This is a genomic window from Escherichia sp. MOD1-EC4550 (assembly GCF_963876935.1).
In the GTDB taxonomy this organism is placed as follows: Bacteria; Pseudomonadota; Gammaproteobacteria; order Enterobacterales; family Enterobacteriaceae; genus Escherichia; species Escherichia coli_F.
In genome coordinates, this window is sequence record NZ_CAWNSE010000023.1 from 230,687 (window position 1) to 346,029 (window position 115,343).

The window sequence follows — 115,343 nt, forward strand, 5'->3', positions numbered from 1 at the left end:
GAATAATGCGCCCTTCGTGCTCGGTAATAGAGCAGAAAGAGCAGCCGCCAAAGCAGCCACGCATAATGTTGACCGAGAAACGGATCATTTCGTAAGCCGGAATACGGGCATTGCCATAGGCCGGATGCGGCACGCGCTTGTACGGCAGCGCAAAAACGCTGTCCATCTCTTCGGTAGAAAGCGGGATAGCAGGCGGGTTGATCCACACATAGCGGTCGCCGTGTTTTTGCATCAATGCGCGGGCGCAGCCAGGGTTGGTTTCGTGGTGCAGAATGCGCGAAGCATGGGCGTACAGCACTTTATCGCCCTTCACTTTCTCGAAAGAAGGCAGCAATACGTAGGTTTTTTCCCACGGTTTCGGGCGCGGCGGCTGCACGGTTACGGCTTTCGCTTCCTGCTTTTTCGGCGCAACAGGTTTGTTATCCGCGCACGGCAGATCTTCGCCATACGGATGCGGGATCGGGTCGATTTTCCCTGGGGTATCGAGACGGGTGGAATCCACGCCGCTCCAGCCTGGCAACGCCTCTTTTACGATAATCGCAGTATTACGCACATCGCGGATTTCACTAATCGGCTCACCCATCGCCAGACGATGCGCCACTTCCACCAGCGGACGCTCACCGTTACCGAACATCAGCATGTCGGCTTTGGAATCCACCAGCACGGAACGGCGCACGGTATCAGACCAGTAATCATAATGCGCGGTACGACGCAAACTAGCCTCAATACCGCCGAGGATCACCGGCACATCTTTCCACGCCTCTTTACAACGTTGGGTGTAAACCAGTGTGGCGCGATCCGGGCGCTTACCCGCAACGTTATCCGGCGTGTAGGCATCGTCATGACGTAAACGGCGATCGGCAGTATAGCGGTTGATCATCGAGTCCATGTTGCCAGCAGTAACACCGAAAAACAGATTCGGTTTACCCAGACGCATAAAGTCGTCTTTGCTGCTCCAGTCTGGCTGGGCGATGATCCCGACACGGAAGCCCTGCGCTTCCAGCATACGACCGCAAATCGCCATCCCGAAGCTTGGGTGATCGACATACGCGTCGCCAGTAACCAAAATGATGTCGCAGCTATCCCAGCCAAGTTGATCCATCTCTTCACGAGACATCGGCAAAAACGGTGCCGGTCCAAAACAGGCGGCCCAGTACTGCGGCCAGGAGAACAGGTCGCGATCCGGTTGGATCAGGGAGATAGAGCTCATTTTGCTTCCAGAAATGGTAAAAAAATAATCAAAGGCCGGGGATTATAAGCCGGAACGAAAGAGAAATCGAAAAGTATTCCATACTCGCCCTCTCGGGCGAATATGGCGATTACGGTACCGGATTGACCAACAGTTGCCCAATCGAGCCACGGTCCGCCATTTCCAGCGTCTGACTGTTGAAGTAGAACGGGAAGTGCGCCCAGGAAGGCTGACCGAAATAAACAAGCAGCTCCACTTGTCCGTCAACCCAAACGGTATCTTTCCAGCCTCTGTCTTCCGGGAACGGCATCGCGCCATTCACGTTACGGATCTGGAACATCACGCCTTCAATATGGAACGCTTGCGGCTCGTCCGCGCGTACCGTCCAGCGTTCCCACGTTCCTTGCTGCGCGGTGACATCAATACGGTTGACGTCCCACAGCTGCCCATTGATACCCGGGTCATCACCCAGACTGATATCGCGACTGCGAATCGGCGAACCGGCCATAATTTCAGTTGGCAGCAGGCGCATCGGCAGGCTGTCAGTAACCAGCGGCAGTAGCCCGGTCGGGCGCAACGTGAGCACCAGCGTAGAAACCAGAATGCTGGATGGCTCAAAGAAGCCACGAATACGATCAACAATGCTCGCCGCTTCGCCACAGGTGATCGACACTTCATCACCGTTGCTCATATCCACCAGAATCTCGCGGCGCTCGCCCGGTGCCAGCGAAAGTTGCTTCACCGATACAGGAGCAGGCAAGAATCCCTGATCGCCAGAAATCACATGTAACGGGCGACCATCGCTCATCTGTAGTTGATAGCGACGAGAGTTCGACGCGTTCAACAGACGCAAGCGCACCCAGCCACGCGAGACTTCAACGTACGGGCTTTGTACACCGTTGACCAGCAGCGTATCTCCAACAAAGCCGCCGCTTCCCGGTTCGTTGTATTCTGGCGTACCAAAGTTATCCAGCCGTTTATCCTGGATAATGACCGGAAAATCATCCACACCATAATGGTTGGGGATAGGCAGCGACTTGCTGACTTCATCTTCCACCAGCCACATTCCGGCAAGGCCATTATAGACCTGCTGAGCCGTGCGATTGGGGGTATTAGCGTGATACCACAATGTCGCTGCGTTCTGGCGAATGGGTAATACGGGTGCCCAGTCAGCGTTTGGCGACATCATCCGTGCCGGACCGCCCATCAGCGGGCCAGGCACCTGTAAACCAGACACCGTCATTGAGACATTTTCTGTCAGGCGGTTACTGTAGATCAGCTTAACATCATCGCCCTTCCAGACGCGGATAGTCGGCCCCAGGTAACGACCATTGATTCCCCAGACCGATGCGCGTGTCCCTGGCGTAAATGACCAGTGCGCACGTTGTACAGTCATAAACAGCGGTTGCCCACGGCGAGATTCAAGCAGCGGCGGAACGGGTAGCGGTTGCTGTTGCCCGGCTGCGCTGGCCTTCAGGGGAACAGCGCCTGCACAAAGTGCAATCCCCGATGCCTGAATGAACTGACGCCGACTGAGTGACATATTTGCTCCATGTAAAACTGGCTAAAGTAATACCGTGCAGGAAAGTGTTCCCCGCAAAAATACAGATTGCCGACTTAAACTTTTCCGGCGGCTTCGCGCTCTGCGACTTCTTTATCGAGCTCAGCGATTTTTTGTTCCATTATCGAACGACAATGGGCAGCCAACTCGCGAACCTGATCTTTGCCATACTGACTGACGTCAATTGGCGGCAGCATTTCGACAATCACCAGACCGTTGTGTAGCCGATTAAGATTAATCTTATTCGAAGTTGTAGAGACGCACACGGGAATAATCGGGACGCCTGCCGCAATTGCCGCGTGAAATGCTCCGGTCTTGAACGGCAGCAGGCCGCGACCACGGCTGCGGGTACCTTCCGGGAACATCCAGATGGAAATACGGCGTTTTTTGAAGTGATTCACTACTTCTGCAATGGTGCCGTGAGCTTTAGTGCGGTTATTTCTGTCGATCAATAAGTTGCCGGTTAGCCAGTACAACTGACCAAAGAAGGGGATCCACAGCAAACTCTTTTTACCTACCGTCACCGTCGGCGGTTGCACGATGTTCGATGCTGTCACCATGTCATAGTTGTTCTGGTGGTTAGCAATATAAATAGCATTGCCGTAGCTTTCAGCATCTGCAGGTTTGCGACACTCAACTTTCAGGCCGAACAGCGGCGCAAGACGACCAAACATATGCCCAAAGGTGGCTACATGTTTCGGGTTACGCGGGCTGAAAAGGCAGTAAATGGAGCCGAATACACAGACTAAGATGCTGTAAATCACGGTAATAATAAGACGAAAGATATATAGCATAACACCCTCTGAAGGTCTGAGAGACTGGCATTGTACGTCACCTGAAATCAGGTTAGGGCATTGTTAAAAGCCGCTCTCTGGAAAAGCGTATTGTTAATCGCAACGCATGAATAAACAACGGTTTCAAGGGAATTTTTATCGTTTCCGGGGGTGGAATATGCTGCCGGATGACGACTTAACGTTTCATCCGGCGTTCCTTGCAAGCGGGAGGAAGCAATACCCTCCCCGGCATACTACTCTTCGCTATCGCCGCTGCTGGCGCGGCGAGGAGAGTCGATCTCGACACGATCGATACGCTGCAAACCGCGCATCAACGTACCGCGGCGTCCACGTTCGCCAGTGACTTTCTGTAGCTCTTCCGGACGCAGTTTAATTTTGCGTTTCCCAACATGAATGGTCAGCGTGCTTTGCGGCGGCAGAACGTACAGTTGCGCCAGACCATCTTCTCCACGCGCGGCTTCTGCCGATGGAATGTTGATAATCTTGTTGCCTTTGCCCTTCGACAGCTGCGGCAGATCGCTTACCGGGAACATCAACATACGGCCTGCCTGAGTGATTGCCAGCAGCATATCAGAAGCGTCCTCAATCACCACAGGCGGCATAACATGGGCATTTTCCGGTAAAGTGATTAAGGCCTTACCTGCACGGTTACGCGCCACCAGATCGTTAAAGGTGCAGACGAAACCGTAACCCGCATCGGAAGCCATCAACAGTTTCTGATCGTCGCTTTCCATCAGCATATGGTCAACGGTCGCCCCAGGCGGCAACGTCAATTTGCCGGTGAGCGGCTCGCCCTGACCACGTGCCGACGGCAGCGTAATCGGGTCGATAGCATAGCTACGACCGGTGGAGTCAACAAACACTACCGGTTGGTTGCTCTTACCTTTCACCGCTGCTTTGAAACTATCACCCGCTTTATAATTCAGGCCCGGCGCGTCGATGTCATGGCCTTTAGCGCTGCGTACCCAGCCCATCTGCGACAGCACAATGGTGACAGGTTCAGACGGCAACATGTCGTGCTCGCTCATCGCTTTCGCTTCTTCGCGTTCCTGCAACGGCGAACGACGATCGTCACCATAAGCTTGCGCGTCTGCCTGCAGTTCTTTCTTCAGCAGGTTATTCATTTTACGCTCGGACGCCAGAATGCCTTGCAACTGGTCGCGCTCTTTTTCCAGCTCACTCTGCTCACCGCGAATCTTCATCTCTTCCAGTTTGGCGAGATGACGCAGTTTCAGTTCGAGGATCGCTTCCGCCTGAGTTTCCGTGAGGCCAAAGCGCGACATCAGCGCCGGTTTCGGTTCATCTTCATTGCGAATGATCTCAATCACTTCGTCGATATTGAGAAACGCCACCAGCAAACCTTCCAGAATATGCAGGCGCTTGAGGACTTTCTCCAGACGATAGTTCAGTCGGCGGCGCACGGTATCGCGGCGGAACACCAGCCATTCGGAAAGGATTTCCAGCAGGTTTTTCACCGCCGGACGCCCATCCAGACCGATCATATTGAGGTTAATACGATAGCTCTTTTCCAGATCGGTGGTTGCGAAGAGGTGGTTCATCACCTGATCCATATCCACACGGTTGGAACGCGGCACAATCACCAGACGGGTCGGATTCTCGTGGTCAGATTCATCGCGCAGATCGTCAACCATCGGCAGCTTTTTGTTGCGCATTTGCGCAGCAATTTGCTCCAGTACACGCGCACCTGAAACCTGATGCGGCAATGCGCTGATAACCACCGCACCGTCTTCTTTCTTCCACACCGCGCGCATACGCACAGAACCGCGACCATTTTCGTAGATTTTACGGATCTCGGCACGCGAGGTGATGATTTCCGCTTCAGTCGGATAATCCGGCCCCTGCACGATATCCAGCAGCTGGTCGAGCGTGGTTTTCGGCTGGTCGATTAACGCGATTGCTGCCTGAGCCACTTCACGCAGGTTATGCGGTGGAATATCGGTCGCCATACCGACGGCAATACCGGTGGTGCCGTTAAGCAAAATGTTTGGCAGACGGGCAGGCAGCATTTTCGGCTCCTGCAAAGTGCCGTCGAAGTTTGGCACCCAGTCAGCCGTCCCCTGCCCCAGCTCGCTCAATAGCAGCTCGGAATATTTCGACAACCGGGATTCGGTGTAACGCATTGCTGCGAACGATTTCGGATCGTCCGGCGCGCCCCAGTTCCCCTGACCATCAACCAGCGGATAACGGTAAGAGAACGGCTGTGCCATCAGGACCATGGCTTCATAACAGGCGCTATCACCGTGCGGATGGTATTTACCCAGTACGTCACCGACGGTACGGGCCGATTTTTTAAATTTGGCGCTGGCATTTAGTCCCAGTTCAGACATCGCATACACAATGCGGCGCTGAACAGGTTTCAGACCATCACCAATAAACGGCAACGCACGGTCCATGATTACGTACATGGAGTAATTTAAGTAGGCGTTTTCCGTAAATTCATGTAGCGCAAGGCGCTCTGCCATATCGCTCATTAATTCTGATTCCTCAACTTATTCGCCAGCCTTCAAAGGGGCAATATTGCCGGAGATACTACATTATCTGCCGCGTCGAGTCACAGGAGATCAGCGTGAATAGCGCCGCCGGACGTGCTCCGACGGCGATAAAGGCACCAATGTGCCTTTATATACAACTCTTTGCTGTAGACATAATCCTGAGGATTATGCAGCGGAAAACCGCCAATGGCGGTTTCTGTGTGGAAGGACAAAATCCTGTGCCGTCAGAGTCTGAGCGGACAACATTACGCCTGTGGCATCGTTAACTTAAACTGATAGCGAGTGATTTGACTCACACTCCGGTAAAGATTCTTCATCACGCCAACGGCACATAAACATCCGTTTCCAGTCGCTGCTCTGTTACCCCTTCGGCAAGATTGGTGTAGTGAAACAGAATCGGTGCTTTACGCATTTTCTCGCCGCTTGCAGGCAGCCAGTGGCGAATGATGCCCCATACCGTATGTGAAATATCGTCCAGCTCGCCAACGTGGCGGGCCACGGCATAACGTCCACCGGTAAGTTCACCATTACTCACGCCATAACGATTATCGGGAATCGGTTCGTTAACGCTGCCGCAGATATCAAAGCGAAACGCTTCCGGTACGGTGGTGGCAGGGTCATCCCAGGCGACACCAAAAGTCTGGCTTTGGTTAACAGGAGAAAGCCCCGTTTCTTTACGCCACATGATAAATTTCGCCACGCTGTAGTTGAGCAATTCAGGGCTACAGCGATGTGGCAACATCGCCACAGGGATTGATGGGAAATCGATAATATTTACATCCAGTGTCAGGTTTTTCATTTTGCCTCCCTGCGAAATTATTCCCGGGAACGTGTCCCGGGAGCGCTAACAATTACGGATTTACTTTGCGGATCTGTTTGACGTCAATTTCAACAGAGTTCCAGTCTTTATCGACTTCACCCTGAATCTCAACGGTATCTTTCGGGGTCACCGTCACGCCGTTCCAGCGTTTGTGGTCGATATCAACATTGATAGTACCGCTGGCATCTTTGAACACGTAGAGATCGTCAGAGATACGTTCAACGATATTGCCGCGCAGGGTGACCCAAGTGTCATCACGCAGGGATTTTGCGCTTTCTACGGTCGTTACGCTGCCATTCGGCCCCTGGAATCCTCCGGCCTGACTTTGTGTTGCCGATGGACCAGAAAAACCGCCCTGCTCTGCTGCCATCACCGGTGCACTGCACAGGGCCATTACTGCGATTACTGCTGCGAATTTTTTCATGTTTATTACTCCCTTTAATGTCTGTTTTCGAGCATTTAACAAGATAGTCCTTAACAACTTCTTAAGGGAAAAAAATAAAATTTAGTGCTGTACAGAGCGCGTTACAACACGGTTTACTGGCAGCAAATATGGTTATCGCAGGGATGAAAAAATGCGAATTTTACTGATAGAAGATGACATGCTGATTGGCGACGGCATCAAAACGGGCCTTAGTAAAATGGGTTTTAGCGTCGACTGGTTTACACAAGGTCGTCAGGGAAAAGAGGCGCTATATAGCGTACCTTATGATGCGGTGATCCTGGATTTAACCTTACCGGGCATGGATGGTCGCGATATTTTGCGCGAATGGCGAGAAAAAGGTCAGCGTGAGCCGGTATTAATCCTGACTGCGCGCGATGCGCTGGCGGAACGTGTAGAAGGGCTGCGTCTGGGAGCTGACGATTATCTGTGTAAACCTTTTGCGTTGATAGAAGTCGCCGCCAGGCTGGAAGCTCTGATGCGCCGAACCAACGGCCAGGCCAGCAACGAGCTGCGCCACGGCAACGTCATGCTCGACCCCGGCAAACGTATCGCCACGCTGGCTGGCGAACCCTTAACGCTGAAACCAAAAGAATTTGCCCTGCTGGAATTACTGATGCGTAACGCTGGTCGGGTACTGCCGCGCAAACTTATTGAAGAGAAACTGTATACCTGGGACGAAGAGGTCACCAGTAATGCCGTTGAAGTGCATGTGCATCATCTGCGACGCAAACTCGGTAGTGATTTTATTCGTACCGTGCATGGTATTGGCTACACATTAGGTGAGAAATGAAATTTACCCAACGTCTTAGTCTGCGAGTCAGGCTGACGCTAATCTTTTTAATTCTGGCCTCGGTGACCTGGCTGCTTTCCAGCTTTGTCGCCTGGAAACAAACAACGGATAACGTCGATGAGTTGTTCGACACCCAACTGATGCTGTTTGCCAAACGGTTAAGTACGCTCGATCTCAACGAAATCAACGCGGCGGATCGCATGGCACAGACGCCAAATAAATTAAAACACGGTCATGTTGATGACGATGCGCTGACCTTTGCCATCTTTACCCACGACGGCAGAATGGTCCTTAACGATGGCGATAATGGAGAAGATATTCCTTATAGCTATCAACGGGAAGGTTTTGCTGACGGGCAACTGGTGGGCGATAAAGATCCCTGGCGTTTTGTCTGGATGACCTCACCAGATGGCAAATATCGCATCGTTGTTGGTCAGGAATGGGAATACCGTGAAGACATGGCGCTGGCGATTGTTGCCGGGCAATTGATCCCGTGGCTTGTCGCACTGCCGATTATGTTAATCATCATGATGGTACTACTGGGTCGTGAACTCGCGCCGCTGAACAAACTGGCGCTGGCACTACGTATGCGTGACCCTGACTCGGAAAAACCACTAAACGCGACGGGCGTACCCAGCGAAGTGCGTCCACTGGTTGAGTCGTTGAATCAACTGTTCGCCCGCACACATGCGATGATGGTTCGTGAACGACGCTTTACCTCCGACGCAGCTCACGAACTTCGTAGCCCGTTAACGGCGCTGAAAGTGCAAACCGAAGTTGCGCAGCTCTCTGACGATGATCCGCAGGCGCGGAAAAAAGCGCTGCTCCAATTACATTCCGGGATCGATCGTGCTACTCGTCTGGTTGATCAACTGCTCACGCTATCGCGGCTGGACTCACTGGATAACCTTCAGGACGTCGCGGAGATCCCGCTTGAAGATCTCCTGCAATCGTCGGTGATGGATATTTACCACACGGCGCAGCAAGCGAAAATTGACGTGCGACTGACACTCAATGCCCACGGCATCAAACGCACCGGACAACCGCTATTGCTAAGTTTGTTGGTGCGAAATTTGCTGGATAACGCCGTGCGCTACAGTCCACAAGGTAGCGTGGTGGACGTCACGCTGAATGCCGATAATTTCATCGTGAGGGATAACGGCCCCGGTGTGACACCAGAGGCACTAGCGAGAATTGGCGAACGCTTCTATCGCCCACCCGGACAAACCGCTACCGGCAGTGGACTTGGGCTTTCAATTGTCCAGCGAATCGCCAAGCTGCATGGCATGAATGTTGAGTTTGGGAATGCGGAACAAGGTGGATTTGAGGCGAAAGTAAGCTGGTAACTTCTCTGTCTATGAGAGCCGTTAAAACGACTCTCATAGATTTTATTAATAGCAAAATATAAACCGTCCCCAAAAAAGCCACCAACCACAAACCAAACAAATAACGAGCGAGATTACATATAACCAAAACTCAAAGATTTCTCGCACAAAGAGTTTTCTTAAGATAATAATAAGTGGCGTCAGAAGAAAAAATGCTGCAATCATTGTTTGCAATATACGATCTTCGCCTGAAACGGAAGGTATACTGCAAATATTGTCTCCCGACTCAAGCATCCAGTCATACTTATTGAATGCAAAAAAAGCATCTATTAACCAATAAGTAAGCATTATATATAACAGAGCTTCAAATATTGTTTGAATTTTATGCTTTAACATATGTTAGCACGCTCATAAAAATCCATTTATAATTATCAAAGTGACGCGTTGATATTTTCATTTTTACTTATCCAACGCCATATTTTTAATCTCCAAAAAACCGAACCAAACCTGTAAATTAATCCGGTGCGAGTAGGAATTATGAGGAATGGCTATCAGTATTGTCATTTTCAGAAAATATTTATCCTGCATCGGTGAATCGGAGCAAGATCAGACTTTTGCTAAATTCGCAAAAGACTTTGCACATTTTGCTAATTTCACCGTACCGCTCTGTGACGTACTATAGTCGGCAAACGTCTCACCTTGAGGTTAAAAAATGAGCAACATCCTGATTATCAACGGCGCGAAAAAATTCGCCCACTCCAATGGTCAACTGAACGACACCCTGACCGAAGTCGCGGATGGCACACTGCGCGACCTCGGGCATGATGTCCGCATCGTTCGCGCCGACAGCGACTACGATGTCAAAGCCGAAGTACAAAACTTTCTCTGGGCTGATGTGGTGATCTGGCAGATGCCAGGCTGGTGGATGGGCGCGCCGTGGACAGTGAAAAAATACATTGATGATGTATTCACCGAAGGTCACGGGACTCTGTATGCCAGCGATGGTCGTACCCGCAAAGATCCATCAAAAAAATACGGTTCCGGCGGCCTGGTACAAGGTAAAAAATATATGCTTTCCCTGACCTGGAACGCACCAATGGAAGCTTTCACCGAAAAAGATCAGTTCTTCCACGGGGTTGGCGTTGACGGTGTGTATCTACCATTCCATAAAGCAAACCAATTCCTTGGTATGGAACCGCTGCCGACATTTATCGCTAATGACGTGATAAAAATGCCTGATGTTCCCCGCTATACTGAAGAATATCGCAAGCATCTTGTGGAAATTTTTGGTTAACTAGAGCTCTGGCTTTAGAAGGAGTTAACCATGATTACAGTAATCGCAGAAATCCGTACTCGTCCTGGTCAACATCACCGTCAGGCAGTGTTGGATCAGTTTGCTAAAATCGTTCCAACCGTACTGAAAGAAGAAGGTTGCCACGGCTATGCGCCAATGGTGGATTGCGCTGCTGGCGTGAGTTTCCAGTCTATGGCACCGGATTCTATCGTGATGATTGAGCAGTGGGAAAGCATCGCGCATCTTGAAGCGCATCTGCAAACCCCGCACATGAAGGCGTACAGCGAAGCCGTAAAAGGCGACGTGCTGGAGATGAATATCCGTATTCTGCAGCCAGGGATTTAATCCTGCCTTGTTTGCCCGGCCATCCTGACCGGGCAATGTTCTTTCCTTTAAACCTCAATCTCCGCCATGTCGCCTTTCTCTTGCAACCAGTTACGGCGATCTTCCGAGCGTTTCTTCGCCAGTAGCATGTCCATCATCGCGTCAGTACGCTGATCGTCTTCATCATCGATAGTCAACTGCACCAGACGGCGAGTGTTCGGATCAAGCGTGGTTTCGCGCAATTGCATCGGGTTCATTTCCCCCAGACCTTTAAAACGCTGAACGTTCGGCTTGCCTTTCTTGCGTTTTAATTGCTCGAGCACGCCCTCTTTCTCTTCTTCTGTCAGCGCGTAGTAAACCTCTTTTCCAAGGTCAATACGGTAGAGCGGTGGCAGAGCAACGTAAACGTGACCGTGTTTCACCAACGCGCGGAAGTGTTTTACAAACAAAGCGCAAAGCAGCGTGGCAATGTGCAGACCATCGGAGTCAGCATCCGCCAGGATACAGATCTTGCCATAACGCAGTTGGCTAAGATCGTCGCTGTCAGGATCGATACCGATCGCTACCGAAATATCGTGCACTTCCTGCGAAGCAAGCACTTCATCAGAAGAGACTTCCCAGGTGTTAAGGATCTTACCTTTCAGCGGCATGATCGCCTGATATTCACGATCGCGCGCCTGCTTGGCAGATCCGCCTGCGGAATCACCTTCCACGAGAAACAGTTCGGTACGGTTAAGATCCTGCGCGGTACAGTCAGCCAGTTTGCCAGGCAGCGCCGGGCCGCTGGTCAACTTTTTACGCACCACTTTCTTGGCCGCACGCATACGGCGCTGGGCGCTGGAAATCGCCATCTCCGCCAGCAGTTCAGCCGCCTGAACGTTCTGGTTCAGCCACAAGGTGAAGGCATCTTTCACCACGCCAGAAACGAATGCCGCGCACTGACGCGAAGAGAGACGCTCTTTGGTTTGCCCGGCAAACTGCGGATCCTGCATTTTTACTGACAGCACATAGGCGCAGCGATCCCAGATATCTTCTGCCGACAGCTTCACGCCGCGCGGCAGAATGTTGCGGTATTCACAGAACTCGCGCATTGCGTCCAGCAGGCCCTGACGCAAACCGTTAACGTGCGTACCGCCCTGCATCGTAGGAATCAGGTTGACGTAGCTTTCGGTCAGCAGTTCTCCGCCTTCCGGTAGCCAAAGTAGCGCCCAGTCCACCGCTTCAGTATCGCCAGCGAAATTACCGATAAACGGTTTTTCCGGCAGCGTCGGTAAACCGTTTACCGCTTCCGCCAGGTAATCGTTCAGACCGTCCTGATAGCACCAGCGTTGTTCGGTGTTGTTGATCTCATCTTTAAAAGTGATCTCAACGCCCGGGCACAGTACCGCTTTGGCTTTCAGCACATGCGTCAGGCGTGAAACAGAGAAACGCGGGCTGTCAAAGAAGGCTTCATCCGGCCAGAAGTGCACGCTGGTACCGGTATTGCGTTTACCGCAAGTGCCCACAACCTGCAAATCCTGTACCTTTTCGCCATTTTCAAAGGCGATGTTATAGATCTGACCATCGCGGCGTACGTTAACTTCTACGCGCTTCGACAGGGCGTTAACCACCGAAATCCCCACGCCATGCAGGCCGCCAGAGAACTGGTAGTTTTTGTTAGAGAATTTACCACCCGCGTGCAAACGGCAAAGAATCAGTTCGACCGCCGGAACGCCTTCTTCAGGGTGAATATCCACCGGCATCCCGCGACCATCATCTATCACTTCTAACGACTGGTCAGCATGTAAAATAACGTCCACGCGTTTTGCGTGACCCGCCAGTGCTTCATCGACACTGTTATCAATGACTTCTTGCCCCAAATGGTTAGGGCGCGTGGTATCGGTATACATCCCCGGGCGGCGGCGAACCGGCTCAAGCCCGGTGAGTACCTCAATGGCATCAGCGTTATAAGTTTGCGTCATGGTTTAAGTTAGCAATTCGAGTTGATCGTCAGAGATGGTGCAGACCAAGAAAATCGACGATCGGGTTGAAATAATCTTCGAAGCCTGTGAATGCATGGTTGCCGCCTTCTATAACAGTCTGGCGGCAGGAAGCGTAGTACGCCACCGCCTGGCGGTAATCCAGCACTTCATCTCCCGTCTGTTGCAGCAGCCAGATCAAATCCGGCGCTTCCAGCGGGTCAATCTGCATGACTTTGAGATCGTAAATATGGCGTGACTCTAGCACATATTGCTGCCCGGTGTAGGGGTTCTCGTTCTGACCGAGATAGTCCGTCAACAGTTCAAACGGGCGCACCGCTGGGTTTACCACCACGGCGGGCAGCATAAAACATTGCGACAACCAGGTGGCGTAATATCCCCCCAGTGATGAACCGACGATCCCCAGCGAATCGCCGCCATGTTCCAGGACAATGGATTCCAGCAGTTCTGCCGCATCGGAAGGGTACGGCGGTAACTGCGGAATGATCATCTCAACGTCAGGGTGATGTTCCGCCAGCCAGTTTTTCACCAAACTCGCTTTTGCAGAGCGCGGCGAACTGTTGAAACCGTGTAAATAAAGAAGCGTCGACATCAGTAACCTTCTGAAGCGGTATCTGGTTGGAAACGGGAGTCTGCCAGGCGGTGCACCTCGGTGGTCAGCGTACCATCAGCATGTAACTCGAGCGTACGCCAGCCAGGCGCGATGGTGTCCAGCGTAAAGTTGGAACAATGCGGCTTAAACTGTACACAGGTCGATGGCGTTGCCAGCAGGCGGCGACCATTCCAGTCGAGATCCAGCTCCTGATGGATATGTCCACACAGCAAGTATTTAACGTTCGGAAACTTCGCCAGCACGTTATCCAGTTCGCCCGCGTTACGCAGACTGTGTTGGTCGAGCCAGCTACAACCCGCAGGTAGCGGATGATGGTGCAGCAGCAGCAACGTATGGCGTTCTGGCGCATCGGCCAGTTTACGTTCCAGCCACTCAAGCTGAAACTCGCTCAGCTCACCGTGCGGCACGCCAAACACCTGGCTATCCAGCAACAGGATTTGCCATTGCTCACCAATAAACACCCGCTTCGCCGGGGAGATCCCCGCATCCTGTAGCGCGCTGTACATCGCAGGCTGAAAATCGTGGTTGCCCGGCAGCCAGACGCAGGGCGCACGAAAACTTGCGATGCCTTCAGCGAAATGCTGATAGGCCGCAGAGGATTGATCCTGCGCTAAATCACCGGTCGCGACAATCAGGTCGAATTCGTGCTGGTGTGGACGAATCGCCTCCAGCACCGCCTGGTAGCTTTCCCAGGTATTTACCCCCAACAGGGCTTCGTGCTTTTGCGCAAACAGGTGAGTGTCGGTAATTTGTAAAATCCTGACTCTGGCCTCACCAGCCAGAGGAAGGGTTAACAGGCTTTCCAAATGGTGTCCTTAGGTTTCACGACGCTAATAAACCGGAATCGCCATCGCTCCATGTGCTAAACAGTATCGCAACCAGTCCGCTAAAAACTGGTTAATTTGATGCTTTTCGTCGCGTTGATGCAACTTTTTATTAGGATAATCATACCGCGCTTTGAAGCGAAAAATCTGCTGACTTGAACACACTTCAGCCACCATCGCGTCATGATACAGACGCACCGTCATTGACGGAAGGCTCCAGTAACTGATCGCGGGCGCAGTCTGTTCGATTGTCACCAGGGTAGTGTATCGGGTCGATTCCACAATCGTTAGCCGATATTGTGCGTTTGCCACCTGATAGCTTACAGTTTCGCCGGGTGCGTCATTGCGCGGTAACAAACGCCGCAATTGTGAAAAGTTCATCTCGCACAGGCGCATCATTTCAGGAAAGTCAGGTGTGTAACGCTTCATTTATGCCCACTCATTTTTTAACGCTTGATGATGCAGCTGCAGCCATTGCAAAGCGATGACCGACGCTGCGTTGTCGATTTTCCCCTCTTCTACCCATTGGTATGCCTGTTCCCGGCTTACCACATGAACGCGAATATCTTCGTTTTCATCAGCCAGACCGTGAATACCGCTTGCGGTCGTGGCGTCCACTTCGCCCACCATAATTGACGAACGCTCACTGGTGCCCCCAGGGCTTGCCAGGAAACTTAACACCGGTTTGGTCCGTTTGACTATCAGTCCCGCCTCTTCAATCGCTTCGCGACGGGCGACATCTTCCACACTTTCACCCTCTTCAATCATCCCGGCCACCATCTCCAGTAGCCAGGGGGTTTCGCTGGTGTCATACGCGGCAATCCGAATCTGCTCAATCAGCACAACTTCATCGCGCACTGGGTCAAAGGGTAGCAAGACTGCGGCGTGACCGCGCTCAAAAATTTCCCGCCGTACCTCACGACTCATTTGCCCGTTGAATAGACGATGACGAAATCTATAAAGATCTAATGAAAAAAAGCCGCGATAAAGTGTTTCTCGTGCAATAATTTCAACATCGTTTTTGCCAAAAGTAACGGGCAGGTTGTCTGGCTTAAGCATTGTTAATGTCCTGGCACTAATAGTGAATTAAATGTGAATTTCAGCGACGTTTGACTGCCGTTTGAGCAGTCATGTGTTAAATTGAGGCACATTAACGCCCTATGGCACGTAACGCCAACCTTTTGCGGTAGCGGCTTCTGCTAGAATCCGCAATAATTTTACAGTTTGATCGCGCTAAATACTGCTTCACCACAAGGAATGCAAATGAAGAAATTGCTCCCCATTCTTATCGGCCTGAGCCTTTCTGGGTTCAGTACGTTGAGCCAGGCCGAGAACCTGATGCAAGTTTATCAGCAAGCACGCCTTAGTAACCCGGAATTGCGTAAGTCTGCCGCCGATCGTGATGCTGCCTTTGAAAAAATTAATGAAGCGCGCAGTCCATTACTGCCACAGCTAGGTTTAGGTGCAGATTACACCTATAGCAATGGCTACCGCGACGCGAACGGCATCAACTCTAACGCGACCAGTGCGTCCCTGCAGTTAACTCAATCCATTTTTGATATGTCGAAATGGCGTGCGTTAACGCTACAGGAAAAAGCAGCGGGTATTCAGGACGTCACGTATCAGACCGATCAACAAACCTTGATCCTCAACACCGCGACTGCTTATTTCAACGTGTTGAATGCCATTGATGTTCTTTCCTATACGCAGGCGCAAAAAGAAGCGATCTACCGTCAGTTAGATCAGACCACTCAACGTTTTAACGTGGGCCTGGTGGCGATCACCGACGTGCAGAACGCCCGTGCACAGTACGATACCGTGCTGGCGAATGAAGTGACCGCACGTAATAACCTCGATAACGCGGTAGAGCAACTGCGTCAGATCACCGGTAATTACTATCCGGAACTGGCGGCACTGAATGTCGATAACTTTAAAACCGACAAACCGCAGCCGGTTAACGCGCTGCTGAAAGAAGCCGAAAAACGCAACCTGTCGCTGTTACAGGCACGCTTGAGCCAGGACCTGGCGCGCGAGCAAATTCGCCAGGCGCAGGATGGTCACTTACCGACTCTGGATTTAACGGCTTCTACCGGGATTTCTGACACCTCATATAGCGGTTCGAAAACTCGTGGTGCCGCTGGTACCCAGTATGACGATAGCAATATGGGACAGAACAAAGTTGGCCTGAGCTTCTCGCTGCCGATTTATCAGGGCGGAATGGTTAACTCGCAGGTGAAACAGGCACAGTACAACTTTGTTGGTGCCAGTGAGCAACTGGAAAGCGCCCATCGTAGCGTCGTGCAAACCGTGCGTTCCTCCTTCAACAACATTAATGCTTCTATCAGCAGCATTAACGCCTACAAACAAGCCGTAGTTTCCGCTCAAAGCTCATTAGACGCGATGGAAGCGGGCTACTCGGTCGGTACGCGTACCATTGTTGATGTGCTGGATGCCACCACCACGCTGTACAACGCCAAGCAAGAGCTGGCGAATGCGCGTTATAACTACCTGATTAACCAGTTGAATATTAAATCAGCTCTGGGTACGTTGAACGAGCAGGATCTGCTGGCACTGAACAATGCGCTGAGCAAACCGGTTTCCACTAATCCAGAAAACGTTGCGCCGCAAACGCCAGAACAAAATGCTATTGCTGATGGTTATGCACCAGATAGCCCGGCCCCAGCCGTTCAGCAAGCATCCGCACGCACGACTACCAGTAACGGTCATAACCCTTTCCGTAACTGATGCTGACGACGGGGCTTCGGCCCCGTCTGAACGTAAGGCAACGTAAAGATACGGGTTATCTGCCGCATTCTTCCCCCTTCCCGCTTCAATTTCGACCAGCCATCCTCTATTCTGATGGGTATTTACCACTGGTCCCGGAAGACAAAAATGAAACGGACAAAATCCATACGCCACGCATCGTTCCGCAAAAACTGGAGCGCACGCCATCTGACACCTGTCGCTCTTGCTGTTGCCACTGTTTTTATGCTGGCAGGCTGTGAAAAGAGTGATGAGACAGTGTCTCTGTATCAAAATGCTGATGACTGCTCAGCCGCAAACCCAGGCAAAAGCGCAGAATGTACCACTGCGTATAACAATGCGCTGAAAGAAGCCGAACGTACTGCGCCGAAATACGCCACACGTGAAGACTGTGTTGCCGAATTTGGTGAAGGTCAGTGCCAGCAGGCACCAGCCCAGGCTGGCATGGCACCTGAAAATCAGGCGCAAGCCCAGCAATCCAGCGGAAGTTTCTGGATGCCACTGATGGCAGGTTACATGATGGGACGTCTGATGGGCGGCGGCGCGGGCTTTGCACAACAACCGCTGTTCTCCTCGAAAAACCCAGCCAGCCCGGCTTACGGTAAATATACTGATGCCACCGGTAAAAACTATGGCGCAGCTCAGCCAGGCCGCACCATGACCGTACCGAAGACGGCAATGGCACCAAAACCGGCGACCACCACTACTGTTACCCGTGGCGGTTTTGGTGAATCTGTTGCCAAACAAAGCACTATGCAGCGTAGCGCAACCGGCACCTCTTCTCGTTCAATGGGTGGCTGATACCGATGGAAAGAGTCAGTATTACCGAGCGCCCGGACTGGCGCGAAAAAGCCCACGAATACGGTTTCAATTTTCACACCATGTACGGAGAGCCGTACTGGTGTGAAGATGCTTACTACAAGTTGACCCTCGCCCAGGTTGAAAAGCTGGAAGAAGTCACCGCCGAACTGCACCAGATGTGCCTGAAAGTGGTGGAAAAAGTGATCGCCAGCGATGAGCTGATGACTAAATTCCGCATTCCAAAACATACCTGGAGTTTTGTGCGCCAGTCATGGCTGACTCACCAGCCGTCGCTTTATTCGCGTCTCGATCTGGCGTGGGATGGCACTGGCGAACCTAAACTTCTGGAAAATAACGCCGATACGCCAACGTCACTGTATGAAGCCGCATTCTTTCAGTGGATCTGGCTGGAAGATCAGCTTAACGCGGGCAACCTGCCGGAAGGCAGCGACCAGTTTAACAGTCTGCAAGAGAAGCTGATCGATCGCTTTGTCGAGCTGCGTGAACAGTATGGCTTCCAGTTGCTGCATCTCACCTGCTGTCGCGACACGGTGGAAGATCGCGGAACCATTCAGTATTTGCAGGACTGCGCGACAGAAGCTGAAATCGCTACTGAATTCCTCTACATCGACGATATCGGTTTAGGCGAAAAAGGTCAGTTCACGGATTTACAGGATCAGGTGATTTCTAACCTGTTCAAGCTGTATCCGTGGGAATTTATGCTGCGTGAGATGTTCTCCACCAAGCTGGAGGATGCAGGCGTACGCTGGCTGGAACCGGCGTGGAAGAGCATTATCTCCAACAAAGCGCTTCTGCCGCTACTGTGGGAGATGTTCCCGAATCACCCGAACCTGCTGCCCGCTTATTTTGCGGAAGATGATCATCCGCAAATGGAAAAATATGTGGTTAAACCGATCTTCTCCCGTGAAGGCGCAAACGTGTCGATCATTGAGAACGGCAAAACCATTGAAGCAGCGGAAGGTCCGTATGGCGAAGAAGGGATGATTGTTCAGCAATTCCACCCGTTACCGAAATTCGGCGATAGCTATATGCTGATTGGTAGCTGGCTGGTGAACGATCAACCTGCCGGAATTGGCATTCGTGAAGACCGTGCATTGATCACCCAGGATATGTCTCGGTTTTATCCACATATTTTTGTTGAATAAGCCATGATACCGGATGGCACTCGCCATCCGGTAATTATTAGCCTATCTGCACCGACAACATACTTAAACTGCCCATTTCTATACCATCGACCGGAATGGTAATTGGCTCCTGCCCATCCCACGCACCTAAGACATACAACAACGGCAGATAGTGCTCTGGCGTTGGGTTCGATAACGCGCCACCTTCATGGTCGAGATAATTCACCAGAGGATGCTGCTCTACCGGTCCTTGCCACGTCAGATTCGCTTTCACATACTCATTAAATGACGTCGCCCACGGATACGGTGAACTATCACCGTGCCACTTCACCGTACGCAGGTTATGCACCACGTTACCGCTGGCGACCAACATTATTCCTTCGTCTCGCAGAGCCGCCAGTTTACGCCCCATCTCAAAGTGCCAGGCGGCAGGTTTGGTACTGTCGATACTCAACTGCACCATCGGGATATCGGCGTCAGGATACATCTTAATCAGCACGCCCCAGGAACCGTGGTCAAAGCCCCAGGCTTCTTTATCCAGCGTCACAGGGACCGGCGCTAACAGCTCAACCAGACGCTGTGCCAGCGCAGGCGAACCCGGAGCAGGATAATGGGTGTCGTACAGCGCCTGCGGAAAACCGCCAAAATCATGAATCGTGGGCGGCGTCTCCATCGCGGTCACTCCTGTTCCACGGGTAAACCAGTGAGCCGAAACCACCACAATCGCTTGCGGGCGTGGCAATGTCATCCCCAACTTCTGCCAGCTGCGGGTATACAAATTATCTTCCAGCACGTTCATCGGACTACCGTGACCTAAAAACAATGCTGGCATACGTGTTGAAGACATGATGATATCCTTAACTAAAGGTGTCATTTTGATATCCTCACAATACGCTTGTTCGGCGGAGTAAGAACCCGGATAACAATGATGATGATCATCAGTTATTTTGACGATCTGCCTGAAGGTAAAGATTTATAAGGAGTTGTCGATGTCAGTACCTCTCATTCTGACCATACTGGCGGGGGCAGCCACGTTTATTGGCGCGTTTCTCGGCGTTCTCGGACAAAAACCCTCGAACCGCTTACTGGCGTTTTCGCTAGGATTTGCGGCGGGGATCATGTTGCTCATCTCATTAATGGAAATGCTTCCTGCCGCATTAGCCGCCGAAGGAATGTCGCCTGTGCTGGGTTATGGAATGTTTATCTTCGGTCTGCTTGGCTATTTTGGTCTGGACCGCATGTTGCCACATGCACATCCGCAGGATTTAATGCAAAAATCGGTGCAGCCGTTGCCAAAATCGATCAAGCGCACAGCCATTCTGCTCACTCTCGGCATCAGTCTGCATAACTTCCCGGAAGGCATTGCCACCTTTGTCACGGCGAGCAGTAACCTGGAGCTGGGCTTTGGCATCGCGCTGGCTGTTGCATTGCATAATATTCCTGAAGGTCTGGCAGTTGCGGGGCCGGTTTACGCGGCAACGGGGTCAAAACGCACCGCAATTTTGTGGGCGGGCATTTCTGGGCTGGCAGAAATTCTTGGTGGTGTGCTGGCGTGGTTAATCCTCGGTAGCATGATTTCTCCGGTGGTCATGGCGGCAATCATGGCGGCGGTTGCAGGAATTATGGTGGCGCTCTCGGTTGATGAATTAATGCCGCTAGCTAAAGAGATTGACCCCAATAATAACCCCAGCTATGGCGTGCTATGTGGAATGTCAGTGATGGGATTCAGTTTAGTGCTGTTACAAACGGCGGGAATTGGTTAAAGACGATTATGACAGATGTTGCCCATTGCTAAAGGCAACATCTGTATCGTTATTAAAGGTATTATTGATGCTTTTCAAATACGTCTTTATCGAAGCGTTTATCTAATTTACTTTGAGCAGCTAACAGCGCATCTCTGTCATGACGAAAAGCTTTACAGTAACGTTTAAGATGAAGAAAATAGCCACCAGCTAGTAGAACAATTAATACAATCCAGTACCAGGCAATAAACATCCTTTTCACCTTCATAATTTAACATTACTAAACATTTAGCATTAAAATTTCACATATCCATCGTTGAATATATTCATATACTCGCATAATTGTGGATCAAGTATATGATTTCGATCATAGTAAGTGTTGTATTATACACCATAGTCGATTAAAAAAGAAACAACCAAGACTATTAATGCATCCTATTCCCGGATGGAACATCACTAATTAATATTAACAAGCACCATCAGATATATATTATATCTTCGTGATTATTACGTTCCTACTCGTTATAATAATTATACTCTACCACCTTACAATATCAGAAGTAAACTTTTGTCAAAAGGTGGTCATTTTTTCACCGCGACCCATACAAAAAATGAATCATACATAACGAAATTCAACAAATGTCTAGATATATGCATCAAAATATATAACTAAAATATATATTTTAAGTTTTACTTAATCAGTATTAAATATTAATAACAAGACAAATTATCTCTGATTATGGTAATGTCCATAGCGGAATTAATATTAGATTCAAACCTATATTTTCCTCATCCATAGCTCTTCCTATTTATAAAGGATTAAGTCATGTTAAAAAAAACATTATTATCTATATTCGCAACCACACTATTATCTGGCGTTGCATTTAACGCGCTTGCTGATGACCCTAATCAGGGTTCCGGTAAAATAACGTTTAAGGGTGAAGTTATCGATGCACCTTGCTCTATTGCTCCTGGTGATGAAGATCAAACAATAAATCTCGGTGAGGTTGCTGATACTGTATTAAAAAGCGGACAGAAATCTCTGCCTGTAGATGTCACCATTCATTTGCAGGATTGTATTTTATCTGACGGCACTAACACTGTTGATAAAGTCAAAATCACCTTTAGCTCTGCCAGCGTTGACACTACCGACTCCAACCTGCTTAAAAACACACAGGAAGGTAACATCGGCGGCGCAACTGATGTAGGAGTACGTCTGGTGAAATCAGACAATACCAACGTGACTCTTGGTACCCCCATCACCATCGACTTCCCGACAACTAATTCCTACCAGGAGTTGAACTTTAAAGCCCGTATGGAATCTCTGGGACGCACCGCGACCCCGGGTAATGTGCAGGCACAGGCTAATTACGTACTCGACTACAAGTAATCGGCAATTAATACCTACACAACACCAGGCGGTAAAACTGATGAAATTTCATCAGCACCTTGGGGTCTTTTTTGAAATGGATTTTTATGAACAATAAAAACACGTTTACCGGGGATAAATTATCCTACGCAATTAAAAATGCCCTGTCTGGTGTTGTGTTTTCGCTACTCTTCGTTTTACCAGTCCGCGCCGTAGAATTCAATGCTGATATGATTGACGTTGAAGATCGTGCGAACATTGATCTCTCGCGATTTGAAAAAAAAGGCTATATCACCCCTGCAAAATACCTCGTTCGTGTGCAAATAAACAAAAACATGTTACCACAAGCGTTAATGCTGGAGTGGGCAAAAGCCGATAATGAAAGTGGTTCGTTACTCTGCTTAACCAAAGAAAACCTGACTAATTTCGGCCTTAATACGGACTTTATTGAATCATTGCAAACCATAGCTGGCAGCGAATGTTTAGATTTAAGTCAACGTCAGGAATTAACGATACGGCTTGATAAAGCCACAATGATATTATCGCTTAGCATTCCCCAAGCATGGTTAAAATACCAGGCAACAAACTGGACGCCCCCCGAATTTTGGGATGACGGTATCGCCGGATTTATCCTTGATTACAACATATACGCTAGCCAGTATTCTCCACAGCAGGGAGACAGTACCCAAAATGTCAGCTCCTATGGTACGTTAGGCTTTAACCTCGGCGCATGGCGCTTACGTAGCGATTACCAATATAATCAGAATTTTGCTGATGGTCGTTCCGTCAGCCATAGCGGTGAATTTGCGCGAACTTATCTCTTTCGCCCTATTCCCTCATGGTCATCTAAGTTCACCATGGGACAATACGACCTGAGTTCCAATCTTTACGATACCTTCCATTTTACTGGCGCATCACTGGAAAGTGATGAAAGCATGTTGCCGCCAGATTTACAGGGTTATGCGCCACAAATTACCGGCATCGCGCAGACCAACGCCAAAGTGACAGTAGCGCAAAATGGTCGTGTACTTTATCAAACCACAGTCGCGCCAGGCCCTTTTACTATTACTGATTTGGGTCAATCGTTTCAGGGTCAACTGGATGTCACTGTTGAAGAAGAAGATGGCCGTACCAATACCTTTCAGGTCGGTTCCGCTTCCATCCCCTATTTAACCCGTAAAGGGCAAGTACGCTACAAAACATCGCTGGGAAAACCAACATCAGTCGGACATAACGATATTAATAACCCCTTTTTCTGGACGGCTGAAGCCTCCTGGGGCTGGCTGAATAATGTGTCGCTCTATGGCGGCGGCATGTTCACTGCAGATGATTACCAGGCGATCACCACTGGCATCGGTTTTAACCTCAATCAATTTGGTTCGCTTTCTTTCGATGTCACCGGAGCTGATGCCTCTTTACAGCAACAAAATAGCGACAATTTGCGTGGTTACAGCTATCGGTTTAACTATGCAAAACATTTCGAATCAACGGGCAGCCAGATTACCTTCGCGGGTTATCGCTTCTCTGATAAAGATTACGTGTCAATGAATGAGTACCTCAACTCACGTAATGGTGATGAGTCAATCGATAACGAAAAAGAAAGTTATGTTATTTCCCTGAACCAGTACTTTGAATCGCTGGAATTAAACTCTTATGTCAACGTTACACGCAATACTTATTGGGACAGCCCTGCCAATACTAATTACTCGATATCAGTAAGCAAAAACTTTGATATTGGTGATTTCAAGGGCATTTCCGCATCGCTGGCAGTGAGTCGCATTCGCTGGGATGATGACGAAGAAAATCAGTATTACTTCTCATTCTCTCTGCCGTTACAGCAAAGTCGCAACCTTTCCTACAGCATGCAGCGCACGGGTGGTAGTAATACTTCGCAAATGGTTTCCTGGTATGACTCGTCAGACCGCAACAATATCTGGAATATTTCGGCGTCAGCAACGGACGATAATATTCGCGATGGCGAACCAACGCTGCGTGGCAGCTATCAGCACAATTCACCGTGGGGACGTCTGAACTTTACCGGTAGTGTGCAACCGAATCAGTACAATTCTGTTACCGCAGGCTGGTACGGTTCAATTACAGCTACGCGTCATGGTGTCGCTCTTCACGATTATAGCTACGGCGATAACGCCCGCATGATGGTCGATACCGATGGTATTCCTGGCGTTGAAATCAACTCTAACCGTACTGTTACCAATGGGCTGGGCATCGCCGTGATACCTTCATTATCGAACTACACCACCTCCATGTTGCGGGTGAATAATAACGTTCTGCCAGAAGGTGTCGATGTCGAAAACTCGGTCATTCGTACTACGCTCACCCAGGGTGCCATCGGCTACGCAAAACTGAATGCCACCACCGGATACCAAATCGTCGGCGTTATTCGCCAGGAAAATGGGCGCTTCCCACCACTGGGGGTGAATGTCACGGATAAATCGACAGGTAAAGATGTGGGCCTGGTGGCGGAAGATGGCTTTGTTTATCTCAGCGGGATTCAGGAAAACAGTACCCTACGTTTAACCTGGGGTGATAACTCCTGTGAAATTACCCCCCCGAACCAAAGTAACATCAACGAAAGTGCCATTATTTTGCCTTGTAAAACAGTCAACTAATTCAGGATGAAAAAAATGAAATCGCTATTAACCGTAACAGGAATGATTTGTTTACTGGGGTTCTGTAACTTCGCCCAAGCGACTGTCTCCCCCGACAGAACGCGCATAATTTTTAATGCTTCAAATAAAAGCGCAACTGTTCGCCTGACCAACCAAAGTAAAATCGATCCTTATTTAGCTCAATCGTGGATTGAGGACGCCAGCGGTAAAAAAACGCGCGATTACATATCAACGCTCCCCCCAATGGAACGTATCGAGGCCAATGAGCAAGTGCAAATTCGCCTGATGGCGCTGTCCGCATTAAACAACTTGCCACAGGACAGAGAAACGCTGTTTTACTATAACGTGCGGGAAATTCCGCCGCGCGCCAAAGAACAGAATGTAATGCAAATCGCCATGCAAAGTCGTCTGAAACTGTTCTGGCGACCCAAATCGATTGAATTAAAAGAGGGAGAGATGGTACCCCTGCAAAAATTGACGATTACCCACAGCGCCGCCGGGTTGACCCTGAATAACCCGACGCCTTATCACATTACCGTCGGTTATATCGGAACTAACGGCAAGACATTAATGCCCGGAACAGACAGCATTATGGTTACCCCTTTTGGGACTGCAACTCAGCAAATTAAAAACCTTCCGACGACCTTCCTACTGGGTTTTGTTGGTGATTACGGTGGGCTGGAAATGTTCAAAATTGACTGTAATTCCGTTCAGTCACTCTGCCAAGCTACACCTGCGAAGAAGGGAAAATTATGATCATGCTTTTTCGTCTCCTGGCAATATTGTGCTTGTTTGTTAATGTTTCTTCTTATGCAGTCGATTGCTATCAGAATAAACGTTTTGGTAATACAGAAATAAATAAACCTATGCCTGCGTTCAAAGTACCACAGGATGCTGAGATTGGTCAGAAAATTTGGGAAAGCGATGATATTAATACAAAAGTTTTTTGCAACAGGGCCGTCAATTGGTCAGAAAGCAATCCATATGAAAATGTTCATGCCTGGATAAAAATAGCAGAGTTCAATGATCCCTCTGTGATAAACAACCCATACTTAACATTTGGTGTAACTTATAATGGACAGGATTACGAAGGAAACAATCAGGGCATTGATACAGGATATTGTCTGGATAGAGCAAACCCATTTCAGATTGTGACTGACACATGCACTAATACTGGTGTCCTCCAAACAGAGGTCACCTTCAATGCTCGATTTCGCTTGTATGTAAAACTTAAACAACACCCCCCAAAGGACACGAAAATTGACTTCAGTACGGTCAATATATTGCAATTCGATGGTTCACAAGGAGCAAACACCGATAATAGAGCCAAAAATTTACACGCTAATATTACTGGACTCGACAATATTTCTTTTCTTGATTGTAGCATAGACATTCGCATTTTCCCTGAAAGTCAAATCGTTAATTTCGGACGTATTGACCCGAGTACAATCGTGACTATACCACCAACAGCTACATTTGATGTTTCAACAATTCGGGATGCTACTGCTAATTGTAGCGAACAATTTGATGTCGCAACCAGTTTCTACACTGATGATACATTATATGATAATACACACTTAGAAATGGGAAACGGTCTTATAATGCACATTACAGATCAAGTTGATAAGACAGATATGAAATTTAATCAGTATAAATTATTTACTACTTATAAACCTAATGAAACCCCAGCAGTAATAACACGAAGTTACCAGGCGAAGCTAACGACAGAACCAGGTGCAACACTGGTTTATGGCCCATTTCAAAAGGACCTGATTGTTAAAATCAACTACAACTAGCCATAAAAACGCCGGGAATATCCCGGCGTTTTCATCTTCAATATTTTGAGTTATTAACTAGCTTTACGCTCATGTGCCTGACGGTATGCCACCAGGTCTTCAATAGTCACGAGCGCCATATTGTGTTTATTGGCAAACTCAATGCACTCTGGTGCACGCGCCATCGTGCCATCGTCATTAGTCAGCTCACACAACACACCAGCTGGTTTAAAGCCTGCCAGCGTCATCAGATCAATAGTCGCTTCGGTATGGCCGCCACGCGTCAGCACACCACCAGCCTGCGCGCGCAGTGGGAAAACGTGGCCAGGACGATTCAGATCAGAAGGTTTTGCGCCATCGGCAATCGCTGCGCGAACGGTCGTAATACGGTCAGCGGCAGAAACACCGGTAGTCACACCTTCAGCCGCTTCAATGGTCACGGTAAAACCGGTGCCATAGGCGCTGGTGTTATTTTCTACCATCATTGGCAGATCGAGTTGTTTACGGCGATCTTCAGTAATGCACAGGCAAACAATACCGCTACCGTGGCGAATGGTCAGCGCCATCTGCTCAACGGTCATGGTTTCTGCCGGGAAGATCATATCGCCTTCGTTTTCACGGTCTTCATCATCAAGCACCATTACACCGCGTCCTTCACGCAGCGCAGCCAGTGCATTTTCAACACGTTCGAAAGGCGTACCAAAAGAGGAAAGTAGCGTCTGATTCATGGTAAAAAAAACCTCACTAAAATTATGGTTACCAGAATCAGGGCAGTCTTAGGAGTGGCGGCATATAGCCAAAATAACGTGAGCGGGTCCATGCCCGACAGAATCGTTACTCTCTCCCATCCGGACTCTAACCGTCGGCCCCGGAATTACACCGGATCTGCTGTCCTTTGAGTTCGCACCCAAAGCGCTCGCGGGCTTTCAACTAAGTTGATTTACCGCCGGTGGGGAATTTCGCCCCGCCCTGAGAATAAGCGGATTCACTATAACGCTAATGATTAGCGGCAGCAACGCATAGCTTCACATTATTCTGGTTTATGACTTACCCTTATCGCACTACAATGGCACTCAACACCTATCAGTACAGGGAAACTACAATGATTGACCCGAAAAAAATTGAGCAAATCGCTCGCCAGGTTCACGAATCAATGCCTAAAGGAATCAGGGAGTTCGGGGAAGATGTGGAGAAAAAAATCCGCCAAACCCTACAAGCGCAGTTGACGCGTCTCGATCTGGTAAGCCGCGAAGAATTCGACGTTCAGACGCAAGTCCTGTTACGGACTCGTGAAAAACTGGCGTTACTAGAACAACGCATCAGCGAACTGGAAGCGCGCAATAATCCGGTAGCAGAACTTCAATCTCCTCCAGCTATCCCGCCGGTTGATAAAGCAGAATAAAGCACCACAAAAACGGGCCAGACGGCCCGTAATATCAATGTTCTAATTCCAGTTCTCTGGTTTGCATCATCTGTTGGCAATACCAGGCATAACGTGCGCAAAACCAGGTTCTATGTTCTTCATCCATGTTACCAGTAACGGCCAGAATATCGACCGGGCGACCTTCTGCGTGCATTCTGGCAAAACTACGCGCCAGGAAATCGAAGTTATTTAAAGAATTAAGACTATGATCCATAAGCACATCCTCCGGTTATCGCATACCTTTTAAGGCCATATGCTTTTTCTGATTTCAGTATTCCCCAATCAGTGTAGTGCCTTTAAACATAACGTGCGTAAATATATTGTTCCCGATCACACTTTTTAGTGAAAAATAAAAAACAACATTAAAAGACTTTCTCTTTCAGAACATCTCTCACATGTGTTATTATTAACAAAGATAAATGTAAGCAAGGAAATTATCGCAAAATAAATATTGCGTCACTAAATGGACATTGGAGTGACATATGATTTTATTCGCCGACTATAACACCCCTTATCTTTTCGCTATTTCCTTTGTACTGTTGATCGGCCTTTTAGAAATTTTTGCGCTTATCTGCGGTCACATGCTTTCCGGTGCTCTTGATGCACATCTTGACCATTATGATTCCATAACCACAGGTCATATTAGCCAGGCACTTCATTATCTCAATTTTGGAAGATTGCCAGCTCTCGTCGTTCTCTGTTTACTGGCTGGTTTTTTTGGTCTTATTGGCATCCTGTTGCAGCATGCCTGCATCATGGTTTGGCAATCACCACTCTCGAACCTGTTCGTGGTTCCTGTCAGTTTACTGTTTACGATTATTGCGGTGCATTATACCGGTAAAATAGTTGCGCCCTGGATTCCACGCGACCATAGTTCAGCTATTACAGAAGAAGAATATATTGGTAGCATGGCGTTAATTACCGGTCATCAGGCCACTTCAGGTAATCCCTGCGAAGGAAAACTCACCGATCAATTTGGCCAAATACATTATTTACTACTAGAGCCTGAAGAAGGAAAAATTTTCACTAAAGGAGACAAAGTGTTAATTATTTGCCGACTTTCTGCAACGCGATATTTGGCGGAAAACAATCCCTGGCCCCAAATATTGTAATTTATTAATCAAAAGGAAATTTAATAATGGATGATATTGTTAATTCTGTGCCCTCCTGGATGTTTACCGCAATTATTGCCGTATGCATTCTGTTTATTATTGGAATTATTTTCGCCAGGCTCTATCGTCGCGCTTCGGCAGAGCAAGCTTTTGTTCGTACTGGTTTAGGTGGGCAAAAAGTGGTAATGAGCGGTGGCGCAATCGTGATGCCGATCTTTCATGAAATAATCCCCATCAATATGAATACTCTGAAGCTGGAAGTCAGCCGCTCAACCATTGATAGCCTGATTACGAAAGATCGTATGCGCGTCGATGTCGTTGTCGCTTTCTTTGTGCGGGTAAAACCGTCAGTGGAAGGTATTGCCACCGCCGCCCAGACGCTGGGGCAACGCACCCTGTCGCCTGAAGACTTACGTATGTTGGTTGAAGATAAATTTGTCGATGCCCTCCGTGCAACAGCTGCACAAATGACCATGCATGAGTTACAGGATACCCGCGAGAACTTCGTGCAGGGCGTACAAAATACCGTTGCTGAAGATCTGTCGAAAAACGGCCTGGAACTGGAAAGCGTTTCACTTACCAACTTTAACCAGACGTCGAAAGAACATTTCAATCCTAACAACGCCTTTGACGCCGAAGGTTTAACCAAGCTGACGCAGGAGACGGAGCGCCGTCGTCGCGAACGTAACGAAGTTGAACAGGATGTAGAAGTTGCGGTGCGTGAGAAAAACCGTGATGCGCTTTCGCGGAAGCTGGAGATTGAACAGCAAGAAGCGTTTATGACGCTTGAGCAGGAGCAGCAGGTTAAAACCCGTACCGCTGAGCAGAATGCGAAAATTGCGGCTTTTGAGGCCGAGCGTCGTCGGGAAGCAGAGCAGACGCGAATTCTGGCTGAACGACAGATTCAGGAAACGGAAATCGACCGCGAACAGGCCGTCCGTTCCAGAAAAGTTGAAGCTGAACGTGAAGTTCGCATTAAAGAGATCGAACAGCAGCAGGTCACCGAAATCGCCAACCAGACGAAATCGATCGCTATTGCCGCCAAATCGGAACAGCAGTCACAAGCGGAAGCGCGTGCCAACCTTGCACTTGCAGAAGCGGTAAGCGCCCAGCAAAACGTAGAAACCACTCGCCAGACCGCAGAAGCCGATCGTGCTAAACAAGTTGCCCTAATCGCTGCCGCGCAGGATGCAGAAACCAAAGCGGTTGAACTGACCGTGCGGGCGAAAGCAGAAAAAGAAGCCGCAGAGATGCAGGCGGCGGCGATCGTTGAGTTAGCCGAAGCAACACGCAAAAAAGGCCTGGCGGAAGCAGAAGCGCAACGTGCGCTGAACGACGCTATCAACGTACTTTCTGACGAGCAAACCAGCCTTAAATTCAAACTGGCATTGTTACAGGCGCTCCCTGCGGTAATTGAGAAATCTGTGGAACCAATGAAGTCTATCGACGGTATTAAGATTATTCAGGTCGATGGTCTGAACCGTGGTGGTACCGCAGGGGATGCAATATCAGGTAGCGTTGGTGAAGGAAATCTGGCGGAACAAGCGTTATCAGCCGCGCTTTCTTATCGCACACAGGCACCGCTGATTGACTCCTTACTCAATGAAATCGGTGTTTCAGGCGGCTCGCTAGCGGCATTGACTTCACCCTTAACCTCAACAACTCCCGTCGCAGAAAACATAGAATAAATTTTCAACTATGAACATCCCTGGCCCAAAAAGCCGGGGATTTTTTATATCTGCGTTCCGCTAAAAAGTACAAATGATCAGGTTGTTACAGCGTTTTGCGAGCCAACTCGGGGAAGAGAAAACTGCATCAGGGAAAGCATTGCGCGGGGTCCGGCGCTCATCAACAATCGGGGAGCCAGCAAGGGGCTGAAACGGGAAAGCCCCTCCCGAGGAAGGGGCCTTGTATAAGGAAAGGGTTATGATGAAGTTCGTCATCATACTGATTGTGTTGTTACTGTTAAGTTTCCCGACTTACTAACAACCAATTCAGAGGGGGGAGAAATCCTCCCTTACCCTTGTTCCTTTACTTTAGGTTGAAAAAAAATCAGCGTCAAGAAGGTTTCATTAACACATATCCCTGGCCCAAAAAGCCGGGGATTTTTTATATCTGCGTTCCGCTAAAAAGTACAAATGATCAGGTTGTTACAGCGTTTTGCGAGCCAACTCGGGGAAGAGAAAACTGCATAAGAGAAAGCATTGCGCGGGGTCTGGCGCTCATCAACAATCGGGGAATCAGCAAGGGGCTGAAACGGGAAAGCCCCTCCCGAAGAAGGGGCCTTGTATAAGGAAAGGGTTATGATGAAGTTCGTCATCATACTGATTGTGCTGTTACTGATAAGTTTCCACGCTTATTAACGGCCATTCAGAGGGGGGAGAAATCCTCCCTTACCCTTGTTCCTTTACTTTAGGTTGAAAAAACAACAGCGTCAATAGGACTATCCGGCACAACGCGAGAACTGTGAACCGCTTTCCGGTTAGCCTTTTTTATCCTGCTGGATCTTCTTGATAATGTTAGTGGTTGAGCAACCGTCTTCGAAGTTGAGCACCAGCACTTCGCCACCGTTGGCCCAGACTTCTTTACTCCCGGCAATCTCTTCTGGTTTATAGTCGCCGCCTTTCACCAGCAGGTCTGGCAAGATCCCGGCGATCAAGCGCTGCGGCGTGTCTTCTTCAAACGACACCACCCAGTCGACCGCTTCCAGTGCCCCCAGCACAATCATACGCTGTTCGAGAGGGTTAACGGGGCGGGAATCCCCTTTCAGCCGTTTGGTGGAGGCGTCGCTGTTGACGGCGACAATCAAACGGTCACCCAGTTTACGGGCGTTTGCCAGATAGGAGACATGCCCGGCGTGCAGAATGTCGAAGACGCCGTTGGTCATCACCACTTTTTCACCGCGTTTACGCGCCGCCGCTACCGCCAGCTTCAGCTCCTCTTCGGTCATCACACCAAAGCCGGTATCTGCACGTCCACGTACTGCGTTTTCCAGCTCGATCGGTGAAACCGTGGATGTTCCCAGTTTGCCAACCACCACGCCAGCCGCCGCGTTGGCAAAGAAGCAGGCTTCTTCCAGCGAATTACCCGCCGCCAGCGTTGCTGCCAGCACACCAATCACCGTATCGCCCGCACCGGTGACGTCATACACTTCTTGCGCCTGGGTTGGCATATGCAGCGGCTCTTTACCCGGTTGCAGCAGCGACATCCCCTGCTCGGAACGGGTTACCAACAGCGCAGAGAGTTCGTAGTCGGCAATCAGTTTCATGCCGCGTTCAACAATCTCTTCTTCTGTTTTACATTTACCAACAACAGCTTCAAATTCCGAGAGATTCGGCGTTAACAGCGTAGCGCCGCGGTAGCGCTCAAAATCGGTCCCTTTTGGATCAATCAGTACCGGAACGCCTGCTTTACGTGCCAGTTGGATCATCTGCTGCACACTTGCCAGCGCACCTTTCGCGTAGTCAGAGAGCACCAGCGCGCCAATCGAACTCAGCGCCTGATTAATCCGCTCGTGCAGCGGCTGCGGATCAACCCCTTCGAAACCTTCTTCAAAATCCAGACGGATCAGCTGTTGGTTGCGGGAAAGTACCCGTAATTTGGTGATGGTCGGATGCGTCGGTACAGAAACGAAGTCGCATTTGACGTTGACGTCGGCCAGAGATTTACTCAGCGCGCGCGCCGCATCGTCAATGCCCGTCAACCCGACCAGGCGTGCATTAGCACCGAGAGAAGCGATATTCATCGCCACGTTAGCCGCGCCGCCCGGACGTTCTTCGATGGTATTCACTTTAACCACGGGCACCGGCGCTTCCGGCGAGATACGGCTGGTAGGACCGTACCAGTAACGATCCAGCATCACATCACCAACCACCATCACTCCTGCACGTTCAAACTCTGGCAGCGTTACTTTCATTCCTGTCTCCTGAGAGATTCAAAATTTGCGCGCGATAATACCATACTTCATTCTTCCACCAGCCACTTCTGCCAGCTTGCCCGCACCAGATCACGCTCTGCGGTGAAGCAATCCTCCGACACATGGCCCGGCAATTCCTGTAATGCCAGATGATGAAGTTCATCGCGCAGCGTAGTGTAAGCACGGGTCAGCACCATCGCTTCCTGCTCTTCCATAATGTCGTTTTGCGCCAGCAGCTCCAGAATACGCACGTTGTCTGACCAGCGCGTTAACTTCGGTTTTTCATGAGCGTAGCGCAACACCAGATATTGGGTAATAAATTCGATATCAGTAATTCCGCCTTCATCGGCTTTGATATCAAAGCGATCGCGATGTTTATTGCCGAGATGAGCGCGCATTTTCTCGCGCATTTCCCGCACTTCCGTTTGCAGAGTTTTACCTTCACGCGGCAGCGTCATAATCTCGCGACGCACCGCGTCAAAGTGCGCGGTGAGCTGCGGATCGCCGTACACTACACGCGCACGCACCAGCGCCTGATGTTCCCACGTCCAGGCCTCGTTTTTCTGATAATCGGCAAACGCGTCTGCAGATGTCACCAGCATTCCCGCCGCCCCGGACGGACGCAGCCGCGCATCCACTTCGTACAAAATGCCGGAAGAGGTGCGCGTACTGAACAGATGCATAATGCGTTGCGCCAGACGCAGATAAAACTGTCGCCCGTCGATTTCCCGCTCGCCGTCAGTCATCGCATCCATTGGGCAATCATGGAGGAAGATCAGGTCAAGATCGGAACTGTAGCCTAACTCCCAGCCGCCCAGCTTGCCGTAGCCGACCACCGCAAAACCACGCCCTTCGCGTTCGTTCAGGTGATTTGGCTTACCGTAGCGGGCAACCATTTGAACCCATGCCTGCTGAACGACGGCGTCAATCATTGCTTCCGCCAGCCAGGTTAAGTGATCGCTCACTTTCATTACCGGTAGCGTACCGGCGATATCCGCTGCCGCAATACGTAACAGTTGCGCCTGTTTGAACTGACGCAGCGCCTCAAGCTGTTGTTCTTCGTCATCTTCCGGCACGCGCAGCAAATATTGGCGCAGTTCATCTCGGTAGGCATCCGTCGCCGTCGGCTGGTAAAGAGTGTTCGGATCGAGCAGTTCGTCCAGCAATAATGGATAACGCGCCAGTTGGCTGGCAATCATCGGCGATGCGGCGCACAGCGAAATCAAATGCTTAAGCGCCGCGGGGAATTCACTAAGCAGCTCAAGATAGGTAGTGCGGGTAACAATCCCCACCAGCAAAGCCGCAATGCGCGACAGCGTGACAGCAGCGTCTTCACGGGCACATACATCACTTAGCAGATGCGGCATCAGATGGTCGAGCACCTGACGTCCTCGCGGCCCGATTGTGCGCTTATCCAGCTCTTTGCGGAAATCGGCAATCAGTGTTAGCACCTGTTTGCGATCATCTTCGCTAAGATGTGCCAGCACTGGCGTGGTGTCATCTTCCTGCAACGCATCCTGCCACAGCTCACGCCACTGTTCCGATAGCGACTCTTCCTGTGTTTCGCTTTCGTCATCGCCAATCAATTCGTTAAACACCCGGCGCACATTGGTCATATGTCCGGTCAGCGCCCCGGTTAGTTGCGGCCAGTCCGCGAAATCCATTGCCCATGCCAGCCGCGCACGGTTAAGCTCATCAGAAGGAAGTGTCTGGGTTTGTTCGTCGTTAATGCTTTGCAGCAGGTTTTCCAGACGCCGCAGGAAGAGATACGCCACTCGCAATTGTTCAGCATCTTTTTCAGAAAGCAGATGCAGCGCGGCAATGGCGCTGAGCGTTGGCAGTAAAGAGCGCGATTGCAGCGACGGTTCGCGCCCGCCGCGAATGAGCTGGAATACCTGGACGATAAATTCAATTTCGCGAATGCCACCCGCGCCAAGTTTGATGTTGTCGGTCAAACCGCGTCGGCGCACTTCACGGGCAATCATCCCTTTCATGTTGCGCAGCGACTGGATGACGCTGAAATCGATGTAACGGCGGAAAACAAACGGGCGCAGCATCGCACGCAACTCGTTAGCATAGACGCCGTCGCTATCGCCCATAATCCGCGCCTTGACCATGGCGTATCGCTCCCAGTCGCGCCCCTGCTCCTGGTAATAGTCTTCCAGTGCCGCAAAGCTCAGCACCAGCGGGCCACTTTCGCCAAACGGACGCAGTCGCATATCCACGCGATAAACAAAACCATCCTGCGTTGGTTGATCCAGCACTTTAATCAGCCGCTGACCCATGCGGGTAAAGAACTGAGCGTTATCCAGTTCCCTGCGTCCGCCCTGCGTGCAACCATGTTCCGGCCAGACAAAAATCAGATCGATATCTGAGGAAAAATTCAGCTCCCCGCCGCCCAGTTTACCCATGCCTAAAATCAGCAGCGGTTGCGCTTCACCCTGCGCATTGCAGGGCGTACCCCACTCGCGGCAGCAGGCCTCATACAGCCAGTCACGCGCGGCGACAATCAATGTCTCCGCCAGATGGCTGAGCTGCTGCAATATGCTCTCTTCAGTAACCAGTGCCAGCGTTTGCGCCCAGGCAATGCGCACCATAATGCGCCGCCGGAACAGACGCAGCTCGCGCATTAACCCTGCTTCGTCGCTTACATCACTGAGCGCCTTCTGCAACCATGCAGCGTAATGCTGCCATTCGTCGGCCTGCGGCGGCTGGCTTTCCAGTTCCGTCAGCCACTCTGGATGCGCAATTACGCTGTCCTGCACAAAATCACTGAAGGTAAGTACTGACTTCGCCTGTGCGCTAAGTGATTCCTCGGCTAAAGGCGCTGGCAGCCGCTCAACAACGGTCTGCCAGTACTGCTGTAACGGTGAAGAGAGCGGCTTCATAAGCGATTTTATCCTTGCCTGATTAACGTTTTCCGCTGTGCAACCAGAACGGTTCCTGATTGTTTGCCTCATTACGGAAATGTTCAATTTCAATGCGTTGCCCGGTCGCAATGGCATGACGCAGTCCCTGCCAGTTCTCCAGCCAGGCTTGCGCGACGAGAGGATCGTAGTAACCCGCCAGCAACAATATTGAGTCAATGTCACGCGTCAGGCGCGGCAATTGGTCACGGTAGCGATCGCCTAATGGCTGGCAGAAAACGCTTTTCAGTTCAGCGGCATGGCGGGAAAGATGGATATCGGCAAAGCGTTTGAAAGAATCGCTGATTTTGCCCTGCGCTTTGGCATCTAAAAACGGCTGCCAGGCTTTCATTACCAGCCATTCGGTCAACGCCAGCTTCGCCATCGCCGTTTCGGTAGAGTAGACCGCCGTCACGGCAGATACCGCAGATGCGATGGTCGCTTCGCATTGAGTCAGCAGGTCACGTAAGTGAGTGCTCGCTTTACGCGGCACAATGCCACCGAACAGCATCAGCGTATGACGGACCAGGCCAATGGCAGCCAGCACTTGCTCTTTCGCCGCATCGTTGCCACGTACCCACAGTTCTTCATGATACTGCCATTGCGCTAACGCCAGCTCGAGCGCCGCTTCCAGCCCCTGTTCCACATCAGCTTTTGTCGCAACATGCAAAATGGTGGTCGGTTTGATTTCACGCGCGGGATTGCCCTGCGCCAGATGATAGCCACGCGCCGCTTTGCTCAGGCTGCCCTGGCGTAATCCGGTTTGCGATACCAGTTGGTTCGCCAGTTTCAGCACCGCGCGCGTGTCGCCGCTAAGCAGTTCCAGTTCAAGCTCGCAGATAGGCTCAGCAAATTCCCCCGCTTTCACTTCCCCCTGGTCGAGAGCGATTTCAATTTGGCTACCATCGACCTCTACCAGCCACTTTTCGCGATAAAAATCGGTGCTGAACAGCGGTTGTACGCGGGAAGCGAGATCGGCAGGCAATTCGCCGTTCGGCCAGACTTCCGTCGGTAACTGCGCCAGCTCGAGCGTCGGTTCGCTCAACGCCACGTTATATTCCGGGCGCTGGTGTAAACCGCCAGTCACTCTTCCTGCGACTTTCATGGTCATCTCATAGCGGCCGTTTTCGCCACGAATACGTAAGCCCATATCATGTTCACGCAACCAGTTATCCGGCGTTTCGTAGTAAATATTCAGCAACTGCACGGGGTCATGGTGCTCGCCGCCCAGCGTATTGAGATGGTCACGCAACGCCTCAACGGCACTGTGATTAACAATAAACTTTAATTCGATTTCCTGAGCCATCCTTCCTCCACTGGGTACTCCCCCCCAACGTAGGCGGGAGGGGAATTTGGGCTGTTAAGCCCGCAGTTTATCAGCCACGCTGATTCTGAATATACTTTTTCACAACTTCCAGCGGTGCTCCACCACATGAACCGATGAAATAAGAGCGTGACCAGAGTACGGGCTTTGAATACGCGGCGCGCAAATCAATAAAATCATTCCGCAGCCGCCTACTGGTAACGGACTTAAGGCTGTTTACCAGCTTTGTGAGTTGCACCAACGGTGGGTATTCAATCAGCATGTGAACATGATCTGCCTCGCCGTCACATTCCTTTAACTCGGCGCCAAAGTCCGCGCATACCTCTGCTACATACTGACGCATGTTTTCATGATGCAATTCACCAAAAACTGGACGGCGGTATTTTGTCATAAAAACAACGTGAACATGCAACAGGTAAGCTGAATAGCGTGAACGATTGATTTCGCACACGTATTGACCCTCCCAAAAAAATGTGGATATATTGTACATTCTAAACAACCACATACTGAATGCAAAATGTTAATCCAGAAAGCATATAAATACAGGCTCTACCCCACTGACCAGCAGGCGCAAAGGTTGCGTCAGTTGTGCGGTTGCGCTCGCTTTGTCTGGAACTATGCACTGAATGAAACACTGAGCATTCATGACGCGGGCGGAAAAATTCCGTCAGCTTTCGACCTGAATAAACGACTTACGGGCTGGAAAAAACTCCCTGAGCTGGCCTTTCTTGCTGAGGGTTACACTGACAACCTCCAGCAGAAACTGAAAGACCTGCGGAGCGCATGGGATCGCTGTTTTGATAAATCCCTGACGGCTGAAAAGCCCGTTTTCAAAAAGAAAACCAAAGGCTGCGACTCTATCCGGTTCGTCAATTTCAGCAAATATTGTGGGCTGGATTATGGCCGTGTGAAACTCCCGTCAGGACTGGGCTGGGTTAAATTTCGTCAGTCCCGGAAGATTGAAGGCGTCATTAAAAATTGCACCATCAGCCAGCATGCCGGACACTGGTATGTGTCTTTTCAGGTCGAATTAGCTGTTACCGATCCGATTCACGCATCGACCAGCGCAATAGGCCTGGATGCAGGTATAACAAAGCTGGCAACACTTTCAGACGGCACGGTCTTTGAACCGGTAAACAGCTTTAAAAAAAATCAGGATAAGCTGGCTCGCTTACAGCGCCGTCTGGCCCGGATGGTTAAATTCTCCGCCAACTGGAAAAAGCAGAAAGCGAAGATTTCCCGTATCCACTCTCATATCGCAAACATCCGCCGCGATTACCTTCATAAAACCACGACGACGATCAGCAAAAACCACGCGATGATAGTCATTGAGGATTTAAAGGTTTCGAACATGTCAAAATCAGCAGCGGGTACGGTAGACCAGCCGGGGCGCAACGTCGCGGCAAAATCAGGTCTTAACCGGGCGATACTGGATCAGGGCTGGGCAGAAATGCGCCGCCAGCTCGAATATAAGCAGGCATGGCGCGGCGGTGATGTGCTGGCGATTAATCCGGCGTACACCAGTCAGAAATGCGCATGTTGTGGGCATACATCGAAAAATAACCGCAGGACGCAGGCGAGCTTTATCTGTACCGCGTGCGGCTATACGGCAAACGCCGATGTAAACGGCGCTCGCAATATATTAACAGCAGGTTTTGAAGTCATGGCGGCAGGACAAATATTGCCGTCAGTCCGTAAAGGACGCGCCCGTAAGGCGGCGTAAGCCGTCGAGCGAGGAACCGGGCAATGCGGCAACGTATTGCTACCCTGACAAGGGAATCCCCCTCCTGAGTCGCTTTGCGCGAAGGTGGGGGAGGATGTCAAGGCCTTTACTTATCGGTTATGTCACATAAGTGACGATGAACGGCGAACTTAATGCGATCTTTTTTGTCAGTAGATAGTATTTTGCGCCAAATTGCCATGCAACGGGCAATTTGACGGGCGTAAAAGTTTGAAGCAGTGGCAAGACCTGACACAGAGGATTCCGATTGATGTCGAATGCTTTGCGTAGCGACACTGATGCCACTACTATCGTTCCACTTTCCATGACAATAACGACAGCCTGATGCCAAAATTACGCCTGATCGGATTAACTTTACTCGCACTTAGCGCGACTGCCGTCTCACACGCTGAAGAAACGCGCTATGTTTCTGACGAACTGAATACCTGGGTCCGTAGCGGTCCGGGAGACCATTATCGCCTCGTGGGCACGGTTAACGCCGGCGAGGAAGTGACCTTATTACAAACTGACGCCAACACCAATTATGCCCAGGTGAAAGACAGCTCTGGCCGTACCGCCTGGATCCCGTTGAAACAACTTAGCACAGAGCCAAGCCTGCGCTCCCGTGTGCCAGATCTGGAAAATCAGGTCAAAACCCTGACCGATAAGCTCACCAATATCGATAACACCTGGAATCAGCGCACCGCAGAAATGCAGCAAAAAGTGGCGCAGAGCGACAGCGTGATCAACGGGTTAAAAGAAGAAAATCAGAAACTGAAAAACGAGCTGATTGTCGCGCAGAAAAAGGTCGATGCCGCCAGCGTGCAGCTGGATGACAAACAGCGCACCATCATCATGCAGTGGTTTATGTATGGTGGCGGCGTGCTGGGGCTTGGCTTGCTGCTCGGTCTGGTACTGCCGCACCTGATCCCAACGCGCAAACGTAAAGATCGCTGGATGAACTAAATCGCCTTCTTCGTTGCACTGTCTTATTATTAGGAATTGTGTATTTGACGAAGGGATGATGGCGTGAAGATTTATCTGGTCGGTGGTGCTGTTCGGGATGCATTGTTAGGGCTACCGGTCAAAGACAGAGATTGGGTGGTAGTCGGTAGTACGCCACAGGAGATGCTCGACGCGGGCTACCAGCAGGTAGGCCGCGATTTTCCTGTTTTTCTGCATCCGCAAACGCATGAAGAGTATGCGCTGGCACGTACCGAACGGAAATCCGGTTCCGGTTACACCGGTTTTACCTGCTATGCCGCACCGGATGTCACGCTGGAAGATGATCTTAAGCGGCGCGATCTGACCATTAATGCGCTGGCCCAGGACGATAACGGCGAGATTATCGACCCGTACAACGGTCTGGGCGATCTGCAAAATCGTCTGTTGCGCCATGTTTCCCCCGCTTTTGGCGAAGATCCGTTACGCGTACTGCGCGTGGCGCGTTTTGCTGCGCGTTATGCCCACCTCGGTTTTCGTATTGCCGATGAAACTCTGGCGCTGATGCGCGAGATGACCCACGCGGGTGAACTGGAACACCTGACGCCTGAACGGGTGTGGAAAGAGACGGAAAGCGCCCTCACTACCCGCAATCCCCAGGTGTTCTTCCAGGTACTGCGCGATTGCGGCGCACTGCGCGTTTTATTCCCGGAAATTGACGCCCTGTTTGGCGTTCCGGCCCCTGCCAAGTGGCATCCGGAAATCGACACCGGTATTCACACCTTAATGACGCTCTCAATGGCGGCGATGCTAAGTCCGCAGGTCGATGTCCGTTTCGCAACGCTATGCCACGATCTCGGTAAAGGACTGACGCCGCCAGAACTTTGGCCGCGTCATCATGGTCATGGCCCGGCGGGTGTGAAGTTAGTGGAACAACTATGCCAGCGTCTGCGCGTGCCAAATGAAATTCGCGATTTAGCCAAACGGGTGGCCGAGTTTCACGATCTCATCCACACCTTCCCAATGCTGAACCCGAAAACCATCGTCAAATTATTTGATTCCATCGACGCCTGGCGTAAACCGCAGCGTGTCGAGCAACTGGCGTTGACCAGCGAGGCTGATGTGCGCGGCAGAACCGGTTTTGAGTCGGCGGACTACCCGCAAGGCCGCTGGTTGCGCGAAGCCTGGGAAGTGGCGCAGTCAGTGCCGACAAAAGACGTCGTTGAAGCGGGATTTAAAGGTGTGGAGATTCGCGAGGAGCTGACCCGACGGCGGATTGCGGCGGTAGCCAGCTGGAAGGAACAACGTTGTCCAAAGCCTGATTAAGCACTTGAATTTCAATTTATTGCAAACACCGGCCAGGTCGGATAAGACGCACAAGCGTCATATCCGACACTATTCCTCAATCAAAAGAACACGACATACACCGCAGCCGCCACAATAAAGCGATAAATGGCGAAAGGAATAAACGAAATGCGCTTAATCAATTGCAGGAAGGTTTTAATCGCTATCAGCGCCACCACAAAAGCGGTGATAAACCCAACGGCAAACATCGGGATATCGCCGGTTGTCAGGAAGCCCCAGCTTTTGTAGAGATCGAGCGCCGTTGCGCCCATCATCATCGGCACCGCCAGCAGGAACGAGAACTCGGAAGCCGCGTAACGGCTCACGCCCATCAGCATCCCGCCAGATATGGTCGCCCCGGAGCGTGAAAAACCCGGCCACAGCGCCAGACACTGGAAGCAGCCAATCATAAACGCCTGACGATAGGTCATATCATCGAGACCCGGCGCACGCGGCTCTTTCGGCTTCAGACATTCGGCAGCAATCAGCAACAAACCACCAACCACTAGCGCATACATCACATTTATTGGATTAAACAATGATTTAATCGTGTCATGGAACAACAATCCCAGTACTACCGCTGGGATCATGCCAAGCAGAATGTGGATCAGCGTTAAACGGCCTTTGCTTTCTCCTTCGTGTTGCAGCGGACGACCAAAGTGAATGCCAATCAGGCCAAACAGACGCCGCCAGAACATCACTACTACCGCCAGAATTGATCCTAACTGGATCACGACTTCAAAGGTTTTCGCCGTGTCGCCCTCAAATCCCAACAAGTGACCGACAATAATCATATGGCCCGTGCTGGATACCGGCAGAAATTCTGTCAATCCTTCGACCACACCCAATATTGCCGCTATCAGCAGCGAGTGCATATCGCTCATCAATAAACCCCTAAATTATAAAAATGTAACGCTTGTCCAAACTACTGCAGTATGACCAGGTTATAACCGTTTGGTTTAACAGCTGTAAAATTAATTATTTTCTTTCAGATTATTGCCACGCTCAATGATGACGCCAACATTCGCCGCCCGCGCCACTGCGCCTGGCTTGCTGAGTTTGATACGCACCCACGGCGAGTTGAAGCGTGCTAACAGCAGCTCCGCCACCTCTTCCGCCACACGTTCCACCAGCGCAAAACGCGCGCCCTCGACGTGGCTGACTACCGTTTCTGCAATGTCAGCGTAACTGAGGCAATCCGCCACATCATCACTTTTCGCCGCTTTACGGTTATCCCACGCCATTTCGATATCGAACACTAACTTCTGTTCGATGGTCTGTTCCCAGTCGTAAACACCAATAGTGGTGATTACCGAAAGTTGCTCTATAAATACAATATCCATCACGTCCTGCCTGCTTTTTGGCTAACCGGATACCACTTCCGGCGAAATGTGCGTATTATCCACAGATTCATCGTTGAACACGAATTTTCAAAACGGAACAGCTTATGAGTGCAATCGCGCCTGGAATGATCCTCATCGCGTACCTCTGCGGCTCCATTTCCAGTGCCATTCTGGTTTGCCGCTTGTGCGGGCTGCCCGATCCGCGAACCAGCGGCTCCGGTAATCCTGGCGCAACCAATGTGTTACGTATCGGTGGCAAAGGAGCAGCCGTAGCAGTACTGATTTTCGACGTTCTGAAAGGAATGTTGCCCGTCTGGGGCGCGTATGAATTAGGTGTCAGCCCATTCTGGCTAGGCTTAATTGCCATCGCCGCCTGCCTTGGACACATCTGGCCCGTTTTCTTCGGTTTTAAAGGAGGAAAAGGCGTTGCTACCGCTTTTGGTGCCATCGCACCAATTGGCTGGGATCTCACCGGAGTAATGGCGGGAACCTGGTTACTGACCGTGCTATTGAGCGGATACTCGTCGCTGGGAGCGATTGTCAGCGCACTGATTGCTCCATTTTACGTCTGGTGGTTTAAGCCACAATTCACCTTCCCGGTTTCGATGCTCTCATGCCTGATCCTGCTGCGCCATCATGACAACATCCAGCGTCTGTGGCGTCGTCAGGAGACAAAAATCTGGACGAAACTCAAAAGAAAGCGCGAAAAGGATCCTGAGTGATTTTTCGCGAGTCTACATAACCTGATAGCCTTCGTCGGGCTTGCCCAGCCGCTGCTGGCACCATGCCGCCAGAAATTCCACGCAGACACGTAATTTCATGCTGCGATAGAGCGGCTCCCGGTAAACAGCCCAGATATTGGCGCTTTGTGCATACTCCGGCAATACTCGCACCAGTTTGCCACTCTCCAGAAACGGTAAAACATCCCACTCAGAACGCAGCATAATTCCTTTTCCTTCCAGCGCCCATTGCAGCACAATCTCGCCGCTATTGGAGGAAAGGTGCCCGCTTACCTTCACCGATTTTTTCTCCTGACCGTTCCCCAACTCCCATATTCCGTGGGTCATATCACGCTCTTTGGTCACAAGACAGTCATGACGACTTAATTCCTGCAAGGATAGTGGCTGCGGATATTTTTGCAGATACTCAGGTGCTGCACATAATATTCGTTTATTTTTTGTCAAAAGATGCGCAATATAATAATCAGGAATTTCGTCATTAATACGAATATCCAGATCAATATTATCCTGCACTAAATCAATTTGCCGATCGAACAATTCAAAATGCACCTGTAACTCAGGATAATTGCGCATCAGTTCGGTAATAGCTGGCGCAATATGGCTGCGCCCAAAACCAAAACTACAGCCAATACGAATCATCCCCTCCGGGCGCGTTTTGATTTGCGTGACGTCATCGACCAGTCGCTGATATTGGGTGAGGATTTCCAGCGCATGCTCGTAACAACGTTGGCCACTTTCAGTCAGCGCCACGCCGCGGGCGGAGCGGTTCAGCAGCGTTGTTGCCAGCGTATTTTCAAGGATTTGGATCCGCTTGGTGACAAATGCAGGCGTTTGCCCAAGCGTCGCCGCTGCAGCACTAAAACTCCCGCTGTGGACGATTTCTACCAGTACCTGCAAATCTTTGGCTAAAGGCCAGCTATTCAGCATCGTTAATTATCCGCAGTTGTGATAAGCGCAGTGTATTTCGCAAAACATTGCCATTCCCTGCTCTGGCGCAATATTCATTCTTATTTTCGCGTTGATTCACGAACTGTGAATTACATATTCACGGCGGCAAAAAATATAAAACCACATTTTTAGTGGTAGTTTGTGGCGGTGAATTTTTCCAGACAAATACATAAACTGGAGTTGCCATGATGAGCGAAAGTAATAAGCAACAGGCAGTGAATAAGTTGACGGAGATTGTCGCTAACTTTACCGCCATGATTTCTACCCGAATGCCCGATGACGTGGTGGACAAACTAAAACAGCTAAAGGATGCCGAAACGTCGTCGATGGGGAAAATCATCTACCACACGATGTTCGACAACATGCAAAAAGCAATCGACCTGAATCGTCCTGCCTGTCAGGACACCGGCGAAATCATGTTTTTTGTTAAGGTTGGTTCCCGTTTCCCACTGCTTGGCGAGCTGCAAAGCATTCTTAAGCAAGCCGTGGAAGAGGCAACCGTCAAAGCGCCACTGCGTCACAATGCGGTAGAAATTTTTGACGAAGTGAACACCGGCAAAAATACCGGCAGCGGCGTACCGTGGGTCACCTGGGATATCGTCCCCGACGGTGACGATGCGGAAATCGAAGTTTACATGGCAGGCGGCGGCTGCACGTTGCCTGGTCGTTCGAAAGTGTTAATGCCGTCGGAAGGCTACGAAGGCGTAGTGAAATTCGTCTTCGAAAATATCTCCACCCTCGCCGTAAACGCCTGTCCACCGGTACTGGTAGGCGTGGGCATCGCCACCTCGGTGGAAACCGCCGCTGTGCTCTCACGTAAAGCCATTTTGCGCCCGATTGGCAGCCGCCATCCCAATCCAAAAGCGGCAGAGCTGGAACTACGCCTGGAAGAAGGACTCAACCGTCTGGGGATTGGTCCACAGGGGCTGACTGGCAACAGTTCAGTGATGGGCGTACATATCGAATCTGCCGCCCGCCATCCGTCAACCATCGGCGTTGCTGTTTCTACCGGCTGCTGGGCGCATCGTCGCGGCACACTGCTGGTTCATGCCGATCTCACCTTTGAAAATCTGTCTCACACCCGGAGCGCGTTATGAAAAAGATCCTGACAACCCCGATCAAAGCTGAAGATCTGCAAGATATTCGCGTCGGCGATGTGATCTACCTGACCGGTACGCTGGTAACCTGCCGTGACGTTTGTCACCGTCGCTTGATCGAACTCAAACGTCCGATCCCTTACGATCTCAACGGCAAAGCGATTTTCCACGCTGGCCCCATCGTGCGCAAAAACGGCGACAAATGGGAGATGGTATCCGTCGGCCCGACAACCAGTATGCGTATGGAAAGTTTTGAACGTGAATTTATCGAACAGACCGGCGTGAAACTGGTGGTCGGCAAAGGCGGAATGGGGCCGCTGACCGAAGAAGGCTGCCAGAAATTCAAGGCGCTGCATGTGATTTTCCCGGCAGGCTGCGCAGTACTGGCGGCAACCCAGGTGGAAGAGATTGAAGAGGTGCACTGGACAGAACTCGGGATGCCGGAGTCGCTGTGGGTCTGCCGGGTCAAAGAGTTCGGTCCGCTGATTGTCTCTATTGATACCCACGGCAACAACCTGATAGCCGAAAACAAAAAGCTGTTCGCCGAACGCCGCGATCCCATCGTGGAAGAGATTTGCGAGCACGTCCACTACATCAAATAACCCTCCCGGAGAGGCTCACCCCCTCTCCTTTTTCGCAGGCATAACACGATGAAACCTTCCACTGAATGGTGGCGATACCTTGCGCCGCTGGCGGTCATCGCCATTATTGCTCTAATTCCGGTTCCCGCAGGGCTGGAGAGTCATACCTGGCTCTACTTTGCCGTTTTTACTGGCGTGATCGTTGGACTGATCCTCGAACCCGTGCCGGGTGCCGTGGTGGCGATGGTGGGTATCTCCATTATCGCCATTCTCTCGCCGTGGCTGCTGTTTAGCCCGGAGCAGCTCGCCCAGCCAGGTTTTAAGTTCACCGCCAAATCCCTCTCCTGGGCGGTTTCTAGTTTTTCTAATTCGGTTATCTGGCTGATTTTCGCCGCCTTTATGTTTGGCACAGGCTATGAAAAAACCGGGCTGGGGCGACGTATCGCGCTGATTCTGGTGAAAAAGATGGGGCATCGTACGCTGTTTCTCGGCTATGCGGTGATGTTCTCCGAGCTGATCCTGGCACCTGTAACACCGTCCAACTCGGCGCGCGGTGCGGGGATTATCTATCCCATCATCCGTAACCTGCCACCGCTCTATCAATCACAACCAAACGACGGCAGTTCGCGCAGCATTGGCTCGTACATCATGTGGATGGGGATTGTTGCCGACTGCGTGACCAGCGCCATTTTCCTGACGGCGATGGCACCAAACTTGCTGTTAATTGGCCTGATGAAAAGCGCATCTCACGCCACGCTGAGTTGGGGCGACTGGTTTCTCGGCATGTTGCCGCTCAGTATTTTACTGGTTCTGCTGGTTCCCTGGCTGGCTTACGTGCTGTACCCGCCGGTACTGAAGTCTGGTGATCAGGTGCCACGCTGGGCAGAGACGGAACTGCAGGCAATGGGCCCGCTCTGTTCGCGTGAAAAACGGATGCTGGGGCTGATGGTAGGCGCGCTGGTGCTGTGGATTTTCGGCGGTGATTATATCGATGCCGCGATGGTCGGTTACAGCGTGGTGGCGCTGATGCTGCTTCTGCGCATTATCAGTTGGGACGACATTGTCAGTAATAAAGCCGCGTGGAACGTTTTCTTCTGGCTGGCCTCGCTTATCACCCTCGCTACCGGACTCAACAACACCGGTTTTATTAGCTGGTTTGGCAAACTGTTAGCAGGCAGCTTAAGCGGTTATTCGCCAACGATGGTGATGGTGGCGTTGATTGTGGTGTTTTATCTGCTACGCTACTTCTTTGCCAGCGCCACGGCGTATACCTCCGCTCTCGCACCGATGATGATTGCCGCCGCGCTGGCGATGCCGGAAATCCCGCTTCCCGTGTTCTGCCTGATGGTTGGCGCGGCCATTGGTCTGGGGAGCATTCTTACACCATACGCCACCGGACCCAGTCCGATTTACTACGGTAGTGGTTATCTGCCAACGGTGGATTACTGGCGACTGGGTGCAATTTTTGGGCTGATATTCCTCGTGTTGCTGGTGATTACCGGCTTACTGTGGATGCCCGTGGTGTTGCTTTAAGTGAGGACGGTGCCGGAAGTGACTCTCCGGCACCTAATAGTTTTACGCGGCCGGTAACTCTGCCAGCGGCCAGCGCGGACGCACGCTAACGCCGAGATCCGCCGTCGCGCCTGCTTTAAACCGCACCATTCCGGCATAGGCGATCATCGCGCCGTTATCAGTACAAAATTCCGGACGCGCGTAGAACACTTCGCCACGGCGTTTTTTCATCATTTCAGCCAGCTTCGCCCGTAACGTGCGGTTAGCACTCACGCCGCCTGCCATGACCAGTCGCTTAAAGCCTGTCTGATCCAGCGCTCGCTTACACTTAATCATCAACGTATCGACCACCGCATCTTCAAAGGCGCGGGCGATATCAGCACGCGTCTGGTCGTCGGTGCCGTTATCACGAATGGTATTTGCCGCGAAGGTTTTCAGACCAGAAAAGCTGAAATCCAGCCCCGGACGGTCGGTCATCGGGCGCGGGAAGACAAAGCGCCCGGCTGTACCCTGAGCCGCCATTTTCGACAGTAATGGCCCGCCAGGATAATCCAGCCCCAGCAGCTTCGCGGTTTTATCAAACGCTTCCCCGGCGGCATCATCGATAGACTCTCCGAGCAGCTCGTACTGACCAATGCCTGTCACGCTGATTAACTGCGTATGACCGCCGGAAACCAGCAGCGCGACAAACGGAAATTCCGGTGGGTTATCTTCCAGCATCGGCGCTAACAGATGCCCTTCCATATGGTGTACAGGGATCGCCGGAACGCCCCAGGCAAACGCCAGCGAACGCCCGACCGTTGCGCCAACCAACAGCGCACCGACTAATCCAGGGCCTGCAGTATAGGCCACGGCGTCAATGTCTTTTGCAGTTAAACCGGACTCTTTCAGCGCCTCCTGGATCAACGGTACGGTTTTACGCACGTGATCGCGGGAGGCTAGTTCAGGCACGACGCCGCCGTAGTCAGCGTGCAATTTCACCTGACTATACAATTGGTTGGCTAACAAACCTTTTTCATCGTCGTAAATGGCGATGCCGGTTTCATCGCAGGAAGTTTCAATACCCAGTACACGCATGACTTGTTTTACCTCGCTTTATTACCGCGCAGTGTAGGACCAATGCGGGTTGATGTAAAACTTTGTTCGCCCCTGGAGAAAGCCTCGTGTATACTCCTCACCCTTATAAAAGTCCCTTTCAAAAAAGGCCGCGGTGCTTTACAAAGCAGCAGCAATTGCAGTAAAATTCCGCACCATTTTGAAATAAGCTGGCGTTGATGCCAGCGGCAAACCGAATTAATCAAAGGTGAGAGGCACATGCCGGTAATTAAAGTACGTGAAAACGAGCCGTTCGACGTAGCTCTGCGTCGCTTCAAGCGTTCCTGCGAAAAAGCAGGTGTTCTGGCGGAAGTTCGTCGTCGTGAGTTCTATGAAAAACCGACTACCGAACGTAAGCGCGCTAAAGCTTCTGCAGTGAAACGTCACGCGAAGAAACTGGCTCGCGAAAACGCACGCCGCACTCGTCTGTACTAATTCCCCGAGAGCGTTGCTCTCCGATCAGACCGAGTTGTAGTTGTAAGGCCGTGCTTCCGAAAGGAATGCGCGGCTTATTTTCGTTTATGAATTGCTAAAAATCGGGGCCTATGGCTGGACGAATCCCACGCGTATTCATTAATGATCTGCTGGCACGCACTGACATCGTCGATCTGATCGATGCTCGTGTGAAGCTGAAAAAGCAGGGCAAGAATTTCCACGCGTGTTGTCCATTCCACAACGAGAAAACCCCGTCATTCACCGTTAACGGTGAAAAACAGTTTTACCACTGCTTTGGATGTGGCGCGCACGGCAATGCGATCGACTTCCTGATGAACTATGACAAGCTCGAGTTCGTCGAAACGGTCGAAGAGCTGGCGGCAATGCACAATCTTGAAGTGCCATTTGAAGCAGGCAGCGGCCCCAGTCAGATCGAGCGCCATCAACGGCAAACGCTTTATCAGTTGATGGACGGTCTGAATACGTTTTACCAACAATCTTTACAGCAACCTGTTGCCACGTCTGCGCGCCAGTATCTGGAAAAACGCGGATTAAGCCACGAGGTTATTGCCCGCTTTGCGATTGGTTTTGCGCCCCCCGGCTGGGACAACGTCCTGAAACGGTTTGGCGGTAATCCAGAAAATCGTCAGTCATTGATTGATGCGGGCATGTTGGTCACCAACGATCAGGGTCGCAGTTACGATCGTTTCCGCGAGCGGGTGATGTTCCCCATTCGCGATAAACGCGGTCGGGTAATTGGTTTTGGCGGGCGCGTGCTGGGCAACGATACCCCCAAATACCTGAACTCGCCGGAAACCGATATTTTCCATAAAGGCCGCCAGCTATACGGTCTTTATGAGGCGCAGCAGGATAACGCTGAACCCAATCGTCTGCTTGTGGTCGAAGGCTATATGGACGTGGTGGCGCTGGCGCAATACGGCATTAATTACGCCGTTGCGTCGTTAGGCACGTCAACCACTGCCGATCACATTCAGTTGTTGTTCCGCGCGACCAACAATGTCATTTGCTGTTATGACGGCGACCGTGCAGGTCGCGATGCTGCCTGGCGAGCGTTGGAAACGGCGTTGCCTTACATGACAGACGGACGGCAGCTACGTTTTATGTTTTTGCCTGATGGCGAAGACCCTGACACGCTGGTGCGCAAAGAAGGTAAAGAAGCGTTTGAAGCGCGGATGGAGCAGGCGATGCCGCTCTCCGCTTTTCTGTTTAACAGTCTGATGCCGCAAGTTGATCTGAGTACCCCTGACGGGCGCGCACGTTTGAGTACGCTGGCACTGCCATTGATATCGCAGGTGCCGGGCGAAACGCTGCGAATATATCTTCGTCAGGAATTAGGCAACAAATTAGGCATACTTGATGACAGCCAGCTTGAACGATTAATGCCAAAAGCGGCGGAGAGCAGCGTTTCTCGCCCTGTTCCACAGCTAAAACGCACGACCATGCGTATACTTATAGGGTTGCTGGTGCAAAATCCAGAATTAGCGACATTGGTCCCGCCGCTTGAGAATCTGGATGAAAATAAGCTCCCTGGACTTGGCTTATTCAGAGAACTGGTCAACACTTGTCTCTCTCAGCCAGGTCTGACCACCGGGCAACTTTTAGAGCACTATCGTGGTACAAATAATGCTGCCACCCTTGAAAAACTGTCGATGTGGGACGATATAGCAGATAAGAATATTGCTGAGCAAACCTTCACCGACTCACTCAACCATATGTTTGATTCGCTGCTTGAACTGCGCCAGGAAGAGTTAATCGCTCGTGAGCGCACGCATGGTTTAAGCAACGAAGAACGCCTGGAGCTCTGGACATTAAACCAGGAGCTGGCGAAAAAGTAATTTAACGGCTTAAGTGCCGAAGAGCGATCGGGAAGCCCCCGACAGCCGCACTGAGAGGCAGCGGCAAATATATAAGTACGCCCTCGTAATTATCGTTGGCGGTAAATAACCGTTGGATTTCAGCGTTAACGGCTGAAGGACAGCGGGTCAATCGCCCAACACCAACCTCATGAAATAAGTGTGGATACCGTCTTATGGAGCAAAACCCGCAGTCACAGCTGAAACTTCTTGTCACCCGTGGTAAGGAGCAAGGCTATCTGACCTATGCCGAGGTCAATGACCATCTGCCGGAAGATATCGTCGATTCAGATCAGATCGAAGACATCATCCAAATGATCAACGACATGGGCATTCAGGTGATGGAAGAAGCACCGGATGCCGATGATCTGATGCTGGCTGAAAACACCGCGGACGAAGATGCTGCCGAAGCCGCCGCGCAGGTGCTTTCCAGCGTGGAATCTGAAATCGGGCGCACGACTGACCCGGTACGCATGTACATGCGTGAAATGGGCACCGTTGAACTGTTGACCCGCGAAGGCGAAATTGACATCGCTAAGCGTATTGAAGACGGGATCAACCAGGTTCAATGCTCCGTTGCTGAATATCCGGAAGCGATCACCTATCTGCTGGAACAGTACGATCGTGTTGAAGCAGAAGAAGCGCGTCTGTCCGATCTGATCACCGGCTTTGTTGACCCGAACGCAGAAGAAGATCTGGCACCTACCGCCACTCACGTCGGTTCTGAGCTTTCCCAGGAAGATCTGGACGATGACGAAGATGAAGACGAAGAAGATGGCGATGACGACAGCGCCGATGATGACAACAGCATCGACCCGGAACTGGCTCGCGAAAAATTTGCGGAACTGCGCGCTCAGTACGTTGTAACGCGTGACACCATCAAAGCGAAAGGTCGCAGTCACGCAGCCGCTCAGGAAGAGATCCTGAAACTGTCTGAAGTATTCAAACAGTTCCGCCTGGTACCGAAGCAGTTTGACTACCTGGTCAACAGCATGCGCGTCATGATGGACCGCGTTCGTACGCAAGAACGTCTGATCATGAAGCTCTGCGTTGAACAGTGCAAAATGCCGAAGAAAAACTTCATTACCCTGTTTACCGGCAACGAAACCAGCGATACCTGGTTCAACGCGGCAATTGCAATGAACAAGCCGTGGTCGGAAAAACTGCACGATGTCTCTGAAGAAGTGCATCGCGCCCTGCAGAAACTGCAGCAGATTGAAGAAGAAACCGGCCTGACCATCGAGCAGGTTAAAGATATCAACCGTCGTATGTCCATCGGTGAAGCGAAAGCCCGCCGTGCGAAGAAAGAGATGGTTGAAGCGAACTTACGTCTGGTTATTTCTATCGCCAAGAAATACACCAACCGTGGCTTGCAGTTCCTTGACCTGATTCAGGAAGGTAACATCGGCCTGATGAAAGCGGTTGATAAGTTCGAATACCGTCGTGGTTACAAATTCTCCACCTACGCAACCTGGTGGATTCGTCAGGCGATCACTCGTTCTATCGCGGATCAGGCGCGCACCATCCGTATTCCGGTGCATATGATTGAGACTATCAATAAGCTCAACCGTATTTCTCGCCAGATGCTGCAAGAGATGGGCCGCGAGCCGACGCCAGAAGAGCTGGCTGAACGTATGCTGATGCCGGAAGACAAGATCCGCAAAGTGCTGAAGATCGCCAAAGAGCCAATCTCCATGGAAACGCCGATCGGTGATGATGAAGATTCGCATCTGGGGGATTTCATCGAGGATACCACCCTCGAGCTGCCGCTGGATTCTGCGACCACCGAAAGCCTGCGTGCGGCAACGCACGACGTGCTGGCTGGCCTGACCGCGCGTGAAGCGAAAGTTCTGCGTATGCGCTTCGGTATCGATATGAACACCGACCACACGCTGGAAGAAGTGGGTAAACAGTTCGACGTTACCCGTGAACGTATCCGTCAGATCGAAGCGAAGGCGCTGCGTAAACTGCGTCACCCGAGCCGTTCTGAAGTACTGCGTAGCTTCCTGGACGATTAATCGGTAGGCTGGATCAGGCGTTACGCCACATCCGGCACTTTTCCCTTTGCACAAACGCCACCTTTTCGGTGGCGTTTTTTATCGCCCACGCACTACCAGCGCCTGGTCCAGTTCCCGATACGCCTCAACCAGTTTCTCCAGTGAAACGCGACTTAAACCGCTGGGATTTGGCAGTACCCAAATCTGCGTCGAACCAATAGTGAGCGTTTGCTTCCCCCACTGTGCACCGCGTTGGCTGAATCCTTGCTCAAACGCCTGTTTGCCCAGAATTGCCAACGCTTGTGGTTGGTAATCTTCAATTTTTTCAATCAGCTTACGCCCGCCTGCGTGCAGCTCCTGCTTTGAAACTTCATTGGCTTGCACCGTTGGACGGTCTACCAGTTTGGTGACACCACAACGATAATCCAGCAGATGCTGTGCCTCCTGCGGCTTCAACTGACGGTCGGTAAACCCAGCCTGATATATCACCTTCCAGAAGCGATTTGCCGGATGAGCAAAGGGAAAACCAGTTCCGGCGGATGAAAGACCAGGATTGATACCGCAAAACACGACCCGTAACCCTGGAGCCAAAATATCCTCAACCATATTTACTCCTTTCTAACATCACCAGGAAAAGTATAACGGATTGAAAATACATTGTTTATAAAAACAGCAGGCGCGCGGTAATGGCTGGATTGCGACACGGAGTTACTTTATAATCCGCTACCATGGCCCCTTAGCTCAGTGGTTAGAGCAGGCGACTCATAATCGCTTGGTCGCTGGTTCAAGTCCAGCAGGGGCCACCAGACATAGCAAAGGCTGACGAGAAATCGTCAGCCTTTTTCTTTTTATATATCAGTTACTTTGCGTGCCAGTAAGCCGCTGCGCGTACCCGCTGTGGGTCATACTGTTCCGCTTCAAAGCGGCGGCTTAAATTCTTAACGACTTTGCCTTCGCCGGTTATCCAGATGAAGTAATCATCGGCAGGGATTTGCAGCTGCGCCAGGCGTGCGTCTACCGCCTGCTCATCATGCGCCAACCATTCGATATTAAAACCATCAAGGTGCGCGAGATAATCCTGACAGGCGTTATCCTGTACGCTGACCAGCGCGGTAACTTGCGGTTTAACGGCAAGTTTACTCAACGTTTCCAGGCGGCGGCGCAGTGCCGGCATTCCGGACTCATCGCAAACATACACCTGATACGCGTAATCTTCCGGCACCACCAGCGAACCGCGCGGCCCTGCCACCGTGAGTTTATCGCCCGGTTGCGCCTGCATCGCCCAGCTGCTGGCGACTCCGCCGTCGTGAATAAAGAAATCGATCGCCAGTTCATGACGTTGTTCGTCATACAGTGGCGTATAGTCACGCGACGGTGGGCGTGGTCCTTCCGGCCAGACGATCCCCTCTTCCGTTACCGTTGGCGGCACAAAGTGAACGTCAGATTGAGGAAAGAAGAGTTTGCTGTGATCGTCAAAGCCGCGCGATGTAAAACCGTCCAGCGCCTCGCCGCCGAGGACAATGCGCTGAAAACCGGCACTGATACGCTCAACGCGTAACACAGTCAGTTCACGGAAGCGCAGATCATTGCGAACGCGCTGTGGGTAGCTGGGGGAATTATTCATTGTTATCGCCTTCGTGAGGATAATCAGATATATCTAAATAATTTTCGCAAATGATAATGATTGTTAATCTTGATAAATGCAAGCGATTTGTAGAACTGATATGTCTATAGTCTGATAAGACGAACCGCCTCTTCTCAGGCATCATTACTCAACGCCGGATGTGGCGTGAACGCCTTATCCGGCCTACGTGTGAGATGAGTCCACGTTTAAAAATCATTTTTACACTTGCACTAATGCTTACATCAGATATAAATTAGATATATCTAATTGAGCAAAAGGAGGCTGATATGAGCCATCATCACGAAGGGTGTTGTAAACATGAAGGCCAGCCACGTCATGAAGGCTGCTGCAAAGGTGAGAAATCAGAACACGAACACTGCGGACACGGTCACCAGCATGAACACGGTCAATGCTGTGGTGGTCGCCACGGTCGCGGCGGCGGTCGTCGGCAACGTTTCTTTGGTCACGGTGAATTACGTCTGGTGATTCTGGATATTCTCTCGCGCGATGACAGCCACGGTTACGAATTGATTAAAGCGATTGAAAATCTGACCCAGGGAAATTACACCCCAAGCCCGGGCGTCATCTACCCGACGCTGGATTTTCTTCAGGAACAGTCGCTAATTACCATCCGCGAAGAGGAAGGTGGTAAGAAGCAGATTGCGCTGACCGAACAAGGCGCGCAGTGGCTGGAAGAAAACCGCGAACAAGTGGAGATGATTGAAGAGCGCATCAAAGCGCGTTGCGTTGGCGCTGCGCTGCGCCAGAACCCGCAAATGAAGCGGGCGCTGGATAATTTTAAAGCGGTGCTGGATTTACGCGTCAACCAGAGCGATATCACTGATGCACAAATAAAAAAGATCATTGCGGTGATCGACCGCGCCGCTTTTGATATTACCCAACTGGATTAATCACCGATTGCCGGATGCGGCGTACCCTACACACCCCGTAGGCCTGATAAGATGCGCCAGCATCGCATCAGGCATTGTGTACAAACGGCTATATCCGGCATACCGATTAATGCAGCACCGTCACCGCGTCTTCCAGTCGGCTGGCGCGGTGTTTCACCATCGCCGACACCTGCGCACTCTCTTCCACTAACTCGGCGTTTTTCTGGGTGATCAGGTTAAGCTCATCCACCGCACGGGTCAGGCTGGAAAGCCCATCGGACTGTTCCAGCGTTGAATGGCTAATCTGGGCGATCAACTGGGTGACGTTTTTTACCTGCGCCACAATATCTTCCATCGTCCGTCCGGCGGCGTGTACCTGCTGCGAACCGGATTGCACCTTATCAGCACTGGCATCAATCAGCTTGCGAATATCGTTGGCGGCATTAGCACTGCGGCTGGCTAAATGACGCACTTCCCCTGCCACCACTGCAAAACCTTTGCCTTGTTCTCCGGCACGCGCCGCTTCCACCGCCGCATTCAGGGCGAGAATATTGGTCTGAAACGCAATATCGTTAATCAGCGAAGTAATGGTGCCAATGCGCTGGGTACTGTCAGCAATATCGTCCATCGTTTTGATCACCGTGGACATCGCCTCCCCGCCCTGCACGGCCGCATTACTGGCGGTGATCGAAAGTTTATCGGCAGCCGACGCCGTGGCAGAGTTCTGTTTCACCGACGCCGCCATCTGGTTCATGGTCGCCACCGTTTGCTGAACATTATCAACCGTCTGTTGGGTATGTTCGTTCAGTTCATCAGTGCCTTTCGCCAGCGTCTCGCTGCCGTTTCTGACACTGGACACCTGGCTCGAGACATCGTTAATTAGCCAACGGCACATCAGGCCAAGCTGCCCTACCGCGCGTAATGTCAGCCCCAGCTCATCGCTGCGATTCAGATGCTCAACACTATTACGTTCTCCGGTCGCCACCTTCAGTGCCTGACGGGCGACATTTTCTATCGGGCGCACAATCTGCCATTCAAAACAGGCGCTTACTAACAATACCACTAATGCACAGAGGAAATACGACACCACCGGGGCAGCAACAAACCAAAGCATAGCCGCCAACAAGATAAACATCAGCGTCATCACTCCACGCGCCCGCCAGCGAAGCGGCAATGAAGGTAGTTTTCCCAGCCAGCCTTTACGCACCACCAGGCCTTTATGAATACGCTTACTGGTACGTCCGGCGTTCAACGCTTTGTACAGTGGCTCCACCACCGCAATCTCTTCATCCGTCGCCCGGGTACGAATCGACATATAGCCACTGATTTTTCCCTCGCGCACCATCGGTACCGCATTGGCCCGCACCCAATAATGGTCGCCATTTTTGCGGCGATTTTTCACGATGCCGCTCCAGGGCTCCCCTTTTTTCAGGGTGAACCACATATCCGCAAACGCCGCTTTTGGCATATCGGGATGACGCACCATATTGTGCGGCTGCCCCTGTAACTCCTGCAAGGTATAGCCGCTCACCTGCACAAAAGTGTCATTAGCATGAGTGATATAGCTTTGCAGATCGGTAGTGGACATCAGAGTGGTATCGTCCGCCAGCGGGGTATTTTGCTGGGTGACATACGGATGAGAAGACATGTTCGCGTCCTGTGCAGGTTATATGGTTGTTAACTTCTTGTCAGAGTTTATGTCGGCCCCGCTGCGGTTATCTTTAACCGATTAATTTGATTTAGATCGCAATTTGCGATTAAAGCACAAATCTAATTCCTTGATTTAAAATACTTTCACTCTGTTACTATACGAAAACGTTAATTATCTTGCCCAAAAATCAGGCATTTATTGCCCTAAAAGCGTGCATTTGCGCAGCGATCACCACATTCATACCCAATATAGACCGTGCAAAATAACAGCAAATGTTAACAAACAGCATTAAATATTGCGCAAATGATAACCACATTTGTGTTTATCCCGATTTTCGCGATTGCAGCCGGAGTGGCGCAATCCCTGCAATACTTAAATCGGTATCATGTGATACGCGAGCCTCCGGAGCATATTTTGAACAGGTTACCTTCGAGCGCATCGGCTTTAGCGTGCAGCGCCCACGCCCTGAATCTCATTGAGAAGCGAACGCTGGATCATGAGGAGATGAAAGCACTTAACCGAGAGGTCATTGAATACTTCAAAGAGCATGTCAATCCGGGGTTTTTAGAGTATCGCAAATCTGTTACCGCCGGCGGGGATTACGGAGCCGTAGAGTGGCAAGCGGGAGGTTTAAATACGCTTGTCGACACCCAGGGACAGGAGTTTATCGACTGCCTTGGAGGTTTTGGAATTTTCAACGTGGGGCACCGTAATCCAGTTGTGGTTTCCGCCGTACAGAATCAACTTGCGAAACAACCGTTGCACAGCCAGGAGCTGCTCGATCCGTTACGGGCGATGCTGGCGAAAACCCTTGCTGCGCTAACGCCAGGTAAACTGAAATACAGCTTCTTCTGTAATAGCGGCACCGAGTCCGTTGAAGCAGCGCTGAAGCTGGCGAAGGCTTATCAGTCGCCGCGCGGCAAGTTTACTTTTATTGCCACCAGCGGCGCGTTCCACGGTAAATCACTTGGCGCGCTGTCGGCCACGGCGAAATCGACCTTCCGCAAACCGTTTATGCCGTTACTGCCGGGCTTCCGTCATGTACCGTTTGGCAATATCGAAGCCATGCGCACGGCTCTTAACGAGTGCAAAAAAACCGGTGACGATGTTGCCGCAGTGATCCTTGAGCCGATTCAGGGCGAAGGTGGCGTAATTCTGCCGCCGCCGGGCTATCTCACCGCCGTGCGTAAGCTGTGCGATGAGTTCGGCGCACTGATGATCCTCGATGAAGTACAAACGGGCATGGGGCGCACGGGCAAGATGTTCGCCTGCGAGCATGAGAACGTTCAGCCGGACATTCTGTGTCTGGCAAAAGCCCTCGGCGGCGGCGTGATGCCGATTGGCGCGACCATCGCCACTGAAGAGGTGTTCTCAGTTCTGTTCGACAACCCGTTCCTGCATACCACCACCTTTGGCGGCAACCCGCTGGCCTGTGCGGCGGCGCTGGCGACCATCAATGTGTTGCTGGAGCAGAACTTACCGGCTCAGGCTGAGCAAAAAGGCGATATGTTGCTGGACGGTTTCCGTCAACTGGCACGGGAATATCCCGATCTGATACAGGAAGCGCGTGGTAAAGGGATGTTGATGGCGATTGAGTTTGTTGATAACGAAATCGGCTATAACTTTGCCAGCGAGATGTTCCGCCAGCGCGTCCTGGTGGCCGGAACGCTCAATAACGCCAAAACGATCCGCATTGAACCGCCACTGACACTGACCATTGAACAGTGCGAACTGGTGATCAAAGCGGCGCGTAAGGCGCTGGCGGCCATGCGAGTAAGTGTCGAAGAAGCGTAATATCAAATCGGATGGCGATACGACGTCGCCATCCGATTGTTTTATACGATACGTACGCCCGCAGGCATCATCCGCTCCGGCGTTAACAGCACGCTTTCACTGCCATCATCGGTTTCCGCACACAACAGCATGCATTCCGATGTTTCACCACGCATTTTTGCTTTTTGCAGATTGCATAAGACCACCACCGTTTTCCCCATCAGCTCTTCTTCGCTGTAGTACGGCACCAGGCTGGTCACGGTTTGCAGCGTTTTTTCACCAACATCAACCTGTACGATGTACAGCTTGTCAGCGTTTTCATGGCGTTTAACTTCCACAATCTTTCCAACGCGCATTTCCAGACGTGCGAAATCGGTATAAGCCACGGTTTCCATTGTTATCCCCCTTCAAGTAAAATTTTACTAAACTATAGCAAAAAAATTTCTCAATCCTGTAGGCTAAAAATGGAGAATGCAGGCATGATCACATTCGTAAGCCGCTGTGTTACCGTTACAGCGTCAAAGAACCACGCTTTATTTACTGAAAACAGGTGACCCAAAAAGCACTTCCACTACAATGGGTGTGCACATCAGGGAAAGTAAAAAAGGTAAACATGGCAACACTAAAAGACATCGCAATCGAAGCTGGCGTATCCCTGGCGACAGTATCCAGGGTCTTAAATGACGATCCGACATTGAATGTGAAAGAAGAGACGAAACATCGCATTCTCGAGATCGCCGAAAAGCTGGAGTACAAGACCAGTAGTGCCCGTAAACTCCAGACAGGTGCAGTCAACCAACACCATATTCTGGCTATCTACAGCTACCAGCAGGAGCTGGAGATCAACGATCCTTACTATCTGGCGATCCGCCACGGCATTGAAACCCAGTGCGAAAAGCTGGGCATCGAGCTCACCAACTGTTATGAACACAGCGGCTTACCAGACATTAAAAACGTCACCGGTATTTTAATTGTCGGCAAACCCACGCCCGCCCTGCGCGCCGCTGCCAGCGCGTTGACCGACAATATCTGTTTTATCGACTTTCACGAACCCGGCAGCGGTTACGATGCGGTGGATATCGATCTGGCACGTATCAGTAAAGAAATCATCGACTTCTATATCAACCAGGGCGTTAATCGTATTGGTTTCATTGGCGGTGAAGATGAGCCTGGCAAGGCGGATATTCGTGAGGTCGCCTTTGCGGAATATGGCCGACTGAAACAAATGGTACGCGAAGAGGATATCTGGCGCGGCGGTTTTTCCAGTTCGTCGGGCTACGAACTGGCGAAACAGATGCTGGCTCGGGAAGACTACCCGAAGGCGCTTTTTGTTGCTTCCGATTCCATTGCTATTGGCGTACTGCGGGCAATTCATGAACGTGGTCTGAACATCCCGCAGGATATTTCGCTTATCAGCGTTAACGATATCCCCACCGCACGATTTACCTTTCCGCCGCTCTCCACCGTGCGCATCCATTCCGAGATGATGGGAAGCCAGGGCGTTAACCTGGTGTATGAAAAAGCCCGGGATGGTCGCGCGCTGCCGCTGTTAGTCTTCGTTCCCAGCAAATTAAAACTGCGCGGCACGACCCGTTAAATCCCCTTACACACTGTCCGGCAATCGTTTTTGCCGGACAGTGCTGCCGTTTATTTTCGTGATCCAGTTAAAGTAAATGCATTTACTCGCTATATTTTAGTAAAAATTTTACTAAACTCCCCAGCAATTACACAAACTACCATCACCATGAATGGTTCCGATTTCTCTCTACCGGGAGGCCCTATGAATCGCTGGGAAAACATTCAGCTCACCCACGAAAACCGACTTGCGCCGCGTGCCTACTTTTTTTCATATGATTCTGTTGCACAGGCACGTACCTTTGCCCGCGAAACCAGCAGCCTGTTTCTGTCTTTAAGCGGTCAGTGGAATTTCCATTTTTTTGACCATCCGCTGCAAGTACCTGAAGCCTTCACTTCCGAGTTAATGGCTGACTGGGGACATATCACCGTCCCCGCCATGTGGCAAATGGAAGGCCACGGCAAACTGCAATATACCGACGAAGGTTTTCCGTTCCCCATTGATGTGCCGTTTGTCCCCAGCGATAACCCAACCGGTGCCTATCAACGCATTTTCACCCTCAGCGACGGCTGGCAAGGCAAACAGACGCTGATTAAATTTGACGGCGTCGAAACCTATTTTGAAGTCTACGTTAACGGTCAGTATGTGGGTTTCAGCAAAGGCAGCCGCCTGACCGCAGAGTTTGACATCAGCGCAATGGTAAAAACCGGCGACAACCTGTTGTGTGTGCGCGTGATGCAGTGGGCGGACTCCACCTACGTGGAGGACCAGGATATGTGGTGGTCGGCGGGGATCTTCCGCGATGTTTATCTGGTCGGTAAACAACTCACGCATATTAACGATTTCACCGTGCGTACCGACTTTGACGAAGCCTATTGCGATGCCACGCTTTCCTGCGAAGTGGTGCTGGAAAATCTCGCAGCCTCCCCTGTCGTAACGACGCTGGAATATACCCTGTTTGATGGCGAACGCGTGGTGCACAGCAGCACCATTGATCATTTGGCAATTGAAAAACTGACCAGCGCCAGCTTTGCTTTTACTGTCGAACAGCCCCAGCAATGGTCAGCAGAATCCCCTTATCTTTACCATCTGGTCATGACGCTGAAAGACGCCGACGGCAACGTTCTGGAAGTGGTGCCACAACGCGTTGGCTTCCGTGATATCAAAGTGCGCGACGGTCTGTTCTGGATCAATAACCGTTATGTGATGCTGCACGGCGTCAACCGTCACGACAACGATCATCGCAAAGGCCGCGCCGTTGGAATGGATCGCGTCGAGAAAGATCTCCAGTTGATGAAACAGCACAACATCAACTCTGTGCGTACCGCTCACTACCCCAACGATCCGCGTTTTTACGAACTGTGTGATATCTACGGCCTGTTTGTGATGGCGGAAACCGATGTCGAATCGCACGGCTTTGCTAACGTCGGCGATATCAGCCGTATTACCGACGATCCGCAGTGGGAAAAAGTCTACGTCGAGCGCATTGTTCGCCATATCCACGCGCAGAAAAACCATCCGTCGATCATCATCTGGTCGCTGGGCAATGAATCCGGCTATGGCTGTAACATCCGCGCGATGTACCACGCAGCGAAGGCGCTGGATGACACGCGACTGGTGCATTACGAAGAAGATCGCGATGCTGAAGTGGTCGATATTATTTCCACCATGTACACCCGCGTGCCGCTGATGAATGAGTTTGGTGAATATCCGCATCCGAAGCCGCGCATCATCTGTGAATACGCCCATGCGATGGGGAACGGTCCGGGCGGGCTGACGGAGTACCAAAACGTATTCTATAAGCACGATTGCATTCAGGGACATTATGTTTGGGAATGGTGCGACCACGGGATCCAGGCGCAGGATGACAACGGCAATGTCTGGTATAAATTCGGCGGTGACTACGGCGACTATCCCAACAACTATAACTTCTGTCTTGATGGTTTGATCTATTCCGATCAGACGCCGGGGCCGGGACTGAAAGAGTACAAACAGGTTATCGCGCCGGTAAAAATCCACGCGCTGGATCTGACTCGCGGCGAGCTGAAAGTCGAAAATAAACTGTGGTTTACCACGCTTGATGACTACACCCTGCACGCAGAGGTGCGCGCCGAAGGTGAAACGCTCGCGACGCAGCAGATTAAACTGCGCGACGTTGCGCCGAACAGCGAAGCCCCCTTGCAGATCACGCTGCCACAGCTGGACGCCCGCGAAGCGTTCCTCAACATTACGGTGACCAAAGATTCCCGCACCCGCTACAGCGACGCCGGGCATTCTATCGCCACTTATCAGTTCCCGCTGAAGGAAAACACCGCGCAGCCAGTGCCTTTCGCACCAAATAATGCGCGTCCGCTGACGCTGGAAGACGATCGTTTGAGCTGCACCGTTCGCGGCTACAACTTCGCGATCACCTTCTCAAAAATGAGTGGCAAACCGATATCCTGGCAGGTGAATGGCGAGTCGCTGCTGACCCGCGAGCCAAAGATCAACTTCTTCAAGCCGATGATCGACAACCACAAGCAAGAGTACGAAGGGCTGTGGCAACCGAATCATTTGCAGATCATGCAGGAGCATCTGCGCGATTTTGTCGTTGAGCAAAGTGATGATGAAGTGTTGATCATCAGCCGCACGGTTATTGCCCCACCGGTGTTTGACTTCGGGATGCGCTGTACCTACATCTGGCGCATCGCTGCCGATGGTCAGGTTAATGTGGCGCTTTCCGGCGAACGTTACGGCGACTATCCGCACATCATTCCGTGCATCGGTTTCACCATGGGGATTAACGGCGAATACGACCAGGTAGCATATTACGGACGTGGACCGGGCGAAAACTACGCCGACAGCCAGCAGGCTAACATCATTGATATCTGGCGCAGTACCGTCGATGCCATGTTCGAGAACTATCCCTTCCCACAGAACAACGGTAACCGTCAGCATGTCCGCTGGACGGCACTCACTAACCGCCACGGCAGTGGTCTGCTGGTGGTTCCGCAGCGCCCCATTAACTTCAGCGCCTGGCACTACACCCAGGAAAACATCCACGCTGCCCAGCACTGTAACGAACTGCAGCGCAGTGATGACATCACCCTGAATCTTGACCACCAACTGCTTGGCCTCGGCTCTAACTCCTGGGGCAGCGAAGTGCTGGACACCTGGCGCGTCAGGTTCCGTGACTTCAGCTACGGCTTTACGTTGCTGCCAGTTTCTGGCGGGGAAGCTACCGCGCAAAGCCCGGCGTCGTATGAGTTCGGCGCAGGGTTCTTTTCCACGAATTTGCACAGCGAGAATAAGCAATGAGGATCATCGATAACTTAGAACAGTTCCGCCAGATTTACGCCTCTGGCAAAAAGTGGCAACGCTGCGTTGAAGCGATTGAAAATATCGACAACATTCAGCCTGGCGTCGCCCACTCCATCGGTGACTCATTGACTTACCGCGTGGAGACAGACTCCGCGACCGATGCGCTATTTACCGGGCATCGACGCTATTTTGAAGTACATTACTACCTGCAAGGACAACAAAAAATTGAATATGCGCCGAAAGAGACATTACAGGTAGTGGAATATTATCGTGATGAAACTGACCGTGAATATCTAAAAGGCTGCGGAGAAGCCGTTGAGGTCCACGAAGGGCAAATCGTTATTTGCGATATCCATGAAGCGTATCGATTTATCTGTAATAACGCGGTCAAAAAAGTGGTTCTCAAAGTCACCATCGAAGATGGTTATTTCCATAACAAATAACAATTACGGCGGCATAAGGAGTTTGCCGCCACCGCTACCCTACTCATTTTCGGAGATGTGTTATGTCTGATACCAAACGTAATACAATCGGCAAATTCGGCTTGCTCTCGCTGACTTTTGCCGCCGTTTACAGCTTTAACAACGTTATCAATAATAATATTGAGCTTGGACTGGCCTCGGCACCAATGTTTTTCCTCGCGACGATTTTTTATTTTATTCCCTTCTGTCTGATCATCGCAGAATTTGTTTCGTTAAATAAAAACTCGGAAGCCGGTGTCTACGCGTGGGTAAAAAGTTCGCTGGGCGGACGTTGGGCATTTATTACTGCCTATACCTACTGGTTCGTAAACCTGTTCTTTTTCACCTCATTATTACCGCGCGTTATTGCTTACGCCTCGTATGCTTTCCTCGGCTACGAATATATTATGACGCCGGTTGCCACCACCATTATCAGTATGGTGCTGTTCGCCTTCTCCACCTGGGTTTCCACCAACGGGGCGAAAATGCTGGGGCCAATCACCTCCGTCACTTCAACGCTGATGCTGCTGTTAACGCTCTCCTACATTTTACTGGCAGGCACGGCGCTGGTTGGCGGCGTACAGCCTGCCGATCCGATCACCGTTGACGCGATGATCCCTAACTTTAACTGGGCGTTCCTCGGCGTTACTACCTGGATCTTTATGGCCGCAGGTGGCGCGGAATCTGTCGCGGTGTACGTTAACGACGTCAAAGGCGGTTCAAAATCGTTTGTTAAAGTGATCATTCTCGCCGGGATTTTTATCGGTGTACTGTATTCCGTCTCCTCGGTGCTAATTAACGTCTTCGTCAGCAGCAAAGAGTTGAAGTTTACCGGCGGATCGGTGCAGGTATTCCATGGCATGGCGGCGTATTTTGGTCTGCCGGAAGCGTTGATGAATCGCTTTGTTGGCCTGGTGTCCTTTACCGCGATGTTCGGCTCCCTGCTGATGTGGACCGCTACGCCGGTAAAAATTTTCTTCTCCGAAATCCCGGAAGGCATCTTTGGTAAGAAAACCGTCGAACTGAACGAAAACGGCGTTCCGGCGCGCGCGGCATGGATCCAGTTCCTGATTGTCATCCCGCTGATGATTATCCCGATGCTCGGTTCCAATACCGTGCAAGATCTGATGAATACCATTATTAATATGACCGCCGCAGCATCCATGCTTCCACCGTTATTCATCATGTTGGCTTACCTGAATTTACGCGCCAAATTAGATCACCTGCCACGCGATTTCCGTATGGGCTCCCGCCGCACAGGTATTATCGTTGTTTCAATGCTGATTGCGATATTTGCCGTAGGGTTTGTCGCTTCGACATTCCCGACTGGCGCGAATATTCTGACCATCATTTTTTATAACGTCGGCGGTATTGTTATCTTCCTCGGCTTTGCGTGGTGGAAATACAGTAAATATATAAAGGGATTAACGGCTGAAGAGCGCCATATTGAAGCGACGCCAGCCAGCAATGTTGATTAAGCAGAATAATAAAAAATGAGCAGGCATTTTCCCTCTTCCTGGATGGGGAGAGGGAAAATAGTTTCTGCCTTTATATTTTTATAATTACAACGATAAAAGGCTGTACTTTTTCTTTAGCTCATGGATTAACACAATGAAATTAATCACTGCACCATGCAGAGCATTACTTGCTCTGCCGTTTTGCTACGCCTTTTCTGCGGCTGCTGAAGAAGCACGTCCAGCAGAACATGACGACACAAAAACACCCGCAATGACCTCGACATCTTCTCCTTCATTTCGTTTTTACGGCGAATTAGGGGTTGGTGGATATATGGATTTAGAGGGTGAGAATAAACATAAATACAGCGACGGCACCTATATTGAAGGTGGCCTGGAGATGAAGTACGGCTCCTGGTTCGGCCTGATTTACGGCGAAGGCTGGACCGTGCAGGCCGACCACGACGGTAATGCCTGGGTGCCTGACCATAGCTGGGGTGGTTTCGAAGGTGGGATTAACCGTTTCTATGGCGGTTATCGTACCAATGATGGCACCGAAATCATGCTCAGTCTGCGTCAGGATTCCTCGCTGGATGACCTGCAATGGTGGGGCGATTTCACGCCCGATCTGGGCTACGTCATTCCCAATACCCGCGACATTATGACCGCGCTGAAGGTACAGAACTTAACCGGCAACTTTCGTTATAGCGTCACCGCCACACCTGCCGGACATCATGACGAAAGCAAAGCCTGGCTACATTTTGGCAAATACGATCGCTACGACGACAAATACACCTATCCGGCAATGATGAACGGTTACATCCAGTATGACCTTGCCGAAGGCATCACCTGGATGAACGGTCTGGAAATCACCGACGGCACAGGGCAACTCTATCTGACGGGACTGCTTACCCCTAACTTTGCCGCTCGCGCCTGGCACCATACCGGACGCGCCGACGGGCTGGACGTACCGGGAAGTGAAAGCGGGATGATGGTGAGTGCTATGTATGAAGCGTTAAAGGGCGTTTATCTCTCCACCGCTTACACCTACGCCAAACATCGCCCTGACCACGCTGACGATGAAACCACCTCTTTCATGCAGTTTGGTATCTGGTACGAATACGGCGGCGGACGTTTCGCAACGGCTTTTGATAGCCGCTTCTACATGAAAAATGCCCCTAACGATCCCAGCGACCAACTCTTCCTGATGCAATATTTCTACTGGTAAAATGACAATAATCTCATGAAAATCAAAACTATTTTAACGCCAGTAGCCTGCGCTCTACTGATGAGTTTTTCCGCCCATGCCGCTAATGCCGACAATTACAAAAACGTGATTAACCGTACCGGCGCACCGCAGTACATGAAGGATTACGATTACGACGATCACCAGCGTTTTAATCCGTTTTTCGATCTCGGATCCTGGCATGGTCATCTGTTGCCAGACGGACCGAACACCATGGGCGGTTTTCCAGGCGTTGCGCTGCTGACAGAAGAATACATCAACTTTATGGCCAGCAATTTCGACCGCCTGACCGTCTGGCAGGACGGCAAGAAAGTCAATTTCACGCTGGAGGCATACAGTATTCCCGGCGCGCTGGTACAAAAAATGACAGCAAAAGATGTGCAGGTCGAAATGACTCTGCGCTTCGCCACGCCGCGTACCTCATTACTGGAAACTAAAATCACCAGCAATAAACCGCTGGATCTGGTGTGGGACGGCGAGCTGCTGGAAAAACTGGAAGCGAAGGAAGGGAAACCGATTTCCGATAAAACCATTGCTGGCGAGTACCCTGACTATCAGCGCAAAATCAGCGCCACCCGTGATGGCCTGAAAGTCACCTTTGGCAAAGTGCGCGCCACCTGGGATCTGCTGACCTCCGGTGAATCAGAATATCAGGTGCATAAATCCCTGCCGGTGCAGACTGAAATCAACGGTAATCGCTTTACCAGTAAGGCGCATATCAACGGTTCGACGACGCTCTACACCACCTATTCCCATCTGCTGACCGCTCAGGAAGTTAGCAAAGAGCAAATGCAGATCCGCGATATTCTGGCGCGTCCGGCGTTTTATCTCACCGCCTCGCAGCAACGCTGGGAAGAGTACCTGAAGAAAGGGTTAACCAATCCGGATGCGACGCCGGAACAGACGCGCGTCGCGGTGAAAGCCATCGAAACACTCAACGGTAACTGGCGCTCACCGGGCGGGGCGGTGAAATTTAATACCGTCACACCGTCGGTGACCGGGCGCTGGTTCTCCGGCAATCAGACCTGGCCGTGGGATACCTGGAAGCAGGCGTTTGCGATGGCGCATTTCAATCCGGACATCGCCAAAGAGAATATCCGCGCGGTCTTCTCCTGGCAGATCCAGCCCGGCGACCGCGTGCGTCCGCAGGATGTGGGCTTTGTCCCCGACCTGATAGCGTGGAACCTTAGCCCCGAGCGTGGCGGCGATGGCGGCAACTGGAACGAACGTAATACCAAACCCAGCCTTGCCGCCTGGTCAGTAATGGAAGTGTACAACGTCACCCAGGATAAAGCCTGGTTGGCAGAGATGTACCCGAAGCTGGTGGCCTATCACGACTGGTGGTTACGTAACCGCGATCATAACGGCAACGGCGTGCCGGAATATGGCGCGACCCGCGATAAAGCCCATAACACCAAGAGCGGCGAGATGCTGTTTACGGTGAAAAAAGGCGATAAAGAAGAGACGCTGTCTGGGCTGAACAACTACGCCCGCGTGGTGGAGAAAGGCCAGTACGACAGTCTGGAAATCCCGGCACAAGTTGCTGCGTCGTGGGAATCAGGTCGTGATGACGCCGCCGTCTTTGGGTTTATCGACAAGGAACAGCTGGATAAATATGTCGCTAACGGCGGCAAACGTAGCGACTGGACGGTGAAATTCGCCGAAAACCGCAGTCAGGACGGAACGTTGCTGGGCTACTCGCTATTGCAGGAGTCGGTGGATCAGGCCAGCTATATGTACAGCGATAACCATTATCTGGCGGAGATGGCAACCATACTCGGTAAGCCGGAAGAGGCCAAACGCTATCGCCAGTTGGCACAGCAGCTCGCGGACTACATCAACACCTGTATGTTCGACCCGACTACACAGTTCTACTATGACGTGCGCATTGAAGGTAAACCGCGGGCAAATGGCTGCGCGGGTAAGCCGATTGTTGAGCGCGGTAAAGGGCCTGAAGGCTGGTCGCCGCTGTTTAACGGTGCGGCAACGCAGGCCAATGCCGACGCGGTGGTGAAGGTGATGCTGGACACCAAAGAGTTCAACACCTTTGTACCGCTGGGAACGGCGGCGTTAACCAACCCGGCTTTTGGCGCGGATATCTACTGGCGCGGGCGCGTATGGGTAGATCAGTTCTGGTTTGGTCTGAAAGGAATGGAGCGTTACGGTTATCGCGATGACGCCCTGAAACTGGCGGATACGTTCTTCCAACATGCCAAAGGATTAACCGCCGACGGTCCGATTCAGGAGAATTACAACCCTCTGACTGGCGCGCAGCAAGGGGCACCCAATTTCTCCTGGAGTGCCGCACATTTGTATATGTTGTATAACGATTTTTTCCGTAAGCAGTAATTTGCAACGGCTGGCGGATGCGGCGTAAACACCTTATCCGCCCTACATGTACGTTCCCCCAGGTCGGATAAGACGCGGCAAGCGTCGCATCCGGCATTACCACCAGCGTATTCTTTTTGATTCCCATCACAAACCCCGCATTCCCCTTTTCCCTTTTCCCCGGCGACGGCTAAATTAGAACTCATCCGACCACATAACAATTATTTTACATACTGGATAATTTATGAGCTACCCGTCGCTGTTTGCCCCGCTTGATTTAGGTTTTACCACGTTAAAAAACCGCGTGTTGATGGGTTCAATGCACACCGGGCTGGAGGAATACCCGGACGGTGCCGAGCGGCTGGCGGCGTTTTATGCTGAACGCGCCCGTCACGGCGTGGCGCTGATCGTTAGCGGCGGTATTGCACCTGATTTAACAGGCGTTGGCATGGAAGGCGGTGCAATGCTCAATGACGTCAGCCAGATCCCGCACCATCGCACCATTACCGAAGCGGTACATCAGGAAGGCGGCAAAATCGCCCTGCAAATTTTGCATACCGGACGCTACAGCTACCAACCGCATCTGGTAGCGCCCTCCGCGTTGCAGGCCCCCATCAACCGTTTTGTTCCTCATGAACTCACCCATGAAGAGATCCTGCGACTGATCGACGATTTCGCCCGCTGCGCGCAACTGGCGCGGGAGGCCGGATACGATGGCGTCGAAGTGATGGGCTCTGAAGGGTATTTGATCAACGAATTTCTGACTCTGCGCACCAACCAGCGTAGCGACCAGTGGGGCGGCGATTACCGCAACCGGATGCGGTTTGCCGTCGAAGTAGTGCGTGCGGTGCGCGAGCGCGTCGGCAACGACTTCATTATTATCTATCGGCTGTCGATGCTCGACCTGGTAGAAGGCGGCGGGACTTTTACCGAAACGGTAGAACTGGCGCAGGCCATTGAAGCGGCGGGCGCAACCATTATCAACACTGGAATAGGCTGGCATGAAGCGCGGATTCCGACCATCGCCACGCCAGTGCCGCGCGGCGCATTTAGCTGGGTCACACGCAAACTGAAAGGTCACGTCTCATTGCCGCTGGTGACCACCAACCGGATTAACGATCCGCAGGTTGCCGACGATATTCTCTCGCGCGGTGATGCCGATATGGTATCGATGGCGCGACCGTTTCTTGCTGATGCGCAGCTGCTGTCAAAAGCGCAATCGGGGCGAGCCGATGAGATCAACACCTGCATTGGCTGCAATCAGGCCTGTCTCGATCAGATCTTTGTCGGCAAGGTCACCTCGTGTCTGGTGAATCCTCGTGCCTGCCATGAAACCAAAATGCCGATCCTTCCCGCCGTGCAGAAAAAAAATCTGGCGGTGGTCGGCGCAGGTCCGGCGGGGCTAGCGTTTGCCATCAATGCGGCGGCGCGTGGTCATCAGGTAACGTTGTTTGATGCACATAGCGAGATCGGCGGGCAGTTTAATATCGCCAAACAGATCCCCGGCAAAGAGGAATTTTACGAAACATTGCGCTACTACCGCCGGATGATCGAAGTGACTGGCGTGACACTGAAACTTAATCACACCGTGACCGCAGATCAGTTAAAGGCGTTCGATGAAACGATCCTCGCCAGTGGGATCGTACCGCGCATTCCGCCCATCGACGGGATCGATCATCCGAAGGTGTTGAGTTATCTCGACGTACTGCGCGACAAAGCGCCGGTGGGCAACAACGTCGCCATCATTGGTTGTGGTGGGATTGGCTTTGATACAGCGATGTATTTGAGTCAGCCAGGGGAGTCCACCAGCCAGAATATCACCGAGTTTTGTAAAGAGTGGGGAATCGACAGTAGCCTGCAACAGGGTGGTGGGTTAAGCCCGCAAGGCATGCAGATCCCCCGTAGCCCGCGACAGATTGTGATGCTTCAACGCAAAGCCAGCAAACCAGGACAAGGGTTAGGCAAAACCACCGGCTGGATCCATCGCTCCACCCTGCTCGCGCGCGGCGTGAAAATGATCCCAGGCGTAAGTTACCAAAAGATCGACGATGACGGGCTGCATGTGGTGATCAACGGCGAAACGCAGATATTAGCCGTGGACAATGTGGTGATCTGCGCGGGGCAAGAACCAAACCGCACGCTGGCACAACCCTTAATCGATGCAGGAAAAACCGTGCATTTAATCGGCGGTTGCGATATGGCTACGGAGCTGGACGCACGACGGGCGATCGCGCAGGGAACACGGCTGGCGCTGGAGATTTAAATCGTTGTTTGAAGCGCCGGATGCGACGCATCCGGCACGTCGCGTTAATCAATAAACAAGGCGGGAGAAATGCCGAATCGCGTTGCCAGTTTTTTAGCGTGTTCCAGCGTTAATTTCCTCTTCCCGCTCAAAACGCGTGACACCATCGATTTACTGCCAATTTCCGGAAGATCGGAAAGGGTTAAACCGTATTGATCCATAAGGGTACGAATCACAGCAACACCGCCAGGCATGGCTTGAGCCATGGCATTAAATTCAGCAAATTCGGGCGCTGATTCTTCCCACGCGGTTATTTTGGCACACACCAGATCCAGCAAGGGGTTTTCAGGATCGTTGAGCAGCAGATGATCTACCAGTTCCAGCGCCTGGGTGTATTGTTCCTCGTTCTGAATACCCGCCAGAAAAGGTGCCACAGCAGTTAGCTTTTCTCCTGCTTGTAAGATGTCAGCAATCGCAATCATTTTTTCCCCTTAGTACGATGAACGGCGGTAAAGAAATCGTATTCTTTATGCGTCATAACTTCACGTATGTAGCACTTTTGCGATTCAAAAAAGACCATTGCTACAACACGTAATTCATTGCCCCCGACATTGAAAACATAATGCTTATCCAGATATTTGAAGTTATCCAGAGAAGGGAATACTGTTTTTAATGACTCAGGTTTTTTGAAATATCCCTTAGCAATCGTGTTCCCCAGAGCCACCAACTCCGTTTTATGTTGCGGGTATTTTTCCGCAGCATCTTTCAATGCTTTTTGAGTTATCAGGTGCATTCTTCATCACGTCCGTTGACAAATTGGCAACATGATAACATCCGTTGACAGATTGGCAACGGATGAATTTATCTGTGTGACGGAAGAATAAACGTAAAAAACGCTAAACAAGAGAATGTAGAGGATGGTGACAGGGATTTTTTGTTTTATGGAAGCGCGATTCCAGAACTGGGCAGACATTGCCGGATGCGACGCTTGCCGCGTCTTATCCGACCTGGGGGTAATGTGCTGAACGTATGCCGGATAAAGCGTTTACGCCGCATCCGGCAGGTAGCTGTCAATCTTACCGACGACGCCCCAGCTTCACCGCTTTCAGCACCACAAATTTATTATTGGTGGCAATGGTGGTGCAGTTGCCAAAAATTTTCTTCAGTTTATGGAAGTAATCCAGGTGACGGTTGGCAACGATATACAGCTCGCCGTTGATTTTCAGGCAGCGGCGCGCGTGGTGGAACATTTCCCAGGCAACGTTATCGGTCAGTGCATGTTGTTGGTGAAACGGCGGGTTGCAGAGCACAGCATTAAAGCGGAACGGCTCCACGCCGGAGAGCGCGTTGTTGATCATAAACTCGCAGCGATCCAACGCCTCTGGCATGTTGGTTTCAACATTCAAACGGCTGGAAGCAACCGCCATCGGTGATTCATCGACAAACACCACTTTCGCCTGCGGGTTTTTATCAAGCAGCGTCAGGCCAATAACGCCGTTACCACAACCGAGATCGACAACCTCACCCTCGAGATTCTCTGGCAGATGCTGCATAAAGAAGCGCGCGCCAATATCAAGCCCGGTGCGTGAGAAGACATTCGCATGGTTGTGGATAGTCCAGTCAGTACCCTCCAGCTTCCAGCTAACGGTCTGCGGTGCATCAACCAGCGGCGGCTCGTTGAAAGTGCAGTTAATCAGGCGCGCTTTCTTCCATGCCAGTGTGGTGGTGGTCGGGCCGAGCACTTTTTCGAACAGTTCCAGCGTGGAGGTGTGAATGTCACGGGCTTTAGCACCGGCAATAATACGTGTATCCGGCGTGACTACTTTGCGCAATGCGCGCAGTTGCTGTTCCAGCAATGCCAGTGTTTTCGGCACTTTGATCAGCACTACGCCAGGCTGCTGCGGGTAGTCAGCGGTGCTGTCGAGAAACTTCACGCTCGATTCATCAATCCCGTTGAGGCGTAAATTCTCGCGCGTCGCCAGTTCGCTGATGTATGAGTCGCCAATGCTGTACGGCTTATGTTCCGCCAGCACACAACTTAACGCCCCAAAGGCATCATTCAGGATTAACACCGGGCCGCGGATTTCTGTGTCGTCCAACTGTTGCAGCAAATATTCATCTGCCGCTTCCCACGCCTGTAGCGGGTTAACGTCATCCGTCGCCGGAAAACGTTGTAGTGTCAGTGAACGGAAACCGTTGTCTAAGTGGCTCATCGGCCCTCCTGAATGATAAAATTTCGACGTTGCCCCTGAAAAGGGTGCGTGAGTATACCCTTTTTCTCTTTTTCGTGGGCGGTTATGAGCAATCTTACTTATCTTCAGGGTTATCCCGAACAGTTGCTTTCCCAGGTGCGCACGCTGATTAATGAACAGCGTCTGGGCGATGTGCTGGCAAAACGCTATCCGGGAACACACGACTACGCCACCGATAAAGCCCTCTGGCAATATACTCAGGATCTGAAGAATCAGTTTCTGCGCAATGCCCCGCCGATCAATAAAGTGATGTATGACAACAAGATCCATGTGCTGAAAAACGCGCTCGGGTTACATACCGCTGTTTCGCGTGTGCAGGGCGGCAAGCTGAAAGCAAAAGCAGAGATCCGCGTCGCTACCGTGTTTCGCAACGCGCCGGAACCGTTTTTGCGCATGATCGTGGTGCACGAGTTGGCGCACCTGAAGGAGAAAGAGCACAACAAAGCGTTCTATCAATTGTGCTGTCATATGGAGCCGCAGTACCACCAGCTTGAATTCGACACTCGTCTGTGGCTAACGCAGTTGTCGCTTGGGCAGGACAAAATCTGAAAATGATGTCAGGCGTTATCTTTTCCTCCTTTAGCGCCTAAAATCGACCTCCCCCCTTTCGTTAAGGATAACGACCATGCTGCGCGCCTTTGCCCGCCTTTTTCGCCGGACTCTAAAGATTGCCTGCTTACTGTTACTTGTGGCAGCAGCGACAATTTTTATCGCCGATCGCGCAATGGTCAACGCCAGCAAGCAGCTGACCTGGAGCGATGTTAACGCCGTTCCAACACGCAACGTGGGTTTATTGCTGGGGGCGAGGCCGGGTAATCGCTACTTTACCCGACGTATTGATACCGCAGCAGAGTTGTACCACGCCGGAAAAGTGAAATGGCTACTAGTGAGCGGCGATAACGGACGTAAAAATTACGATGAAGCCTCAGGCATGCAGCAGGCTTTGATCGCTAAAGGCGTACCCGCAAAAGTCATCTTCTGCGACTATGCCGGATTCTCAACGCTTGATTCGGTGGTGCGTGCCAAAAAGGTGTTTGGTGAAAGCCATATCACTATTATTTCGCAAGAATTTCATAACCAACGCGCCATCTGGCTGGCAAAACAGTACGGCATCGATGCCATCGGGTTTAACGCACCAGACCTGAATATGAAACATGGTTTTTATACTCAGCTGCGGGAGAAACTCGCTCGCGTCAGCGCAGTGATTGACGCGAAAATCCTCCATCGACAGCCGAAATATCTCGGGCCGTCGGTCATGATTGGGCCGTTTAGCGAGCATGGCTGTCCGGCGAAAGAATAATGCGTATCTGCGCACGTCGAAGATGAAAAAGGCGTGCTACATTGACGGCAGAATCCCTTTATGGAGTATCCACGCGTTATGATACGTTTCGCTGTGATTGGCACGAACTGGATCACCCGCCAGTTCGTCGAGGCCGCCCATGAGAGCGGTAAATACAAGTTAACCGCTGTCTATTCCCGCAGCCTTGAACAGGCCCAGCACTTCGCCAATGATTTTTCTGTCGAGCATCTGTTTACATCGCTGGAAGCGATGGCAGAAAGCGATGCCATTGACGCGGTGTATATTGCCAGCCCGAATGCCCTGCATTTTTCCCAGACACAACTTTTCCTTAGCCATAAAATTCATGTGATTTGCGAGAAACCGCTGGCGTCGAATCTGGCGGAAGTGGATGCCGCCATTGCCTGTGCGCGGGAAAATCAGGTGGTGCTGTTTGAGGCATTTAAAACCGCCAGCCTGCCGAATTTCCATTTGTTACGGCAGGTACTGCCGAAAGTTGGCAAATTGCGTAAAGTCTTTTTCAACTATTGCCAATATTCCTCGCGATATCAACGTTATCTGGACGGCGAGAATCCCAACACCTTCAATCCGGCATTCTCCAACGGTTCAATTATGGATATCGGCTTTTACTGTCTGGCGTCGGCGGTGGCGTTATTTGGTGAACCGAAAAGCGTGCAGGCAACCGCCAGTTTGCTGGCAAGTGGTGTGGATGCCCACGGCGTGGTGGTGATGGATTACGGTGATTTCAGCGTTACCTTGCAGCACTCAAAGGTCAGTGATTCTGTGCTGGCAAGTGAGATTCAGGGCGAAGCGGGATCGCTGGTGATTGAAAAACTGTCTGAATGCCAGAAAGTTTGCTATGTGCCGCGCGGCAGCCAGATGCAGGATCTTACCCAACCGCAGCATATTAATACCATGCTGTACGAAGCAGAGCTGTTCGCTACCCTGGTGGATGAACATCTGGTAGATCATCCAGGGCTGGCGGTCAGTCGTATCACCGCCAGGCTGCTGACCGAGATCCGCCGCCAGACCGGGGTGATTTTTCCGGCAGATAGCGTAAAACTATAATAGCCAAAGTAAAACAGTGTAAAAGGGATGTAACAGACCATTGACTGACCGAATGGTCTGTCATACTTTGTTACCTGCAAAGGGGAGTAACTTCATTGCCGGTCGATCGTCATTACGATGTGTGAAAAACCACATCCGGTCACCGGGCAACCCGAAAGGAATACGCAGACGTATTCCTTTTTTGTTGTAAGTGAGACCTTGCCGGAAGGCGAGGTCTATGCATAAAAAGCAGCGGCTGACGTCTTCCGACGTTGGCCGTTTTTTTATGTGTAAGGAACTTCTATGAATACTGTCGGCACGCCGTTGCTATGGGGCGGATTCGCTGTTGTTGTCGTCATTATGCTGGCTATCGACCTGTTGTTGCAGGGGCGTCGCGGGGCACATGCCATGACCATGAAACAGGCTGCGGCCTGGTCGCTGGTCTGGGTGACGCTATCGTTACTGTTTAATGCCGCTTTCTGGTGGTATCTGGCGCAGACACAGGGGCGCGAAGTCGCGGACCCTCAGGCATTGGCCTTCCTCACGGGTTATCTGATTGAGAAATCACTGGCGGTCGATAACGTCTTCGTCTGGCTGATGTTGTTCAGCTATTTCTCTGTTCCGGCGGCATTACAACGCCGCGTGCTCGTGTATGGCGTACTCGGGGCGATTGTTCTGCGTACCATCATGATCTTCACTGGCAGCTGGCTGATTTCGCAGTTCGACTGGATCCTGTATATCTTCGGTGCCTTCCTGCTGTTTACTGGCGTGAAGATGGCGCTGGCTCATGAAGATGAATCAGGTATTGGTGACAAGCCGCTGGTGCGCTGGCTGCGCGGTCATTTGCGCATGACCGACACCATCGACAACGAGCATTTCTTTGTGCGTAAGAATGGTTTGTTGTATGCCACGCCGCTGATGCTGGTACTGATTCTGGTGGAGTTGAGCGACGTGATTTTCGCCGTGGATAGCATTCCGGCTATCTTCGCCGTGACCACCGATCCGTTTATTGTGCTGACCTCAAACCTGTTTGCGATCCTCGGCCTGCGTGCGATGTATTTCCTGTTGGCGGGCGTAGCAGAACGTTTCTCGATGCTCAAATATGGTCTGGCGGTAATTCTGGTGTTTATCGGTATCAAGATGCTGATTGTCGATTTCTACCATATTCCGATCGCCGTTTCGCTGGGCGTGGTGTTTGGTATTCTGGTGATGACGTTTATTATCAACGCCTGGGTGAATTATCGGCATGATAAGCAGCGGGTGGGATAATTCGCTGTATATTAAGCCACTACGGGTGATAACTCCTTCCAGACAAAGATGAGCGATTAAGTATGTAACCGACTTATAGCTCTTTACAAAAAGATCGCTTGGGTGTTAGTGGCGTCAAAATCACCGAAGCGTTCCCTGGAGGCCGGGGCAGCGGCGATTGGCCGCTCCCTGCGCCAGTGACTTTATGTGGCATAGCACATCACAGGAGCGCAACAGTTCTCATATGCCAAATAGCTTTGCCCATATGTTATCTAATCAGCCTTAGTAGCCAGTCCTTCCCTCTGTTTATGTCAAATAAATGTAACCATTAAGTTGCAAAACATGACCTCTCTTTAAAATCCAGCATTTTTCGCTTCCCGAAGCTGTAACTTTCCTTATACTCGACCTTGCAAACACTTTGTTACATCCTGAAAGATGCGTCGACAGAACGCACCAGGGATGTGCGACAACACAATGAAAGGATCGAAAAATGACTACGCAACGTTCACCGGGGCTATTCCGGCGTCTGGCTCATGGCAGCCTGGTAAAACAAATCCTGGTCGGCCTTGTTCTGGGGATTCTTCTGGCATGGATCTCAAAACCGGCGGCTGAAGCTGTCGGTCTGTTAGGTACTTTGTTCGTTGGTGCCCTGAAAGCTGTAGCGCCAATTCTGGTGCTGATGCTGGTAATGGCATCTATTGCTAACCACCAGCACGGGCAGAAAACCAACATTCGCCCTATTCTGTTCCTCTATCTGCTGGGCACCTTCTCTGCTGCTCTGGCCGCGGTAGTCTTCAGCTTTGCCTTCCCTTCTACCCTGCACTTGTCCAGTAGCGCGGGTGATATTTCGCCGCCGTCAGGCATTGTCGAAGTGATGCGCGGACTGGTAATGAGCATGGTTTCCAACCCCATCGACGCGCTGCTGAAAGGTAACTACATCGGGATTCTGGTGTGGGCAATTGGCCTCGGTTTCGCACTGCGTCACGGTAACGAGACCACCAAAAACCTGATCAACGATATGTCGAATGCCGTCACCTTTATGGTGAAACTGGTCATTCGCTTCGCACCGATCGGTATTTTTGGTCTGGTTTCTTCTACCCTGGCAACCACCGGTTTCTCCACACTGTGGGGCTACGCGCAACTGCTGGTCGTGCTGGTTGGCTGTATGTTACTGGTGGCACTGGTGGTTAACCCATTGCTGGTGTGGTGGAAAATTCGTCGTAACCCGTTCCCGCTGGTGCTGCTGTGCCTGCGTGAAAGCGGTGTGTACGCCTTCTTCACCCGCAGCTCTGCGGCGAACATTCCGGTGAATATGGCGCTGTGTGAAAAGCTGAATCTGGATCGCGATACCTATTCCGTTTCTATTCCGCTGGGAGCCACCATCAATATGGCGGGCGCAGCAATCACCATTACCGTGTTGACGCTGGCTGCGGTTAATACGCTGGGTATTCCGGTCGATCTGCCCACAGCGCTGCTGTTGAGCGTAGTGGCTTCTCTGTGTGCCTGTGGCGCATCCGGCGTGGCGGGGGGGTCTCTGCTGCTGATCCCACTGGCCTGTAATATGTTCGGTATTTCGAACGATATCGCCATGCAGGTGGTTGCCGTCGGCTTTATCATCGGCGTATTGCAGGACTCTTGCGAAACCGCGCTGAACTCTTCAACTGACGTGCTGTTCACTGCGGCAGCTTGCCAGGCAGAAGACGATCGTCTGGCAAATAGCGCCCTGCGTAATTAATGTTTACCCCCTTTCGTCTACGGCGGAAGGGGTTGTTTTCTCTACTTTAAACGGATCAATCCCCCTTTTCTGCATCCGCCAGAAACGAATGATATTCAGGCCATTCATAAGCAGAAAACTCCCCTCAATCATCGTGCCGCCTATCGACCCCGCCCAGAAGTTGTGAATCACCCAGCAACACGTTGAAAACCACATCACGCAGCGCATGGTCAGCCCTTTACAGCGGAACAGCGCCCAGGTACTGACAATCGTGCCGATAACCGGCAGTAGTTCGACAGGATGATGGAACTTCGCCAGGCCAATTCCGCCAGTCAGCACAATAAAAATCGCCATTACCCATAAGCTGCGTGTGCGTAAAGTAATCAGCGTACGAATGGCATTAAGGATGGCACTGGCACCGGCGGGATAGGTGCCCAGAAGAAAAAAATGTACGCCAATAACGGCGCTATAGACCGAAAGCTGCTTTTTAAAGCGACGTTCGTCACGGTTGAAAAATGTTGTGATACCAATCAGAAAGGCGATGACACCCACGCCCTGGGCCAGCCAATACGCGGTCATGATAAATCCTTAGCAGGTCTGGAAAAGCAAACGGCGCTTCACATTATGAAACGCCGTTTTTTATTAACAACTCATTTCGACTTTATAGCGTTACGCCGCTTTTGAAGATCGCCAGTTCGCGGAAGTCGTTACGCTCGTTACAGGTTTGCTTACCGTTGGCAAACTCAACGATGGTATCGATGAATTCTTCCAGCAACTGCGGCATCGCTTTACCGTGGATCAGCTGACCCGCGTCAAAGTCGATCCAGTGTTTTTTCTTCGCCGCCAGTTCGCTGTTGGTGGCGATTTTCACCGTCGGTACAAAGCCGCCGTATGGCGTGCCGCGACCAGTACTGAACAGCACCATATGGCAGCCCGCACCCGCCAGGGCGCTGGTCGCTACGGCATCGTTACCCGGCGCACTTAACAAGTTCAGCCCCGGCGTATTCAGACGCTCGCCGTAACGCAGCACGTCAACCACGACACTGGAACCCGCTTTCTGGGTACAGCCAAGTGATTTGTCTTCCAGCGTGGTGATACCGCCCGCTTTGTTCCCCGGCGATGGGTTTTCATAGATCGGCTGGTCATGGGCAATAAAGTACTGTTTGAAGTCGTTGACCATAGTGACCAGTTTTTCAAACGTTGCTTCGTCGCGGCAATGGTCCATCAGCAACTGCTCTGCGCCGAACATCTCCGGCACTTCGGTCAGTACGGTAGTACCACCGTTAGCAATCACGTAGTCAGAGAAACGCCCCAGCATCGGGTTAGCAGTAATACCAGAAAGACCGTCAGAACCACCGCACTCCAGACCAAACTTCAGTTCGCTGAGTTTGCCTGGCTCGCGCTTGTCGTTGCGCATCACGTTATACAGCTGATGCAAATGCGCGATCCCGGCTTCGATCTCATCATCCTGCTGTTGGCAGATCATGAAATGAACGCGTTCAGGATCGATATCGCCCAACGTTTCACGGAATGCGGCAACCTGGTTGTTTTCACAGCCCAGACCAATCACCAGCACTGCGCCCGCGTTCGGGTGGCGCACCATGTTTTGCAGCATGGTGCGGGTATTGATGTGATCGTCGCCCAGCTGTGAGCAGCCGTAGGTGTGGCTGAAGAGGAACACGCCGTCAGTACCTTCGGCGTTGTTGGTCTCTTTCAGGAAACGATTTTGGATCTGCCGCGCGATGCCGTTGACACAGCCCACGGTTGGCAGGATCCACAGCTCATTACGCACCCCGACATCGCCGTTAGCGCGACGATAGATCTGCACTTCACGATCTGCCGCTTGCGCAGGCAGATCCTGAAAATCAGGTTGATAGCGATACTGATCCAGATCGCTCAGATTCGTGCGCGTATTGTGGGCGTGAACGTGTTCCCCCGCCGCAATATCCGCCAATGCATAACCAATCGGCAGGCCATATTTAATGACGTTGGCCCCTTTTGCGATATCCGTTAACGCAAATTTATGTCCACGAGCAACATCCTGGCGCAGCGTAACAATCTGGTTATCGACACTGACTTCTGTGCCTTCCGCCAAATCTGCTAAAGCAACCGCGACGTTATCCAGCGCATGGATCTTGATGTATTGCATATCAACCCCAGACCTTAGTTCAGTTCAATGGCGAAGTAGTCACGCGCATTGTTAAAGCAAATATTTTTCACCATCTCGCCCAGCAGGTTGATGTCCGCCGGTGCTTCGCCCGCTTCCACCCAGCGACCAATCATCTGGCACAGAATGCGGCGGAAGTATTCGTGACGGGTGTATGACAAGAAGCTACGGCTATCAGTCAGCATACCGACAAAGCGGCTCAGCAGACCGAGCTGCGCCAGTTGGGTCATCTGACGTTCCATACCGTCTTTCTGATCGTTAAACCACCAGCCGGAACCGAACTGCATTTTGCCCGGCATACCTTCGCCCTGGAAGTTACCGATCATGGTGCCCAGCACTTCGTTATCGCGTGGGTTCAGGCAGTACAGAATAGTTTTCGGCAGCAGGTTTTCTTCGTTCTGTTTGCTCAGCAGCTTAGACAGTTCTTCCGCCATCGGACGGTCGTTGATGGAGTCAAAACCTACATCCGGCCCCAGCAGTTTGAACTGACGCAGGTTGTTATTACGCAGTGCGCCGATGTGGTACTGCTGTACCCAGCCGCGACGTGCGTATTCGGCACCAAGGAACACCAGCACCGCAGTTTTGAACTGTGCCACTTCGTGCTCGCTCAGGGTTTCGCCTGCCAGACGGCGCGCCAGAATGCTGTCCAGTTCCGCTTCGTTCGCTTCAGCAAACATCACCACGTCCAGCGCGTGGTCAGACACTTTACAGCCGTGAGCGGCGAAGTGATCCAGACGTTTAGTCAGGGCAGTTTGCAGGTCAGCAAAGCGGCGAATGTCGGTATCGGAAACTTCGCCCAGCTTCGCCATGTAGTCGTTAAAGGTCGCCTGTTCGATGTTGAAGGCTTTGTCCGGACGCCAGCTCGGCAGCACTCTAATGGTGAAAGAGCCGTCTTTGGCGATCTCTGCGTGATGCTCCAGAGAATCGATCGGGTCATCGGTAGTGCCGACCATTTTCACGTTCATCTGCTGCATGATGCCGCGCGCAGAGAAATTATCCTGCGCCAGCAGTTCGTTACATTCGTTCCAGATTTCGTCAGCGGTAGACGGGGAAAGCAATTTGCCGGTAATACCAAATGGACGACGCAGTTCGAGGTGCGTCCAGTGGTATAACGGGTTGCCGATAGTGTGCGGAACGGTCGCCGCCCAGGCGTCAAATTTTTCACGGTCAGACGCATCACCGGTACACAGACGCTCAGCCACGCCATTAGTGCGCATAGCACGCCATTTGTAGTGATCACCTTTCAGCCAGATGTCATACAGGTTTTTAAAACGATAGTCTTCCGCAATCTGCTGCGGCGGCAAATGGCAATGGTAATCGAAAATCGGCTGGTCTTTTGCGTAGTCGTGATACAGACGGCGGGCAAATTCGGTATCTAACAGGAAATCTTCAGTCATAAACGGAGTCATTTTCGTCTTCCTCTCAACGAGTGAGCTAGCTTGCTTATGGTGCGATGCTGACAAAGTTATCACACCAATTTCCAGAGTCCGAAGATATTTTCGTGAGATAGATCAATAAACGTAGTTAAAAAAATTACTCTCAAAGTGGTAAATCTCGCTGCAAGCCGCGCCAGTACTGGCCTCGCTGTCATCAGGTAATGTCCCTACAAATATTCCCACATTTGTGATGGCTCTCACCTTTTAAAGTTGTATGACAAGTTATCTTTCTGCCGTCGCAAATCATAAGTCGACGGAATGCAAATTGCCGATTCATTCATTTGTTAGATGAATCGGGTTAACCGGTACGGAAGCCGAATTAGCACGAAACTTTCATGGCAACGTTCGGGGCGTGCCGGTTTTTTTTCGGTTACCCGGTCGTAACTAACATCTTCAGCCTCTGGCGGGATGATGGCCGCGCTTCCTGCGGATATAACAAAACGATGAGGTTTTACATGCGTAAAATTAAAGGGTTACGTTGGTATATGATCGCACTGGTGACGCTCGGCACCGTGCTTGGTTACCTGACGCGTAACACTGTGGCGGCAGCTGCGCCAACTCTGATGGAAGAGTTAAACATCTCCACCCAACAGTATTCCTATATCATCGCAGCCTATTCTGCTGCTTATACGGTCATGCAACCGGTAGCAGGTTATGTACTGGATGTGCTGGGTACGAAAATCGGTTACGCAATGTTTGCTGTACTGTGGGCTGTGTTCTGTGGCGCAACCGCGCTGGCAGGTAGCTGGGGTGGCCTGGCGGTTGCTCGTGGTGCGGTAGGTGCTGCAGAGGCGGCGATGATCCCGGCGGGTCTGAAAGCCAGTTCCGAATGGTTCCCGGCAAAAGAGCGTTCCATCGCGGTCGGCTACTTTAACGTAGGTTCTTCGATTGGTGCGATGATTGCGCCGCCGCTGGTGGTATGGGCAATCGTGATGCACAGCTGGCAGATGGCATTTATCATCTCCGGTGCGCTGAGCTTTATCTGGGCGATGGCATGGCTGATTTTCTACAAGCATCCGCGCGACCAGAAACATCTGACCGATGAAGAACGTGACTACATTATTAATGGTCAGGAAGCCCAGCACCAGGTTGACACAGCGAAGAAAATGTCCGTTGGTCAGATCCTGCGTAACCGTCAGTTCTGGGGTATCGCGCTACCGCGTTTCCTGGCTGAACCTGCCTGGGGTACTTTTAACGCGTGGATCCCGCTGTTCATGTTTAAAGTTTACGGCTTTAACCTGAAAGAGATCGCGATGTTCGCCTGGATGCCGATGCTGTTTGCTGACCTTGGTTGTATCCTCGGTGGTTACCTGCCGCCGCTGTTCCAGCGTTGGTTTGGCGTGAACCTGATCGTTTCCCGTAAGATGGTAGTAACGCTGGGTGCGGTGCTGATGATTGGCCCAGGGATGATCGGTCTGTTCACTAACCCGTATGTCGCGATTATGCTGCTGTGTATCGGTGGTTTTGCTCACCAGGCCCTGTCTGGCGCACTGATTACTCTCTCTTCTGACGTGTTCGGTCGTAACGAAGTGGCGACGGCGAACGGTTTAACCGGGATGTCCGCATGGCTGGCAAGTACGCTGTTTGCACTGGTAGTCGGTGCACTGGCTGACACCATCGGCTTCAGCCCGCTGTTCGCAGTTCTGGCAGTATTCGACCTGCTGGGTGCGCTGGTTATCTGGACTGTGTTGCAGAACAAACCGGCGATTGAGGTGGCGCAGGAATCACATAACGATCCCGCACCGCAACATTAAGGCTTAACGTAAGTTGTAATGACGAAGCCGCCAGTTCAGGCGGCTTCGTTGTTTGTAGAGAAAAAACCGTTTATCCGGGTTACAGGATTAATTGATAGTTGGCAAGGATGGGGTAAATATTACCGACAATTTACCCATGTAATATCCAGCCTGTTTTGCCGTCACATTAAATTTATCCACCACCAACGTCAGTGGTGTGGGGACACACATCACTGCGTAACGAATGCCGGGCAACACTACCGGACGTACTCGTTTAAGATTGATGTTGTTCCAGACGATACTTTCATTGTTGCGCACGTCGATTTGCCCGCCAGTCTCCGGGTTAGACATTTTGACGCGATAGTCGATACGTTCCGCTGCGTCAGTAGACGTGCCTCCCTGACGATATATGGAGAATTCACCATTGTTGCGCCCCGCCGCCGCGCGCCCCTCATCTTTTAGCAAGATTTCATAGCTGAGGCCATTACCGTTAAAACCGTCATACAGGCACATATCCAGCATGGTCAGGTCTTGTGCGTAATTGCTGCCATTGACGCTGCCCGTAGGATGTAAATCTAATTGCACACGCGGCGTGGCATGCGCAAACTCAGGAAAGAAGACGTCTATATGATTGGGGTCGAGGGTATTCAGGGTAATATCCGCAAAATAGTCCTGTGAAGGGCTATTCAAATGTAATTTCACTGACCCTTTCCAGACGCCACCGATCGGTAGCTTCTTCATTTCAGCCTGTTCAAGGTAAAGTGTGAGTTGTCTCCTGTCCGCGCCATATGTGCCCGTGTTATCTCTGCAATTCCACCCAGTATAATCAGTAAGAGGGAGTTGTTTGGCATACCCGGCACAATCTGAACCGACTCTTGATGTTCGTGCAGATATGTATCCTTTAAGTTTTACCGGCCAACGCATACCACTGCGCTGTTCTGTCATATAGATTTGCACTGTGGACATGTTAGAGCTGCTGGTACAGGTTTGCTGTAAATTAGAGAATGCACATAGATAAGACGCATACTTATTTTTTGCTGGTGGTTCTTCTCGATTCCAGAAGTAATAATTTGCTCTTCCTGATGCCAAATCATATGTCACTTCTGCAGTGACAACAGGCGCAGACTGGGCATACTGAGCGGAGAAAAACATCCCCCAAATACCTGCAATCAATCGCTTTCTCATGGTGCAACCTCCCTTTGCGCCGTTTGTACGTTTCCGCGTAATTTAGGCTGTTTTAACTGTGCCTGAACCTGAATGGACTCCGGTAATTGCGAATAACTCACGACGCTGCAAGTCACAACCCCGCTGTAGCGAATGCTGGCACGTTTCTTCACAACACTCAGTGGACACTTAAGGAAATGCTGCCCGGAAAGCAGATACAGATCTTTTTCACTACCGCTAATCTCAAGTGTAAATCCACCGTCTTCAGCCACCAGTAACATGGCGCTGTTCAGACCAACTAGCGGGAATTTCTCTACTGATGCGGGCAATAACAAGCGACCGATATAGTTGTAATTAAAGCTGGCAGACACTTCGCGATAGCGCAGCTTGCCAGGTAACAACATTAATTCACGATTTCCAGCACCGTTAATGATGTTGGTTGTCCCTTGCTGATCGCCCTGGCTGCTATCGTTAACTTCCACAAAACCCGACTGGAACCCGGCGTACGGAAACAATACGCTGTCATTTTGACCAAGTTGCAATGTTCTGCTGCCCGCCACTCGCGCTTCGAGTTGCAGCTCCTGACTCTGTTCATCCTGCTCAGAGAAACCTTTCACATCCACCAACACCGCCCCCAGCAGATCATCTGAGCCGCTGGCCCCCACATTAATGCCATAGCGACTCACCGCTAGTGTGGAACTATATGTACCGGTAAAGGCTGAGATATGATCATGATTCTGGCGATCATAACTGTCCGAAACAGTAGCGTAGACATTTCCATATTGACCATCCCAACGCCCATTAACCGCGCTGTTTATGGTATCGGTGTTCAGACCGCCGACGGTCACGCCAAGCTCTTTATGGCTGAATGAGTCGTTATAAAAGGTATGAGATAACTGCCATGACGTTTGATCGCCATCCTGATCGCTATAACGATAGTCAGTAGAAACATTGGTTAAATAGCTGTTGTTATTGCTATCCATCGTTGGCGTATCAGATAACGAAAACGATACGTACAAGCCGTTATCGTCGTTATCATCCCCATTGTCATTACGATGGAAAACACCAACAGTAGTACTCAAAATCCAGTCACGCATCACGAAAGCGCGAGAAGCACTGAGTTGTAAAGTTTCGGAAATACTTTGCGCCGTCGTCTGGCGAAGATAGTTATTTTCAAAGCTCTGCTGTTTGTCCCAACGCAGATTGTCATTCGTGTTATTTTGCGTACGGGTATAACCCAGCATCATGTTCCAACCTACAAGATTCTGTGAAATCGTCGCGGAGATGCTTTCATAACAGCTTAAGGCGTTGTAGCTTTCTGGGTTGTCGGTTGTACAAACATCACCATCAGAGTTGGTACGATAAAAGCCCAATGTCGGCCATCCCGATTGACTCCAGTTAGCCTGTTGCATATCACCTTTGCCACCATCATCGTTACGGAACACGCTGGCGTTGATGATTAGATTCCCTGCCACGCCTAAATCTGCTGCCCAGTTATTGCCTAACTCGAAGGCACTAACATCATCTGCATTCGCCAGCCCTGCATAGAGCTCATATTGCGGATGTAATGGCAGGCGCACACCCAGCTGATAAGCCGAACTTTCATCATCAGAAGCTTGAGATGTGGTTTTCCCCGCCTGTAAAAACCACTGGGCATTTCCGTCTGTCAGACCGCCGGTTTTGGTAAATGGCACGAGCTCAGTGCGGGTGAGTTGGTTATTTTCATAGACTTTTAACGCCACGCTGTAACTGCCTGGCGGAAAGGAATTGGTATCAATAAATTGCGAACCGCTATTGAGGTAAAACGACCCCAAAAGTTGTTCATTACGATAAGCATCAACACGTGAATTGCGCGAAAGCAAAACCATTACCGGGGTTCCCTGCTGGCTTTGCGTCTGGTTTAAATAACTGAGCGTCGACCCGATACGCATTCCGTCGATTGCACCGAGTGGCAGAAAGTTAAACGTAAAGTTACCACCTTGTGCATTAAATAATGTGCGGTTGTCCATCCGCCCCGCCTGCACATAATAACGACGTAAAAAATCGTAGCGATAATAGAGATCGCTGACATCAGCATTACTGTCACTGATATCATCACCATCATAACCGTTGAAATTCCAGTGGGCGCCAATATAACTATTTTCTGTTATTCCCTGCGCACCATTACCTTGAATTGACAACGATTGGTAATCGTCCTGTACCAGCACATTAATATCTTGCTGATGTATAAACGCGTTAACCGTATTTTTGTCAGGATTTAAATACAATGATTTCGTATCAAACGCAGAACTCCATTGCGGATTGAGAAAGAGCGTTGCTGAACTTTCCTCATCATTGAAGATTATTTCTACCGTCTCAGTATTAAGAAAACCACAGCCTGAATCAGTACGTACAAAGCCACAAGCCAGTTCACCATGGCGAGCTAACGGTTGCGATAGTTTTTCTTTCACTGTACGTGCGATTTTTTGATCGTCGGTGTTCAATTCCAGTTTACTGTATAAACTCGATGAGTCCAGAAATGTTATGGTATCAAGATTAACCATTGCATAGTATTTACCGAGACTTTTCCCTGCAAAATAAACCTCGATATACTCCTGCTGTCCTTGAGCAATAATCTCGAAACCAGCGGGGATTTTTGTTAATGTTGCCTTTGCCGGGCTGATACTCGCCAGGATCAAAAGAGCCAGTAGTTTTTTATCCATGGCAGTCCTGTAATCCATAATAAATACTAAAATAGTTAAAAGAAGGGAGGAATTTCCTCCCTTTATTACATGTTAATTCTGTTATTAGGATTAGATATCCTGGGACAGATAAATGCTGACTACGCCACTGTAAATACCTGTTTCCAGAACACCTTTGGTGGCTTGAGCAAACATCAGTGGTTTAGCCAGCGAACCGTTAGTTAACGCATCGGAAGCAAAGATTTTTGTTGCAGTAAAAGTGGTTGCCGCATCAGCTTTAATCTCTTCACCGCCCCAGGTTACAGTCAGCGGAACAACTTTAGTAGCGTCCAGGCTTTGAACCAGTTGTGCAGGAGAAACTAACTGCATTTTCACGTCTTTGGTCGTGTCATTTGACCAGATTTTGGTCATTAACTGGTAAGATTGCAGGCCCTGCCCCGGCAGATATTGCATTTCAACTGCTTTCGGCAGTGCGCTGTTATCTGTCTGAGTCATATCCAGAGCAGCATCAACGTTAGCAGTAACAGTGATATCTTTTTGTACTGCTAATGCAGAACCTGCAACGGAAAACATTGCCGCTACCAGAAGAGATTTTGCGAATACCTTTTTCATTACTATTCCTTTGTTTATTACAATGATAATTAGTGAACCGCCAGTTCAAACTCGCCATTATCCTTGGTGATCCAGTTATTATATTTGACAACGATTTTATCGTAGCCAGATATGCCTTCTAAACTTCTTTCCTGACCAGGGAAAATGTTTTTATTGACGGTCTGTATCTTGCAATTATTTTTACTATTATTTTTACAATAAGCGATCGTTAAAATTTTCAAGCGCTGATTCCCTGCATTTAATAATTTTTGGGCAGGGCTTACTTCTAACTTAGCAATAGGTTGCTGAGGTGGAACACTAACAACAATCCCCCAAATTAAATTAACTGTTAACTGCATAGAGAGATCTTTTTTATCCGTGGCAACGTCATCAATACTGGGAACCGCTTCAAATTTAACGCGATAGTTTTTCTCTTTTTGCTCTGGTTCCATCGCGACAAAGCGCACGGTTTTGCTACTACCGGCTGGTAAGGCGAATTTGGGTGGCATCACAACCAGATGATTTGCATCACCGGATTTAATCTCAACTTCATTTTCCTGAGGCGTCGATGGATTATCGATACGGAATACTGTCGCCTTAATATACTGAACTTCATTACTTTTAGATATAACGCGAACGTTGCCTTCACCCAGGCTATTAATGGAAACAGCCATAGGATAAACAGTCATATTTGACTGTGCAAAAAAAGGAGCGAACACGAATAAAAGCGGCGTAAGCCGTGATAAGAAGTTAATTTTCGCCACCATATAAATTTGATCTTACAATATTGTTTCCAAAAAGTTAGTGCATTAGAAATGTAGACCTATTGTAAGTCAATATAAAAAAGCATTTTTAGTGAAGATTAAATTTAAAAGTAAAGAATTAAGTTACTGAAACATAGTGATTTTCACAATGGCAACACTTAATTTTTAGGAATTTATAAATATTCACAATATTAATTTATTATATTAATTCAATCACCATAATTATATATGAACGATGGCATACCCTTGAATAAAGTGGTATGATAACTTCGTCCGCATTCCACTCCGGGAGACGCATATGGAAATCACTGAACCACGCCGTTTGTATCAACAACTTGCCGCTGATCTGAAAGAGCGCATCGAACAGGGCGTCTATCTGGTGGGTGATAAACTGCCTGCTGAACGCTTTATTGCCGATGAAAAGAACGTCAGTCGCACCGTGGTTCGTGAAGCCATCATCATGCTTGAAGTTGAAGGCTATGTAGAGGTGCGTAAAGGCTCGGGTATTCATGTGGTTTCCAACCAGCCGCGCCATCAGCAGTCTGCTGACACTAATATGGAATTCGCCAATTACGGTCCGTTTGAGCTGCTTCAGGCACGTCAGCTCATCGAAAGTAATATTGCCGAGTTCGCAGCGACCCAAGTAACCAAACAGGACATCATGAAACTGATGGCCATCCAGGAGCAGGCGCGCGGCGAACAATGCTTCCGTGATTCCGAATGGGATTTACAGTTCCATATTCAGGTTGCCCTGGCGACGCAGAACTCCGCCCTGGCAGCCATCGTTGAAAAAATGTGGACCCAACGTAGCCATAACCCATACTGGAAAAAACTGCACGAGCATATTGATGCCCGTACTGTCGATAACTGGTGCGATGACCACGATCAGATCCTCAAAGCGTTAATTCGTAAAGATCCCCATGCCGCGAAGCTGGCAATGTGGCAGCATCTGGAAAACACCAAGATCATGTTATTTAACGAAACCAGCGACGATTTCGAGTTCAATGCCGACCGCTATCTGTTCGCCGAAAATCCCGTTGTGCATCTTGATACGGCCACCAGCGGCAGCAAATGAAATCCCCATTCGGCAGGCGCAACGACGCGCCTGTTTGCCTCGTCGGTAAGCGAAAAGTATAAAGTGTCAGCCTGTGTAAATCCTCTCGCCACCCTCCCCTGCATTCAGCAAAATCAGACACCACGGACATGTAATTTTGATAACGAACAACGTTGACCTTTGTTACAATTAGATTCAATTTGAATTTATGCTTTTGAATGCTTTCTTATCTCACGATTTAACAGGGAATAGTTCAGGCTGTGTTGATGTATCAAACCCGCAGAACATACCAAAACAGCAATAACATTGCGGTAGTGCATCTTTTAAAACCAGCGTGGCGTTAACCGATTCACCAGGAATAATGAATGGAACTTTTGACCCAATTGCTGCAAGCCCTGTGGGCGCAGGATTTTGAAACCCTGGCCAATCCGTCGATGATTGGCATGCTCTATTTTGTTTTATTTGTAATTTTGTTCCTTGAAAACGGCTTGCTTCCGGCGGCCTTTTTACCGGGCGACAGTTTACTGGTGTTGGTCGGCGTATTGATTGCGAAAGGCGCGATGGGCTATCCGCAAACGATTCTGCTACTGACCGTTGCCGCCAGCCTCGGCTGCTGGGTCAGCTATATTCAGGGGCGATGGCTGGGCAATACCCGCACCGTACAAAACTGGCTATCTCATTTACCCGCGCATTATCATCAACGCGCACACCATCTTTTTCATAAACACGGTTTATCGGCGCTGTTAATTGGTCGCTTTATTGCGTTTGTCAGAACACTGCTGCCGACGATTGCCGGGTTATCAGGGCTGAATAACGCGCGCTTTCAGTTCTTCAACTGGATGAGCGGTCTGCTGTGGGTATTAATCCTGACAACTCTGGGTTACATGCTCGGCAAAACGCCGGTATTTTTAAAGTACGAGGACCAGCTGATGTCATGCCTGATGCTGCTCCCGGTGGTGCTGCTGGTGTTTGGCCTGGCAGGTTCTCTGGTCGTGTTATGGAAAAAGAAATATGGAAATCGGGGGTAAGGGATGCAAATACCTCGCATGTCGCTTCGCCAGCTAACCTGGTCCGGCGCTGTTTTACTTCTGGTCGGCACGCTGTTGCTGGCCTGGTCCGCGGTTCGCCAGCAAGAGTCTACGCTGGCGATTCGTGCAGTTCATCAAGGCACAACGATGCCAGACGGTTTTTCAATCTGGCATCACCTTGACGCTCACGGCATTCCTTTCAAAAGCATCACCCCTAAAAACGACACTCTGTTAATTACGTTTGACTCCAGCGACCAGAGTGCCGCAGCAAAAGCGGTTCTCGACAGAACATTGCCCCATGGCTACATCATTGCGCAGCAGGACAATAATAGTCAGGCTATGCAGTGGCTAACCCGATTGCGGGATAACTCTCATCGCTTCGGATAACTTCCTGTTATCCGAAACAGATCACTCACTTTGGTGATTTCACCGTAACTGTCTATGATTAATGAGGCGGTGGTTAACACTACCGCTTCGTTGTCTGGACAATCGTTCCTTTGTAATAGGTCCGAATCACAATGGAAGGTTCAAGAATGAAATACCGCATCGCTTTAGCTGTTTCTCTTTTTGCTCTTAGTACCGGTAGTTATGCCACTACCCTGTGTCAGGAAAAGGAGCAAAATATCCTTAAGGAGATCAGCTATGCCGAAAAACACCAAAACCAGAATCGTATTGACGGTCTGAATAAAGCCCTGAGTGAAGTCCGGGCCAACTGTTCAGATAGCCAGCTGCGTGCCGATCATCAGAAGAAAATCGCAAAGCAGAAAGATGAGGTGGCGGAACGCCAGCAAGATTTAGCCGAGGCGAAGCAAAAAGGCGATGCCGATAAGATTGCCAAACGCGAACGGAAACTGGCAGAAGCGCAGGAAGAGCTGAAAAAGCTGGAAGCGCGCGATTACTAACTCACAATAGTCACTACTTACTCACCTGGAGAAAACTATGTCGAAAGAACACACTACGGAACATCTGCGTGCTGAGTTGAAATCCCTTTCCGATACGCTGGAAGAGGTGCTTAGCTCATCTGGCGAGAAGTCGAAAGAAGAGTTGAGTAAGATTCGTAGCAAAGCGGAGCAGGCACTGAAACAGAGCCGTTATCGCCTGGGTGAAACCGGTGATGCCATTGCCAAACAAACCCGTGTCGCGGCGGCGCGTGCCGATGAGTATGTGCGTGAAAATCCATGGACGGGCGTGGGCATTGGCGCTGCAATCGGTGTAGTGCTCGGCGTTCTGCTGTCGCGTCGTTAATTATGGCGGACACTCATCACGCGCAAGGGCCCGGTAAAAGCGTTCTGGGCATCGGGCAGCGAATTGTTTCCATCATGGTTGAAATGGTGGAGACACGTCTGCGGCTGGCGGTGGTGGAGCTGGAAGAGGAAAAAGCCAATCTCTTTCAGCTTTTACTGATGCTGGGCCTGACGATGCTTTTCGCTGCATTTGGTCTTATGAGCCTGATGGTGCTGATTATCTGGGCGGTTGATCCGCAATATCGCCTGAATGCGATGATTGCCACCACCGTGGTGTTGCTGCTACTGGCACTCATTGGCGGTATCTGGACGTTACGTAAATCGCGTAAATCCACCTTACTGCGCCATACGCGCCATGAGCTGGCAAACGATCGGCAACTGCTCGAGGAGGAGTCCCGTGAGCAGTAAAGTCGAACGTGAACGACGTAAGGCGCAACTGCTTAGCCAGATCCAGCAACAACGGCTGGATCTTTCCGCCAGTCGTCGTGAATGGCTGGAGGCGACAGGCGCTTATGATCGTCGCTGGAATATGCTGCTGAGTCTGCGCTCCTGGGCGCTGGTTGGCAGTAGTGTGATGGCTATCTGGACGATTCGTCATCCCAATATGCTGGTCCGCTGGGCCAGACGCGGTTTTGGTGTATGGAGCGCCTGGCGTCTGGTGAAAACAACCCTCAAGCAACAACAGCTTCGCGGTTAACTTCCTTTCTGGCCGGAGACATTCCGGCCTTATTCCTCAAATTTTTTGAAAATATTTGACAGTTTTCCTTGCTAACAATCACGCTTCGCCACGTTTATGATTCTCTCCATCGAAAGCAACGACGCTAATACCGCGCCCTTGCACAAAAAAACAATCAGCAGCCTGAGCGGCGCAGTGGAGAGTAAGATGAAAAAATTAGAAGATGTTGGGGTACTGGTCGCACGCATTTTAATGCCGATTCTGTTTATTACGGCAGGTTGGGGAAAAATTACTGGCTACGCGGGTACGCAACAATATATGGAAGCGATGGGTGTCCCTGGCTTTATGTTGCCACTGGTGATTCTGCTTGAGTTTGGTGGTGGTCTGGCAATCCTGTTCGGTTTCCTGACACGTACCACTGCCCTGTTTACTGCGGGCTTTACGCTGCTGACGGCATTTTTATTTCACAGCAATTTTGCAGAAGGCATGAACTCGCTGATGTTTATGAAAAACCTGACTATTTCTGGCGGATTCCTGCTGCTGGCGATTACCGGTCCGGGCGCGTATAGCATCGACCGTCTGTTGAATAAAAAGTGGTAAGTACGCGCTATACTTAACGATAAAAAACGAGGGGGAACACTCCTCGTTTCAGATTGTTGACAAAGTGCGCGTTGTTCATGCCGGATTCGGCGTGAACGCCTTATCCGGCCTACAAAAACATGCAAATTCAATACATTGCAGAAACCTCGTAGGCCTGATAAGCATAGCGCATCAGGCAGTTTTGCGTTTGCCATCAGTCTCAAACGAGGAGAAACGCTCCTCGTTTTTGCTATTGGAGGAGAGAAAAATGGGTCAACTGATTGACGGCGTCTGGCATGACACCTGGTACGACACCAAATCCACCGGCGGTAAATTTCAACGTTCAGCTTCCGCATTTCGTAACTGGCTCACTGCCGATGGCGCGCCAGGCCCCACTGGCAAAGGCGGTTTTGCCGCAGAGAAAGATCGTTATCATCTCTATGTTTCACTCGCCTGCCCGTGGGCGCACCGCACGCTGATCATGCGTAAACTCAAAGGACTGGAACCGTTTATTTCCGTTTCCGTAGTGAACCCGTTAATGCTGGAAAACGGCTGGACCTTTGATGACAGTTTTCCGGGAGCAACCGGCGATACACTCTATCAACATGAGTTTCTGTATCAGCTTTATCTCCACGCCGATCCACACTACAGCGGACGTGTCACTGTTCCCGTACTCTGGGACAAGAAGAACCACACCATTGTCAGCAACGAATCAGCGGAAATCATCCGCATGTTCAATACCGCGTTTGATGCGCTGGGTGCGAAAGCTGGAGATTACTACCCTTCAGCCCTGCAAACGAAAATTGACGAACTTAATGGCTGGATTTACGACACCGTTAACAATGGCGTGTATAAAGCCGGTTTTGCCACCAGCCAGCAAGCCTACGACGAGGCGGTGGCGAAAGTGTTTGAATCGCTGGCGCGACTGGAACAGATTTTAGGTCAGCACCGTTACCTGACCGGCAACCAGCTAACCGAAGCCGATATTCGCCTGTGGACCACGCTGGTGCGTTTTGATCCAGTGTATGTGACCCACTTCAAGTGTGATAAGCACCGCATCAGCGATTACCTGAATCTGTATGGCTTCCTGCGCGATATCTACCAGATGCCGGGAATTGCCGAAACCGTCAATTTCGATCACATCCGTAATCATTACTTCCGCAGCCATAAGACCATCAACCCTACGGGGATTATTTCAATTGGTCCGTGGCAGGATCTCGATGAACCGCATGGACGAGATGTTCGCTTCGGTTAAAAAAAGGCACCTTACGAGGTGCCTCTGATAATTAGCTAAGTGCGTGTTGTTCATGTCGGATGCGGCGTAAACGCCTTATCAAACCTACAAAACATTTATATTCAATATGTTGCAATGACCGCGCAGGCCAGATAAGCGTAGCGCATCTGGCAATTTTGCGCTTGCCCTTATCCTTCACAGCGCCTTATTAATTCATCGAGATAATATTTACTGCCATTTCATTCACGTCTATTCTTAAATTGCTGCTTTAAAAACAAGTGATTGAGCAAAATTGAGGCAAAAATGGACTGGTATCTGAAAGTACTAAAAAATTATGTCGGTTTCCGGGGCCGTGCGCGGCGCAAAGAGTACTGGATGTTTATTCTGGTCAACATCATCTTTACGTTCGTGCTGGGGCTACTGGATAAAATGTTAGGCTGGCAACGTGCCGGTGGCGAAGGCATCCTGACGACAATCTACGGTATTCTGGTGTTTTTACCATGGTGGGCAGTTCAGTTCCGCCGCCTGCACGACACCGACCGCTCGGCGTGGTGGGCACTGTTGTTCTTAATCCCGTTTATCGGCTGGCTTATTATCATCGTCTTTAACTGTCAGGCGGGTACGCCAGGCGAAAACCGCTTTGGACCAGATCCGAAACTGGAACCTTAAAACAAATCTCCTCGCCGGATGTCTGACTCATCCGGCTTTTATCATCATGTTGATGAATAAATAATCTACTAATGTTTATTTAAATTATTTCAATGTCGTTATATAAATTACATATAAAAAACGGCCATGTATTTATCTTAAATATCAAAACCTTTATAACATCCGAAAAAGAAAGATACGAATAGCATTTACTCCATCCCCGGAATAGACTTTCGCAACTTTTAATTAAAGGGATGTTTTTATGCAGTGGTATTTAGCCGTATTAAAAAATTATGTTGGTTTCTCTGGTCGTGCACGTCGTAAAGAGTACTGGATGTTTACTCTGATTAACGCCATCGTCGGCACTATTATCAATGTCATTCAATTGATTTTAGGTTTAGAGTTTCCATTCCTTTCTCTCATTTACCTGGCAGCAACAATCATTCCGGTCATTGCTCTGTGCGTTCGTCGTCTGCACGATACTGACCGTTCAGGTGCGTGGGCGCTTCTCTATCTGGTACCGGTCATTGGCTGGTTAGTTCTGTTTGTATTTGCCTGTTTAGAAGGCAATTCTGGCAGCAATCGTTACGGAAACGATCCGAAGTTTGGTTCAAATTAATCTTAGAATTGGGGCGATATTTCGCCCCTTTTTATTAAAAATAACAAATATTATTTTCCGCTAAAAAGTTTGGGAATTTCCCGCAGACACCAGGATTTCGCTTCCCCCATACTGTCACGACGCCAGGCCATAATAATATCGATCTCGCTGGTCGATTCCGGGCTGACGACACGCAACCGTCCTTCCGCAATATCTTTTTCAACCATCGGATACGGCATCGTCGCCACGCCAAGCCCCGCCAGTAATGCCTGACGTTTATCTTCAATCGTGCTCACCGTTAAGCGCGGCTGTTTGTCCAGCAGCTGTACGGTCAATACCGGGCGCTCACGAGCGGTATCCGCCACCGCAATACCACGATATTTCACACGCGTCACTTCAGAGAGCGGTTCTGGCTCTTGATGAATCGGGTGATCTGGCGCGGCAACGTAGACGTTCATTAAGGTATAGAGCTTGCGCGAGTTAATCTCCGACGAGGAACGAAAATGCATATCCGGCGCGATAACAATATCCGCGCGCCCCTGCTCCAGCCGTTCCCACGCCCCCGCCAGCACTTCGGTGATGATTGCCAGTTGGGTATTGGCTTTTGCCGCCAGTTTGTCGATTAACGGGAAAAAGGCGGGTGTCGGTACCAGCGCCTCAGTCACAATGGTGAGATGCGTTTCCCAACCGCGCGCGAGGGCTTCCGCATCGGTAGTCAGTTTATCTGCGGCTTCCAGCAAAACGCGCCCTCGCTCCAGCAACATTCGCCCGACATTGGTGAATTTGGTGCGATGGCCCGAGCGGTCAAACAACACCACATCCAGCTCTTCTTCTAGTTTTTGCATGGTGTAGCTAAGTGCGGAAGGCACGCGTCCCAGCTCATCCGCCGCCGCCGCAAAACTGCCCCGGCGATCGATCGCATCCATAACCCGTAGTGCTTCCAGCGTTAATGCCCTTTCTTTGGCCATTTCGTTCTCATTCAGGAAATTTGAACATACCGGGCAGAATATCTGGCTAACAATGTAGCGTCCAGCCCCTTACCATAAAAGGAAGTAAAGAGAGGTCAAGAATTATGATTACTACCCGAACTGCCAGGCAGTGTGGACAAGCAGACTACGGATGGTTGCAGGCCCGGTATACTTTTTCCTTTGGACACTACTTCGACCCGAAATTGTTAGGTTATGCCTCCCTGCGTGTGCTTAACCAGGAAGTTCTGGCCCCAGGTGCCGCCTTCCAGCCGCGTACCTATCCTAAAGTCGATATTTTAAATGTGATTCTGGATGGAGAAGCTGAGTATCGTGACAGCGAAGGCAATCATATTCAGGCCTACGCAGGTGAAGCGTTGCTGCTTTCTACCCAGCCGGGTGTCAGCTATAGCGAACACAATCTCAGCAAAGACAAACCGTTAACGCGAATGCAGCTTTGGCTGGATGCCTGCCCGCAGCGAGAGAATCCGCTGATTCAAAAGCTGGCGCTTAATATGGACAAGCAGCAATTAATCGCCTCGCCAGAGGGGGCGATGGGAAGCCTGCAGTTGCGCCAGCAAGTGTGGCTGCATCATATCGTGCTAAACAAAGGCGAAAGTGCGAATTTCCAGTTGCATGGGCCACGCGCGTATTTGCAATCGATTCACGGGAAATTTCATGCACTTACGCATCATGAAGAGAAAGCGGCGCTGACCTGCGGTGATGGGGCGTTTATTCGTGACGAGGCTAACATTACGCTGGTTGCCGATTCCCCACTGCGCGCTTTGCTGATAGATTTGCCTGTCTAGTTGTTTTTACAGGGAGATGATGATGAGTAAAAAATCGGCCAAAAAGCGTCAGCCAGTGAAGCCCGTGGTGGCGAAAGAACCTGCTCGCACCGCCAATAATTTTGGCTATGAAGAGATGTTGAGCGAACTGGAAGCCATCGTCGCGGATGCTGAAACGCGTTTAGCCGAGGATGAAGCTACCGCGTAAAGACAGGTTGCCGGATGCGGCGTAAACGCCTTATCCGGCCTACAAAACCAGCAACATCAACAAATTGCACAACTCGTAGGCCAAATAAGATGCACCAGCATCGCATCCGACACGATACCCAAAACCAGGTGTTTATCTGGCCTTGCTCGCCATAATCTCGATAATCTGCCGATCCGTTTGCTGCATCGAATGGCTTGCTAACGCACACAGGTTGGCAATCGACTGCTCAACATCATGCGCCACAATCCCTTCATTGCCGGTCACAGCGGTATCATCCAGCGCCATTAACACCGCTTTCCACGCAGCCGAAGCACTGGTCGAAACCTTCATCGCGCAGCTGTTCGACGCACCATCGCAAATCATGCCGCTGACATCGCCGATCATACTGCTGATCGCCATCGAGATGGTTTCATAACGCCCATCCACCAGCCATGCCATCCCGGCGGCAGCCCCCATTGCTGCTGTCGTTGCGGCACACAACGCAGACAAACGCGGTAACTGGTTATGGATGTAAATCGCGCTCAAATGCGAAAGCATCAGCGCACGCGCCAGTCGCTCATCATCTGCCCCGAAGTGTTCTGCGACCACCACCACAGGCATTGTTGCGGTGATCCCCTGATTGCCAGAACCGGAGTTACTCATTGCCGGAAGCGTAGCACCGCCCATACGCGCATCGGATGCCGCGCTGGTACGAATCACAATGGATGAAGAGAGATCTTTCGCCAGCAAACCGCGTTCACACTGTTTTTCCAGCGTCGCGCCAATATGTAGCCCCCAGTTACCACTCAAACCTTCCTGCGATAACGCGCAATTTAACTTCGCGGAATCGAGAATAAAGCGGATCGCCGAAAACGGCACTTCATTGACGAACTTCAGAATCTCGGCCAGCGTCGTTCTGGAGAGCACTGCCAGCGGCGACTCTTGCTCACCTTCTGTAACACTTGCCTGCTGGGTAAAAACCACGCCATTGTGCGTTTCAATATGCACAATGTTGGTATGCCCGCCAACGATGGTGACACACGCCCACTTCTCACCGCTCCAGACTTTGGCGCGTGAGAAGAGGATTTCATCGCAAGGTTCCTGGATTTTAACCGAGACTTTCCCCGCCGCCAGCAACGCTTTGGCATCGGCAATTGCCTGCGCCGTTGCGTCTTTCAGCACCTCCAGCCCGGCATTGGCATTCCCACCTAACGCGCCCAGCGCCGCCGCAATCGGCAGCCCCACCATTCCCGTGCCGGGAACGGTGACGCCCAGACCGTTCTTCATCAGATTTGGCGAAACCCAGGCTTCTACACGTTCAACCGGACCTTCCAGTTTTGCCGCAGCAACCGCCGCCGCCAGCGCCAGTGAAATCGGTTCAGTACATCCCAGCGCCGGTTTTACTTCCTCCTGAACGGCGAGGATGTAACGCTGCCATAACGGATTTAAAGTCGAATCAAACATATTAAAAACCTTAAAATTTCAGGTAAATCAAGAAAATGCCAGGAACGGAGAAACACAAAGCAACAAACCAGTGACGATAATCAGGTACAGAGACATCCCTTTGTATTTGTGCAATGCCGGTACTTTGTAAACCAGCCACGCCGGGATCAGGCACCCTACCATGCCGAAAATCGGGCTACAGATAGAGGTGAAGCTCAACACCGGTGCGTTCAGTACGATGGCGCTCCAGGCCAGCAAAATGGCGAAAATCATGATGCCGCGCTGAACGAGATTTTCGTTAATCTTCTCGGCAGGCATCTTGCGACGCAGGATGTTCATTACGATCCCTTGCGTTGCTTCGCGAAAACCTAAATAGACACCAAAGAATGCAGTCATTACGGCAAAAATATTAAGAATGACGCTGACCACTTTCACCCACGCTGCGCCGTCACCGCTAATAAACTGTGCGGCAATTGCCAGCGCAGAAATATTCTGCTCGTAGGCTTTTACCGCTTCGTCATGTCCCATCGCCAGCGTGAACGACACGGCGTAGAAAAAGACGGTGACAAACAAAATGCCAAACGCGATATTCATTGCCCGCAATGCTTTATGCCGCGCCACTTCAATGGATTTTTCCCGTGAGCGATAAGAGATCACCATCGGGCTTAACGTCTGGATAAACAGAATCGACGTCAGGGTAAACGGCAGCGTAATAATGGCGTTTTTCACCAGCAGCCCCAGCGGCGGCAGCGAACCGACGTTGTACAGATGCCACATTCCGACCATCGACACGCCCAGCGCCGCGACCACCAGCAGCTTGGTCAGCACCATCCCCGTCGAAATTTTGAATAACAATTTCTCGCCGCGTGAGGAGATCGCCACCAGAATGCAAATCAGTACCAGACCATAAAAGGGACTGTCTGACAGCAACCCTTCCGTCACGCCGAAGGTATGCAGGTAGGAAGCACTATCGTTGGTGATGGCAGTGGAATAGACGAACATCCAGATCACCAGCATCACGAAATAGAGCGCACCTAACAGGATGCCCCAGTTTTTACCTAAATAACCGCTGATGACGCTGGGGTAATCTTTACACTCTGGTGATTCTGCCAGCGTATTAATAAATAACCGCTGAAACAGATACATTGCCGGGTAACCAATCACCGATGAGAGCAAAAATACCCACAATCCCATCAAACCGACCTGCACCGGGAGAAAAACAATCCCTGCGCCAATCGCCATCCCGATACTCATAATCACCCAGCCGGTGTCAGTACTGTCGAATTTGATCGCTTCTCGCCACTCGCTCTCACTCATTCCAGCACGACCTGCCGGGGTCGAAGCGTCTGCAATGACGCCTTTATTCGATGCAATTTCCATAATTTCTCGCTCAATATTTTGTAGGGCTTATTATTTTTTTCCGAGCCGCATCAAGGCGATATGCGGTCTACATTTTTGCAGGCGAGTTATTAGAATAAAGAAATGATACGCGCGAGGTCAGAGAAAATCTTCACAATCAAGACTTTGAAATAACGGAGATGGATAAGAATTTTCTACTAAATTAACCGCAAGAGAATATTCATTCTCTATTTGCGGCAGATCACAAAAAAAAGGTGCACATTTGTGCACCCAAGGATGAAAGCTGACAGCAATGTCAACCGCAGACCACTTTAATGGCCAGTCCTCCGCGTGATGTTTCGCGGTATTTATCGTTCATATCTTTGCCGGTTTCATACATCGTCTCGATCACTTTATCGAGTGAAACACGCGGTGCCGAGGTGCGGCGCATCGCCATCCGCGCAGCGTTTACTGCTTTCACGGCATTAATGGCATTACGTTCAATGCACGGGATTTGTACCTGTCCGGCAACCGGATCGCAGGTCAGCCCAAGGTTATGCTCCATCGCAATTTCCGCCGCATTGCATACCTGCGCCGGACTGCCGCCCAGTAGTTCAGTTAACCCTGCCGCCGCCATTGAACAGGCCACGCCAATTTCCCCCTGACAGCCGACTTCCGCGCCAGAGATGGAAGCGTTCATTTTATACAGCGCACCAATAGCCCCCGCTGCCAGTAGATAGCGGGCAATCGACCGCTCATTTACTGGGCGACGGAACTTATCATAATAAGCCAGCACAGCCGGAATAATGCCGCACGCCCCATTGGTCGGCGCTGTTACTACGCGCCCACCGGCTGCGTTTTCTTCACTCACTGCCAGCGCGTACATGTTGATCCAGTCGATGACGTTCATCGGATCGTTAGAGATGTTATCGCTGGAAACCAGCTGGCGACGCAACGCAACGGCACGACGAGGCACATTAAGCGGTCCTGGCAGCACGCCTTCGGTATTCATCCCGCGTTCAATGCCGTCGTGCATCACTTGCCAGATACGGGCAAACCCGGCATCAATTTCCGCTTTGCTGCGCAGCGCCAGCTCGTTGTGCATCATTAGGCCAGAAATAGACAGGCCGTTGTAATCACACATTTTCAGCAGTTCACCTGCTGAGTGAAAATCGTAAGGTACGAGGGTTTCGACATCGTGCGACAGACCGAAGTGTTCTTCTTCAACGATAAATCCGCCACCGACTGAGTAGTAAGTTTTGCTTAATAGCTCTTTCTGCCCATTCCAGGCAGTAATCCGCATCCCGTTCTCATGACGAGGCAACATTTCAGGATGGAAAACAATGTTCTTTGCTACAGGAAAATCAACAACATGTGCCCCAGAAGCCACCGGCAACCGCCCGCTGCGCGTCACTAACTCAATAAATGCAGGGATCTCATCAATAACAACATCCTGCGGACTGTTTCCTGCTAGTCCCATGATGATGGCGACATCCGTGGCATGGCCTTTGCCCGTCAGTGACAACGACCCGTACAGATCGACCACAATATGGCTCGTCGCGGTTAATAAGCCGCTACTTTCCAGCCGATCAATAAAACTTTTTCCGGCATTCATTGGCCCCACGGTATGCGAACTGGAGGGACCAATCCCAATTTTGAAAATATCGAATGCACTAATCATATCCACACCCTCGGATTGCCGTTCAGTGAAGTGGAGCGGAACGACCTTACGACCGCCCCGCTCACGAGGCTTTACGCACTACGTACTGCGATGGCTTCAATTTCCAGCTTCACATCTTTCGGCAAACGCGCGACCTGCACACAGCTCCGGGTCGGATAGGTCGCCTGATGCTCATCGAAGAACTGCTTATAGACTTCGTTGATGGTGGCAAAATCATTCAGATCGGTGATAAACACGGTCATCTTGATGATATCGCCCACGCTCAGCCCGGCAGCAACCACGATCGCTTTGACGTTTTCGAGGCTTAAACGCGCCTGATCTTGCACATCAGCCGGGATCTCACCGGTCTGTGGGCAAACCGGTATTTGCCCGGAGGTGAAGACCATGCTGCCTAAATCAACGCCCTGAACATAAGGGCCGATTGCGCCTGGGGCACGTTGCGTTTCGATAATCTTTTTCATACATCCTCCGGCGTCAGAGCGCCTGGGTAAAGGTACGTGAAATAACATCCTGTTGCTGTTCACGGGTCAGTGCGTTGAAGCGCACGGCGTAGCCAGAGACACGGATTGTCAGGTTAGGATATTTTTCCGGGTGCTCGATGGCATCCAGCAGCATTTCCCGATTCATTACGTTGACGTTGAGGTGTTGACCGCCTTCGACATCCGCTTCGTGGTGGAAATACCCATCCAGCAGGCCGACAAGGTTGGTTTTACGTACTGGATCTTCTTTGCCCAGCGCCGCAGGAACGATTGAGAAGGTGTACGAGATCCCATCTTTGGCGTAGGTGAACGGCAGTTTCGCCACCGACGTCAATGAGGCCACGGCACCTTTGCGGTCACGACCATGCATCGGGTTAGCGCCCGGCGCGAACGGTGTTCCGGCGCGACGACCGTCCGGCGTATTACCGGTTTTCTGGCCGTACACCACGTTAGAAGTGATAGTCAGAATCGACTGGGTAGGGACGGCGTTGCGATAGGTTGGCAGCGCTTTAATTTTCTTCATAAAGCGTTCAACCAGGTCGCAGGCAATGCTGTCTACGCGCTCGTCGTTGTTGCCGTACTGCGGATATTCACCGTCGATTTCAAAGTCCACCGCCAGGCCGTTTTCGTCACGGATTGGTTTCACGCGGGCATATTTGATGGCAGACAGGGAGTCCGTCGCCACCGACAGGCCCGCGATGCCGCATGCCATAGTGCGATAGACATCACGATCGTGCAGCGCCATCAGCGAAGCTTCGTAGCTGTACTTGTCGTGCATGTAGTGAATGATATTCAGCGCGCTGATGTACTGCACCGCCAGCCAGTCCATGAAGTGATCGAGGCTGTCCATCACTTTGTCGTAATCCAGCACGTCGTCCATCAGCGGTGCTGTTTTCGGCCCGACCTGAATCTTCAGCTTCTCGTCCACCCCGCCGTTAATTGCGTAGAGCAGCGTTTTCGCCAGGTTAGCGCGTGCACCAAAGAACTGCATTTGCTTACCAATCACCATTGGGCTGACGCAGCAGGCAATCGCGTAATCGTCGCTGTTGAAGTCAGTACGCATCAGATCGTCATTTTCATACTGCAAGGAAGAGGTGACGATCGACACCTGCGCGGCATATTTTTTGAAGGCAATCGGTAATTCTTCCGACCAAAGAATGGTCAGGTTAGGCTCCGGTGCCGGCCCCATAGTGTGCAGGGTGTGCAAATAGCGGAAGGAGTTTTTAGTCACCAGCGTACGACCGTCCAGCCCCATCCCGCCGATCACTTCCGTCGCCCAGATTGGGTCGCCGGAGAACAGCGAATCAAATTCCGGCGTACGCAAGAAGCGCACCATACGGATCTTCATAATGAAGTGATCGATCAGTTCCTGTGCCTGCTGCTCATTGAGTACGCCTGCTTTAAAGTCGCGTTCAATGTAGATATCGAGGAACGATGCCGTGCGCCCCAGCGACATCGCGCCGCCGTTCTGTGATTTCACTGCCGCCAGATAAGCGAAGTAGAGCCACTGCACCGCTTCCTGCGCATTCTGCGCCGGGCGAGAGATATCAAAGCCATATTTCGCCGCCATTTCCTGAATCTGCAACAGCGCATAACGATGCTCTGCCAGCTCCTCACGCAGACGGATGGTGGCTTCCAGATCCTCGCCTTTTTCCAGACGAGACTGGAGATCGGCAAATTGCAGTTCGCGTTCACGCACCAGATAACGAATGCCATACAGCGCTACGCGGCGATAGTCACCGATAATGCGCCCACGTCCATAACCATCTGGTAAACCGGTCAGTACGCCAGATTTACGGCAGCGCAGCATATCCGGTGAGTAAACATCAAATACGCCCTGGTTATGGGTTTTACGCAGATCGGTAAACAGATATTCAAATTCACTGTCCATTTCTCGGCCATAGGCGTGGAATGAACTTTTAATCATATTAATGCCACCGAACGGGTGTAGCGCACGTTTCAACGGCGCATCCGTTTGCAGGCCAACAATTTTTTCCAGCGGCTGGTTAATATATCCCGCATCATGAGCGGTAATTGTGGTGGCAATATTGGTATCGAAATCAACCGGCGCGTGGGTTGCATTTTCGATACGGATGCCTTCCATTACTTTTTCCCACAATTCCGTGGTGGCAGGCGTCGCTTCGGCGAGGAAAGATTCATCGCCTTCATACGGTGTATAGTTATGTTGAATAAAATCGCGGACATTAATTTCGTTTTTCCAGTCCGTACCTTTAAAGCCAAGCCATGCGTCGGCGTACAGCTTATCGCTGGTATCAATATCTACCTTCATGAAAAATAATCTCTCTACAATACTTCAACTAAATTATGCAAATTCTGCGGGCGCGTTAACTTTGCCTAAATGAATGGCATCCAAAGCAATCATTTTTTCTTCGTTAGTCGGAATAACGGCACAAATGACACGCGCATTTTCACTGGAAACAATTCGCTCTCCAAAAGAGTTAGATCGATTATTCATTTCTGTATCAATCACTACGCCTAATACAGCCAAATGTTCCATGACCAGACGACGAATTAAACTTGAATTCTCTCCTATTCCGCCGGTGAATATAATTCCATCCAGGCGACGTAATGAAGCTGCGTGCCCGGCAATATGACGGGCAATTCGGTGAACAAAGGTTTTAATTGCCAGTTGCGCGCGTTCGTGACCTTCATGCCAGGCTTTTTCCAGAACACGTAAATCCGAAGAAAGACCGGAAATACCTAATAATCCCGACTCTTTATTCACTACGCGTTCCAGGTCACCCAGGCTCTGGTTGGTTTGGCTGGCGACCCAGGACATCGCACCAAAGTCGACATCGCCACTGCGGGTACCCATCATCAAGCCTTCCAGCGGCGTCATTCCCATTGAAGTATCAACACTCTGACCGTTGCAAACCGCGCAGATTGACGCGCCATTGCCAAGATGCGCCACAACCAGGCCGGAGTCATCTTCCGCCAGATTCAGCAGCGAATGTGCGCGCTGGGAAACATAGCGGTGCGACGTGCCGTGGAAACCATAACGGCGTACACCTAACTCTTCATAATATTTCCACGGCAGGCCGTATAAATAAGCTTCCGGAGCCATCGTCTGGTGGAAACTGGTATCAAATACCGCCACCTGAGTTACGCCCGGAAATAATTGCTGCGCCGATTCAATACCACTTAAATTGGCGTAATTATGCAGGGGTGCCAGTGGAGAAACGCGACGGATATTATCAATGACTTCATCGGTAATAATGGCGGACTCGGTAAAAATACTGCCGCCGTGAGCGATGCGGTGGCCAATTAAGGCCACGCTGTCATTTAAATTCCGTTTTTCCAGTTCAAATGCAATTGCCTTCAATGCACCTTCGTAGCTGTGGTGAGCCAGCGGTGCTGGCTCTCCCCCATTTACGGATAAGAATGCATTTTCCGAGTTAATACCGTCGGCAATACCTGACATTAATACTTCACAGTCGCTGGCATCGAGTACGGAAAACTTAATCGAAGACGAACCACAGTTAATAACCAAAACAACCGGAAATTCATTCATCTCTTTTCTCATCCTGAGTTACGGATTAAAACAGTTTGTATACGATGTTCAGGATGGTCAGCAGACCAATCACGGTAACAAACACGTTATCCAGACGACCACGGTATTTCGCCAGAGACGGCGCTTTACGGATGGCATACATCGGCAACAGGCACAGCAGGGATGCGATAATCGGTGCGCCCATGGCTTCAATCAGGTCGAGGATGTTCGGGTTGGCGTAGGCAACAACCCAGGTGGAGCCCATGATGAAGATCATGCTAAGAGTATTCAGTTTACCCAGCGACACTTTGGTTTTGTCACCTTTATAACCGAACTTCAGAATCAGACCATTCAAGCCTTCCAGCGTCCCCAGATAGTGACCGAAGAAAGATTTGAAGATAGCCACGAGTGCGATGATGGAAGCCGCATATTCCAGTGTAATCGCGAACGTTGTTTTGGTACCGGTCATGGACGCAAAGTGGTTAGCCAGATAAGAAAGCACTGGAATATTCTGCGCTTTGGCTTCCGCCATGTTGGCCGGAGACAGAGTAAACAGGCAGCTAAAGGCAAAGAACATCACCACTGCAACCATCAGCATGCTGGCACGAGAAATGATTTGGGAACATTTACGTTCGGTGAAGTCGCGACCGAAGTCTTTCTCATACTCTTCACGTTTAGAAACCACGAAGGAAGAGACGATTGGCGAGAAGTTAAAGGAGAAAACCATGATGGAAATCCCCAGCCAGACAGTGATCAGGATACCGTCATGACCGGTTAACGACAGCGAACCGAGGTCAACCTGGTCGATAACTGCAGAGTTCCAGTAAGGGATCAGCGACAAAGAAATCAGCACCAGGCTGGCGATAAACGGCCATACCAGGTAGCTCATCACTTTAACCATCAGATCCTTACCAAACCAGATGACGAAAGCCATCAGCAGCAACAGGAACAGCGCCACAAAGCCGCGATTCAGCGGTGCAAAGCCGAGCTGGTTTTCCCAGAACGTCATAAAGGTATTGGTAATAGTAACGCCATAAATCCACAGCAGTGGGCAAATCGCGAAGAAGTACAGGAACGTGATAACCACGCCGCCAGTTTTACCAAAATGCTCTTCCACCGTTTCCGTAATGTTGCCGGAAGGGTTAGAGCCAGAAAGACACAGACGCGCCAGCGCCCGGTGGCAATAAAACGCGATGGGGTATGCCAATACCAACATCAGAAGAATCGGGATCAGTCCGCCAAAACCTGCGCGGATAGGGAAGAACAGCACCCCGGCGCCGATTGCCGTACCAAACAAGCCTAACGTCCATGTGGTATCTGATTTACGCCAGGACGATTGTTTTGTCTGGCTGGATACAATGCTATCTGAAGTACTCATATCCTATCCTCAACGAATTAATTAAGCGTCAACGAAACCGGTGATTTGAGAGACGCGAGAAAGATCGATATTGCCGCCGGAAATAATACTGACGGTTTTTCTGTTTTGAATATATTGGTCTAATTTACCGCTTAATAATGCAGCACATGCCAGAGCGCCTGCGCCTTCGGTGACGACTTTATTGCGCTGAATTAAGGCAATCATACTGTTTCTGATTTCGTCTTCGCTGACCAGCACGATGTCATCGACTAATTCACGAACGATTTCGTAAGTTAAATTACCCGGGCGGGAGACATCACAACCATCCGCCAGGGTGCCGGTAGTTCGGTGCGTGGTTATTTCTCCGGAGTGGAAAGAAGCCGCCATGCCGTGAACGTTTTCAGACTGTACGCCAATAACACGAATGGTCGGGTTAATAGATTTAATTGCCACCGCAATACCAGCAATTAAACCGCCACCACCAATTGGCACAATCACGTTATCGACATCATAGAGATCTTCCATAATTTCCAGACCAATCGTTCCCTGGCCAGCAATCACTTTCGGATCATCGTAAGGTGGGATAAAAATACGGCCTTCCATTTCGACAATTTCGCTCACTTTAGCGATAGTGTCGTTGAAGTTATCACCATGCAGAACGACTTCTGCGGAGTAGTCGCACGTTGCCGCTACTTTGGATTTTGGCGCACCTTTTGGCATCACCACTTTACCGTCGATACCCAGCATCGCGCAGGAGAGGGAAACCCCTTGCGCATGGTTGCCCGCAGAACAGGCCACCACGCCTTTACGTTTTTCCACATCGGTCAGTGAACTTAATTTATTAAATGCGCCACGAATTTTAAATGAACCCGTACGCTGCATATTTTCAAACTTCAGGAATATTTCACCTTTGCAACGTTCACTAAAATAGTTGGAGCGAGGCATGCCTGTTTTATAAATTCGCCCAGCCAGTCGTTGTTTCGCTTCAATAATGTCATCAATAGCAACCGGCAGATCGTATGTAATATGCATTATAAAACCTCTTCGCCTGAATTAAATATGTAGGTAACCGTAACCGACACCTGCAAGACAGACAGGTGGATTATTTATGTTTAAATAAAAACAAATAACTAACCAACTTCTATTAATTGCCTTCGTCTACACCCATTATAAGATGAATACTCTTTGGCTAATTCCACCAAAACCGATGCTGCTTTTTTAATACGATAATTTTTCGACCATACCGCGGCATATTGTGCCACAGGTAATGTTTCTTCAACCGGAATAGTAATAAATTGATTAGAACCAAAAGGTGACGTCATATCACAAGGAATTACAGTTAAGAAATCAGCATTGAGAACAAGATTATAAATTGTCACGACTGAGTCGGTTTTAACGATGTTTTCAATACTGATGCCATTTCTTTGTAACGTAGTAAGCAGTTCGCTGTAGTACCCCATATTAGTTTGTGGCAACACCCACTGTTCGTTCTTCAACGACTCCAGCGTGGTGGTGCCGGTGCATGTTCGGGACTTACTGGCTACCAGCACAAACTCGGACTCGAACAGCGGCTCAACATGTAAATCCTGAAGCTTCATTTCTGCACTTAACGTACCAATCGCAAAATCCAGTCGACCGTCGCGGATTGCCGGTAAGAACGAAGACAGTTGCGCTTCATACATAGAAACCTGCGCTTTCGGGAACACCTCTTTGAACTTGTTGATCATCCCTGACATAAAAGTAAAACCAATCAATGAAGGAAAACCAAATGAGACTTCCACCACCGCCTCAGAAGACATACCGCTTATCTCATTAACCATATTTTTCATTTCACGGGTAATGGATTCGGAACGGGAGAGTAACAATTGACCGGCAGGTGTTAATGTTACACCGGTATTTTTCCGCACCACTAATTCCACACCAAAATAATCTTCAATATCGTTAATGATTTTACTGACGGCCGGTTGAGTTAACCCTAATTCTTTTGCAGCCGAGCCGATAGAGCCACTTCTAATGACTTCCTGAAAGACTACCAGATGCTGCGTTTTCGGAAGAAGAATAGTGCTCATAACTACCTACGTTAATAACCTCATTGACGGCATGAAGTGTATCAAAATGAAATGAACAGGATATGTGCGACCACTCACAAATTAACTTTCAATACTTTTCTGGATATCACTGTATCAATTAAATGCTTTTATATATCAATAAGTTAAAGTATATAAATCAGCATAAACCCTGATTTTTGTCAAAAAAAATGACAGGGATAACCATATTTTATGGCGATAACATCATTCGTTATGTGGTTAATAAAAAAAAGCAGCTGCGACCATATTTCAAGCAATTAGCGGATAATTACCAGGCAAATTTTGAGTTAAATTTTATGAGCAAGTTATCAAATTTTATTATAAATAAATCATTTTCAGCGATAAATAATGCGGCACGTCACATTTTTTCTCGCTATTTGTTGGAGGGAAAACATTTATTTTATCAATGTTTTAAAATTTCGAATACAGATATTGATCATCTCGAACAATTGATTAACATCAACTTTCACCCTTCTTACAGGACGTCATTTTGTGAATGCAATCGTTTCCCCTCGTTTCTACTGTCACCATAGTTACTAAATAGCATTTTGTGTTGATGATCACAAAACGAATAATTGATGTTCATCGCTATACGATCAGAATAAGAGAACAAGGAGGATTTTCGTTGTGCTTTACATCGTTGTAGACCACAGAATTTTGCTTCGTTGACTGTAATGCCGGGTAATTGAGCGTTTTTTGATAGTTGTGAGCGAACCGTGCAAGGAAAATAAGCATTGATTATTGTTTGTCATGATGACAAGGCAGGCATCAATGAAAGGTTATTCGGTTTCACATTTTTTACCCCCTTCGATACCACCAATGTACGAAACTGTTAACACTTATAATAGAAACATTGATTATTGGAAGGTAAAAATAAAATTTGCCGAGATTATATCGACAAATGACGTTAATGAAATTTACAGCATAAGCAATGAATTGCGGAGAATATTATCTGCAATTACTGCATTGAATGTCTATAAAGGTGATGTTTCTTCTGTAATGATCCGAATCCAACCGGAAAATAGAAGTCCATTCATCATAGATATTTCTACAGGAGTAAATGATGATTATATAATACAAACTTTAGATGTAGGCACATTTTCACCTTTTGGCGAAAAATGTACTTGTTCAGCCATCAATAGAAAAGATCTGGAGTGTATCAAGGAGACAATTTTTAAGTTTTGCGCAAAGTTCACGCAAAAAGAAGTTATCTTAACGGAATTTAATCATTTTAATAAAACTGACAATGTTTCAGATTGTTGGCAAATTCTCTTTTTTTCACCAGATCATTTTAATCATGATTCTCATTGATTATTTAAAAAGGATAAAATAATGTTCCCGGTTTCATCAATAGGTAATGACTTAGGTAATAATTTAGTATGTATAAAAATGAATGACCTTCCTGAAAACCCCATAATAAATGACCTCAAAGCACTAGCACCAGGTGTAGTAAAACTAATACAGACTTCTAAACAAATGGTCACGTTAATCAGCGCGTTGCAACCTGGTGGGACATGTATTATCGATGGTGATTTCCAACAAGAATTAGCATACTTAAAAAATGTAATACTTTATAATGACTCGTCTCTTCGCATAGACTTTTTAGGTTATAATGCCCAAATAACGCAACGATCAGACAATACTTGCGAACTTATAATTTGTGAACCGTTAAATAACAAAAAAATTTCAACAGACATCATGAACATAAATTGTTCATTAAAGGAAATTTATAATGAAATCAGAAGACTAAATGTAATCTTTAGCTCTGGAGCAGGCGACGTAATAGATTTATCCTATCTGGACTTGCATAACGTCGATTTAACTGGTTATGATTTTTCAAATAAACATATGGCTTACGCGACTTTAGATCCCTTTACATTGTTTGCAACAAAGTTTACTAAAACCAATATGTACAATATAAATTTTATGCGTTCGACACACAATGGTACTATCTCATGGAATTCTTTATTAAAAATCACCCCAGCGTTAACAAGTATCAGCGATGATTATTCCAGAGAAAAAATCAACTTTGTCGAAAGTTGTTTAAATGAGCTTGGAGATTTAACCGAAGATCAATTAAAAATCATGAGATATGCGATTATAAAATCCATACCAACAGCAAATATAACAGACAAATTAGAAAAAGAATTAACAAAAAGCATATATAAAAATTCCTCAAAAATTAATAATTATTTGAGCAAAGTTAAATTACCAGAGATGAAAAACTTCTCATTAGAAAAAGCATATGATTATATCGACAAAATTATTGAAGAATATGATTGCGTCAAAAAAAATGATTACCAAACCGATCCAGAAATTAATTATACTGTCGATTACAACCTAGATTACACTAACTCAAACGACTTGCTTTCAGATAATAGCCTGGAGGAAGAGAGATATTCTGTTGACAATTCCTTTTCAGACGATGAATTTAGCTTCAACGAGTGTCGTTTTATTAGCAAAGAATATACGTATGATTACGATCTTTTAAATGAAATATAAATGTAATGATTTCTTGCAAAGTCTATTATTAATAGCTTAGATATTCGTTCATCTTTCCGTCTGCACCAAAAGTAAAAGCTTGCCGAAGCAGGTTCGAGACTGATGATAAACACAAAATTGCCTGAGGCGCTACGCTTATCAGGCCTACATTGCCTCTGTGCAATATATTGAATTTTCGTTGTTTTGTAGGCCAGATAAGACGTTCATCTTTCCGACCACCCTCCTCAAAAGCAAAAACCCGCCAGTTTACGCTGGCGGGTTTTCGTTAAAATAGGTGAAACTGACCGATAAGCCGGGTTCTGTCGTGGACAGTCATTCATCTAGGCCAGCAATCGCTCACTGGCTCAAGCAGCCTACCCGGGTTCAGTACGGGCCGTACCTTATGAACCCCTATTTGGCCTTGCTCCGGGTGGAGTTTACCGTGCCACGGACTGTTACCAGCCGCGCGGTGCGCTCTTACCGCACCCTTTCACCCTTACCTGATCCCGCTTGCACGGGCCATCGGCGGTTTGCTCTCTGTTGCACTGGTCGTGGGTTTCCCCCCCAGGCGTTACCTGGCACCCTGCCCTATGGAGCCCGGACTTTCCTCCCCTCCGCCCGTCTCCCCCGAAGAGGACGACGACGAAGCGGCGACTGTCTGGTCAGCTTCGGCGCGCAGTATAGAGGGTTTGCGCGCCCTTGTCACCCCGCGTTGCGCATTCCAATCGCCAGTGTCGCGGCGATATTACGTGAAGCACGGTAAATATTGTCATAAGCCCCGCGGAATGCTTCGTCCAACGTACCAATACTGGTCAATACGCTGAAGACCGCATCAATGCCATGCTGATGTACAACGCCAACATCATTGGTCAGGCTACCCGCAATGCCAATCACCGGTTTATGGTACTTTTTCGCCACGTTTGCGACGCCAATCGGAACCTTGCCGTGTATACTCTGGCTGTCAATACGCCCTTCACCGGTGATCACCAGCGTACAATCGTGAATATGTTCCTCCAGATTCAGCGCCGTCGTGACGATTTCAATACCACTTTTCAGTTCCGCACCAAGAAACGCCATCAGCGCCGCGCCCATACCGCCCGCAGCTCCTGCGCCGGGGACATCTTTCACATCAACATGCAGCGCTTTTTTAATGACATCGGCATAGTGAGAGAGGTTATTGTCCAGCTCGACAATCATCGCTTCACTGGCTCCCTTTTGTGGGCCAAAGATGCGCGATGCGCCGTTATCGCCCACCAGCGGATTGGTGACATCGCAGGCAACGCGAATCGTACAATTCTTTAAGCGTGGATCGAGGCCCGATATATCAATGGTATTCAGGGTATTAAGACTACCGCCGCCAAAACCAATTTCATTGCCGTTGGCATCGCATAATTTCGCCCCCAGCGCCTGCACCATGCCTGCGCCGCCGTCGTTGGTGGCGCTGCCGCCAATGCCGATAATAATGTTTGTCGCGCCGCTCTCCAGCGCCTGCAGGATTAACTCGCCAGTACCGCGTGAAGTGGTCACAAGTGGATCGCGTTTTTCCGCAGGTACCAGTTCCAGCCCACTGGCCGCCGCCATTTCGATAAACGCGGTTTTGCCATCGCCGGAGATCCCCCAACTGGCATTCACTTTCTCGCCCAGCGGCCCTGTAACCCAGGCGTGACGTTCAGCCCCCTGGGTGGCTGCAATCATGGCTTCCACCGTTCCTTCACCACCGTCGGCAACCGGAACGGAAACATACTGTGCATCAGGAAAAATTTCCCGAAATCCTTTTTCTATCGCCTGCGCAACCTCGCTGGCAGATAAACTTTCTTTATAAGAGTCTGGGGCGATTACGATTTTCATACCTATGCCTGTTACCACATGACGCCGGAGGGCGTTTCTCTTATTCGGCCTGGATTCCAGGCCCGGATTGCAATACGCCATCCGGGCACGACGTCATTAGCGAGTAACTTCGACTTTCGCCAGTTTTTCGTAGTAGCACGCCAGGGCGCTATGATCCGCCGTTCCTAAACCATCGGCACGCAGTGCCTGCATCATCTCCATAACCGCAGCTGTGAGCGGCAGTTGCGCGCCGACGCCGTGGGAAGTATCCAGCGCATTTGCCAGATCCTTAATATGCAGATCAATACGGAAGCCCGGCTTGAAGTTGCGGTCCATCACCATCGGCGCTTTGGCATCCAGCACGGTACTGCCCGCCAGTCCACCGCGAATTGCCTGATACACCAGATCCGGGTTAACGCCCGCTTTGGTTGCCAGCGTTAACGCTTCTGACATCGCGGCAATATTCAGCGCCACAATGACCTGATTTGCCAGTT

General features: G+C 50.4%; 109 protein-coding genes, 1 tRNA gene, 1 other RNA gene, 1 pseudogene and 1 riboswitch (2 of these 113 running past the window's edge). Of the genes and pseudogenes, 60 read left to right on the forward strand and 52 right to left on the reverse strand.

Annotation, left to right across the window (positions count from 1 at the left end):
• The 7 genes and pseudogenes from AACU19_RS17245 to ygiW all read right to left on the reverse strand — a co-directional run.
• Positions 1–1,210: the 5' portion of a YgiQ family radical SAM protein gene (locus AACU19_RS17245; protein ID WP_000095176.1), read on the reverse strand. The gene continues 1,010 nt to the left of window position 1, outside the view; the window shows 1,210 of its 2,220 coding nt (coding positions 1–1,210); its start codon is at positions 1,208–1,210; its stop codon lies beyond the left edge, outside the window.
• A 109-nt stretch (positions 1,211–1,319) separates the two neighbouring features.
• Complete coding sequence (gene ftsP, locus AACU19_RS17250; RefSeq protein ID WP_000059405.1) at positions 1,320–2,732, reverse strand: cell division protein FtsP; 1,413 nt, start codon at positions 2,730–2,732, stop codon at positions 1,320–1,322.
• A gap of 74 nt (positions 2,733–2,806) precedes the next feature.
• Positions 2,807–3,544: a 1-acylglycerol-3-phosphate O-acyltransferase gene (gene plsC / locus AACU19_RS17255; protein ID WP_000965712.1), complete on the reverse strand. Its 738-nt coding sequence runs from the start codon at positions 3,542–3,544 to the stop codon at positions 2,807–2,809.
• Between the two features lie 233 nt (positions 3,545–3,777).
• Positions 3,778–6,036, reverse strand: a complete 2,259-nt coding sequence (gene parC, locus AACU19_RS17260; RefSeq protein ID WP_001281881.1) for a DNA topoisomerase IV subunit A — start codon at positions 6,034–6,036, stop codon at positions 3,778–3,780.
• Positions 6,037–6,176: 140 nt separating this feature from the next.
• Positions 6,177–6,245 (reverse strand): annotated as a pseudogene (locus tag AACU19_RS23770) (hypothetical protein); the annotation flags it as partial.
• A gap of 128 nt (positions 6,246–6,373) precedes the next feature.
• On the reverse strand, positions 6,374–6,856 hold the full coding sequence (locus tag AACU19_RS17265) for an AraC family transcriptional regulator (protein WP_000793821.1): 483 nt from the start codon (positions 6,854–6,856) through the stop codon (positions 6,374–6,376).
• A 52-nt stretch (positions 6,857–6,908) separates the two neighbouring features.
• Positions 6,909–7,301: an OB fold stress tolerance protein YgiW gene (gene ygiW, locus AACU19_RS17270; protein ID WP_000712658.1), complete on the reverse strand. Its 393-nt coding sequence runs from the start codon at positions 7,299–7,301 to the stop codon at positions 6,909–6,911.
• Positions 7,302–7,452: 151 nt separating this feature from the next.
• Between ygiW and qseB the strand changes: the two genes are divergently transcribed.
• Positions 7,453–8,112 carry a quorum sensing response regulator transcription factor QseB gene (gene qseB, locus AACU19_RS17275; RefSeq protein WP_032208132.1) on the forward strand — a complete coding sequence of 220 codons (660 nt, stop codon included), beginning with the start codon at positions 7,453–7,455 and terminating at the stop codon, positions 8,110–8,112.
• Positions 8,109–9,458 (forward strand): quorum sensing histidine kinase QseC, encoded by a 1,350-nt coding sequence (gene qseC / locus AACU19_RS17280; protein WP_000673345.1) that lies wholly within the window; start codon positions 8,109–8,111, stop codon positions 9,456–9,458. Before qseB ends, qseC begins: the two co-directional genes overlap by 4 nt.
• 45 nt (positions 9,459–9,503) lie before the next feature.
• Here the strand turns inward: qseC and AACU19_RS17285 are convergent, their stop codons facing one another.
• On the reverse strand, positions 9,504–9,833 hold the full coding sequence (locus AACU19_RS17285; RefSeq protein WP_105278337.1) for a DUF2645 family protein: 330 nt from the start codon (positions 9,831–9,833) through the stop codon (positions 9,504–9,506).
• Between the two features lie 316 nt (positions 9,834–10,149).
• Here AACU19_RS17285 and mdaB point away from each other — a divergent pair, with 316 nt between their 5' ends.
• Positions 10,150–10,731: an NADPH:quinone oxidoreductase MdaB gene (gene mdaB, locus AACU19_RS17290; RefSeq protein WP_000065430.1), complete on the forward strand. Its 582-nt coding sequence runs from the start codon at positions 10,150–10,152 to the stop codon at positions 10,729–10,731.
• Between the two features lie 30 nt (positions 10,732–10,761).
• Positions 10,762–11,076, forward strand: a complete 315-nt coding sequence (locus AACU19_RS17295; protein ID WP_000633737.1) for a putative quinol monooxygenase — start codon at positions 10,762–10,764, stop codon at positions 11,074–11,076.
• 47 nt (positions 11,077–11,123) lie between these two features.
• On the opposite strand, the gene parE is transcribed toward AACU19_RS17295, so the two are convergent.
• Genes parE through nudF form a run of 5 tightly spaced genes read right to left on the reverse strand, consistent with a single transcriptional unit; the run spans position 11,124 to position 15,530 of the window.
• Positions 11,124–13,016, reverse strand: a complete 1,893-nt coding sequence (gene parE, locus AACU19_RS17300; protein ID WP_000195270.1) for a DNA topoisomerase IV subunit B — start codon at positions 13,014–13,016, stop codon at positions 11,124–11,126.
• 28 nt (positions 13,017–13,044) lie between these two features.
• Positions 13,045–13,626: an esterase YqiA gene (gene yqiA, locus AACU19_RS17305; protein ID WP_105278338.1), complete on the reverse strand. Its 582-nt coding sequence runs from the start codon at positions 13,624–13,626 to the stop codon at positions 13,045–13,047.
• Entirely contained in the window at positions 13,626–14,453 is an 828-nt protein-coding gene (gene cpdA, locus AACU19_RS17310; RefSeq protein ID WP_105276767.1) for a 3',5'-cyclic-AMP phosphodiesterase, read from the reverse strand. The genes yqiA and cpdA overlap by 1 nt, the downstream gene beginning before the upstream one ends.
• 24 nt (positions 14,454–14,477) lie before the next feature.
• On the reverse strand, positions 14,478–14,900 hold the full coding sequence (locus AACU19_RS17315; RefSeq protein WP_000833393.1) for a DUF1249 family protein: 423 nt from the start codon (positions 14,898–14,900) through the stop codon (positions 14,478–14,480).
• Positions 14,901–15,530 (reverse strand): ADP-ribose diphosphatase, encoded by a 630-nt coding sequence (gene nudF, locus AACU19_RS17320; RefSeq protein ID WP_000917127.1) that lies wholly within the window; start codon positions 15,528–15,530, stop codon positions 14,901–14,903. It lies immediately after the preceding gene.
• Positions 15,531–15,734: 204 nt separating this feature from the next.
• On the opposite strand from nudF, the gene tolC reads away from it, so the two are divergent.
• From tolC to AACU19_RS17335, 3 genes are all read left to right on the forward strand, one after another.
• Positions 15,735–17,216: an outer membrane channel protein TolC gene (tolC, locus tag AACU19_RS17325; protein WP_000735298.1), complete on the forward strand. Its 1,482-nt coding sequence runs from the start codon at positions 15,735–15,737 to the stop codon at positions 17,214–17,216.
• 147 nt (positions 17,217–17,363) lie between these two features.
• The gene (locus AACU19_RS17330; protein WP_000831543.1) at positions 17,364–18,035 is read left to right on the forward strand and encodes a DUF1190 family protein; all 672 of its coding nucleotides are present in this window, start codon (positions 17,364–17,366) and stop codon (positions 18,033–18,035) included.
• A gap of 5 nt (positions 18,036–18,040) precedes the next feature.
• Positions 18,041–19,201, forward strand: coding sequence for a glutathionylspermidine synthase family protein (locus AACU19_RS17335; protein WP_000442860.1), 1,161 nt, complete (start codon positions 18,041–18,043; stop codon positions 19,199–19,201).
• Positions 19,202–19,238: 37 nt separating this feature from the next.
• On the opposite strand, the gene ygiD is transcribed toward AACU19_RS17335, so the two are convergent.
• A complete protein-coding gene (gene ygiD, locus AACU19_RS17340) occupies positions 19,239–20,027 on the reverse strand; it encodes a 4,5-DOPA dioxygenase extradiol (RefSeq protein WP_105278339.1) in 789 nt (262 codons plus the stop codon).
• A gap of 142 nt (positions 20,028–20,169) precedes the next feature.
• On the opposite strand from ygiD, the gene zupT reads away from it, so the two are divergent.
• Positions 20,170–20,943 carry a zinc transporter ZupT gene (gene zupT, locus AACU19_RS17345; protein ID WP_001295627.1) on the forward strand — a complete coding sequence of 258 codons (774 nt, stop codon included), beginning with the start codon at positions 20,170–20,172 and terminating at the stop codon, positions 20,941–20,943.
• A gap of 61 nt (positions 20,944–21,004) precedes the next feature.
• Here zupT and AACU19_RS17350 read toward each other — a convergent pair whose 3' ends face one another.
• Positions 21,005–21,175: a hypothetical protein gene (locus AACU19_RS17350; RefSeq protein WP_001354975.1), complete on the reverse strand. Its 171-nt coding sequence runs from the start codon at positions 21,173–21,175 to the stop codon at positions 21,005–21,007.
• A gap of 573 nt (positions 21,176–21,748) precedes the next feature.
• On the opposite strand from AACU19_RS17350, the gene AACU19_RS17355 reads away from it, so the two are divergent.
• The 4 genes from AACU19_RS17355 to AACU19_RS17370 all read left to right on the forward strand — a co-directional run bounded on the left by AACU19_RS17355 (position 21,749) and on the right by AACU19_RS17370 (position 26,717).
• Positions 21,749–22,312: a fimbrial-like protein gene (locus tag AACU19_RS17355; RefSeq protein ID WP_000915005.1), complete on the forward strand. Its 564-nt coding sequence runs from the start codon at positions 21,749–21,751 to the stop codon at positions 22,310–22,312.
• Between the two features lie 86 nt (positions 22,313–22,398).
• Entirely contained in the window at positions 22,399–24,921 is a 2,523-nt protein-coding gene (locus tag AACU19_RS17360) for a fimbria/pilus outer membrane usher protein (RefSeq protein WP_105278340.1), read from the forward strand.
• 15 nt (positions 24,922–24,936) lie between these two features.
• On the forward strand, positions 24,937–25,677 hold the full coding sequence (locus AACU19_RS17365; protein WP_001360978.1) for a fimbrial biogenesis chaperone: 741 nt from the start codon (positions 24,937–24,939) through the stop codon (positions 25,675–25,677).
• Positions 25,674–26,717, forward strand: coding sequence for a hypothetical protein (locus AACU19_RS17370; protein WP_000605601.1), 1,044 nt, complete (start codon positions 25,674–25,676; stop codon positions 26,715–26,717). The genes AACU19_RS17365 and AACU19_RS17370 overlap by 4 nt, the downstream gene beginning before the upstream one ends.
• 53 nt (positions 26,718–26,770) lie before the next feature.
• On the opposite strand, the gene ribB is transcribed toward AACU19_RS17370, so the two are convergent.
• Entirely contained in the window at positions 26,771–27,424 is a 654-nt protein-coding gene (gene ribB / locus AACU19_RS17375) for a 3,4-dihydroxy-2-butanone-4-phosphate synthase (RefSeq protein WP_001076997.1), read from the reverse strand.
• 104 nt (positions 27,425–27,528) lie between these two features.
• A riboswitch (FMN riboswitch) is annotated at positions 27,529–27,677 on the reverse strand.
• 121 nt (positions 27,678–27,798) lie between these two features.
• Between ribB and ubiK the strand changes: the two genes are divergently transcribed.
• The gene (ubiK, locus tag AACU19_RS17380) at positions 27,799–28,098 is read left to right on the forward strand and encodes a ubiquinone biosynthesis accessory factor UbiK (protein WP_000566827.1); all 300 of its coding nucleotides are present in this window, start codon (positions 27,799–27,801) and stop codon (positions 28,096–28,098) included.
• Positions 28,099–28,132: 34 nt separating this feature from the next.
• Here ubiK and glgS read toward each other — a convergent pair whose 3' ends face one another.
• Positions 28,133–28,333 (reverse strand): cell surface composition regulator GlgS, encoded by a 201-nt coding sequence (gene glgS, locus AACU19_RS17385; protein WP_001296424.1) that lies wholly within the window; start codon positions 28,331–28,333, stop codon positions 28,133–28,135.
• A 268-nt stretch (positions 28,334–28,601) separates the two neighbouring features.
• Here glgS and AACU19_RS17390 point away from each other — a divergent pair, with 268 nt between their 5' ends.
• The 4 genes from AACU19_RS17390 to AACU19_RS17405 all read left to right on the forward strand — a co-directional run bounded on the left by AACU19_RS17390 (position 28,602) and on the right by AACU19_RS17405 (position 31,594).
• On the forward strand, positions 28,602–29,231 hold the full coding sequence (locus tag AACU19_RS17390) for an OB-fold-containig protein (RefSeq protein WP_105278341.1): 630 nt from the start codon (positions 28,602–28,604) through the stop codon (positions 29,229–29,231).
• Between the two features lie 26 nt (positions 29,232–29,257).
• Positions 29,258–30,919, forward strand: a complete 1,662-nt coding sequence (locus AACU19_RS17395; RefSeq protein ID WP_105278342.1) for a flotillin family protein — start codon at positions 29,258–29,260, stop codon at positions 30,917–30,919.
• Positions 30,920–31,157: 238 nt separating this feature from the next.
• On the forward strand, positions 31,158–31,217 hold the full coding sequence (locus AACU19_RS17400; RefSeq protein ID WP_071821827.1) for a type I toxin-antitoxin system Ibs family toxin: 60 nt from the start codon (positions 31,158–31,160) through the stop codon (positions 31,215–31,217).
• A 317-nt stretch (positions 31,218–31,534) separates the two neighbouring features.
• Positions 31,535–31,594, forward strand: coding sequence for a type I toxin-antitoxin system Ibs family toxin (locus tag AACU19_RS17405; protein ID WP_100733770.1), 60 nt, complete (start codon positions 31,535–31,537; stop codon positions 31,592–31,594).
• A gap of 119 nt (positions 31,595–31,713) precedes the next feature.
• Here the strand turns inward: AACU19_RS17405 and hldE are convergent, their stop codons facing one another.
• From hldE to tnpA, 4 genes are all read right to left on the reverse strand, one after another.
• Positions 31,714–33,147 (reverse strand): bifunctional D-glycero-beta-D-manno-heptose-7-phosphate kinase/D-glycero-beta-D-manno-heptose 1-phosphate adenylyltransferase HldE, encoded by a 1,434-nt coding sequence (gene hldE, locus AACU19_RS17410; protein WP_000869186.1) that lies wholly within the window; start codon positions 33,145–33,147, stop codon positions 31,714–31,716.
• Positions 33,148–33,194: 47 nt separating this feature from the next.
• Positions 33,195–36,035: a bifunctional [glutamate--ammonia ligase]-adenylyl-L-tyrosine phosphorylase/[glutamate--ammonia-ligase] adenylyltransferase gene (glnE, locus tag AACU19_RS17415; RefSeq protein ID WP_105278344.1), complete on the reverse strand. Its 2,841-nt coding sequence runs from the start codon at positions 36,033–36,035 to the stop codon at positions 33,195–33,197.
• Between the two features lie 22 nt (positions 36,036–36,057).
• Positions 36,058–37,359 carry an inorganic triphosphatase gene (gene ygiF / locus AACU19_RS17420; RefSeq protein WP_105278345.1) on the reverse strand — a complete coding sequence of 434 codons (1,302 nt, stop codon included), beginning with the start codon at positions 37,357–37,359 and terminating at the stop codon, positions 36,058–36,060.
• A gap of 70 nt (positions 37,360–37,429) precedes the next feature.
• On the reverse strand, positions 37,430–37,882 hold the full coding sequence (gene tnpA, locus AACU19_RS17425; RefSeq protein WP_105278346.1) for an IS200/IS605-like element ISEc41 family transposase: 453 nt from the start codon (positions 37,880–37,882) through the stop codon (positions 37,430–37,432).
• 12 nt (positions 37,883–37,894) lie between these two features.
• Here tnpA and AACU19_RS17430 point away from each other — a divergent pair, with 12 nt between their 5' ends.
• The 3 genes from AACU19_RS17430 to cca all read left to right on the forward strand — a co-directional run bounded on the left by AACU19_RS17430 (position 37,895) and on the right by cca (position 41,365).
• On the forward strand, positions 37,895–39,100 hold the full coding sequence (locus tag AACU19_RS17430; protein ID WP_105278347.1) for an RNA-guided endonuclease InsQ/TnpB family protein: 1,206 nt from the start codon (positions 37,895–37,897) through the stop codon (positions 39,098–39,100).
• Positions 39,101–39,442: 342 nt separating this feature from the next.
• Positions 39,443–40,063 carry a TIGR04211 family SH3 domain-containing protein gene (locus tag AACU19_RS17435; RefSeq protein WP_001125332.1) on the forward strand — a complete coding sequence of 207 codons (621 nt, stop codon included), beginning with the start codon at positions 39,443–39,445 and terminating at the stop codon, positions 40,061–40,063.
• A gap of 63 nt (positions 40,064–40,126) precedes the next feature.
• Positions 40,127–41,365, forward strand: coding sequence for a fused tRNA nucleotidyltransferase/2',3'-cyclic phosphodiesterase/2' nucleotidase/phosphatase Cca (gene cca, locus AACU19_RS17440; protein ID WP_105278348.1), 1,239 nt, complete (start codon positions 40,127–40,129; stop codon positions 41,363–41,365).
• Positions 41,366–41,445: 80 nt separating this feature from the next.
• Here the strand turns inward: cca and bacA are convergent, their stop codons facing one another.
• A complete protein-coding gene (bacA, locus tag AACU19_RS17445; protein WP_001305111.1) occupies positions 41,446–42,267 on the reverse strand; it encodes an undecaprenyl-diphosphate phosphatase in 822 nt (273 codons plus the stop codon).
• Positions 42,268–42,357: 90 nt separating this feature from the next.
• Positions 42,358–42,726 (reverse strand): bifunctional dihydroneopterin aldolase/7,8-dihydroneopterin epimerase, encoded by a 369-nt coding sequence (folB, locus tag AACU19_RS17450; protein WP_001295541.1) that lies wholly within the window; start codon positions 42,724–42,726, stop codon positions 42,358–42,360.
• 104 nt (positions 42,727–42,830) lie between these two features.
• Between folB and plsY the strand changes: the two genes are divergently transcribed.
• Complete coding sequence (plsY, locus tag AACU19_RS17455; protein ID WP_072745544.1) at positions 42,831–43,448, forward strand: glycerol-3-phosphate 1-O-acyltransferase PlsY; 618 nt, start codon at positions 42,831–42,833, stop codon at positions 43,446–43,448.
• Between the two features lie 12 nt (positions 43,449–43,460).
• Here the strand turns inward: plsY and ttdR are convergent, their stop codons facing one another.
• Positions 43,461–44,393 carry an L-tartrate utilization transcriptional activator TtdR gene (ttdR, locus tag AACU19_RS17460; protein WP_000935203.1) on the reverse strand — a complete coding sequence of 311 codons (933 nt, stop codon included), beginning with the start codon at positions 44,391–44,393 and terminating at the stop codon, positions 43,461–43,463.
• Between the two features lie 206 nt (positions 44,394–44,599).
• Between ttdR and ttdA the strand changes: the two genes are divergently transcribed.
• The 3 genes from ttdA to ttdT are packed head-to-tail and all read left to right on the forward strand — an operon-like array spanning position 44,600 to position 47,625.
• Positions 44,600–45,511, forward strand: a complete 912-nt coding sequence (gene ttdA, locus AACU19_RS17465; RefSeq protein ID WP_000986806.1) for a L(+)-tartrate dehydratase subunit alpha — start codon at positions 44,600–44,602, stop codon at positions 45,509–45,511.
• Positions 45,508–46,113, forward strand: a complete 606-nt coding sequence (ttdB, locus tag AACU19_RS17470; protein WP_000722957.1) for a L(+)-tartrate dehydratase subunit beta — start codon at positions 45,508–45,510, stop codon at positions 46,111–46,113. Before ttdA ends, ttdB begins: the two co-directional genes overlap by 4 nt.
• Positions 46,114–46,161: 48 nt before the next feature.
• Positions 46,162–47,625 carry an L-tartrate/succinate antiporter gene (gene ttdT, locus AACU19_RS17475; protein WP_105278349.1) on the forward strand — a complete coding sequence of 488 codons (1,464 nt, stop codon included), beginning with the start codon at positions 46,162–46,164 and terminating at the stop codon, positions 47,623–47,625.
• A gap of 42 nt (positions 47,626–47,667) precedes the next feature.
• Here the strand turns inward: ttdT and tsaD are convergent, their stop codons facing one another.
• The gene (gene tsaD / locus AACU19_RS17480; RefSeq protein WP_032185154.1) at positions 47,668–48,681 is read right to left on the reverse strand and encodes a tRNA (adenosine(37)-N6)-threonylcarbamoyltransferase complex transferase subunit TsaD; all 1,014 of its coding nucleotides are present in this window, start codon (positions 48,679–48,681) and stop codon (positions 47,668–47,670) included.
• A 237-nt stretch (positions 48,682–48,918) separates the two neighbouring features.
• Here tsaD and rpsU point away from each other — a divergent pair, with 237 nt between their 5' ends.
• The 3 genes from rpsU to rpoD all read left to right on the forward strand — a co-directional run bounded on the left by rpsU (position 48,919) and on the right by rpoD (position 53,026).
• On the forward strand, positions 48,919–49,134 hold the full coding sequence (rpsU, locus tag AACU19_RS17485; protein WP_001144069.1) for a 30S ribosomal protein S21: 216 nt from the start codon (positions 48,919–48,921) through the stop codon (positions 49,132–49,134).
• A 110-nt stretch (positions 49,135–49,244) separates the two neighbouring features.
• The gene (gene dnaG, locus AACU19_RS17490; RefSeq protein WP_000918833.1) at positions 49,245–50,990 is read left to right on the forward strand and encodes a DNA primase; all 1,746 of its coding nucleotides are present in this window, start codon (positions 49,245–49,247) and stop codon (positions 50,988–50,990) included.
• Positions 50,991–51,184: 194 nt separating this feature from the next.
• Positions 51,185–53,026, forward strand: a complete 1,842-nt coding sequence (gene rpoD / locus AACU19_RS17495) for an RNA polymerase sigma factor RpoD (protein WP_000437371.1) — start codon at positions 51,185–51,187, stop codon at positions 53,024–53,026.
• 78 nt (positions 53,027–53,104) lie between these two features.
• Here the strand turns inward: rpoD and mug are convergent, their stop codons facing one another.
• The gene (gene mug / locus AACU19_RS17500; protein WP_000228932.1) at positions 53,105–53,611 is read right to left on the reverse strand and encodes a G/U mismatch-specific DNA glycosylase; all 507 of its coding nucleotides are present in this window, start codon (positions 53,609–53,611) and stop codon (positions 53,105–53,107) included.
• 124 nt (positions 53,612–53,735) lie between these two features.
• Between mug and AACU19_RS17505 the strand changes: the two genes are divergently transcribed.
• Positions 53,736–53,811: transfer RNA gene (locus tag AACU19_RS17505), tRNA-Ile, on the forward strand.
• A gap of 53 nt (positions 53,812–53,864) precedes the next feature.
• On the opposite strand, the gene nfeF is transcribed toward AACU19_RS17505, so the two are convergent.
• Positions 53,865–54,629 (reverse strand): NADPH-dependent ferric chelate reductase NfeF, encoded by a 765-nt coding sequence (gene nfeF, locus AACU19_RS17510; RefSeq protein ID WP_105278350.1) that lies wholly within the window; start codon positions 54,627–54,629, stop codon positions 53,865–53,867.
• 287 nt (positions 54,630–54,916) lie between these two features.
• Between nfeF and nfeR the strand changes: the two genes are divergently transcribed.
• A complete protein-coding gene (gene nfeR / locus AACU19_RS17515; protein WP_000018005.1) occupies positions 54,917–55,540 on the forward strand; it encodes a DNA-binding transcriptional regulator NfeR in 624 nt (207 codons plus the stop codon).
• 106 nt (positions 55,541–55,646) lie between these two features.
• Here nfeR and aer read toward each other — a convergent pair whose 3' ends face one another.
• Complete coding sequence (gene aer, locus AACU19_RS17520) at positions 55,647–57,167, reverse strand: aerotaxis sensor receptor Aer (protein ID WP_105278351.1); 1,521 nt, start codon at positions 57,165–57,167, stop codon at positions 55,647–55,649.
• 417 nt (positions 57,168–57,584) lie between these two features.
• On the opposite strand from aer, the gene ygjG reads away from it, so the two are divergent.
• A complete protein-coding gene (ygjG, locus tag AACU19_RS17525) occupies positions 57,585–58,964 on the forward strand; it encodes a putrescine aminotransferase (RefSeq protein WP_105278392.1) in 1,380 nt (459 codons plus the stop codon).
• Between the two features lie 41 nt (positions 58,965–59,005).
• On the opposite strand, the gene AACU19_RS17530 is transcribed toward ygjG, so the two are convergent.
• Positions 59,006–59,338 carry a tRNA-binding protein gene (locus tag AACU19_RS17530; protein WP_000450598.1) on the reverse strand — a complete coding sequence of 111 codons (333 nt, stop codon included), beginning with the start codon at positions 59,336–59,338 and terminating at the stop codon, positions 59,006–59,008.
• Between the two features lie 218 nt (positions 59,339–59,556).
• Here AACU19_RS17530 and ebgR point away from each other — a divergent pair, with 218 nt between their 5' ends.
• The 7 genes from ebgR (at position 59,557) to fadH (ending at position 71,571) form a co-directional block, all read left to right on the forward strand.
• On the forward strand, positions 59,557–60,540 hold the full coding sequence (gene ebgR, locus AACU19_RS17535; RefSeq protein WP_097731639.1) for a transcriptional regulator EbgR: 984 nt from the start codon (positions 59,557–59,559) through the stop codon (positions 60,538–60,540).
• 183 nt (positions 60,541–60,723) lie between these two features.
• The gene (gene ebgA, locus AACU19_RS17540; protein WP_105278353.1) at positions 60,724–63,816 is read left to right on the forward strand and encodes a beta-galactosidase subunit alpha; all 3,093 of its coding nucleotides are present in this window, start codon (positions 60,724–60,726) and stop codon (positions 63,814–63,816) included.
• Positions 63,813–64,262 carry a beta-galactosidase subunit beta gene (locus tag AACU19_RS17545; protein WP_001219950.1) on the forward strand — a complete coding sequence of 150 codons (450 nt, stop codon included), beginning with the start codon at positions 63,813–63,815 and terminating at the stop codon, positions 64,260–64,262. Before ebgA ends, AACU19_RS17545 begins: the two co-directional genes overlap by 4 nt.
• A 62-nt stretch (positions 64,263–64,324) precedes the next feature.
• Positions 64,325–65,758 (forward strand): amino acid permease, encoded by a 1,434-nt coding sequence (locus tag AACU19_RS17550; protein WP_001285446.1) that lies wholly within the window; start codon positions 64,325–64,327, stop codon positions 65,756–65,758.
• A 133-nt stretch (positions 65,759–65,891) separates the two neighbouring features.
• Positions 65,892–66,962, forward strand: coding sequence for a protein YgjJ (gene ygjJ / locus AACU19_RS17555; protein ID WP_105278354.1), 1,071 nt, complete (start codon positions 65,892–65,894; stop codon positions 66,960–66,962).
• 15 nt (positions 66,963–66,977) lie between these two features.
• Positions 66,978–69,329 carry an alpha-glucosidase gene (ygjK, locus tag AACU19_RS17560; RefSeq protein ID WP_105278355.1) on the forward strand — a complete coding sequence of 784 codons (2,352 nt, stop codon included), beginning with the start codon at positions 66,978–66,980 and terminating at the stop codon, positions 69,327–69,329.
• Between the two features lie 223 nt (positions 69,330–69,552).
• On the forward strand, positions 69,553–71,571 hold the full coding sequence (gene fadH, locus AACU19_RS17565; RefSeq protein ID WP_105278356.1) for an NADPH-dependent 2,4-dienoyl-CoA reductase: 2,019 nt from the start codon (positions 69,553–69,555) through the stop codon (positions 71,569–71,571).
• Positions 71,572–71,615: 44 nt separating this feature from the next.
• Here the strand turns inward: fadH and higA are convergent, their stop codons facing one another.
• From higA to rlmG, 3 genes are all read right to left on the reverse strand, one after another.
• Positions 71,616–72,032: a type II toxin-antitoxin system antitoxin HigA gene (gene higA, locus AACU19_RS17570; protein WP_088541775.1), complete on the reverse strand. Its 417-nt coding sequence runs from the start codon at positions 72,030–72,032 to the stop codon at positions 71,616–71,618.
• The gene (gene higB, locus AACU19_RS17575) at positions 72,029–72,343 is read right to left on the reverse strand and encodes a type II toxin-antitoxin system toxin HigB (RefSeq protein WP_105278357.1); all 315 of its coding nucleotides are present in this window, start codon (positions 72,341–72,343) and stop codon (positions 72,029–72,031) included. Before higB ends, higA begins: the two co-directional genes overlap by 4 nt.
• A gap of 283 nt (positions 72,344–72,626) precedes the next feature.
• Positions 72,627–73,763 carry a 23S rRNA (guanine(1835)-N(2))-methyltransferase RlmG gene (gene rlmG, locus AACU19_RS17580; RefSeq protein ID WP_105271288.1) on the reverse strand — a complete coding sequence of 379 codons (1,137 nt, stop codon included), beginning with the start codon at positions 73,761–73,763 and terminating at the stop codon, positions 72,627–72,629.
• An 84-nt stretch (positions 73,764–73,847) separates the two neighbouring features.
• Between rlmG and AACU19_RS17585 the strand changes: the two genes are divergently transcribed.
• From AACU19_RS17585 to sstT, 5 genes are all read left to right on the forward strand, one after another.
• Positions 73,848–74,351: a M48 metallopeptidase family protein gene (locus AACU19_RS17585; protein WP_001295542.1), complete on the forward strand. Its 504-nt coding sequence runs from the start codon at positions 73,848–73,850 to the stop codon at positions 74,349–74,351.
• A gap of 76 nt (positions 74,352–74,427) precedes the next feature.
• Positions 74,428–75,102, forward strand: a complete 675-nt coding sequence (locus AACU19_RS17590; protein WP_105278358.1) for a SanA/YdcF family protein — start codon at positions 74,428–74,430, stop codon at positions 75,100–75,102.
• A gap of 78 nt (positions 75,103–75,180) precedes the next feature.
• On the forward strand, positions 75,181–76,167 hold the full coding sequence (locus AACU19_RS17595) for a Gfo/Idh/MocA family protein (RefSeq protein WP_088541800.1): 987 nt from the start codon (positions 75,181–75,183) through the stop codon (positions 76,165–76,167).
• A gap of 282 nt (positions 76,168–76,449) precedes the next feature.
• Entirely contained in the window at positions 76,450–77,415 is a 966-nt protein-coding gene (gene alx / locus AACU19_RS17600; protein ID WP_001098830.1) for a TerC family membrane protein Alx, read from the forward strand.
• 469 nt (positions 77,416–77,884) lie between these two features.
• Positions 77,885–79,129, forward strand: coding sequence for a serine/threonine transporter SstT (gene sstT, locus AACU19_RS17605; RefSeq protein WP_042003634.1), 1,245 nt, complete (start codon positions 77,885–77,887; stop codon positions 79,127–79,129).
• Between the two features lie 3 nt (positions 79,130–79,132).
• On the opposite strand, the gene AACU19_RS17610 is transcribed toward sstT, so the two are convergent.
• From AACU19_RS17610 to uxaC, 3 genes are all read right to left on the reverse strand, one after another.
• Complete coding sequence (locus AACU19_RS17610; protein WP_000128139.1) at positions 79,133–79,687, reverse strand: YgjV family protein; 555 nt, start codon at positions 79,685–79,687, stop codon at positions 79,133–79,135.
• A gap of 82 nt (positions 79,688–79,769) precedes the next feature.
• Positions 79,770–81,257 (reverse strand): altronate dehydratase, encoded by a 1,488-nt coding sequence (gene uxaA / locus AACU19_RS17615; RefSeq protein ID WP_105278359.1) that lies wholly within the window; start codon positions 81,255–81,257, stop codon positions 79,770–79,772.
• Between the two features lie 14 nt (positions 81,258–81,271).
• Complete coding sequence (gene uxaC / locus AACU19_RS17620) at positions 81,272–82,684, reverse strand: glucuronate isomerase (protein WP_000187451.1); 1,413 nt, start codon at positions 82,682–82,684, stop codon at positions 81,272–81,274.
• Between the two features lie 482 nt (positions 82,685–83,166).
• Between uxaC and exuT the strand changes: the two genes are divergently transcribed.
• Positions 83,167–84,465, forward strand: a complete 1,299-nt coding sequence (gene exuT, locus AACU19_RS17625) for a hexuronate transporter ExuT (RefSeq protein WP_001298326.1) — start codon at positions 83,167–83,169, stop codon at positions 84,463–84,465.
• Between the two features lie 87 nt (positions 84,466–84,552).
• Here exuT and AACU19_RS17630 read toward each other — a convergent pair whose 3' ends face one another.
• The 4 genes from AACU19_RS17630 to AACU19_RS17645 form a co-directional block, all read right to left on the reverse strand.
• Positions 84,553–85,629, reverse strand: a complete 1,077-nt coding sequence (locus AACU19_RS17630) for a CfaE/CblD family pilus tip adhesin (RefSeq protein ID WP_105278360.1) — start codon at positions 85,627–85,629, stop codon at positions 84,553–84,555.
• Positions 85,626–88,310, reverse strand: coding sequence for a TcfC E-set like domain-containing protein (locus tag AACU19_RS17635; RefSeq protein WP_105278361.1), 2,685 nt, complete (start codon positions 88,308–88,310; stop codon positions 85,626–85,628). The genes AACU19_RS17630 and AACU19_RS17635 overlap by 4 nt, the downstream gene beginning before the upstream one ends.
• 90 nt (positions 88,311–88,400) lie before the next feature.
• The gene (locus tag AACU19_RS17640) at positions 88,401–88,901 is read right to left on the reverse strand and encodes a CS1 type fimbrial major subunit (protein WP_032185169.1); all 501 of its coding nucleotides are present in this window, start codon (positions 88,899–88,901) and stop codon (positions 88,401–88,403) included.
• 29 nt (positions 88,902–88,930) lie between these two features.
• The gene (locus AACU19_RS17645) at positions 88,931–89,647 is read right to left on the reverse strand and encodes a fimbria/pilus periplasmic chaperone (RefSeq protein ID WP_148787588.1); all 717 of its coding nucleotides are present in this window, start codon (positions 89,645–89,647) and stop codon (positions 88,931–88,933) included.
• Positions 89,648–89,942: 295 nt separating this feature from the next.
• Between AACU19_RS17645 and exuR the strand changes: the two genes are divergently transcribed.
• The 12 genes from exuR (at position 89,943) to AACU19_RS17705 (ending at position 96,726) form a co-directional block, all read left to right on the forward strand.
• Positions 89,943–90,719, forward strand: a complete 777-nt coding sequence (exuR, locus tag AACU19_RS17650; protein ID WP_000406496.1) for a transcriptional regulator ExuR — start codon at positions 89,943–89,945, stop codon at positions 90,717–90,719.
• A gap of 239 nt (positions 90,720–90,958) precedes the next feature.
• Positions 90,959–91,042 (forward strand): protein YqiM, encoded by an 84-nt coding sequence (yqiM, locus tag AACU19_RS17655; RefSeq protein ID WP_211180508.1) that lies wholly within the window; start codon positions 90,959–90,961, stop codon positions 91,040–91,042.
• 21 nt (positions 91,043–91,063) lie between these two features.
• Entirely contained in the window at positions 91,064–91,726 is a 663-nt protein-coding gene (yqjA, locus tag AACU19_RS17660; RefSeq protein WP_000422149.1) for a DedA family general envelope maintenance protein YqjA, read from the forward strand.
• 3 nt (positions 91,727–91,729) lie between these two features.
• Positions 91,730–92,113: an EnvZ/OmpR regulon moderator MzrA gene (mzrA, locus tag AACU19_RS17665; protein WP_001166773.1), complete on the forward strand. Its 384-nt coding sequence runs from the start codon at positions 91,730–91,732 to the stop codon at positions 92,111–92,113.
• Positions 92,114–92,259: 146 nt separating this feature from the next.
• A complete protein-coding gene (gene yqjC / locus AACU19_RS17670; RefSeq protein ID WP_001352920.1) occupies positions 92,260–92,628 on the forward strand; it encodes a DUF1090 family protein YqjC in 369 nt (122 codons plus the stop codon).
• Between the two features lie 37 nt (positions 92,629–92,665).
• Entirely contained in the window at positions 92,666–92,971 is a 306-nt protein-coding gene (locus AACU19_RS17675) for a DUF883 family protein (protein ID WP_000031415.1), read from the forward strand.
• 2 nt (positions 92,972–92,973) lie between these two features.
• A complete protein-coding gene (locus AACU19_RS17680) occupies positions 92,974–93,378 on the forward strand; it encodes a phage holin family protein (protein ID WP_000785722.1) in 405 nt (134 codons plus the stop codon).
• Positions 93,368–93,667: a YqjK-like family protein gene (locus AACU19_RS17685; RefSeq protein ID WP_000096086.1), complete on the forward strand. Its 300-nt coding sequence runs from the start codon at positions 93,368–93,370 to the stop codon at positions 93,665–93,667. The genes AACU19_RS17680 and AACU19_RS17685 overlap by 11 nt, the downstream gene beginning before the upstream one ends.
• Positions 93,668–93,853: 186 nt before the next feature.
• Positions 93,854–94,246: a DoxX family protein gene (locus tag AACU19_RS17690; RefSeq protein WP_000732238.1), complete on the forward strand. Its 393-nt coding sequence runs from the start codon at positions 93,854–93,856 to the stop codon at positions 94,244–94,246.
• A gap of 247 nt (positions 94,247–94,493) precedes the next feature.
• Complete coding sequence (gene yqjG / locus AACU19_RS17695; protein WP_032303822.1) at positions 94,494–95,480, forward strand: glutathionyl-hydroquinone reductase YqjG; 987 nt, start codon at positions 94,494–94,496, stop codon at positions 95,478–95,480.
• 282 nt (positions 95,481–95,762) lie between these two features.
• On the forward strand, positions 95,763–96,128 hold the full coding sequence (locus tag AACU19_RS17700; protein ID WP_000384145.1) for a DUF805 domain-containing protein: 366 nt from the start codon (positions 95,763–95,765) through the stop codon (positions 96,126–96,128).
• A gap of 241 nt (positions 96,129–96,369) precedes the next feature.
• Positions 96,370–96,726 carry a DUF805 domain-containing protein gene (locus tag AACU19_RS17705; protein WP_001198788.1) on the forward strand — a complete coding sequence of 119 codons (357 nt, stop codon included), beginning with the start codon at positions 96,370–96,372 and terminating at the stop codon, positions 96,724–96,726.
• Between the two features lie 50 nt (positions 96,727–96,776).
• On the opposite strand, the gene yhaJ is transcribed toward AACU19_RS17705, so the two are convergent.
• Positions 96,777–97,673 (reverse strand): DNA-binding transcriptional regulator YhaJ, encoded by an 897-nt coding sequence (yhaJ, locus tag AACU19_RS17710; RefSeq protein WP_001041010.1) that lies wholly within the window; start codon positions 97,671–97,673, stop codon positions 96,777–96,779.
• Positions 97,674–97,777: 104 nt separating this feature from the next.
• Between yhaJ and AACU19_RS17715 the strand changes: the two genes are divergently transcribed.
• A complete protein-coding gene (locus AACU19_RS17715) occupies positions 97,778–98,479 on the forward strand; it encodes a pirin family protein (protein WP_105278362.1) in 702 nt (233 codons plus the stop codon).
• A gap of 22 nt (positions 98,480–98,501) precedes the next feature.
• Entirely contained in the window at positions 98,502–98,666 is a 165-nt protein-coding gene (gene yhaL / locus AACU19_RS17720; RefSeq protein WP_001306007.1) for a protein YhaL, read from the forward strand.
• Positions 98,667–98,798: 132 nt separating this feature from the next.
• Here yhaL and cyuA read toward each other — a convergent pair whose 3' ends face one another.
• The 9 genes from cyuA to tdcA form a co-directional block, all read right to left on the reverse strand.
• Entirely contained in the window at positions 98,799–100,109 is a 1,311-nt protein-coding gene (gene cyuA / locus AACU19_RS17725; RefSeq protein ID WP_039021354.1) for a cysteine desulfidase, read from the reverse strand.
• Between the two features lie 27 nt (positions 100,110–100,136).
• A complete protein-coding gene (locus AACU19_RS17730; RefSeq protein WP_000401598.1) occupies positions 100,137–101,468 on the reverse strand; it encodes an amino acid permease in 1,332 nt (443 codons plus the stop codon).
• A gap of 274 nt (positions 101,469–101,742) precedes the next feature.
• A complete protein-coding gene (gene tdcG / locus AACU19_RS17735) occupies positions 101,743–103,107 on the reverse strand; it encodes an L-serine ammonia-lyase (protein ID WP_105278363.1) in 1,365 nt (454 codons plus the stop codon).
• 71 nt (positions 103,108–103,178) lie between these two features.
• Positions 103,179–103,568: an enamine/imine deaminase gene (locus AACU19_RS17740; protein ID WP_000719990.1), complete on the reverse strand. Its 390-nt coding sequence runs from the start codon at positions 103,566–103,568 to the stop codon at positions 103,179–103,181.
• Positions 103,569–103,581: 13 nt separating this feature from the next.
• Positions 103,582–105,876, reverse strand: coding sequence for a 2-ketobutyrate formate-lyase/pyruvate formate-lyase (gene tdcE / locus AACU19_RS17745; protein ID WP_105278364.1), 2,295 nt, complete (start codon positions 105,874–105,876; stop codon positions 103,582–103,584).
• Between the two features lie 33 nt (positions 105,877–105,909).
• Complete coding sequence (tdcD, locus tag AACU19_RS17750; protein ID WP_001300401.1) at positions 105,910–107,118, reverse strand: propionate kinase; 1,209 nt, start codon at positions 107,116–107,118, stop codon at positions 105,910–105,912.
• Between the two features lie 25 nt (positions 107,119–107,143).
• Positions 107,144–108,475 (reverse strand): threonine/serine transporter TdcC, encoded by a 1,332-nt coding sequence (gene tdcC, locus AACU19_RS17755; RefSeq protein ID WP_000107721.1) that lies wholly within the window; start codon positions 108,473–108,475, stop codon positions 107,144–107,146.
• Between the two features lie 21 nt (positions 108,476–108,496).
• A complete protein-coding gene (gene tdcB / locus AACU19_RS17760) occupies positions 108,497–109,486 on the reverse strand; it encodes a bifunctional threonine ammonia-lyase/L-serine ammonia-lyase TdcB (RefSeq protein ID WP_105278365.1) in 990 nt (329 codons plus the stop codon).
• Positions 109,487–109,584: 98 nt separating this feature from the next.
• Positions 109,585–110,523: a transcriptional regulator TdcA gene (tdcA, locus tag AACU19_RS17765; protein WP_000104211.1), complete on the reverse strand. Its 939-nt coding sequence runs from the start codon at positions 110,521–110,523 to the stop codon at positions 109,585–109,587.
• Positions 110,524–110,837: 314 nt separating this feature from the next.
• Here tdcA and tdcR point away from each other — a divergent pair, with 314 nt between their 5' ends.
• The 3 genes from tdcR to AACU19_RS17780 all read left to right on the forward strand — a co-directional run bounded on the left by tdcR (position 110,838) and on the right by AACU19_RS17780 (position 113,043).
• Positions 110,838–111,074: a transcriptional activator TdcR gene (gene tdcR / locus AACU19_RS17770; protein ID WP_050009867.1), complete on the forward strand. Its 237-nt coding sequence runs from the start codon at positions 110,838–110,840 to the stop codon at positions 111,072–111,074.
• Between the two features lie 238 nt (positions 111,075–111,312).
• Entirely contained in the window at positions 111,313–111,852 is a 540-nt protein-coding gene (locus AACU19_RS17775) for a hypothetical protein (protein ID WP_001352916.1), read from the forward strand.
• 21 nt (positions 111,853–111,873) lie between these two features.
• Positions 111,874–113,043, forward strand: a complete 1,170-nt coding sequence (locus AACU19_RS17780) for a hypothetical protein (RefSeq protein WP_105278366.1) — start codon at positions 111,874–111,876, stop codon at positions 113,041–113,043.
• A gap of 272 nt (positions 113,044–113,315) precedes the next feature.
• Here the strand turns inward: AACU19_RS17780 and rnpB are convergent.
• From rnpB to garR, 3 genes are all read right to left on the reverse strand, one after another.
• An RNA gene (gene rnpB, locus AACU19_RS17785) (RNase P RNA component class A) lies at positions 113,316–113,692 on the reverse strand.
• A 32-nt stretch (positions 113,693–113,724) separates the two neighbouring features.
• On the reverse strand, positions 113,725–114,870 hold the full coding sequence (garK, locus tag AACU19_RS17790) for a glycerate 2-kinase (RefSeq protein ID WP_105278367.1): 1,146 nt from the start codon (positions 114,868–114,870) through the stop codon (positions 113,725–113,727).
• A 96-nt stretch (positions 114,871–114,966) separates the two neighbouring features.
• Positions 114,967–115,343, reverse strand: partial view of a 2-hydroxy-3-oxopropionate reductase gene (gene garR / locus AACU19_RS17795; protein ID WP_001303675.1) — the end only. 514 nt of this gene lie beyond the right edge of the window; the window shows 377 of its 891 coding nt (coding positions 515–891); its start codon lies off the right edge, out of view; the stop codon is at positions 114,967–114,969.

Coding starts and splice junctions, on each gene's coding strand:
- ftsP (WP_000059405.1), bottom strand. CDS start 2,732: ATGTCACTCAGTCGGCGTCAGTTCATTCAGGCATCGGGGATTGCACTT.
- plsC (WP_000965712.1), bottom strand. CDS start 3,544: ATGCTATATATCTTTCGTCTTATTATTACCGTGATTTACAGCATCTTA.
- parC (WP_001281881.1), bottom strand. CDS start 6,036: ATGAGCGATATGGCAGAGCGCCTTGCGCTACATGAATTTACGGAAAAC.
- AACU19_RS17265 (WP_000793821.1), bottom strand. CDS start 6,856: ATGAAAAACCTGACACTGGATGTAAATATTATCGATTTCCCATCAATC.
- ygiW (WP_000712658.1), bottom strand. CDS start 7,301: ATGAAAAAATTCGCAGCAGTAATCGCAGTAATGGCCCTGTGCAGTGCA.
- qseB (WP_032208132.1), top strand. CDS start 7,453: ATGCGAATTTTACTGATAGAAGATGACATGCTGATTGGCGACGGCATC.
- qseC (WP_000673345.1), top strand. CDS start 8,109: ATGAAATTTACCCAACGTCTTAGTCTGCGAGTCAGGCTGACGCTAATC.
- AACU19_RS17285 (WP_105278337.1), bottom strand. CDS start 9,833: ATGTTAAAGCATAAAATTCAAACAATATTTGAAGCTCTGTTATATATA.
- mdaB (WP_000065430.1), top strand. CDS start 10,150: ATGAGCAACATCCTGATTATCAACGGCGCGAAAAAATTCGCCCACTCC.
- AACU19_RS17295 (WP_000633737.1), top strand. CDS start 10,762: ATGATTACAGTAATCGCAGAAATCCGTACTCGTCCTGGTCAACATCAC.
- parE (WP_000195270.1), bottom strand. CDS start 13,016: ATGACGCAAACTTATAACGCTGATGCCATTGAGGTACTCACCGGGCTT.
- yqiA (WP_105278338.1), bottom strand. CDS start 13,626: ATGTCGACGCTTCTTTATTTACACGGTTTCAACAGTTCGCCGCGCTCT.
- AACU19_RS17315 (WP_000833393.1), bottom strand. CDS start 14,900: ATGAAGCGTTACACACCTGACTTTCCTGAAATGATGCGCCTGTGCGAG.
- nudF (WP_000917127.1), bottom strand. CDS start 15,530: ATGCTTAAGCCAGACAACCTGCCCGTTACTTTTGGCAAAAACGATGTT.
- tolC (WP_000735298.1), top strand. CDS start 15,735: ATGAAGAAATTGCTCCCCATTCTTATCGGCCTGAGCCTTTCTGGGTTC.
- AACU19_RS17330 (WP_000831543.1), top strand. CDS start 17,364: ATGAAACGGACAAAATCCATACGCCACGCATCGTTCCGCAAAAACTGG.
- AACU19_RS17335 (WP_000442860.1), top strand. CDS start 18,041: ATGGAAAGAGTCAGTATTACCGAGCGCCCGGACTGGCGCGAAAAAGCC.
- ygiD (WP_105278339.1), bottom strand. CDS start 20,027: ATGTCTTCAACACGTATGCCAGCATTGTTTTTAGGTCACGGTAGTCCG.
- zupT (WP_001295627.1), top strand. CDS start 20,170: ATGTCAGTACCTCTCATTCTGACCATACTGGCGGGGGCAGCCACGTTT.
- AACU19_RS17350 (WP_001354975.1), bottom strand. CDS start 21,175: ATGTTTATTGCCTGGTACTGGATTGTATTAATTGTTCTACTAGCTGGT.
- AACU19_RS17355 (WP_000915005.1), top strand. CDS start 21,749: ATGTTAAAAAAAACATTATTATCTATATTCGCAACCACACTATTATCT.
- AACU19_RS17360 (WP_105278340.1), top strand. CDS start 22,399: ATGAACAATAAAAACACGTTTACCGGGGATAAATTATCCTACGCAATT.
- AACU19_RS17365 (WP_001360978.1), top strand. CDS start 24,937: ATGAAATCGCTATTAACCGTAACAGGAATGATTTGTTTACTGGGGTTC.
- AACU19_RS17370 (WP_000605601.1), top strand. CDS start 25,674: ATGATCATGCTTTTTCGTCTCCTGGCAATATTGTGCTTGTTTGTTAAT.
- ribB (WP_001076997.1), bottom strand. CDS start 27,424: ATGAATCAGACGCTACTTTCCTCTTTTGGTACGCCTTTCGAACGTGTT.
- ubiK (WP_000566827.1), top strand. CDS start 27,799: ATGATTGACCCGAAAAAAATTGAGCAAATCGCTCGCCAGGTTCACGAA.
- glgS (WP_001296424.1), bottom strand. CDS start 28,333: ATGGATCATAGTCTTAATTCTTTAAATAACTTCGATTTCCTGGCGCGT.
- AACU19_RS17390 (WP_105278341.1), top strand. CDS start 28,602: ATGATTTTATTCGCCGACTATAACACCCCTTATCTTTTCGCTATTTCC.
- AACU19_RS17395 (WP_105278342.1), top strand. CDS start 29,258: ATGGATGATATTGTTAATTCTGTGCCCTCCTGGATGTTTACCGCAATT.
- hldE (WP_000869186.1), bottom strand. CDS start 33,147: ATGAAAGTAACGCTGCCAGAGTTTGAACGTGCAGGAGTGATGGTGGTT.
- glnE (WP_105278344.1), bottom strand. CDS start 36,035: ATGAAGCCGCTCTCTTCACCGTTACAGCAGTACTGGCAGACCGTTGTT.
- ygiF (WP_105278345.1), bottom strand. CDS start 37,359: ATGGCTCAGGAAATCGAATTAAAGTTTATTGTTAATCACAGTGCCGTT.
- tnpA (WP_105278346.1), bottom strand. CDS start 37,882: ATGTGGTTGTTTAGAATGTACAATATATCCACATTTTTTTGGGAGGGT.
- AACU19_RS17430 (WP_105278347.1), top strand. CDS start 37,895: ATGTTAATCCAGAAAGCATATAAATACAGGCTCTACCCCACTGACCAG.
- AACU19_RS17435 (WP_001125332.1), top strand. CDS start 39,443: ATGCCAAAATTACGCCTGATCGGATTAACTTTACTCGCACTTAGCGCG.
- bacA (WP_001305111.1), bottom strand. CDS start 42,267: ATGAGCGATATGCACTCGCTGCTGATAGCGGCAATATTGGGTGTGGTC.
- folB (WP_001295541.1), bottom strand. CDS start 42,726: ATGGATATTGTATTTATAGAGCAACTTTCGGTAATCACCACTATTGGT.
- plsY (WP_072745544.1), top strand. CDS start 42,831: ATGAGTGCAATCGCGCCTGGAATGATCCTCATCGCGTACCTCTGCGGC.
- ttdR (WP_000935203.1), bottom strand. CDS start 44,393: ATGCTGAATAGCTGGCCTTTAGCCAAAGATTTGCAGGTACTGGTAGAA.
- ttdA (WP_000986806.1), top strand. CDS start 44,600: ATGATGAGCGAAAGTAATAAGCAACAGGCAGTGAATAAGTTGACGGAG.
- ttdB (WP_000722957.1), top strand. CDS start 45,508: ATGAAAAAGATCCTGACAACCCCGATCAAAGCTGAAGATCTGCAAGAT.
- ttdT (WP_105278349.1), top strand. CDS start 46,162: ATGAAACCTTCCACTGAATGGTGGCGATACCTTGCGCCGCTGGCGGTC.
- tsaD (WP_032185154.1), bottom strand. CDS start 48,681: ATGCGTGTACTGGGTATTGAAACTTCCTGCGATGAAACCGGCATCGCC.
- rpsU (WP_001144069.1), top strand. CDS start 48,919: ATGCCGGTAATTAAAGTACGTGAAAACGAGCCGTTCGACGTAGCTCTG.
- dnaG (WP_000918833.1), top strand. CDS start 49,245: ATGGCTGGACGAATCCCACGCGTATTCATTAATGATCTGCTGGCACGC.
- rpoD (WP_000437371.1), top strand. CDS start 51,185: ATGGAGCAAAACCCGCAGTCACAGCTGAAACTTCTTGTCACCCGTGGT.
- mug (WP_000228932.1), bottom strand. CDS start 53,611: ATGGTTGAGGATATTTTGGCTCCAGGGTTACGGGTCGTGTTTTGCGGT.
- nfeF (WP_105278350.1), bottom strand. CDS start 54,629: ATGAATAATTCCCCCAGCTACCCACAGCGCGTTCGCAATGATCTGCGC.
- nfeR (WP_000018005.1), top strand. CDS start 54,917: ATGAGCCATCATCACGAAGGGTGTTGTAAACATGAAGGCCAGCCACGT.
- aer (WP_105278351.1), bottom strand. CDS start 57,167: ATGTCTTCTCATCCGTATGTCACCCAGCAAAATACCCCGCTGGCGGAC.
- AACU19_RS17530 (WP_000450598.1), bottom strand. CDS start 59,338: ATGGAAACCGTGGCTTATACCGATTTCGCACGTCTGGAAATGCGCGTT.
- ebgR (WP_097731639.1), top strand. CDS start 59,557: ATGGCAACACTAAAAGACATCGCAATCGAAGCTGGCGTATCCCTGGCG.
- ebgA (WP_105278353.1), top strand. CDS start 60,724: ATGAATCGCTGGGAAAACATTCAGCTCACCCACGAAAACCGACTTGCG.
- AACU19_RS17545 (WP_001219950.1), top strand. CDS start 63,813: ATGAGGATCATCGATAACTTAGAACAGTTCCGCCAGATTTACGCCTCT.
- AACU19_RS17550 (WP_001285446.1), top strand. CDS start 64,325: ATGTCTGATACCAAACGTAATACAATCGGCAAATTCGGCTTGCTCTCG.
- ygjJ (WP_105278354.1), top strand. CDS start 65,892: ATGAAATTAATCACTGCACCATGCAGAGCATTACTTGCTCTGCCGTTT.
- ygjK (WP_105278355.1), top strand. CDS start 66,978: ATGAAAATCAAAACTATTTTAACGCCAGTAGCCTGCGCTCTACTGATG.
- fadH (WP_105278356.1), top strand. CDS start 69,553: ATGAGCTACCCGTCGCTGTTTGCCCCGCTTGATTTAGGTTTTACCACG.
- higA (WP_088541775.1), bottom strand. CDS start 72,032: ATGATTGCGATTGCTGACATCTTACAAGCAGGAGAAAAGCTAACTGCT.
- higB (WP_105278357.1), bottom strand. CDS start 72,343: ATGCACCTGATAACTCAAAAAGCATTGAAAGATGCTGCGGAAAAATAC.
- rlmG (WP_105271288.1), bottom strand. CDS start 73,763: ATGAGCCACTTAGACAACGGTTTCCGTTCACTGACACTACAACGTTTT.
- AACU19_RS17585 (WP_001295542.1), top strand. CDS start 73,848: ATGAGCAATCTTACTTATCTTCAGGGTTATCCCGAACAGTTGCTTTCC.
- AACU19_RS17590 (WP_105278358.1), top strand. CDS start 74,428: ATGCTGCGCGCCTTTGCCCGCCTTTTTCGCCGGACTCTAAAGATTGCC.
- AACU19_RS17595 (WP_088541800.1), top strand. CDS start 75,181: ATGATACGTTTCGCTGTGATTGGCACGAACTGGATCACCCGCCAGTTC.
- alx (WP_001098830.1), top strand. CDS start 76,450: ATGAATACTGTCGGCACGCCGTTGCTATGGGGCGGATTCGCTGTTGTT.
- sstT (WP_042003634.1), top strand. CDS start 77,885: ATGACTACGCAACGTTCACCGGGGCTATTCCGGCGTCTGGCTCATGGC.
- AACU19_RS17610 (WP_000128139.1), bottom strand. CDS start 79,687: ATGACCGCGTATTGGCTGGCCCAGGGCGTGGGTGTCATCGCCTTTCTG.
- uxaA (WP_105278359.1), bottom strand. CDS start 81,257: ATGCAATACATCAAGATCCATGCGCTGGATAACGTCGCGGTTGCTTTA.
- uxaC (WP_000187451.1), bottom strand. CDS start 82,684: ATGACTCCGTTTATGACTGAAGATTTCCTGTTAGATACCGAATTTGCC.
- exuT (WP_001298326.1), top strand. CDS start 83,167: ATGCGTAAAATTAAAGGGTTACGTTGGTATATGATCGCACTGGTGACG.
- AACU19_RS17630 (WP_105278360.1), bottom strand. CDS start 85,629: ATGAGAAAGCGATTGATTGCAGGTATTTGGGGGATGTTTTTCTCCGCT.
- AACU19_RS17635 (WP_105278361.1), bottom strand. CDS start 88,310: ATGGATAAAAAACTACTGGCTCTTTTGATCCTGGCGAGTATCAGCCCG.
- AACU19_RS17640 (WP_032185169.1), bottom strand. CDS start 88,901: ATGAAAAAGGTATTCGCAAAATCTCTTCTGGTAGCGGCAATGTTTTCC.
- AACU19_RS17645 (WP_148787588.1), bottom strand. CDS start 89,647: ATGGTGGCGAAAATTAACTTCTTATCACGGCTTACGCCGCTTTTATTC.
- exuR (WP_000406496.1), top strand. CDS start 89,943: ATGGAAATCACTGAACCACGCCGTTTGTATCAACAACTTGCCGCTGAT.
- yqjA (WP_000422149.1), top strand. CDS start 91,064: ATGGAACTTTTGACCCAATTGCTGCAAGCCCTGTGGGCGCAGGATTTT.
- mzrA (WP_001166773.1), top strand. CDS start 91,730: ATGCAAATACCTCGCATGTCGCTTCGCCAGCTAACCTGGTCCGGCGCT.
- yqjC (WP_001352920.1), top strand. CDS start 92,260: ATGAAATACCGCATCGCTTTAGCTGTTTCTCTTTTTGCTCTTAGTACC.
- AACU19_RS17675 (WP_000031415.1), top strand. CDS start 92,666: ATGTCGAAAGAACACACTACGGAACATCTGCGTGCTGAGTTGAAATCC.
- AACU19_RS17680 (WP_000785722.1), top strand. CDS start 92,974: ATGGCGGACACTCATCACGCGCAAGGGCCCGGTAAAAGCGTTCTGGGC.
- AACU19_RS17690 (WP_000732238.1), top strand. CDS start 93,854: ATGAAAAAATTAGAAGATGTTGGGGTACTGGTCGCACGCATTTTAATG.
- yqjG (WP_032303822.1), top strand. CDS start 94,494: ATGGGTCAACTGATTGACGGCGTCTGGCATGACACCTGGTACGACACC.
- AACU19_RS17700 (WP_000384145.1), top strand. CDS start 95,763: ATGGACTGGTATCTGAAAGTACTAAAAAATTATGTCGGTTTCCGGGGC.
- AACU19_RS17705 (WP_001198788.1), top strand. CDS start 96,370: ATGCAGTGGTATTTAGCCGTATTAAAAAATTATGTTGGTTTCTCTGGT.
- yhaJ (WP_001041010.1), bottom strand. CDS start 97,673: ATGGCCAAAGAAAGGGCATTAACGCTGGAAGCACTACGGGTTATGGAT.
- AACU19_RS17715 (WP_105278362.1), top strand. CDS start 97,778: ATGATTACTACCCGAACTGCCAGGCAGTGTGGACAAGCAGACTACGGA.
- yhaL (WP_001306007.1), top strand. CDS start 98,502: ATGAGTAAAAAATCGGCCAAAAAGCGTCAGCCAGTGAAGCCCGTGGTG.
- cyuA (WP_039021354.1), bottom strand. CDS start 100,109: ATGTTTGATTCGACTTTAAATCCGTTATGGCAGCGTTACATCCTCGCC.
- AACU19_RS17730 (WP_000401598.1), bottom strand. CDS start 101,468: ATGGAAATTGCATCGAATAAAGGCGTCATTGCAGACGCTTCGACCCCG.
- tdcG (WP_105278363.1), bottom strand. CDS start 103,107: ATGATTAGTGCATTCGATATTTTCAAAATTGGGATTGGTCCCTCCAGT.
- AACU19_RS17740 (WP_000719990.1), bottom strand. CDS start 103,568: ATGAAAAAGATTATCGAAACGCAACGTGCCCCAGGCGCAATCGGCCCT.
- tdcE (WP_105278364.1), bottom strand. CDS start 105,876: ATGAAGGTAGATATTGATACCAGCGATAAGCTGTACGCCGACGCATGG.
- tdcD (WP_001300401.1), bottom strand. CDS start 107,118: ATGAATGAATTTCCGGTTGTTTTGGTTATTAACTGTGGTTCGTCTTCG.
- tdcC (WP_000107721.1), bottom strand. CDS start 108,475: ATGAGTACTTCAGATAGCATTGTATCCAGCCAGACAAAACAATCGTCC.
- tdcB (WP_105278365.1), bottom strand. CDS start 109,486: ATGCATATTACATACGATCTGCCGGTTGCTATTGATGACATTATTGAA.
- tdcA (WP_000104211.1), bottom strand. CDS start 110,523: ATGAGCACTATTCTTCTTCCGAAAACGCAGCATCTGGTAGTCTTTCAG.
- tdcR (WP_050009867.1), top strand. CDS start 110,838: ATGAGCAAGTTATCAAATTTTATTATAAATAAATCATTTTCAGCGATA.
- AACU19_RS17775 (WP_001352916.1), top strand. CDS start 111,313: ATGAAAGGTTATTCGGTTTCACATTTTTTACCCCCTTCGATACCACCA.
- AACU19_RS17780 (WP_105278366.1), top strand. CDS start 111,874: ATGTTCCCGGTTTCATCAATAGGTAATGACTTAGGTAATAATTTAGTA.
- garK (WP_105278367.1), bottom strand. CDS start 114,870: ATGAAAATCGTAATCGCCCCAGACTCTTATAAAGAAAGTTTATCTGCC.